At 61.1% G+C, this 111,736-nt stretch carries 107 protein-coding genes, 3 tRNA genes and 5 pseudogenes (1 of these 115 only partly in view); 60 read left to right on the top strand and 55 right to left on the bottom strand.

From position 1 onward, the window contains the following. The first annotated feature begins 50 nt into the window (after positions 1–50). Positions 51–884 (top strand): SDR family NAD(P)-dependent oxidoreductase, encoded by an 834-nt coding sequence (locus RLCC275e_RS07920; RefSeq protein WP_033179863.1) that lies wholly within the window; start codon positions 51–53, stop codon positions 882–884. Here the strand turns inward: RLCC275e_RS07920 and RLCC275e_RS07925 are convergent, their stop codons facing one another. The 5 genes from RLCC275e_RS07925 to RLCC275e_RS07945 all read right to left on the bottom strand — a co-directional run bounded on the left by RLCC275e_RS07925 (position 885) and on the right by RLCC275e_RS07945 (position 6,556). Then, entirely contained in the window at positions 885–2,144 is a 1,260-nt protein-coding gene (locus RLCC275e_RS07925) for an SAM-dependent methyltransferase (RefSeq protein WP_033179864.1), read from the bottom strand. It lies immediately after the preceding gene. Between the two features lie 199 nt (positions 2,145–2,343). Continuing rightward, positions 2,344–3,195, bottom strand: a complete 852-nt coding sequence (locus RLCC275e_RS07930) for a DUF1365 domain-containing protein (protein WP_033179865.1) — start codon at positions 3,193–3,195, stop codon at positions 2,344–2,346. Continuing rightward, positions 3,192–4,526, bottom strand: coding sequence for an NAD(P)/FAD-dependent oxidoreductase (locus tag RLCC275e_RS07935; protein ID WP_033179866.1), 1,335 nt, complete (start codon positions 4,524–4,526; stop codon positions 3,192–3,194). The genes RLCC275e_RS07930 and RLCC275e_RS07935 overlap by 4 nt, the downstream gene beginning before the upstream one ends. Continuing rightward, a complete protein-coding gene (locus RLCC275e_RS07940; protein WP_130707539.1) occupies positions 4,523–5,974 on the bottom strand; it encodes a cryptochrome/photolyase family protein in 1,452 nt (483 codons plus the stop codon). Before RLCC275e_RS07940 ends, RLCC275e_RS07935 begins: the two co-directional genes overlap by 4 nt. 255 nt (positions 5,975–6,229) lie before the next feature. Further along, positions 6,230–6,556: a hypothetical protein gene (locus RLCC275e_RS07945; RefSeq protein ID WP_033179867.1), complete on the bottom strand. Its 327-nt coding sequence runs from the start codon at positions 6,554–6,556 to the stop codon at positions 6,230–6,232. A 213-nt stretch (positions 6,557–6,769) separates the two neighbouring features. Between RLCC275e_RS07945 and RLCC275e_RS07950 the strand changes: the two genes are divergently transcribed. Together RLCC275e_RS07950 and RLCC275e_RS07955 are read left to right on the top strand one after the other, a co-directional pair. Then, the gene (locus RLCC275e_RS07950; RefSeq protein ID WP_033179868.1) at positions 6,770–7,087 is read left to right on the top strand and encodes a hypothetical protein; all 318 of its coding nucleotides are present in this window, start codon (positions 6,770–6,772) and stop codon (positions 7,085–7,087) included. A gap of 117 nt (positions 7,088–7,204) precedes the next feature. Beyond that, positions 7,205–7,882 carry an HAD family hydrolase gene (locus RLCC275e_RS07955; protein WP_033179869.1) on the top strand — a complete coding sequence of 226 codons (678 nt, stop codon included), beginning with the start codon at positions 7,205–7,207 and terminating at the stop codon, positions 7,880–7,882. Between the two features lie 36 nt (positions 7,883–7,918). Here RLCC275e_RS07955 and RLCC275e_RS07960 read toward each other — a convergent pair whose 3' ends face one another. From RLCC275e_RS07960 to RLCC275e_RS07995, 8 genes are all read right to left on the bottom strand, one after another. Next, positions 7,919–10,576 carry a nitrate reductase gene (locus RLCC275e_RS07960; protein ID WP_033179870.1) on the bottom strand — a complete coding sequence of 886 codons (2,658 nt, stop codon included), beginning with the start codon at positions 10,574–10,576 and terminating at the stop codon, positions 7,919–7,921. Beyond that, on the bottom strand, positions 10,577–10,912 hold the full coding sequence (nirD, locus tag RLCC275e_RS07965; RefSeq protein WP_033179871.1) for a nitrite reductase small subunit NirD: 336 nt from the start codon (positions 10,910–10,912) through the stop codon (positions 10,577–10,579). It abuts the gene before it with no gap. A gap of 4 nt (positions 10,913–10,916) precedes the next feature. Next, on the bottom strand, positions 10,917–13,367 hold the full coding sequence (gene nirB, locus RLCC275e_RS07970; RefSeq protein WP_033179872.1) for a nitrite reductase large subunit NirB: 2,451 nt from the start codon (positions 13,365–13,367) through the stop codon (positions 10,917–10,919). 17 nt (positions 13,368–13,384) lie between these two features. Next, positions 13,385–14,653, bottom strand: coding sequence for an MFS transporter (locus tag RLCC275e_RS07975; protein WP_033179873.1), 1,269 nt, complete (start codon positions 14,651–14,653; stop codon positions 13,385–13,387). 481 nt (positions 14,654–15,134) lie between these two features. After that, positions 15,135–16,415 (bottom strand): CmpA/NrtA family ABC transporter substrate-binding protein, encoded by a 1,281-nt coding sequence (locus tag RLCC275e_RS07980; RefSeq protein ID WP_171816886.1) that lies wholly within the window; start codon positions 16,413–16,415, stop codon positions 15,135–15,137. Between the two features lie 34 nt (positions 16,416–16,449). Continuing rightward, the gene (locus tag RLCC275e_RS07985; RefSeq protein ID WP_018241751.1) at positions 16,450–17,037 is read right to left on the bottom strand and encodes an ANTAR domain-containing response regulator; all 588 of its coding nucleotides are present in this window, start codon (positions 17,035–17,037) and stop codon (positions 16,450–16,452) included. 162 nt (positions 17,038–17,199) lie between these two features. Continuing rightward, positions 17,200–17,829, bottom strand: coding sequence for a glutathione S-transferase family protein (locus RLCC275e_RS07990; protein ID WP_033179875.1), 630 nt, complete (start codon positions 17,827–17,829; stop codon positions 17,200–17,202). A gap of 7 nt (positions 17,830–17,836) precedes the next feature. After that, positions 17,837–18,202 carry an ArsR/SmtB family transcription factor gene (locus tag RLCC275e_RS07995; RefSeq protein WP_003558778.1) on the bottom strand — a complete coding sequence of 122 codons (366 nt, stop codon included), beginning with the start codon at positions 18,200–18,202 and terminating at the stop codon, positions 17,837–17,839. Positions 18,203–18,421: 219 nt separating this feature from the next. Here RLCC275e_RS07995 and RLCC275e_RS08000 point away from each other — a divergent pair. From RLCC275e_RS08000 to RLCC275e_RS08020, 5 genes and pseudogenes are all read left to right on the top strand, one after another. Continuing rightward, a pseudogene (locus tag RLCC275e_RS08000) lies at positions 18,422–19,319 on the top strand (ABC transporter substrate-binding protein). Further along, positions 19,316–20,446, top strand: coding sequence for an LLM class flavin-dependent oxidoreductase (locus RLCC275e_RS08005; protein ID WP_033180641.1), 1,131 nt, complete (start codon positions 19,316–19,318; stop codon positions 20,444–20,446). The pseudogene RLCC275e_RS08000 and the gene RLCC275e_RS08005 overlap by 4 nt, the downstream one beginning before the upstream one ends. Positions 20,447–20,470: 24 nt before the next feature. Continuing rightward, positions 20,471–22,303: a TRAP transporter large permease gene (locus tag RLCC275e_RS08010; protein ID WP_033179876.1), complete on the top strand. Its 1,833-nt coding sequence runs from the start codon at positions 20,471–20,473 to the stop codon at positions 22,301–22,303. A gap of 13 nt (positions 22,304–22,316) precedes the next feature. Beyond that, positions 22,317–23,315 carry a TRAP transporter substrate-binding protein gene (locus RLCC275e_RS08015; protein ID WP_130707542.1) on the top strand — a complete coding sequence of 333 codons (999 nt, stop codon included), beginning with the start codon at positions 22,317–22,319 and terminating at the stop codon, positions 23,313–23,315. Between the two features lie 282 nt (positions 23,316–23,597). Then, complete coding sequence (locus tag RLCC275e_RS08020) at positions 23,598–24,257, top strand: peroxiredoxin (protein ID WP_018073338.1); 660 nt, start codon at positions 23,598–23,600, stop codon at positions 24,255–24,257. 66 nt (positions 24,258–24,323) lie between these two features. Here the strand turns inward: RLCC275e_RS08020 and RLCC275e_RS08025 are convergent, their stop codons facing one another. Together RLCC275e_RS08025 and RLCC275e_RS08030 are read right to left on the bottom strand one after the other, a co-directional pair. Further along, positions 24,324–25,094, bottom strand: a complete 771-nt coding sequence (locus RLCC275e_RS08025; RefSeq protein ID WP_033179878.1) for a gamma-glutamyl-gamma-aminobutyrate hydrolase family protein — start codon at positions 25,092–25,094, stop codon at positions 24,324–24,326. A 174-nt stretch (positions 25,095–25,268) separates the two neighbouring features. Beyond that, positions 25,269–25,991, bottom strand: a complete 723-nt coding sequence (locus tag RLCC275e_RS08030) for a glutathione binding-like protein (RefSeq protein ID WP_033179879.1) — start codon at positions 25,989–25,991, stop codon at positions 25,269–25,271. A 195-nt stretch (positions 25,992–26,186) separates the two neighbouring features. Here RLCC275e_RS08030 and RLCC275e_RS08035 point away from each other — a divergent pair, with 195 nt between their 5' ends. Together RLCC275e_RS08035 and RLCC275e_RS08040 are read left to right on the top strand one after the other, a co-directional pair. Then, positions 26,187–27,170 (top strand): lytic transglycosylase domain-containing protein, encoded by a 984-nt coding sequence (locus RLCC275e_RS08035; protein ID WP_171816887.1) that lies wholly within the window; start codon positions 26,187–26,189, stop codon positions 27,168–27,170. 95 nt (positions 27,171–27,265) lie between these two features. Next, entirely contained in the window at positions 27,266–28,219 is a 954-nt protein-coding gene (locus RLCC275e_RS08040; protein ID WP_130707543.1) for an NAD-dependent epimerase/dehydratase family protein, read from the top strand. 30 nt (positions 28,220–28,249) lie between these two features. On the opposite strand, the gene RLCC275e_RS08045 is transcribed toward RLCC275e_RS08040, so the two are convergent. The 6 genes from RLCC275e_RS08045 to RLCC275e_RS08070 all read right to left on the bottom strand — a co-directional run bounded on the left by RLCC275e_RS08045 (position 28,250) and on the right by RLCC275e_RS08070 (position 34,929). Further along, a complete protein-coding gene (locus tag RLCC275e_RS08045) occupies positions 28,250–29,515 on the bottom strand; it encodes a glycerate kinase type-2 family protein (RefSeq protein WP_033179881.1) in 1,266 nt (421 codons plus the stop codon). Between the two features lie 166 nt (positions 29,516–29,681). Further along, positions 29,682–31,079: a dipeptidase gene (locus RLCC275e_RS08050; RefSeq protein ID WP_033179882.1), complete on the bottom strand. Its 1,398-nt coding sequence runs from the start codon at positions 31,077–31,079 to the stop codon at positions 29,682–29,684. Positions 31,080–31,096: 17 nt separating this feature from the next. Then, positions 31,097–32,155, bottom strand: a complete 1,059-nt coding sequence (locus tag RLCC275e_RS08055; RefSeq protein ID WP_033179883.1) for an ABC transporter ATP-binding protein — start codon at positions 32,153–32,155, stop codon at positions 31,097–31,099. Between the two features lie 7 nt (positions 32,156–32,162). After that, entirely contained in the window at positions 32,163–32,954 is a 792-nt protein-coding gene (locus tag RLCC275e_RS08060; RefSeq protein ID WP_033179884.1) for an ABC transporter permease, read from the bottom strand. Then, complete coding sequence (locus RLCC275e_RS08065; protein ID WP_018241766.1) at positions 32,951–33,775, bottom strand: ABC transporter permease; 825 nt, start codon at positions 33,773–33,775, stop codon at positions 32,951–32,953. Before RLCC275e_RS08065 ends, RLCC275e_RS08060 begins: the two co-directional genes overlap by 4 nt. Positions 33,776–33,888: 113 nt before the next feature. Further along, complete coding sequence (locus tag RLCC275e_RS08070; RefSeq protein ID WP_033180642.1) at positions 33,889–34,929, bottom strand: ABC transporter substrate-binding protein; 1,041 nt, start codon at positions 34,927–34,929, stop codon at positions 33,889–33,891. 73 nt (positions 34,930–35,002) lie between these two features. Here RLCC275e_RS08070 and RLCC275e_RS08075 point away from each other — a divergent pair, with 73 nt between their 5' ends. Together RLCC275e_RS08075 and RLCC275e_RS08080 are read left to right on the top strand one after the other, a co-directional pair. Beyond that, positions 35,003–37,021, top strand: a complete 2,019-nt coding sequence (locus tag RLCC275e_RS08075; protein ID WP_033179885.1) for an adenine deaminase — start codon at positions 35,003–35,005, stop codon at positions 37,019–37,021. Between the two features lie 109 nt (positions 37,022–37,130). Then, positions 37,131–37,430: a DUF6074 family protein gene (locus tag RLCC275e_RS08080; RefSeq protein WP_082229713.1), complete on the top strand. Its 300-nt coding sequence runs from the start codon at positions 37,131–37,133 to the stop codon at positions 37,428–37,430. A 41-nt stretch (positions 37,431–37,471) separates the two neighbouring features. Here the strand turns inward: RLCC275e_RS08080 and RLCC275e_RS08085 are convergent, their stop codons facing one another. From RLCC275e_RS08085 to RLCC275e_RS08125, 9 genes are all read right to left on the bottom strand, one after another. Next, on the bottom strand, positions 37,472–37,978 hold the full coding sequence (locus RLCC275e_RS08085) for a hypothetical protein (RefSeq protein WP_033179887.1): 507 nt from the start codon (positions 37,976–37,978) through the stop codon (positions 37,472–37,474). After that, positions 37,975–38,595 (bottom strand): hypothetical protein, encoded by a 621-nt coding sequence (locus tag RLCC275e_RS08090; protein ID WP_033179888.1) that lies wholly within the window; start codon positions 38,593–38,595, stop codon positions 37,975–37,977. Before RLCC275e_RS08090 ends, RLCC275e_RS08085 begins: the two co-directional genes overlap by 4 nt. After that, entirely contained in the window at positions 38,592–39,209 is a 618-nt protein-coding gene (locus RLCC275e_RS08095; protein WP_033179889.1) for a hypothetical protein, read from the bottom strand. Before RLCC275e_RS08095 ends, RLCC275e_RS08090 begins: the two co-directional genes overlap by 4 nt. Beyond that, on the bottom strand, positions 39,206–39,964 hold the full coding sequence (locus RLCC275e_RS08100) for an ABC transporter ATP-binding protein (protein WP_033179890.1): 759 nt from the start codon (positions 39,962–39,964) through the stop codon (positions 39,206–39,208). The genes RLCC275e_RS08095 and RLCC275e_RS08100 overlap by 4 nt, the downstream gene beginning before the upstream one ends. Continuing rightward, positions 39,961–41,025, bottom strand: coding sequence for a FecCD family ABC transporter permease (locus RLCC275e_RS08105; RefSeq protein WP_033179891.1), 1,065 nt, complete (start codon positions 41,023–41,025; stop codon positions 39,961–39,963). Before RLCC275e_RS08105 ends, RLCC275e_RS08100 begins: the two co-directional genes overlap by 4 nt. Before the next feature lie 4 nt (positions 41,026–41,029). Then, the gene (locus RLCC275e_RS08110; RefSeq protein WP_033179892.1) at positions 41,030–42,163 is read right to left on the bottom strand and encodes an ABC transporter substrate-binding protein; all 1,134 of its coding nucleotides are present in this window, start codon (positions 42,161–42,163) and stop codon (positions 41,030–41,032) included. A 56-nt stretch (positions 42,164–42,219) separates the two neighbouring features. Continuing rightward, the gene (locus tag RLCC275e_RS08115) at positions 42,220–43,311 is read right to left on the bottom strand and encodes an extracellular catalytic domain type 1 short-chain-length polyhydroxyalkanoate depolymerase (RefSeq protein ID WP_033179893.1); all 1,092 of its coding nucleotides are present in this window, start codon (positions 43,309–43,311) and stop codon (positions 42,220–42,222) included. A 287-nt stretch (positions 43,312–43,598) separates the two neighbouring features. Continuing rightward, the gene (gene katE / locus RLCC275e_RS08120) at positions 43,599–45,716 is read right to left on the bottom strand and encodes a catalase (protein ID WP_130707545.1); all 2,118 of its coding nucleotides are present in this window, start codon (positions 45,714–45,716) and stop codon (positions 43,599–43,601) included. A 201-nt stretch (positions 45,717–45,917) separates the two neighbouring features. Beyond that, a complete protein-coding gene (locus RLCC275e_RS08125; protein ID WP_033179894.1) occupies positions 45,918–46,814 on the bottom strand; it encodes a hypothetical protein in 897 nt (298 codons plus the stop codon). 85 nt (positions 46,815–46,899) lie between these two features. Between RLCC275e_RS08125 and RLCC275e_RS08130 the strand changes: the two genes are divergently transcribed. From RLCC275e_RS08130 to RLCC275e_RS08135, 3 genes are all read left to right on the top strand, one after another. Next, positions 46,900–47,088: a hypothetical protein gene (locus tag RLCC275e_RS08130; RefSeq protein ID WP_033179895.1), complete on the top strand. Its 189-nt coding sequence runs from the start codon at positions 46,900–46,902 to the stop codon at positions 47,086–47,088. A 62-nt stretch (positions 47,089–47,150) separates the two neighbouring features. Next, the gene (locus RLCC275e_RS34205; protein WP_003558829.1) at positions 47,151–47,330 is read left to right on the top strand and encodes a hypothetical protein; all 180 of its coding nucleotides are present in this window, start codon (positions 47,151–47,153) and stop codon (positions 47,328–47,330) included. Between the two features lie 124 nt (positions 47,331–47,454). Further along, complete coding sequence (locus RLCC275e_RS08135) at positions 47,455–47,601, top strand: hypothetical protein (RefSeq protein ID WP_165402794.1); 147 nt, start codon at positions 47,455–47,457, stop codon at positions 47,599–47,601. Between the two features lie 16 nt (positions 47,602–47,617). Here the strand turns inward: RLCC275e_RS08135 and RLCC275e_RS08140 are convergent, their stop codons facing one another. Further along, on the bottom strand, positions 47,618–47,872 hold the full coding sequence (locus tag RLCC275e_RS08140; protein ID WP_017991185.1) for a hypothetical protein: 255 nt from the start codon (positions 47,870–47,872) through the stop codon (positions 47,618–47,620). A 184-nt stretch (positions 47,873–48,056) separates the two neighbouring features. Continuing rightward, a tRNA-Asn gene (locus RLCC275e_RS08145) sits at positions 48,057–48,131 on the bottom strand. Positions 48,132–48,248: 117 nt separating this feature from the next. Between RLCC275e_RS08145 and RLCC275e_RS08150 the strand changes: the two genes are divergently transcribed. Further along, a complete protein-coding gene (locus RLCC275e_RS08150; RefSeq protein ID WP_033179897.1) occupies positions 48,249–48,566 on the top strand; it encodes a membrane protein in 318 nt (105 codons plus the stop codon). Positions 48,567–48,661: 95 nt separating this feature from the next. Beyond that, positions 48,662–48,985 carry a hypothetical protein gene (locus RLCC275e_RS08155; RefSeq protein ID WP_003558845.1) on the top strand — a complete coding sequence of 108 codons (324 nt, stop codon included), beginning with the start codon at positions 48,662–48,664 and terminating at the stop codon, positions 48,983–48,985. Here RLCC275e_RS08155 and RLCC275e_RS08160 read toward each other — a convergent pair. Further along, positions 48,982–49,320 (bottom strand): KTSC domain-containing protein, encoded by a 339-nt coding sequence (locus tag RLCC275e_RS08160; RefSeq protein WP_003558847.1) that lies wholly within the window; start codon positions 49,318–49,320, stop codon positions 48,982–48,984. The genes RLCC275e_RS08155 and RLCC275e_RS08160 overlap by 4 nt on opposite strands. 262 nt (positions 49,321–49,582) lie before the next feature. Between RLCC275e_RS08160 and RLCC275e_RS08165 the strand changes: the two genes are divergently transcribed. Then, a tRNA-Cys gene (locus tag RLCC275e_RS08165) sits at positions 49,583–49,656 on the top strand. Between the two features lie 70 nt (positions 49,657–49,726). Here the strand turns inward: RLCC275e_RS08165 and RLCC275e_RS08170 are convergent. Next, the gene (locus RLCC275e_RS08170; protein ID WP_033179898.1) at positions 49,727–50,029 is read right to left on the bottom strand and encodes a hypothetical protein; all 303 of its coding nucleotides are present in this window, start codon (positions 50,027–50,029) and stop codon (positions 49,727–49,729) included. Between the two features lie 485 nt (positions 50,030–50,514). Between RLCC275e_RS08170 and RLCC275e_RS08175 the strand changes: the two genes are divergently transcribed. From RLCC275e_RS08175 to exoR, 6 genes are all read left to right on the top strand, one after another. Further along, a complete protein-coding gene (locus tag RLCC275e_RS08175; RefSeq protein ID WP_171816888.1) occupies positions 50,515–51,180 on the top strand; it encodes a protein-L-isoaspartate O-methyltransferase family protein in 666 nt (221 codons plus the stop codon). Positions 51,181–51,514: 334 nt separating this feature from the next. Next, positions 51,515–52,384: a PopZ family protein gene (locus RLCC275e_RS08180; RefSeq protein ID WP_033179899.1), complete on the top strand. Its 870-nt coding sequence runs from the start codon at positions 51,515–51,517 to the stop codon at positions 52,382–52,384. A gap of 115 nt (positions 52,385–52,499) precedes the next feature. After that, the gene (locus RLCC275e_RS08185; protein ID WP_033179900.1) at positions 52,500–55,343 is read left to right on the top strand and encodes a valine--tRNA ligase; all 2,844 of its coding nucleotides are present in this window, start codon (positions 52,500–52,502) and stop codon (positions 55,341–55,343) included. A 397-nt stretch (positions 55,344–55,740) separates the two neighbouring features. Next, entirely contained in the window at positions 55,741–57,015 is a 1,275-nt protein-coding gene (locus tag RLCC275e_RS08190) for an OmpP1/FadL family transporter (RefSeq protein ID WP_033179901.1), read from the top strand. Between the two features lie 285 nt (positions 57,016–57,300). Further along, a complete protein-coding gene (locus tag RLCC275e_RS08195) occupies positions 57,301–57,714 on the top strand; it encodes a hypothetical protein (protein ID WP_245483464.1) in 414 nt (137 codons plus the stop codon). Between the two features lie 19 nt (positions 57,715–57,733). Continuing rightward, positions 57,734–58,537, top strand: coding sequence for an exopolysaccharide production regulator ExoR (exoR, locus tag RLCC275e_RS08200; protein WP_003558862.1), 804 nt, complete (start codon positions 57,734–57,736; stop codon positions 58,535–58,537). A 117-nt stretch (positions 58,538–58,654) separates the two neighbouring features. Here the strand turns inward: exoR and xth are convergent, their stop codons facing one another. After that, positions 58,655–59,446 carry an exodeoxyribonuclease III gene (gene xth, locus RLCC275e_RS08205; RefSeq protein WP_003558864.1) on the bottom strand — a complete coding sequence of 264 codons (792 nt, stop codon included), beginning with the start codon at positions 59,444–59,446 and terminating at the stop codon, positions 58,655–58,657. Between the two features lie 122 nt (positions 59,447–59,568). Beyond that, entirely contained in the window at positions 59,569–59,901 is a 333-nt protein-coding gene (erpA, locus tag RLCC275e_RS08210) for an iron-sulfur cluster insertion protein ErpA (protein WP_003538958.1), read from the bottom strand. A gap of 222 nt (positions 59,902–60,123) precedes the next feature. On the opposite strand from erpA, the gene RLCC275e_RS08215 reads away from it, so the two are divergent. The 13 genes from RLCC275e_RS08215 (at position 60,124) to RLCC275e_RS08275 (ending at position 75,836) form a co-directional block, all read left to right on the top strand. Next, positions 60,124–61,341: a deoxyguanosinetriphosphate triphosphohydrolase gene (locus RLCC275e_RS08215; RefSeq protein ID WP_033179903.1), complete on the top strand. Its 1,218-nt coding sequence runs from the start codon at positions 60,124–60,126 to the stop codon at positions 61,339–61,341. Positions 61,342–61,406: 65 nt separating this feature from the next. Next, positions 61,407–63,164 carry an arginine--tRNA ligase gene (gene argS, locus RLCC275e_RS08220; RefSeq protein WP_003558869.1) on the top strand — a complete coding sequence of 586 codons (1,758 nt, stop codon included), beginning with the start codon at positions 61,407–61,409 and terminating at the stop codon, positions 63,162–63,164. Between the two features lie 62 nt (positions 63,165–63,226). Beyond that, the gene (locus RLCC275e_RS08225; protein ID WP_171816889.1) at positions 63,227–66,484 is read left to right on the top strand and encodes an SPOR domain-containing protein; all 3,258 of its coding nucleotides are present in this window, start codon (positions 63,227–63,229) and stop codon (positions 66,482–66,484) included. Positions 66,485–66,609: 125 nt separating this feature from the next. Next, the gene (nagZ, locus tag RLCC275e_RS08230) at positions 66,610–67,623 is read left to right on the top strand and encodes a beta-N-acetylhexosaminidase (RefSeq protein ID WP_033179905.1); all 1,014 of its coding nucleotides are present in this window, start codon (positions 66,610–66,612) and stop codon (positions 67,621–67,623) included. An 18-nt stretch (positions 67,624–67,641) separates the two neighbouring features. Beyond that, positions 67,642–68,499 (top strand): segregation and condensation protein A, encoded by an 858-nt coding sequence (locus tag RLCC275e_RS08235; protein ID WP_033179906.1) that lies wholly within the window; start codon positions 67,642–67,644, stop codon positions 68,497–68,499. After that, positions 68,496–69,212, top strand: a complete 717-nt coding sequence (gene scpB, locus RLCC275e_RS08240; protein ID WP_033179907.1) for an SMC-Scp complex subunit ScpB — start codon at positions 68,496–68,498, stop codon at positions 69,210–69,212. The genes RLCC275e_RS08235 and scpB overlap by 4 nt, the downstream gene beginning before the upstream one ends. 183 nt (positions 69,213–69,395) lie before the next feature. Continuing rightward, positions 69,396–69,587 (top strand): twin-arginine translocase TatA/TatE family subunit, encoded by a 192-nt coding sequence (locus tag RLCC275e_RS08245; protein ID WP_033179908.1) that lies wholly within the window; start codon positions 69,396–69,398, stop codon positions 69,585–69,587. Positions 69,588–69,638: 51 nt separating this feature from the next. Continuing rightward, complete coding sequence (gene tatB, locus RLCC275e_RS08250; RefSeq protein ID WP_033179909.1) at positions 69,639–70,250, top strand: Sec-independent protein translocase protein TatB; 612 nt, start codon at positions 69,639–69,641, stop codon at positions 70,248–70,250. Further along, on the top strand, positions 70,247–71,074 hold the full coding sequence (gene tatC / locus RLCC275e_RS08255) for a twin-arginine translocase subunit TatC (protein ID WP_018241797.1): 828 nt from the start codon (positions 70,247–70,249) through the stop codon (positions 71,072–71,074). The genes tatB and tatC overlap by 4 nt, the downstream gene beginning before the upstream one ends. A 199-nt stretch (positions 71,075–71,273) precedes the next feature. Then, positions 71,274–72,557, top strand: a complete 1,284-nt coding sequence (gene serS, locus RLCC275e_RS08260) for a serine--tRNA ligase (protein ID WP_033179910.1) — start codon at positions 71,274–71,276, stop codon at positions 72,555–72,557. Positions 72,558–72,561: 4 nt separating this feature from the next. Then, positions 72,562–73,335 (top strand): 5'/3'-nucleotidase SurE, encoded by a 774-nt coding sequence (gene surE, locus RLCC275e_RS08265; RefSeq protein ID WP_033179911.1) that lies wholly within the window; start codon positions 72,562–72,564, stop codon positions 73,333–73,335. Then, entirely contained in the window at positions 73,332–73,985 is a 654-nt protein-coding gene (locus RLCC275e_RS08270; RefSeq protein WP_033179912.1) for a protein-L-isoaspartate(D-aspartate) O-methyltransferase, read from the top strand. The genes surE and RLCC275e_RS08270 overlap by 4 nt, the downstream gene beginning before the upstream one ends. 246 nt (positions 73,986–74,231) lie before the next feature. Next, a complete protein-coding gene (locus RLCC275e_RS08275) occupies positions 74,232–75,836 on the top strand; it encodes a M23 family metallopeptidase (RefSeq protein ID WP_033179913.1) in 1,605 nt (534 codons plus the stop codon). A gap of 157 nt (positions 75,837–75,993) precedes the next feature. Here the strand turns inward: RLCC275e_RS08275 and RLCC275e_RS08280 are convergent, their stop codons facing one another. Beyond that, complete coding sequence (locus RLCC275e_RS08280; protein ID WP_033179914.1) at positions 75,994–76,866, bottom strand: ATP-binding protein; 873 nt, start codon at positions 76,864–76,866, stop codon at positions 75,994–75,996. A gap of 206 nt (positions 76,867–77,072) precedes the next feature. On the opposite strand from RLCC275e_RS08280, the gene yajC reads away from it, so the two are divergent. The 5 genes from yajC (at position 77,073) to RLCC275e_RS08305 (ending at position 81,796) form a co-directional block, all read left to right on the top strand. Next, positions 77,073–77,420: a preprotein translocase subunit YajC gene (gene yajC / locus RLCC275e_RS08285; protein WP_003558894.1), complete on the top strand. Its 348-nt coding sequence runs from the start codon at positions 77,073–77,075 to the stop codon at positions 77,418–77,420. A 45-nt stretch (positions 77,421–77,465) separates the two neighbouring features. Then, a complete protein-coding gene (secDF, locus tag RLCC275e_RS08290; RefSeq protein ID WP_033179915.1) occupies positions 77,466–80,006 on the top strand; it encodes a protein translocase subunit SecDF in 2,541 nt (846 codons plus the stop codon). Between the two features lie 4 nt (positions 80,007–80,010). Beyond that, complete coding sequence (locus RLCC275e_RS08295; protein WP_003539009.1) at positions 80,011–80,397, top strand: Mth938-like domain-containing protein; 387 nt, start codon at positions 80,011–80,013, stop codon at positions 80,395–80,397. Positions 80,398–80,399: 2 nt separating this feature from the next. Beyond that, positions 80,400–81,257 (top strand): phytoene/squalene synthase family protein, encoded by an 858-nt coding sequence (locus RLCC275e_RS08300; protein WP_033179916.1) that lies wholly within the window; start codon positions 80,400–80,402, stop codon positions 81,255–81,257. A gap of 71 nt (positions 81,258–81,328) precedes the next feature. Beyond that, positions 81,329–81,796, top strand: a complete 468-nt coding sequence (locus RLCC275e_RS08305; protein WP_003558902.1) for a hypothetical protein — start codon at positions 81,329–81,331, stop codon at positions 81,794–81,796. 105 nt (positions 81,797–81,901) lie between these two features. On the opposite strand, the gene trmFO is transcribed toward RLCC275e_RS08305, so the two are convergent. The 3 genes from trmFO to RLCC275e_RS08320 all read right to left on the bottom strand — a co-directional run bounded on the left by trmFO (position 81,902) and on the right by RLCC275e_RS08320 (position 84,013). Beyond that, positions 81,902–83,335, bottom strand: coding sequence for a methylenetetrahydrofolate--tRNA-(uracil(54)-C(5))-methyltransferase (FADH(2)-oxidizing) TrmFO (gene trmFO / locus RLCC275e_RS08310; protein WP_033179529.1), 1,434 nt, complete (start codon positions 83,333–83,335; stop codon positions 81,902–81,904). Positions 83,336–83,428: 93 nt separating this feature from the next. Further along, entirely contained in the window at positions 83,429–83,572 is a 144-nt protein-coding gene (locus tag RLCC275e_RS34650; protein ID WP_003539017.1) for a DUF1127 domain-containing protein, read from the bottom strand. A 294-nt stretch (positions 83,573–83,866) separates the two neighbouring features. Next, positions 83,867–84,013 carry a DUF1127 domain-containing protein gene (locus tag RLCC275e_RS08320; protein WP_003558908.1) on the bottom strand — a complete coding sequence of 49 codons (147 nt, stop codon included), beginning with the start codon at positions 84,011–84,013 and terminating at the stop codon, positions 83,867–83,869. 871 nt (positions 84,014–84,884) lie between these two features. Here RLCC275e_RS08320 and RLCC275e_RS08325 point away from each other — a divergent pair. The 5 genes and pseudogenes from RLCC275e_RS08325 to RLCC275e_RS08345 all read left to right on the top strand — a co-directional run bounded on the left by RLCC275e_RS08325 (position 84,885) and on the right by RLCC275e_RS08345 (position 89,064). After that, positions 84,885–85,988 carry a DUF2157 domain-containing protein gene (locus RLCC275e_RS08325; protein WP_033179530.1) on the top strand — a complete coding sequence of 368 codons (1,104 nt, stop codon included), beginning with the start codon at positions 84,885–84,887 and terminating at the stop codon, positions 85,986–85,988. Next, the gene (locus RLCC275e_RS08330; RefSeq protein ID WP_033179531.1) at positions 85,985–86,575 is read left to right on the top strand and encodes a GDYXXLXY domain-containing protein; all 591 of its coding nucleotides are present in this window, start codon (positions 85,985–85,987) and stop codon (positions 86,573–86,575) included. The genes RLCC275e_RS08325 and RLCC275e_RS08330 overlap by 4 nt, the downstream gene beginning before the upstream one ends. A 153-nt stretch (positions 86,576–86,728) precedes the next feature. Further along, positions 86,729–86,813: transfer RNA gene (locus tag RLCC275e_RS08335), tRNA-Leu, on the top strand. A gap of 200 nt (positions 86,814–87,013) precedes the next feature. Beyond that, the gene (gene tig, locus RLCC275e_RS08340; RefSeq protein ID WP_130741527.1) at positions 87,014–88,498 is read left to right on the top strand and encodes a trigger factor; all 1,485 of its coding nucleotides are present in this window, start codon (positions 87,014–87,016) and stop codon (positions 88,496–88,498) included. A gap of 178 nt (positions 88,499–88,676) precedes the next feature. Continuing rightward, positions 88,677–89,064, top strand: a pseudogene (locus RLCC275e_RS08345) (nuclear transport factor 2 family protein). Positions 89,065–89,215: 151 nt separating this feature from the next. Here RLCC275e_RS08345 and RLCC275e_RS08350 read toward each other — a convergent pair. The 7 genes and pseudogenes from RLCC275e_RS08350 to RLCC275e_RS08380 form a co-directional block, all read right to left on the bottom strand. Then, the gene (locus RLCC275e_RS08350; protein ID WP_033179533.1) at positions 89,216–90,988 is read right to left on the bottom strand and encodes a B12-binding domain-containing radical SAM protein; all 1,773 of its coding nucleotides are present in this window, start codon (positions 90,986–90,988) and stop codon (positions 89,216–89,218) included. 160 nt (positions 90,989–91,148) lie between these two features. After that, entirely contained in the window at positions 91,149–91,958 is an 810-nt protein-coding gene (locus RLCC275e_RS08355) for an endonuclease/exonuclease/phosphatase family protein (protein WP_171816878.1), read from the bottom strand. 57 nt (positions 91,959–92,015) lie between these two features. Next, positions 92,016–93,422: a Si-specific NAD(P)(+) transhydrogenase gene (gene sthA, locus RLCC275e_RS08360; RefSeq protein WP_003558925.1), complete on the bottom strand. Its 1,407-nt coding sequence runs from the start codon at positions 93,420–93,422 to the stop codon at positions 92,016–92,018. Positions 93,423–93,640: 218 nt separating this feature from the next. After that, on the bottom strand, positions 93,641–94,828 hold the full coding sequence (locus RLCC275e_RS08365) for an alpha-hydroxy acid oxidase (RefSeq protein ID WP_033179534.1): 1,188 nt from the start codon (positions 94,826–94,828) through the stop codon (positions 93,641–93,643). A 184-nt stretch (positions 94,829–95,012) separates the two neighbouring features. Further along, positions 95,013–95,177, bottom strand: a pseudogene (locus tag RLCC275e_RS08370) (JAB domain-containing protein); the annotation flags it as partial. Between the two features lie 103 nt (positions 95,178–95,280). Further along, on the bottom strand, positions 95,281–95,511 hold the full coding sequence (locus RLCC275e_RS08375) for a helix-turn-helix transcriptional regulator (RefSeq protein ID WP_033179552.1): 231 nt from the start codon (positions 95,509–95,511) through the stop codon (positions 95,281–95,283). A 459-nt stretch (positions 95,512–95,970) separates the two neighbouring features. After that, positions 95,971–96,516, bottom strand: coding sequence for a TetR/AcrR family transcriptional regulator (locus RLCC275e_RS08380; RefSeq protein ID WP_033179535.1), 546 nt, complete (start codon positions 96,514–96,516; stop codon positions 95,971–95,973). Positions 96,517–96,669: 153 nt separating this feature from the next. On the opposite strand from RLCC275e_RS08380, the gene RLCC275e_RS08385 reads away from it, so the two are divergent. The 7 genes from RLCC275e_RS08385 to RLCC275e_RS08415 all read left to right on the top strand — a co-directional run bounded on the left by RLCC275e_RS08385 (position 96,670) and on the right by RLCC275e_RS08415 (position 101,768). Continuing rightward, a complete protein-coding gene (locus tag RLCC275e_RS08385; protein ID WP_033179536.1) occupies positions 96,670–97,041 on the top strand; it encodes a VOC family protein in 372 nt (123 codons plus the stop codon). Positions 97,042–97,094: 53 nt separating this feature from the next. Then, positions 97,095–97,964 (top strand): haloalkane dehalogenase, encoded by an 870-nt coding sequence (locus RLCC275e_RS08390; protein ID WP_033179537.1) that lies wholly within the window; start codon positions 97,095–97,097, stop codon positions 97,962–97,964. Positions 97,965–97,997: 33 nt separating this feature from the next. Beyond that, on the top strand, positions 97,998–98,888 hold the full coding sequence (locus RLCC275e_RS08395) for an SDR family oxidoreductase (protein ID WP_246723428.1): 891 nt from the start codon (positions 97,998–98,000) through the stop codon (positions 98,886–98,888). 70 nt (positions 98,889–98,958) lie between these two features. Continuing rightward, positions 98,959–99,267: a hypothetical protein gene (locus RLCC275e_RS08400; protein WP_171891357.1), complete on the top strand. Its 309-nt coding sequence runs from the start codon at positions 98,959–98,961 to the stop codon at positions 99,265–99,267. An 85-nt stretch (positions 99,268–99,352) separates the two neighbouring features. Then, a complete protein-coding gene (locus tag RLCC275e_RS08405; protein ID WP_082229707.1) occupies positions 99,353–100,228 on the top strand; it encodes an NmrA/HSCARG family protein in 876 nt (291 codons plus the stop codon). A gap of 53 nt (positions 100,229–100,281) precedes the next feature. Then, positions 100,282–100,584, top strand: coding sequence for a putative quinol monooxygenase (locus tag RLCC275e_RS08410; protein WP_033179541.1), 303 nt, complete (start codon positions 100,282–100,284; stop codon positions 100,582–100,584). A gap of 80 nt (positions 100,585–100,664) precedes the next feature. Next, positions 100,665–101,768, top strand: coding sequence for an NADH:flavin oxidoreductase (locus RLCC275e_RS08415; protein WP_033179542.1), 1,104 nt, complete (start codon positions 100,665–100,667; stop codon positions 101,766–101,768). 37 nt (positions 101,769–101,805) lie between these two features. Here RLCC275e_RS08415 and RLCC275e_RS08420 read toward each other — a convergent pair whose 3' ends face one another. Continuing rightward, the gene (locus tag RLCC275e_RS08420; protein WP_246723429.1) at positions 101,806–102,219 is read right to left on the bottom strand and encodes a hypothetical protein; all 414 of its coding nucleotides are present in this window, start codon (positions 102,217–102,219) and stop codon (positions 101,806–101,808) included. A gap of 69 nt (positions 102,220–102,288) precedes the next feature. Then, positions 102,289–102,360 (bottom strand): annotated as a pseudogene (locus RLCC275e_RS34655) (TetR/AcrR family transcriptional regulator); the annotation flags it as partial. Between the two features lie 159 nt (positions 102,361–102,519). Between RLCC275e_RS34655 and RLCC275e_RS08425 the strand changes: the two are divergent. The 6 genes and pseudogenes from RLCC275e_RS08425 (at position 102,520) to RLCC275e_RS08445 (ending at position 106,793) form a co-directional block, all read left to right on the top strand. Continuing rightward, positions 102,520–103,290, top strand: a complete 771-nt coding sequence (locus tag RLCC275e_RS08425; RefSeq protein WP_050516786.1) for an HD domain-containing protein — start codon at positions 102,520–102,522, stop codon at positions 103,288–103,290. A 102-nt stretch (positions 103,291–103,392) separates the two neighbouring features. Further along, positions 103,393–104,007, top strand: coding sequence for a nuclear transport factor 2 family protein (locus RLCC275e_RS08430; RefSeq protein WP_050516787.1), 615 nt, complete (start codon positions 103,393–103,395; stop codon positions 104,005–104,007). A 147-nt stretch (positions 104,008–104,154) separates the two neighbouring features. Then, positions 104,155–104,922 carry an alpha/beta fold hydrolase gene (locus tag RLCC275e_RS08435; protein WP_050516788.1) on the top strand — a complete coding sequence of 256 codons (768 nt, stop codon included), beginning with the start codon at positions 104,155–104,157 and terminating at the stop codon, positions 104,920–104,922. Between the two features lie 105 nt (positions 104,923–105,027). Continuing rightward, on the top strand, positions 105,028–105,522 hold the full coding sequence (locus RLCC275e_RS08440) for a DUF8737 domain-containing protein (protein WP_033179544.1): 495 nt from the start codon (positions 105,028–105,030) through the stop codon (positions 105,520–105,522). Positions 105,523–105,854: 332 nt separating this feature from the next. Beyond that, positions 105,855–105,995: pseudogene (locus tag RLCC275e_RS34215) on the top strand (helix-turn-helix domain-containing protein); the annotation flags it as partial. A 165-nt stretch (positions 105,996–106,160) separates the two neighbouring features. Beyond that, positions 106,161–106,793 (top strand): LysR family substrate-binding domain-containing protein, encoded by a 633-nt coding sequence (locus RLCC275e_RS08445; RefSeq protein ID WP_246723432.1) that lies wholly within the window; start codon positions 106,161–106,163, stop codon positions 106,791–106,793. Between the two features lie 22 nt (positions 106,794–106,815). On the opposite strand, the gene RLCC275e_RS08450 is transcribed toward RLCC275e_RS08445, so the two are convergent. The 6 genes in view from RLCC275e_RS08450 to trbK-alt are tightly spaced (at most 4 nt apart) and all read right to left on the bottom strand, a layout consistent with a single transcriptional unit that may run on beyond the window. Then, positions 106,816–107,037: a DUF2274 domain-containing protein gene (locus RLCC275e_RS08450; protein WP_033179546.1), complete on the bottom strand. Its 222-nt coding sequence runs from the start codon at positions 107,035–107,037 to the stop codon at positions 106,816–106,818. 1 nt (position 107,038) lies between these two features. Further along, entirely contained in the window at positions 107,039–108,259 is a 1,221-nt protein-coding gene (locus tag RLCC275e_RS08455; RefSeq protein WP_033179547.1) for a TraB/TrbI/VirB10 family type IV secretion system protein, read from the bottom strand. Continuing rightward, complete coding sequence (gene trbG / locus RLCC275e_RS08460) at positions 108,256–109,305, bottom strand: P-type conjugative transfer protein TrbG (protein WP_033179548.1); 1,050 nt, start codon at positions 109,303–109,305, stop codon at positions 108,256–108,258. The genes RLCC275e_RS08455 and trbG overlap by 4 nt, the downstream gene beginning before the upstream one ends. Next, positions 109,302–109,985 (bottom strand): conjugal transfer protein TrbF, encoded by a 684-nt coding sequence (gene trbF, locus RLCC275e_RS08465; RefSeq protein WP_033179549.1) that lies wholly within the window; start codon positions 109,983–109,985, stop codon positions 109,302–109,304. The genes trbG and trbF overlap by 4 nt, the downstream gene beginning before the upstream one ends. Next, positions 109,985–111,349 carry a P-type conjugative transfer protein TrbL gene (gene trbL / locus RLCC275e_RS08470; RefSeq protein WP_171891358.1) on the bottom strand — a complete coding sequence of 455 codons (1,365 nt, stop codon included), beginning with the start codon at positions 111,347–111,349 and terminating at the stop codon, positions 109,985–109,987. The genes trbF and trbL overlap by 1 nt, the downstream gene beginning before the upstream one ends. A 4-nt stretch (positions 111,350–111,353) precedes the next feature. Continuing rightward, on the bottom strand, positions 111,354–111,736 hold the 3' portion of the coding sequence (gene trbK-alt / locus RLCC275e_RS08475; RefSeq protein WP_033182466.1) for a putative entry exclusion protein TrbK-alt. The gene runs 7 nt beyond the window's last position; only the last 383 of its 390 coding nucleotides appear in the window; the start codon falls outside the window, past its right edge; it ends in the stop codon at positions 111,354–111,356.

Raw genomic sequence — 111,736 nt, forward strand, 5'->3', positions numbered from 1 at the left:
AACTTCCGGACCTGTTTTCGCATTGATCAGGCAGCCCGGAGGAACATGTCATGCGTGACTTCATTGCCCTTCCCGAACATGGAATCGTCTGGATTTCGGGCGCAAGTTCAGGCATCGGCCGGGCGCTTGCACTGAAGCTCGCCGGCGAAGGATACAAGGTCGCCGTCACCGCCAGAAGCCACGAAAAGCTGGTCGAACTGCAAGCCGAGGCCAATGGCCTTTCGGGCAGTATCATTGTGCTCGACGGTGACGTCACCGATGCCGAGGACATGGAGCATGTCATGGCTTCCATCGAATATGAGCACGGCACGCTCGCCATGGCGATCCTCAATGCCGGCGTCTACCTGCCTGTTCATGCCGAGGATCTGAACCGCACCGATTTCGAGAAGAGCTTTGCCGTCAACCTCTCCGGCGTCATCAACTGCCTGCTGCCGGCGATCCGCCATATGAAGGCGAAAGGGCAGGGACAGATCGCCATCGTCTCCTCCGTCACCGGCTATGGTGGCCTGCCGACGGGGGCTGCCTATGGCGCCACCAAGGCAGCGCTGATCAATATGGCCGAAAGCCTGAAATTCGATCTCGACAAGATGGGCATCCGCATCCAGCTCGTCTGTCCGGGCTTCGTCGATACGCCGGCGACGAGGAAGAATGCCTTTCCGATGCCGGCTCTGGTATCGGTCGAGGAGGCCGCCCGGGAGATTGCCGCCGGGTTGAAATCGCAGGCTTTCGAGATCACGTTCCCGAAGCGCTTCACCACGATGCTGAAGCTCGCGCGCCTGCTCCCCTATGGCGCTTATTTCACGCTGGTGAACCGCGTGACCGGTTGGCGGGAGCGGCCGTCATTAGCGGGTCACCATCCGGTGACACCGCATGCGGCCGAATGATCAACGGCGCGAGAACACGACCTGGCGCACATCGATATTGCGGGCGCGAAAGCCGGCCTCGCAATAGAACAGATAGAATTCCCAGAGCCGCTTGAAACGCTCGTCGAAGCCCATCGGGCGGATGCGTTCCCAGACCGACCAGAAACGCTCGCGCCATTCGGCAAGCGTGCGGGCGTAATCGAGCCCGAAGCCGAAATCCTTGACCAGCGACAGATCGACCTTGCCGGCAAGTTCGGCCAGATGGTTGCGCGTCGGCAGCATGCCGCCGGGAAAGACGTATTTCTGGATGAAGTCGGGGTTGCTGCGATATTGGTCGAAGGACTCATCCTTGATCGTGATGATCTGCAGGCCAGCCTTGCCGCCCGGCTTCAGACATTGCCTGAGTTTGGAGAAATAGGACGGCCAGTATTTCTCGCCGACCGCTTCGAACATCTCGATGGAGACGATCCGGTCATAGAGCCCTGCTTCATCGCGGTAATCCTGGAAGCGGAATTCCACGCGGTCGTCGAGGCCGGCCTTGTGGATACGTTCTTGGGCAAAGGCGAGCTGCTCGCGGCTGATCGTCAGCCCGGTCACCTTGCAGTTCAGCTCACTTGCGGCAAATTCGGCAAAACCGCCCCAACCGCAACCGATCTCCAGCACGTGATCGCCAGGCTCGATGCCGGTTGCCTCGGCGAGCGCCCGGTATTTGGCGTTCTGGGCCGATTGAAGATCGTTGGCGCCCGTGGAATAGAGCGCTGAGGAATAGGTCATGCTCGGATCGAGCCATTCCTTGTAGAAATCGTTACCGAGATCGTAATGGGCGGAAATGTTGCGCTTCGAGCCCGTCTTGGTATTGGTGTTCATCCAATGGCGGAGGCGCTCAAAGAGGCGGCCAAGGCCGCCCTTGCCATTGGCATAACTGTGCGCGGCCTCGCCGTTGACGAGGAAGAGTTCGAGGAAGGCGGCGATGTCCGGGCTGTCCCAATCGCCGTCCATATAGGTTTCGGCGACCCCGATCGTGCCGCTCGTCAGCGCCCGATAGGCAAGATTCCAGTTGTTGAGGCTGAGCGCCGCCTTCGGCCCGGGCTGCTTGCCCTCCACCAGCAGCCTGCGACCGTCGGGGAGAGTAACGGCAAGCGAGCCGTGCTGCATCCGCAGAAGCCCGCGCAACGCCAACTTCGCCTTGAAGGGCAGACCCTTCACCAGGCGAGATATGTTTTCCCCCGTCAGCGTCACCGCGTCGCGGGCCAGTAGATTCCAGTCCTGCGCCTTGCTCATCTCTCCTCCTCCACTATTCTCTTGCCGGTTAGAGATGCTTATACATCCGCGACGATGCGCTCGACCGACCCCCGGCTATTGCACCGAAGGCTACTGCATAATTCCGTAAATCGGAACCGATTTGCGGATAAAATTATGCAGCAGTTCAAAGCGTTACAGCGTCCTTTGCGCGTCTGAAAAGACGCGCGGCGCTCTAATGTCATTCCGCCGCGTCCGCAAGCGGGCGGGGTTGCCGGATGCTGACTTCAGGCGGAGGCGCCGGACGCCTGACGTAGCGCGCGCCCTTCAGCCACAATTTCAGCGCTTCCCAATGGATGCCGGCGATGATCTTCAAGGTGAGGAAGGGGATGCGCGCCGTCAAGCCCAGCAGCGAGGCGCTGGTCAATGGCACCTGCCGTCCGGAAAATGTCGCCGAGAGAAGCGGGCCTTCGTTGTCGTTTTCCAGGATGCGCCAGCGGATTTCGGCACCGGGCGGCAGCATGCGGAAATGATAACGCGCCGCCATACCGATGAAGGGCGAGACATGGAAGAGCTTGTCGCAGCTCTGGCGAAGCCCGCTTTCCGACATCTCCCCATGGCCGACCGGACAGATATAGCTGTGCCGCTCGCCGAAAGTATTGCGCACTTCGTAGATCATCGCGACGACTGTGCCACCGGCATCATAGGCGTGATAGACGGAAAGCGGATTGAAGACATAGCCGAGAATTCGGGGATAGCAGACGAGCAGGATCCTCTCCGCGCGGTCGAGCCCCGCCTCGGCGAGCAGCCGGTCGGCATAGGCGCGCAGCGACGTGTCCCCGGTTTTTGCATGGTCCCTCTCGTGAAACGAGACGAGATTGAGCCCATTGACGGAAAACAGCATCGATAGCCCGCGGGCCTCGTCCAGCCTGTCGAGATCGACAAGCAGCGAGAAGACGCGGTAGCGGAAGCGATGGCCGAACGGCTTTATCCGTTGATGCATGATCTCGCCGACATAGAGCGCTACCGCGGCATTCGGTGGGGCACCGTTGGCTACCGCGTTCATGCCACGTTTTTCGCCGCGCCCTGTCATGCCGCCGCATCCGGTTGGGGTTCCCACGAGGTTCGGACAGTTCGCCAGGGTATGATCCCGCCTAGGGCCTCCGCCGCCGCCAGACCGGAAACGAGACCATCCTCGTGGAATCCGTAGCCCGTCCAGGCACCCGCGAAATGGCAATTATTCTGTCCTTGAATAGTCGCGAGCGCTTGTTGCGCGCCTATCGCTTCCGCCGAGAATTGCGGATGTTCATAGGTGAATTCGGCAAACACTTTACGGGGGTCCGGCTCGCGGTCGGGATTGAGGGTCACGAATAGCGGGAATTTCTCGTCGATGCCCTGCAGCCGGTTCATCCAGTAGCTCACGGCGACGTCGGCCTTTCCATCTTCATGGCTGGAGCGCAGATAGTTCCACGAGGCCCAAACCTTGCGCCGCTGCGGCATCAGCGATTGGTCGCGATGAAGGACGACGCGGTTCGGCTGGTAGGGAATGGCAGCAAACAGCCTGCTTTCCCGATCGGTGGCATCGACGAGCAGGCGGGCAGTCTGATCGCTGTGGCAGGCGAAGATTACCTTGTCGAACGGGTGTTCGCTGCCCGTTTCGTCGATGATCGTCACACCGCGCTCGGAGCGGATGACCCCGCGCACGCCGCAGGAGAGCTTCACGCGTTCGCCGAGCGGCCGAAGCAGCCGGTCGAGATAGGTGCGGCTGCCGCCTGTCACTGTGCGCCACTGGTGCTGCCGGCGATAGATCAGCCGGTGATTGTCGAAGAAATTGACGAAATGCTCGGCGGGAAACTGCAGCATGCGGGCTGATGGTGTCGACCAGATCGCCGCCGCCATCGGCACGAGATAGTTGTTGGTGAAACCGGGCGAGAAGCCGCGCCAGTCGAGATAATCGCCGATCGACCGCGAGGCGAGATGGCCGGCGGCGCGATCTTCGAGGCAGCTGCGGTTGAAGCGCAGGATCTCACGGATCATCCATAGAAACGATGGCCGCAGCAGGTTGCGCTTTTGCGCAAAGATCGAGGACAGCCCGCCGCCGCTCCATTCCAGCCGGCCGCGATCGAGCGAGAGCGAAAAGCTCATATCGCTTGCATGCGTCGCGATGCCGAGCTCGGCAAATAGCGCCGTCAGATTTGGGTAATTCAACTCGTTATAGACGATAAAGCCGGTATCGACCGCAATTTGAACCCCATCGTAATCCACATCGATCGTCGCTGTATGGCCTCCGGCCCGCGCCTGGCTTTCATAAAGCGTAACGTCGTGCACTGGGTTTAACGCCCAAGCCGCGGAGGCGCCCGAGATGCCGGAGCCGATGACGGCGATCTTCAGCCGGCGTGGAACGGGACGGAAATGTGCGTTCATGCGGCATCCCTTATTGCGTTGTAAGCGGCGAGCGCCCGGTTGCGGGCGCTCGCGTGATCGACGATCGGTTTCGGATAGGTTTGGCCAAGGGTGATGCCGGCCTCGTCGAGCATGCTCTTCGGCGCCTCGAACGGACGGTGGATGTATTTTGCCCCGAGCTCTCGAAGCTCCGGCACATAGGTCCTGACATAGTCGCCGTCGGGATCGAATTTTTCGCCCTGCAGCACCGGATTGAAGATGCGGAAAAATGGCGAGGCATCGGCTCCCGAGCCTGCCACCCATTGCCAGCTTGCGGCGTTGTTGGCGGGATCGGCATCAACAAGCGTATCCCGGAACCAGGCTTCGCCCCGACGCCAGTCGATCATCAGATCCTTGATGAGGAAGGAGGCGACGATCATGCGCACGCGATTGTGCATCCAGCCATGGCGCCAGAGCTGGCGCATGCCGGCATCGACGATCGGATAGCCGGTCATACCGCGGCACCACACCTTGAAATCGTCGTCGTCGTTGCGCCATTCGAAGCCGTCGAAGCGATCGTTCCAGTTGTTCGAGGCAAGACGCGGGAAGTGGAAGAGCAGGTGATAGGAGAATTCGCGCCAGGCGATCTCCTTGCGAAAATGCACGACATCGGCCGCTGCCACCCGTTTCGACAGGCCGCGTGTGGCATCCCAGATGCAGGCAGGGGAGATCTCGCCGAACGCCAGGTGTGGCGATAGCAGCGAGGTCGCGGGTCTAGCAGGATAGTCTCGGTTTTCCTTGTAGCCGTCGAGCGCGTCTTCGATGAAGGCACGCAGCTTCTCATGCGCGCCATCTTCGCCGGGCGTCCAGAGATCCGTAAAATGGACCGCCCAGTCCGGTTTCGTCGGGAGCAGCTTCCAGCTTTCCAGCGCTTCTGATTTCGGAAGTTGCGACGCAATCCGAAGTTTTGCCGGCGCCTCCAGCGGTTGCTCCGGTTCGCCGCCGCCCTCCAGCGCGCGCCAGAATGGCGTGTAGACGCGGTAGGGCGTGCCGTTGCCGGTCATCAGCCGGGAAGGTTCGTGCAGCAACTGGCCGCCGAAGCTTCTTGCCTCGATCGCCTGCTTTTCCAGTTCGTGCTTGATATGGGCGTCGATGGAGATTCCGGATGGATCGTAGCGCCGGTTCCAAAAGACGGCTTCGGCACCGCTCTCCCTGATGAAGGTGCAGAGCACCTCGAGCGCTTCGCCGCTTGCCAGCACCAGCCGCGCTTGCCGCTCACGCAGCGACCTGTCGAGCGCTTCCAGCGAATGATGCAGCCACCAGGCCTGCGCAGCGCCCAGCGGACCGGTGCCTGATGCCTCCGGCTCGCTTATATAGAGGGGGATGATCGGCCGTCCGGAGCGATGGGCGGCATCGAGAGCCCGGTTGTCGTCAAGGCGCAAATCCTTGCGAAACCAGAGGATAACAGGTTTTGCCGTGTCCTTTGCCAATGAAGCCGTTCCGTTCGTGTTCTTTTCAACCTGCTACGGATGTACTGAACACACGGATCAAAAGTTTCATCCGGCGGAAAAAGCTTTCATGGCCTTCGACATAAAAAAGGCCGGCGTGAACCGGCCTTTTCTGAGAGCGGCAGTCTGTCGCTTAAAGCATGTCGCGCAAAAGTGTGCAGCGGTTTTGCGATAACGACATGCGGAAAAACAAAGACCTAAAGCGCAAGGAGCGAATCTGAAAGATCGCGACGCGCTTTAGTTGTCGTATTCGCGGCAGGCTTCGCTGATCGATGCGCCGCTCTGGCCGCCGCGCGTGTCGACGCCGGACATCTGTTGCGGCATGCCGGGGCATTCCATTGTGCTCGGCTGGCCGATGCTCTCTGTCATCGTCGGATCGACCGGCGAGACGGGTACCGGACGAATGCCGTTGTCATCGTTGGTGTAATCGGATGAGTAGGTACCCGAATTCGGATCAGTCGAGCCGCCATTCGTCGGCCCGATTGGATCGGGGTTCGATTGGGCAAAGGCTGACGATGCCATGACGATCGCCAGCAGCGAAGCGGCGATAAGAGATTTGGACATGGGATATCCTCCTTGGATTTTCAACTTGGATGACCCAAGGGTAACTGCCTGATGGAATCATTGTTCCGAAATTTGCCGAAAACCTGCATTCAAGCCTAGCCGCGTACCCGGCATGGTTATGCGTAAACCTTAACAGGCGATGGCGCTGGATCGGCGCCGGCGCATGTCCTACTTGCATGCGGAGATACTAAAAAACCGTGGCATGAGGCCGCTATGTTCGTTTCTTTTCGCGAAGCCGCAGATCTCGGTCTCCAGATCGTACTTGCACTCACCTTGACGCTGAGTGGCATGGCGGTCGCCTCCTACGCCGTCAGGAATGACAAGGCTAAAATTTCGGCAATCGACGTCAGCCGTCCCTCACTCTGGACCGCCGCTCCCGTGCGCGTCGATCCGACTACGCAAGCCTACCTGCGCGCCGATGCTTCAGCCGGACTGGAACTCGCCGATGGTGCCGATGACCTCTGCCACGACCCGATTGGCCTCCGGCTTTCCTGCGACTTGATCGTCACCTCCGGTACTGCGGCCTTCTAGGCGAAGGCGGTTGGGAGGCGTCACCGCCATCCTCCCGAAAGCTTGCAAAACGCAATGATTTGCCGTTTCATCGCGATAGCGACCACCGTTCGACTCTTTCCCTGAAGGATCAGCCTTTTGTCTATGCCGATGCCCCGCGGCTTCGAGAAGCCCTATGCCGCCTTCCTGTTCGATATGGACGGCACCATCCTCAATTCGATCCGCGCGGCCGAGCGTGTTTGGAGTGACTGGGCAAGGCGCCATGGGCTCGATGTCGCCACCTTTTTGCCGAAGATGCATGGATCGCGCGGCATTGACACGATCACCCGGCTGAACCTGCCGGGAGTCGATCCCGAACATGAATCGAAGCTGGTGACCGAGGCCGAAATCGCCGATGTCAGCGATGTCATTGCCATTCCCGGCGCCGCGACCTTTCTGAGTTCATTGCCCCCGGATCGCTGGGCGATCGTCACCTCCTCGCCGTTGCGCCTTGCTCACCGGCGACTGGAGGCAGCAGGCTTGCCGGTGCCGAGATTCATGGTGACGGCGGAGGACGTTAAGGTCGGAAAACCCGACCCGCAATGTTATATTCTCGGCGCCGAGCGCCTCGGCGTCAGCACCCAGGATTGCCTGGTGTTCGAGGATGTCGCAGCCGGCATTACCGCCGGCGAGGCGGCGGGTGCCGATGTCATGGTCATCACGTCAACGCATCAAAGCAAGATGGAGACACCGCACCCGACCCTTTCATCCTATGACGAGATCTCGGTCCGCATCTCCCCCGATCACAGGATGCTTATCGTCCCGAACGCGGCCTGACAGCGCTCCGCCGCGTCCTGCTTGCCTTTGCTCGGTTCACTCCGCGGCTGCTGCAAGACAGCGATCGATGATGCTGCCGATTTCGCTGCGGCAGGAGCCGCAATTGGTTCCAGCGCTGGTTTCCTTGCCGACCGCCTCGACGCTGTGACATCCGCCGCGCACGGCAGCCGCGATCTGGTTGACCCCGACACTGAAGCAGGAGCAGACGGTGGCGCCCGGATCCGGCCTGCCGGCTCCGGGACGACCCGCAACAAGCGCAAAGCGTTTCCTGAGGTCGCCATGCGAGGCTGAAAGCTGTGAGATCGCCCAGTTGCGCGCGACAGCGACGGGCTCGCGTGCCAGAAACAGCGCCGCAAGCAGGACCTCGCCATCGAAGAAGGCGAGCCTAAGGTCGCCGGATTGCCGGTCGGCATAACCAAGCGGTTCGATCTCTGCCGGAATGGCGAAAGCCGCGCGGCACCAGGCCGTCCAGTCTTCGACGTTCTCGCCGAAAGCAAGCTCCAGCCGCCAGCCGCCGGCGGCTTTTGCCAGCGCCCAATAGGCGGCGTCAGGCGTGGCGGGTTTTGTGGCGGAGACGGCGAAGCCGTAATGGGTGGCGCGGAACGGCCGGACGGCGACGGCAACGTTCTTCGATGCCGGCTGACCGGAAACAGGATCGGTGATCGGTGCGACCACGGCGTCGATCCGCGCTCTTGCAGCAAACTGGTCGTTCCAGTGCATCGGCGCAAAGACGCCGCCGCGTGCCTGGCGATCGGTGACCAGCGCCCTGACGATTGCCTTGCCGTGCGGGCTGTCGATCTCGACGAGGCCCGCGCTTGATATACCGGTCTCGATCGCGTCGCGCGGATGGATCTCGGCAAAAGGTTCGGCGATATGGGCGGAAAGCCGTGCGCTCTTTCCGGTTCGCGTCATCGTATGCCACTGGTCGCGGATGCGCCCGGTATTCAGGGTGAAGGGGTATTCGGCATTGGTGCGATCGGTTGCGGGCGGTTTGACCGCGATGAAGCGTGCCTTGCCATCGGGATGGAAGAAACCGCCCTCGGCGAAGAAGCGGGTGGTGCTCGGTTCTGTCCCCGCCGCCTGCGGCCACTGGAAGGGCGACAGTTCATCGTAGGCGCCGCTGCTCATGCCGGCGCGCGCGCCGATGTCGAAATCGCGGCTGCCGTTATTTTCGAAGGCGGAAAGCGCGGCGTGCTCCGCAAAGATTGCGTCCGGCGCATCAAAATCGAAGGCGGCAGCAAATCCCATGCGGCGTCCGACTTCTGCAAGCTGCCACCAGTCGGCCCTTGCATCGCCGGGGATGTCGAGAAACGGCCGTTGCCTTGAAATGCGCCGTTCGGAATTGGTGACGGTGCCATCCTTCTCGCCCCAGCCGAGTGAGGGCAGAAGCACATCTGCGTGCCGGGTCGTATCCGTCTCTTTGAGGATGTCCGACACGACGACGAAGGGACAGCCGGCGATCGCACTTTCGACGCTGTCGGCATCCGGCATCGAGACGACAGGATTGGTCGCCATGATCCAGAGCGCCTTGATGCGGCCGTCGGCCACGGCACGGAACATGTCGACCGCCTTCAGGCCGGGCTTTGCGGCGATGACAGGCGAGTTCCAGAAGCGCTGCACGCGATCCCGATCTTCGGCATTCTCGATCGCCATATGGGCGGCAAGCATATTGGCGAGACCGCCGACCTCGCGCCCGCCCATGGCGTTCGGCTGGCCGGTCAGCGAGAACGGTCCCATGCCGGGGCGGCCGATGCGGCCGGTCGCCAGGTGGCAGTTGAGGATCGCATTGACCTTGTCGGTGCCCGAGGAGGATTGATTGACGCCCTGGCTGTAGCAGGTCACCACCTTCGGCGTCGTCTCGAACAGGCGGAAGAATTCCCTGATCTGCATGGTCGGCAGGCCGGTCCGTTCCAGGAGATCGTTGATATCAAGCGCGGCGGCCTCCGCAAAAGCCTCGGCGAAACCTTCGGTATGGGCGGCGATATAATTCTGGTCGATGGCCGGACTTGTCGCGAGATGGGCAAGCAGTCCCATGAACAGCGCGACGTCGCCATCAGGGCGGATGGCGAGGTGCAGGTCGGCGATGTCGCAGGTCATCGTCCGGCGCGGATCGATGACGACGATCCGCATGTTTGGCCGCGCCGTCTTTACGGCGGCAAGCCGCTGGTAGATGACGGGATGACACCAGGCAAGGTTGGATCCGGTCAGGACCACCAGATCCGCAAGCTCGATATCCTCGTAGGTCCCGGGCACCGTATCGGCGCCGAAGGCGCGGCGATGCCCCGCCACGGAAGAGGACATGCAGAGCCTTGAATTGGTGTCGATATTACCGGAGCCGATGAAGCCCTTCATCAGCTTGTTGGCGACGTAGTAATCCTCGGTCAGCAACTGGCCCGAGACGTAGAAGGCAACGGAGTCAGGCCCGTGTTCGGCAATCGTTTCAGAAAAACGCCGGGCGACCAGATCAAGCGCCTCGTCCCAGCCGCTCAGTTCGCCTCCGATCTCCGGATGGAGAAGCCGGCCGTCGAGATCGATGGTCTCGGCAAGGGCAGAACCCTTCGAGCAGAGCCGGCCGAAATTCGACGGATGCTCGGGATCTCCTTTAACGCTGACTGCGCCGGCCTCGTCGATCGTGGCGAGAACGCCGCAGCCGACACCGCAATAGGGACAGGTGGTCTTGACCTCAGTCGCCATCTATTCCGCCGCCATCATCAGGCTTTCCAGGGCGATGAACAGCCTGCCGTCTTCGTTCAGCACCGGTATCGTCCGGACCTCGCCCTCGTCGGCGCCGAGCGCCTTGCCTGTTTCGAGCGAGATCACCCAGTTGTGCAGCGGGCAGGTGACCGACTTGGCGTGGACGATGCCCTGGGAGAGCGGGCCGCCCTTGTGCGGGCAGTGGTCCTCGATGGCGAAGACCTCGTTTTCGGCCGTGCGGAAGACGGCGATCTTGCCCTGAGGCGTCCTCACGCAGCGCGCGCCGCGCAGCGGGATGTCGGAGATGTCACCGATTGCGATCCAGTTCATATCCATCTCCTTATTCTGCAGCCTGCGGATAGCCGATCGTCGCCATCGGCTTGAACTCGTGCTTGTCCTTGCCGGAGACACGCTCCGACCAGGGATCGACCTGGGCAAATTTTTGGCTGAAGACGAAGCGCTCGTAATAGGCCTTGCGCTTTTCGGCATCGCCCATGATCTGGCGGCGGATTTCCTCCAGGCCGACGCGCTTGGCCCATTTGTAGATGCGCTCGAGATAGCGGGCCTGCTCGCGGTACATCTGCGTCAGCGCCACGATATGCTCCAGCGCCTCGTCCTCGGTCCGGACAAGCCCAAGGACCTCGGTGCCCTTGATGTCGAGACCGGCTGCACCGGCGAAATGGATCTCGAAACCGGAATCCACGCAGATCACGCCGATGTCCTTGCAGGTTGCTTCCGCGCAGTTGCGCGGGCAGCCGGAAACCGCCATCTTCAGTTTGGCCGGCGTCCAGGAGCCCCACATGAACCTCTCGATCCGGATGCCGAGACCGGTGGAATCCTGCGTGCCGAAGCGACACCAGTCGGAGCCGACGCAGGTCTTCACCGTGCGCAGACCCTTGGCATAAGCCTGGCCGGAGACGAATCCGGCCTTGCCGAGGTCGGCCCAGACGGCGGGCAGGTCTTCCTTTTCGATGCCGAGCAGGTCGATGCGCTGGCCGCCGGTGACCTTCACCATCGGGATTTCGAACTTGTCGACGACATCGGCGATGGCGCGCAGCTCGTTCGCATTGGTGACGCCGCCCCACATGCGCGGAACGACGGAGTAGGTGCCGTCCTTCTGGATGTTGGCGTGCACGCGTTCATTGATGAACCGCGACTGGTAGTCGTCGGCATATTCGTCGGGCCAGTCGCAGACGAGGTAATAGTTGAGCGCCGGCCGACATTTGGCGCAGCCGCAGGAAGTCTTCCACTCCAACTCCTGCATGACGGCAGGAATGCTCTTCAGACCCTTGGCCTTGATCAGGCGGCGGACATCGTCATGGCCGAGTTCGGTGCAGGTGCACATCGGCTGGACGGCAGCCGGGTTGTAGCTGTCGCCGAGCGTCAGCGCCATGAGTTGCTCGACGAGGCCGGTACAGGAGCCGCACGAGGCGGATGCCTTCGTGTGCGCGCGCACGTCGTCGAGCGACGTCAGCCCCTTGCCCGAAATCGTCGAGGTGATTTTGCCCTTGCATACGCCGTTGCAGCCACAAATCTCCGCGTCATCCGGCAAGGCTGCAACGGCCGCCATAGGGTCCAGCGGCGACCCTCCCTGATAGGCCTGTCCGAAGATCAGCGTCTCGCGCATCTCCGAAATATCGGTTGCCTTCTTCTTGAGGTCATTGAACCAGGCACCATCGGCGGTCTCACCGTAAAGCACGGTGCCGATGATCTTATTGTCCTTCAGAACCAGACGCTTGTAGACGCCGGCCGAAGCATCGCGTAGCACGATCTCCTCGCGGTCGTCGCCGTCGGCGAAATCGCCGAGGGAATAAAGCTCGATGCCGGTGACCTTGAGCTTGGTCGGCGTATCCGCGTGAACGAAGGCGGGCGAGCGATCGCCGGAGAGATGCGCGGCGGCGATACGGGCCATTTCATAGAGCGGCGCAACAAGGCCATAGACCATGCCGCCCACCTCGGCGCATTCGCCGAGCGCGAGAATATCGCCATCCGAGGTCTGCATTCCGGCATCGACGACGATGCCGCGATTGACCGCAATGCCGGCGTCCTTCGCCAGGCCCACACTCGGACGAATGCCGACGGCCATCACGACCAGCGTTGCCGGGATGATGCGGCCGTCGTCAAGTTCGATGCCCTCGACCTTGCCGTTGCCGACGATCGCCTTGGTATTCGCCTTGCAGATGACCTTGATGCCGCGGTCCTCGACCGCCTTCTGCAGCAGATAACCGGCGGCCGGGTCGAGCTGGCGTTCCATCAGCGTCGGCATGACATGCAGCACGGTGACGTCCATGCCGCGCTGGGCAAGGCCGGCCGCTGCTTCCAGGCCAAGCAGACCGCCGCCGATGACGACAGCCTTTTCGCGCGACTGAGCGGCAAGCAGCATCGCCTGCACGTCGTCGAGATCGCGATAGGTGATGACGCCGGGCAGATCCTTGCCGGGAACAGGGATGATGAAAGGCACGGAACCGGTTGCGATCACCAGCTTGTCGTAGCTTTCGGTGACGCCGTGGTCGGAGGTCACGGTCTTGGCGGCGCGATCGATGTTGACGATCTTGTGGCCCTTGTAGAGCATGATGCCGTGCTTGATATACCAGCCGTCACCGTGAATGATGATCTGCTCGTAGTCCTTTTCTCCAGAGAGAACCGGCGACAGCATGATGCGGTCGTAATTGACGCGCGGCTCGGCATTGAAGATCGTAACTTCATAGCGCCCCGGCGACTGCTCGAAGAGGTGCTCCAGCATGCGCCCGGGCGCCATGCCATTGCCGATGATGACAAGTTTTTCGGTCATATTTCCAGGTCCTTAGATCAGGTTGCAGCCACGGGCGCCGAGTGCCCTTGGCGCGACAGTTGCTTGACGGACAGGTGCATCCAGATGAGAGAGATCACGACGATCGCAAAGAGCAGCAGGAAACAGCTGGACCAAAGGCCGGTCATGTCCTTGAGGAGGCCAAAGGCAATCGGAAGGATGAAGCCGCCAAGGCCGCCCATCATCCCGACGACGCCGCCGACCGCGCCGACGTTTTCGGGGTAATAGGCCGGAATGTGCTTGTAGACGGCAGCCTTGCCGAGGCTCATGAAGAACCCGAGCACGAAGATGACGACGATGAATATGACGGGGGTGATACCGAACGCCGGACCCGTCCCGGCCACAGAAGCAGCCGGCAGCGAAAGGATAAGGGTGGCCACGGCCGATACGGCGAGCATCGTATACATCACGCTGCGCGCCCCCTTCTTATCCGACAGCACGCCGCCGAAGGCGCGGAAGATGCTGCCTGGGATGGAATAGGCGGCGGCGACCATGCCGGCGGTTTCGAGATTGAAGCCGTAGACGCCGACCAGATAACGCGGCAACCACAGCGACAAGGCGACGAAGCCTCCGAAGGCGAAGAAATAGTAGAGCGAGAAGCGCCAGACCTGAACGTTCTGCAGCGGCGCGAATTCCTGCGCCAAACTCTTGGAGGCAGCGCGGCGTTCGCGGCGGAGACGGAAGGCCGGATCATCGGTCGTGGTGAACCAGAAGACGATTGCCATCAGTGCCAGACAGACGGCCCAGATCTCCGCAACCGCCTGCCAGCCCCATGCGAGCAGCACGAAGGGGGCGGCGAATTTGGTTACGGCTGCGCCGACATTGCCGGCACCGAAGATGCCGAGCGCGGTTCCCTGCTTCTCCGCCGGGAAGAAAGGCGAGACATAGGCGACACCGACCGCAAAGGAACCGCCGGCCAGGCCGACGCCGAGGCCGGCGATCAACATTTGCGTATAGGTCTGGGCGTAGGAGAGCAGGAAAGTCGCCAATGCGGCGGCCAGCATGGTGAGCGTGTAAACGAGACGGCCGCCATAGCGCCCCGTCCAGATGCCAAGAACGATGCGCACGAGCGAGCCGGTAAGCACGGGGGTGCCGACCAGCAATCCGAACTCGGCCTCGTTCAGCCCGAGATCCTGCTTGATGCGAATGCCGATGATCGCGAAGATCGTCCACACGGCAAAACAGAGGGTAAAGGCTACAGTGGAGATCCACAATGCTTTGGCTGGTTCGCCGGCCGACATGGGCCGTGCTTTCTCGATGACAGACATAACTTCTCCGGGGCCCGACAAGGTCGTGCCGATCCATCGCTGAGGGTTAAAACAAAAAGCCGCTGATCAGGACGCGCATACACGAGGTGCGCGAAATATCCTGATCAGCGGCTTTGCTGGTGGCGCCCGCCGTTGGACGCCGAATTCTTGGGCCTTCTGGCCCATTTGCCTGGAGGCAATCCGTTGGCCAGATTGCTCAAGCTAAAACCTATCTCTTCAATCTGAAGAGCAATCTCTGTGTCTTGCGTGAGCGTCTATCGCACGCTCATTCTGCGCTGATCGCCATTGATCGGCGCAATATACTTCCTGCAAACTGCGTGCCAGTTTGGTGTTTTTCATGTAAGAAGTTGAATACAAATGATATTTTGCGAAACATGCCGGCTGCTTATTTTTCGGGCTGACACCCGCTCATGCAATTATTTTGTGCGCTTGTCGTGAGGCGGGCAGATACTTGCTGGCGTTTTGTGCAGGCCGGCATCGATTAAACCTCGTCGTCGGAAACGAAGGCGAGGGCGCTTTTGACGGCAAAGCCTGCGACGTAGTCCGGCAGCTTCGCCGGGTCGAAGACGTGGCCGTCCATGAAACGGTCGCCCTCGTCGGCGCCCTCGATGCGGATATCGGCATCGTCAGGTGTGTTGCTGTCGCCGAGAGCCGTCCGGTAGAGATCCGGACGATAGGCGGAGGCGGCCGCCCTTGCCATGTTGAGGCTGACCTCGGCCTGTCCCCAGCGGATCATCTGGCTGTAGATCCACAGCGCCTGGCTCGGCCGGGGATAATTGGCGAAGCCGGAATGGAACATGAAATAATCGGTGATGATGCGGCGGTTACCCTTTGCGTCGAGGCTGAATTCGCCGGCGAGCACACGGCGAATGATTTCGACGGGGGCAGCGATATAGCGCGGGTCGGCAAGAGCTGCCGCCAGCGCATCGTGATTTTCCGGCCGATCGCACCACTGGGCTGCCGCGTCGAGCGCCACGATCAGCCGGGAAACGGTTTCCGGATGGCTTTCCGCCCAGTCCGGCCGCATGCCGATCACCTTTTCAGGTGCCGACGGCCAGATATCCTGTTTGGCGGCGACGATGCGGCCGACGCCGCGCTCTGAAGCGACCATGTTCCACGGCGCACCGACGCAGAAACCGTCGATCGCACCGGCCGCCAGCGCATCCGAAGTCATGGGCGGCGGAACGACGACGAGCTTGACATCCTTGTCGGGATCGATGCCGCCGGCTGCCAGCCAGTAGCGGAATTCGTAATTGTGCGAGGAGAAGGGGTAGGTGACCCCGAAAGTCGGCAGCGGCTCGCCGCGGGCCTTCATTGCCGCCAATGTTTTTGCCAGGGCGCGGGCATTGTCGAGCGCGCTTGCCGTTTCCGGCAATCCCACGTCATTCCGCATCCTGTCGAAGAGCCGCGTCGATAGCGTGATCGCGTTGCCGCCGCGCCCCAGCGAAAATGGCGTGATCGTCGGTGAGGGATTGGAGCCGAGACCGAGCATGGAGGCGACGGGCATCGGCGACAGCATGTGGGCGATGTCGAACTGGCGGAATGCCAGGCGGTCGCGCACATTCGCCCAGGAGACGTCCTTGACGAGATCGAGCGTCAGGCCTTCCTTCCGCGCGAAGCCGAATTCCGCCGCCGCAATCAGCACCGATGCATCGACGAGCGGAATGAAACCGGCCCGCAGTACTTTCGGTCCTTCGTTATTCACCCGCACGGGCGAGGGCAGCTCGCCGCCGGCGTTGGAGGTCGTTGTCATCATGTCCACTCCGGTTTCCTCCGGAAATTCATCAGGTCGGCCATTACATCAACAGCCCCGCGGCAGTGACGACGCTCTGGGCGATTTCCGACATCTTCTTCTTTTCATTCATCGCTGTCTGGCGCAGCAGGGCGAAAGCCTCTTCCTCCGACAGGCCGCGCATCTTCATCAATATGCCCTTGGCGCGCTCGACCAGCTTGCGTTCCTCCAGCGCGGAGCGGGCATCGGCAAGCTCCCGCCGTAGTCGGTTGAAGGCATTGAAGCGGCTGACGGCCATGTCGAGGATCGGTTTGACCCGTTCCTTCTTCAATCCGTCGACGATATAAGCCGAGACGCCGGCATCGACGGCAGCCTCGATCGAGGCCGTGTCGGAGCGATCGACGAACATGGCGATCGGGCGGCTGACCGTGCGCGTCAGCTGGAACAGGTGCTCCATCATGTCGCGGTTGGGATTCTCGATATCGATGATGATCACGTCGGGCATCAGCGTTTCGATGATTCGCGCGATGCCGTTGACCTCGTGGACCACGGTGACGCGCACATGCCCTGCCTCGCGCAGTCCTTCTTCGATGATGGAGGCGCGTATGGCATTTTCGTCGATCACCAGAATTGTCAGATCGAGATGCGTCATTGTTCTATTCATGACGCACTGCAGCAATTTTGGCAAGGTGTTCGCCTCAAAAGTGTGCACAAATAGGTGTGCGCAAAAAATAATCAAACTGCCGCACTTTCGGGCGGGATCAATACGCCGCGTAGCTTAGCCGGCGAAAATCGGCTGACGGGCAATGTCTCTTCAGGGCTGCGGTATTTCGGACGTCAAATGAGGAACGGCGTAACCGCGCTTGACCTGTGGCCGTGCGGCAAGCCTGAGATACCATTCCCTGACATAAGGGAAGGCGTTCAGGTCAATCTTGTGACGCTGAAACCGGGATACCCAAGGCCAGACCGCCATGTCGGCGATGGAATAATCGTCGACGAGATAGTCGCGGCCTTCGAGCCGTGCGTTCAGCGTCTCGTACAGGCGGCGGGTGTCCCTGTGAAAGAGATCCTCCGCGAATGGCGCTTTGCCGCTATTATAGGTCAGGAAATAGTGGGCGTGGCCGAGCGTCGGTCCAAAACCGCCCATCTGCCACATCAGCCATTCGATTGTGTGATGCCGGGCGGCACCCTGCCGGGGCAGGAAGCGGCCGGTCTTTTCGGCGAGGTAGAGCAGGATGGCGCCGGATTCGGCAAGCGTAATGCCGGTCTCGTGATCGACGATAACAGGAATCTTGCCGCCCGGATTGATGGCGAGATAATTCTGCCGGAATTGATCTCCCTTGGTGATATCGATGGTGTGGGGGCGGTAGGAGAGGCCGAACTCCTCGAGCGCGATGGACACTTTGAGCCCGTTCGGCGTGATCCAAGTGTAGAGGTCGATCATCCCAGGTTCAATCGAACATCATTTCGTCGACCGGCAGCTTCGTCATTCCGAAGCGGCCGGTGACATCGTCGAGGCCAGAGAACATGTCCCGCAGAGTTTGCACGATCGTCTCGATGCGCGGGTCAATGACGCGATAGACGATCGCTTTGCCGTCGCGGCGTCCTTCGATCACACCGGCCTCGCGAAGCTCGCTCAACTGCTGGGAAAGCGTTGGCTGGCGGATACCGAGCTCGTCCTCCATCGCCGAGACCGAGGCTTCCGTCTCCATCAGATAGCAGACGATCGCCAGGCGGTTGGCGTTGGCGATCAGCTTCAGCAATTCGCTTGCTGCGCCGACATCGCGGCAGACTCTTGAGGAAACAGGCTTCGTCACCGGTAGCGTCCTTGAAGGTTCTATAAAAAAGTAAAGTGACGCAGGTGAAATTTCAACTCCGGCTCGCTCAGTTCACTCGATCTGGTAAAAGATTTCATTGCCTATCGATTTTATGGGATTTCAAAGCCGATTTTATCCTGCTGACGACAATCGCTTCCTCGCAATCAATTTATAAAAAAGTAAATTGACTGCTATGAGCCATGTTATCGGTCGTACAGAATGAAAATTGGTGTTCATCCCAATAATCTGCATCTTCGTCTCGCGCGGCTCTGGCCCGGCGCCTTCGCTGATCTGCAGCCGATATTCGTCTCCTATGCCGAAGGCCGCGATACCGCGGCGCTGCTGGAAAGTGGCGACATCAATCTCGGTGGCACTGGTTCGACGCCGCCGATCGAGGCTGATATGCGCGGCCTCGGCGTTGAATATGTCGCCGCCTCCGCGCCGCGCCCGGCGAACGGCGCCATCTTCGTCAGAAGCGACAGTCCGATCGGCTCCGTCGCCGAGTTGAAGGGCCGCCGGATCTCGCTGATCGACGGTTCGTTTCACACCTATTTGCTGGCCCGCAGCCTCGAAGGTGAGGGGATGAGCCTGCCCGATGTCGAGCGGGTCGAAAGCGGGGCGCGCGATGCGCTCGCCGATCTGCTCGAAGGGCGCGTCGATGCCTGGGTTGCCATGTCGCCACGTCTCGAAAAGGCGCTGGAGCGCGATGACGTCAGGCCGATCGTCCGCTGCGGCGCGGCCATTCCCAACCGTTCGCTGTTCTGGACATTGGAGCGGAACGGCCTCTCGGCGGCGGAGATCCGGGCGATCGTCTCCGAACTCAGCCGGATCGGCACAGAGATCGCCGCCGATCCGCGCGCCGCCGCCAGACTTCTTGCATCTGGCGACCGCGGGGGATCTGGCGACCGCAGCGGATCTGGCGACCGCGGGGGGAACGGATATCGACGCCTGGGAAAAGGTGGTGCGCTCGCGCGACTTCACGGTGTTTCCGATCGACGACGCGATCATCGCCGAACAGCAGGAAGAGGCCGACACGCTGCTGCGCCATGGTCATTTCGACAAGCCCATCGTGCTGAAACGCTCGGAAATGACGAAAGAACAAGGAATCGGGAGATGAACGTTTTCTGGTACATGTGCGCGCCCGACGGCGCCTATCCCTGGCAGCCGGAAGGCTCTCGTCAGGTCGATTACGGCTACTACAAGCAGCTTGCCCAGGCCTATGACCATCTGGGTTATACCGGGGCACTGTTTGCGACCGGCGCCCATGATGTCTGGGTGCTGGCGAGTGCGCTGCTTGCTCATACCGAGCGGCTGCGTTTTCTCGTCGCCATCCATCCTGGCCTCGTTGCGCCGACATTGCTTGCCAAGATGGCTGCGACCTTTCAGGAATTCGCCCGCGGCCGGCTGCTGATCAATGTCGTTTCCGGCGACGCCAAGATGCTCGGCGCCTATGGCATGATGCTGCCGCATGACGAGCGCTATGACATGGCGGACGAATATCTTCAGCTCTGGCACCGGCTGTTTGCCGGTGAGAGCGTCACCCATCAGGGCAAGTATTTCTCGACGGACGGCGCCAAGCTGGCCTTGCCGGTCGGCGAAAGCATCGCGCCGCCGCCGCTCTGGTTCGGCGGCTCCTCGGACAAGGCGCTTGAAGTCGCGGCAAAACATGTGGACACCTATCTCTCCTGGGGCGAGACGCCCGCCCAGATCGGCGAGAAGGTCGAAGCGGTGAAGGCACGGGCCGCCCACTACGGCCGTGAACTGGAATATGGCATCCGCCTCTATGTCATCGTTCGCGACACCGACGAAAAGGCCTGGGAGGCGGCGGCCGATCTCTATGACCGCATGGATGATGCGGCGATCACCGCCAACCAGCGCTTCGTCTCAAGAAGCGATTCCGTCGGCCAACAGCGCATGACCGCACTGCATGGCGGCCTCAAGCCGGAAAACCTGCGCGATCTCGAAGTCGCGCCGAACCTCTGGGCCGGCATCGGCCTGGTGAGGCCAGGTCCCGGCACGGCGATCGTCGGTTCTCCGGATACGGTTCTGCGCACGCTCGAAGCCTATCAGAAGGCGGGCGTCGATACTTTTATTCTTTCTGGCATGCCGCTGCTTGAGGAAGCCTATCGTTTCGGCGAAAAGGTGCTGCCGCGGCTCGATGTCAGCAGGGAAGTCTCGAAGGCGCGGAACTACACTTGGTCGACGCTCTTCGATCGCGATCTTTCGACCGTCAAGAATGCCTGATCCTCTCGCCAGAAGGTAAGTTTTGTGGCCACCAGTGAATTTCATCCGATCGAACAGGCCGCTCCCGACAGCGGAGTGGCAGCGCGCCTGCTGCGGGCGATCGAAGCGGTTCTCGGCATTGCCGCGGCACTCGTTCTCGCCGTGCTGCTCTTGATGGTGCTCGTCACCGTCTGCCTGCGCTATTTCTTTAGCGCCGGCTTCATCGGCGCCGAGGATCTCGGCATCTGGCTGCATGTGGGTCTGATCGCGCTCGGCGCGCCGCTCAGCCTCAACAGCGCGCTTGCCATGCGCCTCGACGTCTTCGTCAAGATGCTGCCGGAAAGCCTGCAGAAGGTCACGCCGATCGGCGCCGATGTGTTCACCGTGCTTTCGGCGCTGATCCTGAGCTTCGGCGGCAGCGAGATCATGACGATGCTTGGCGGCGTGTCGCCGACGCTCGGCGTGCCGGAATGGATCCGCTTCGGCTTTCTTGGCGCCGGCGGCGCGCTGATCCTCGTCGTGCTGCTGCTGCAGCGCATCGCCGAAGGCAAGATCCTGCCGGTTTTGCTCTCGCTTGCCGTCGGTGTCGCGCTCTATGCCGGCATCCCGCATGTCGCGCTCGATCTCGACTGGCCGCCGAGCATTTTTCTCGGACTGATCGCCGCGGTCGGCCTCGTGCTTGCTGCGCCGCTGCCGCACGCCTTTCTTGCCGCAGCTTATGTCGTCATCGCCTTCGGCAGCAGCCTGCCCGAGCCGGCGATCGTTTCCGCGACCGTCACCGGCATATCGAAATTCTTGCTGCTCGCCATTCCCTTCTTCCTGCTCGCCGGCGGCCTGCTGACGGCCTCCGGAGTCGCCAACCAGCTCGTGCGCTTCGCCGCCGCCATGGTTGGTCATCGTAGGGCCGGGCTGGCGCAGACGACACTTTTGACCAGCGTTCTCTTTTCCGGCGCCTCCGGCTCGTCGGTCGCAAATGCCGCTTTCGGCGCATCGACCTTCCAGCCCGAGTTGGTCAAACACGGCTACCCTCCGGCGCAGGCAGCGGCGATCATCGCCTCGACATCGGTTCTCGACAATGTCATCCCGCCTTCGATCGCCTTCCTCATCCTTGCGACCGCCACCAATCTTTCCGTCGGCTCGCTGCTCGTCGGCGGCTTCTTTGCCGGCGGCTTGATGGCCATATGCCTGGCGGTCGCCATCCATCTGACCGTGCGTGAGCAGGTGCCTTTGCCGCGCGCAAACGCGAGACAGCGCTGGCAATCGGCGGTCCAGGCAATCCCGGCTTTCGGGCTCGGCGTCATCGTCGTCGTCGGCATCCGCATCGGCATCGTCACGACCACGGAAGCCGCCGCTCTTGCTGCTTTCTACACGCTGCTGCTCGGCATCGGTGCGCGCCTCGGCATCCTCTCGTTCTATGCCGCCTTTCGCCAGGCAGCAGTCGAAGCGGCGGCGATCGGCCTTCTCATCGGCACGGCCGGCCCCTTTGCCTTTTTGCTGGCGGTCGACGACGTGTCGGGACTGATCTCGCACCTGACGACGGTGCTCGGCGGCAGCGCGCTTGCGATCATCCTGCTGTCGAACGTCATCCTGCTGGTGATCGGCCTCGTTCTCGACATCGGCGCCGCGATCCTGCTCTTCGGCCCCATCCTGCTGCCGGCAGCGGTCGCCGCCGGCATCGATCCCATTCAGTTCGGGGTGATCATCGTCGTCAACCTGATGATCCACGGGCTGACACCGCCGCTCGGCATGCTGATCTTCGTCGTCAGCGGCGTCACGCGCATTCCCGCCTCAGAGCTCTTTCGGGCGGTCGTTCCCTATCTGCTCGCTCTCCTGGTCTCGCTCGCAGTCCTCTGCGCCTGGGCGATCATCTTCTCGTAAACAGGACAACCCCATGGACAATTTCAACCGACGCAATTTCCTGAAGACCGCAGCTCTCGCCGGAACGGCGCTTACAGCGCCCGCCTTCGTCCGCACGGCCGCCGCCCGCACGACGACGATCACGATCGCCTCGCTGCTCGGCGACGACAAGCCGGAAACGAAGATCTGGGTGAAGATCGGCGAACTGGTTGAAGCGAAACTCCCCGGCCAATTCAAGTTCAATATCGTCAGGAACGGCGCGCTCGGCGGCGAGAAAGAAGTGGCCGAAGGCGTGCGCCTCGGCTCCATCCAGGCCAGCCTCTCGACGGTCTCGTCGCTCTCCGGCTGGGCGCCGGAACTGCAGATCCTCGATCTGCCCTTCCTCTTCCGCGATGCCGACCATGTTCGCCGGACCGTCGCTGGCGATGTCGGCGCCGATCTCAAGCAGAAACTGCAGGCACAGAATTTCGTCGTCGGCGATTTCATCAATTACGGCGCCCGCCATCTCCTGACCAAGGAACCGGTGACGCGGCCCGAGCAGCTCAAGGGCAAGCGCATTCGCGTCATCCAGAGCCCGCTGCACACCAAGCTCTGGAGCGCATTCGGCACGACGCCGATCGGCATTCCGATCACCGAGACCTATAATGCGCTCGCAACCGGCGTCGCCGACGCGATGGACCTGACCAAGTCGGCCTATGCCGGCTTCAAGCTCTATGAGGTCGTGCCCGATATGACCGAGACCGGCCACATCTGGGCATCCGGCGTCGTCTATTATGCCTCGACCTTCTGGGGCGGCCTCAGCGACGAGCAGAAGGCGGTGTTCCAGCAGGCTTCCAGCGAAGGGGCTGCCTATTTCAACCAGCTGATCGTCGACGACGAATCCAAATCCGTCGAGACGGCGCTTGCCAACGGCGGAAAGCTCTTGAAGCCGGAAGCCTTCGACGAATGGCAGAAGGGCGCCCAGGGGGTGTGGGACGATTTCGCGCCGGTTGTCGGCGGCATCGACAGGATCAAATCGGTCCAGGCCGCCTGAGCGAGGGGCAGGGCGGTTCTCCACGGGGACCGATGGAAAACCGTCGGTCTCTTCATCGCACGCACTTGCCGGAAAAATAATGCCGGAGCAGGCCGGAAATCGAAAGAGCATGCCTTCGGTGATCGTGGTATATAACTTACTTAAAATCCTGGAATGGGAAGTTTTTACCTTCGGCCGGTGCGATCCTGTTGACCGCAATGTCGCTACCGCTTCTGGCGGACGGATCCCATGGCCTCGATTTGAGATAAACAACATTGAACACAAGGCTTTGGAGGGCCGACCATGAGCTTACGTATCAACGATATTGCCCCCGATTTTACCGCCGACACCACCCAGGGACCGATCAGCTTCCATGAGTGGATCGGCAACGGCTGGGCCGTTCTGTTCTCGCATCCGAAGAATTTCACGCCGGTTTGCACGACCGAGCTCGGCGCCATGGCCGGCCTTGCCGGAGAATTTTCCAAGCGTGGCGCCAAGGTCATCGGCATCTCCGTCGATCCTGTGGAAAGCCATGCCAAGTGGAAGAACGACATCAAGACCGCCACCGGCTTCGACGTCGAATATCCGCTGATCGGTGACAAGGACCTCAAAGTCGCCAAGCTCTACGACATGCTACCGGCCGGCGCCGGCGAGAGCTCGGAAGGCCGCACGCCTGCCGACAACGCCACCGTGCGTTCGGTCTTCATCATCGGTCCCGATAAGAAGATCAAGCTGATCCTGACCTATCCGATGACGACGGGCCGCAATTTCAATGAGATCCTGCGCGCCATCGACTCCATCCAGCTGACGGCCAAGCACCAGGTGGCCACACCGGCGAACTGGAACCAGGGCGAGGACGTCATCATCACCGCCGCGGTTTCCAACGAAGACGCGATCACGCGTTTCGGCTCCTTCGATACGGTTCTGCCCTATCTCAGGAAGACCAAGCAGCCGACGGCCTGATTGCTGCTTTCAAGCCATTCCCAAGCCGCCGCGAAAGCACTTCGCGGCGGCTTTTTACTGATCAGACTAAGCGATGGCTTTATGGGCTCTCACCGCATCGCCGAATGCTTGAAACAGCGCACGATTAACAGGGTTGGTTTGCGGATCGTATTCGGCATGCCATTGCACACCGAGAGCAAATCCCCGCGCGTCTTTGAACCGTATCGCCTCGATCGTCCCATCCTCGGCTATGCCTTCGGCAACGACCCTCTCGCCAAGTTCGAGGATGCCCTGTCCATGCAGGGAGTTCACCCGGATCGTCTCCCGGCCGAGGATACGCGCAAATATCCCGTCCTGGGTAAGTCGAACATCGTGACGATCGCCGAAAACGATGGCGGGATCGGGATGGATCTCGCCGGTCTCGAGGCGTGGCATCCGGTGGTTCATGCGTCCAGGCAATTCCCGGATTTCGGGATGCAGCGAGCCGCCGGCCGCGACGTTCATTTCCTGAAAACCGCGGCATATGCCGAAGACAGGAACGCCCCTTGCAACACAGGCTTCGATCAACGGCAGTGCCAGATCGTCACGATCCTCGTCGTATGGCTCATGCTTGGGATCCGGCACCATGTTGAAGCGGCTGGGATGGACATTGGCCCTGGCGCCCGTCAGTAGAACGCCATCGACGATGGCCAGTAGCTCCGTGATATCGGTGAGTTTAGGATTGCCGGCAAACATCAGCGGTAAGGCTTCGGCAACGTCGGCCACGGCTCGCAGATTATTTTCTCCGACAAGCTGGGCGGCAAATCGGCTTTCGACGATGCGGGCGTTCCCGATGATGCCTATTACAGGTCTCGTCATTGCTGGCCACACCCCAAGTCGCAACGCCAGCTGCTGCCCAAACCGTCAGGATCCGCGGGCAGGTGATCTGCAACGCCGCGAAGCGGGAACCGGCCTTTGACTGGCTGCGGGCTCGGTTGTCACTATGGATATCCTTTGCCGCGATGACGGTGCAAGAGCTATCGCAGCCGATGCTCAATCCGGAACGGGAAGGGCGCGCTGGTTGTAGAGGATCTTGCGGATGCGCGCCTGTTCCTCTTCGGAAAGCTTGCTGTTGTCGGTGCCAAGATCGGCGCCGACCGCAAGGCCGCGCTGGACGCCGGGTCGTGCGCCAACCTCCTCGAACCACCGCTTGAAATGTTTGAACTCGGCGATGTCCTGACCCTGCGCCTGCCAGTTGACGGTCCAGGGATAGCTGACGATGTCGGCGATGGTGAATTCGTCACCGGCCAGATAGCGCCGGTCGCGAAGCCGCATGTTGAGAACGCCGTAGAGTCGGTTGGCTTCGTCGGTGAAGCGCCGCACCGCATAGGACTGGTCGCCTTCGCGATCGCCAAGGCGACGGAAATGACCGGCCTCACCGAGTTTCGGCCCCTGGTTCGCCATCTGCCAGATCACCCATTGCGTGACCTCGTACTTTCCGCGCAGATCCTGCGGCCAGAATTTGCCGGTCTTCTCGGCGAGGTAGAAGAGGATGGCGCCGGATTCGAAGACGCCCAACGGACCGCCGCCATGGGCAGGCTCGTGATCGACGATGGCAGGCATGCGGTGATTGGGGTTGAGCCTGAGATAATCAGGCTTGAATTGGTCACCCCGGCCGATATTGACCGGCACCAGCCGGTAGGGCGTGCCGGTTTCCTCCAGGAAGATCGAAACCTTCTTGCCGTTCGGCGTCGGCCAGTAGTGGAGATCAATCATCTGCTTCTCCTCGTTCGCTCGGGATTTCCTGGCAAACAGGATGACGTTACGACCATGGCAGGTCGAATATGTTTGTTCCAAAATCGATGACGAAATTAGAAACCTGTGACCGTCCCCGGCAGTAATTCGGGTGCAGGTATGGAAATGGGGGAGGCGTCACGCCTTTATCGATGGTATCTAGAATCCAGCGTCGCGATGGAAGTTCGAACCTGCCGAGATCCGATGATACGTCGAAAGCGTCAGTCCGACATTGCGAGGAGATCGGCGAAGGCTATGCTTTCGCTCTGTCTTCTGTTTCCCGCCGTGGACACAGTAAGGGCCCAGCCTGAGGGGGGCGCCGGGCCGCCGGCCTGCTTGTATTCGGGACCTTCGGCGGCAGGATCGGGTGAGACGCTCTGCATCCGGAAAGACAGTTTCAACTACGACCTTTGCGTCGCGATCGAGCATTTCGCCAGCGCCAATCAATTGCCAGCGGATTATTTCGCCCGTCTCATCTGGCGAGAAAGCACGTTTCGCCCCGATGCAGTCAGCTTCAAGGGAGCCCAGGGGATTGCGCAGTTCATGCCCGGAACGGCGAAGCTGCGCGGTCTCGAAGACAGTTACCAGGTGTTGGAAGCGCTGCGGAAATCGGCGCAGTATCTCGACGAATTGCGCAATCGTTTCGGCAATCTCGGCCTTGCCGCCGCAGCCTATAATGCCGGTGAAAACGGCCTTGCCACTTACCTTGCGTCAGGCAGATTACCTTACGAGACGCGTGGCTACGTCATGGCGATCACCGCGCATACGGTCGAGGAATGGAAGGATAACCCACCGGAAGATGCGGCCGCCCCGCTCGACAAGGACAAGTCCTTCCTCGATGGCTGCGTGGCGCTTGCGGAGAGACGGACGTTGAAGGACACGCCCTGGCGTCAGGAGGGTGAATGGGCGCCCTGGGGCGTCCAGCTTGCGGCGAATGCGAATGTCGCGGTGGCCCGGCGCATGTTTCTCGATGCCGTGCAGGATCTGCCCGCGCCCCTGAATGCGGAGCAGCCGCTGATCTTGCGCCAGCGCGATCGCAGCTTCGGTTTTCGCCCGCGTTATGCTGTTCGCATCGGCCGGCAGACGCGCATGGAAGCCAACGACCTCTGCAACCAGATCCGCAAACACGGCGGCACCTGTCTTGTTTTCAAGAATCGATAGCGGGCCTGGTCCAGCCCCTTGATCACGAAAAGTCTGCTTGCAGGATCACCTGAGCGCAGCATATTCAACACGGAAATGCCAAGGGAGGAACGATCATGCGGGTTTTGGTAATCGGAGCAACGGGCCATGTCGGAACCTATCTCGTTCCCCGTCTGGTGGAGGCCGGTCACGACGTCGTCACGATCAGCCGCGGCACGGCAAAGCCCTATACGGCAAACCACGCCTGGGCTGCCGTCGATCAGCGTCAGATGGATCGGGCAGCCATGGAGCAGACGGGCGATTTCGGCCCGGCCGTGCGTGGTGTGAAAGCCGACATCGTCATCGACATGATCTGCTTCACGCTGGAAAGTGCCGAGCATCTGGTGACGGCGCTGCAGGGGCATGTCGGTCACTTCCTGCATACTGGCACGATCTGGACGCATGGCCATTCGACGGTCGTACCCACGCTGGAGGAGACGCCGAAATTTCCCTTCGGCGACTATGGGACGCAGAAGGCGGCAATCGAAACCTATCTGCTGCAGCAGGCAAGGCTTCTCGGATTTCCGGCAACCATCATCCATCCCGGGCACATTGTCGGTCCCGGCTGGACGCCGCTCAATCCGGCCGGCAATTTCAACCTGCAGGTCTTTTCAACCCTTGCCCGCGGGGAGGCGCTGGCTCTGCCCCATTTCGGCTTGGAGACCGTTCATCACGTCCATGCCGATGACGTGGCGGCGATGTTCATGGATGCGATCGCCAACTGGAATGCGTCGACCGGCGAAAGTTTCCACGCGGTTTCGGAGCGGGCATTGACCCTTCGCGGTTATGCCGAATCCATGTCTCGCTGGTTCGGGCACGAGCCGAAGCTGAGCTTCGCGCCATTCGACGCCTGGGCCGAAAGTCAGACGGCCGAGGATGCGAAGGCGACCTGGGAACATATTGCCCGCAGCCCGAATTGTTCGATCGCAAAAGCCGGACGCCTGCTCGGTTACACTCCGAGATACACCTCCCTGCAGGCGGTGCAGGAATCCGTGGGTTGGCTGGTCGGGCAGGGGCGGATCGAGACCTGATCCGCCAGCGCCGCGCGTAGCGGTCACCGCTTAACGGATCAGAATCGCCCTGAAATCATTGACGTTGGTTCCGGTCGGGCCGGTTTCGAAGAGATCGTTGGTGGCCGCAAAGCCCGAATAGCTGTCATTGCCGTCGAGCAGCCGGCGCGGATCGAGCCCGGCGGCGCGCAGGCGCCTCACCGTGCCGCCATCGGCAAAGGCGCCGGCATTATGCTCCGAGCCGTCGATCCCGTCGGTGTCGGCGGCGAGTATATGAATGCCCTCCTGTCCGTCGATCGCAAGCGCCATGGCGAGCGCAAATTCGCCATTGCGTCCGCCCTTGCCGCCTTTCGCTTTCAGCGTCACCGTCGTCTCGCCGCCGGAAAGGATGACGACCGGCTTCGAAAACGGCCTGTCGCGGCCCGACACCTCGCGGGCAATCGCCGCATGCATCAGCGCCACGTCGCGCGACTCCCCTTCGATTGCATCCGAAAGGATCGCCGGCTCGATCCCCTGCGACTTCGCCAGGGCCGCCGCGGCCTCCAGCGAAACGCCGGCGGAGGCGATGATGTGATACGCGTGCCGCAAGAAGACCGGATCGTCCGGCCGCGGAGCATCGGCTTTCGGCGAGTTCAGATGGTCGAGTGCTGCCTGCGGTAGCTGCAATTCGTATTGCCTGATGATCTCAAGCGCATCGTGCCGTGTCGAACCATCAGGGACCGTCGGCCCGGAGGCGACATGAGCGGGGTTGTCGCCGGGAATGTCGGAGACGATCAGGCTGACGACCCTTGCTTTGGTCGCTGCTGCAAGTCTTCCGCCCTTGATGGTGGAGAGATGCTTGCGCACGACATTCATCGCCGAAATCGGCGCGCCCGAGGCAAGCAGCATTTCGTTGAGAGCAATCTCGTCTTCAAGGGTCAGCCCGTCCGGCGGGGCGGGTAGCAGCGCCGATCCGCCGCCGCAGATCAGCGCGATCACCAGATCGTCTTCCGTCAATCCGTTCACCGTCTCCATCAGCCGCTTTGCGGCGGCAAGCCCCGCCGAATCGGGTACCGGATGGGCGGCCTCGATGATCTCGATGCTGCGTGTCTCGCAGCCATAGCCGTAGCGGGTGACCACCACACCTTCGAGCGGTCCGCCCCAGACGCTTTCGAGCGCCCGCGCCATCTGCGCTGCGCCCTTGCCGGCGCCGATCACCACGGTCCTTCCCTTCGGCCTTTCAGGCAGATGCGCCTTGATGCCGGTCAGCGGATCGGCGGCGCGAACCGCCGCGTCGAACAGGCTTTTCAGGAAGTCGCGGGGAGCGGTTATCGTCATCGGTGGTCTCTGCTGCCTCGGTGTCGATGGTGATGTGGGATTGCCTGTTATTCTCGAATCTGCAGGATCAGCAGGGTGCGCTGGCCGCGCCATAGCCTACGGCATAATTCCTTAAATCGGAATCGATTGAAGGATAAGTTATGCAGCAATTCAAAGTGCTACAGCGTCAGTCGGCGAGGGCCGCCAGGATCCGGACCCAGGACCGTATGCCTTTATGGAAGCTGGAGAGATCGTATTTTTCGTTCGGGCTGTGGACGCGGTTGTCGAAGCGGGCGAAGCCGACCAGGAGGGCATCGCATCCGAGCCGGCGTTTGAAGTCGCCGACGATGGGGATCGAGCCTCCCGTGCCGGCAAGGGCAGCTTCGCATTGCCATTCTGTCGAAAGCGCCTGAAGCGTCCTGGTGAGGAACGGACTATCGATCGGCATGACGGTTGCCGGCGAAAGCCCGTAATTCCTGAAGTTGACCGAACAATCCCTGGGGATACGTGCGCGCACGTGCCGCTGGAAGGCATCGCGGATCGCCTGGGGATCCTGTCCTTCAACCAGGCGAAACGAAATCTTGGCGCTTGCCTTCGCCGGAATGACCGTCTTGAAGCCTTCGCCTGTATAGCCGCCAATCATACCGTTGATCTCGCAGCTCGGCCGCGCCCAGATCTGTTCGAGGACGGAGCGGCCTGCCTCGCCGGCCGGATCTTTGAGGCCAATATCGCCGAGAAAAGCCTCCTCGTCGAAGGGCAGTATTTTCCACAACGCCTTGATAGCATCGGGGAGCTCTTTCACGCCATTATAGAAACCCTCGACCGCGACGCCGCCATCGGCTCGCCGCAGGCTCGAAACCACGTCTGACAGCACCTGCAGCGGATTGCGCGCGGCATTACCGAACATGCCGGAATGTAGGTCTAGATTGGCGCAGGTGACCTCGATTTCCGTACTAAAGATACCGCGCAGCATCGTCGTGACGGCAGGCGTTACGCGATCCCACATATCCGTGTCGCAGACGAAAACCGCATCGGCCTTCAACTCGTCCGCCGTGACATCCAGAAAGGGTGCGAGGCTCGGGCTGCCGGCCTCTTCCTCGCCTTCGAACAGCACGCTCACCTGCACCGGCAGTTTTCCGGTGACGCTCTTCCAGGCGCGGCAGGCTTCGACGAAGGTCATCAACTGTCCCTTGTCGTCGGACGCGCCGCGCGCCACGATCGCGGTATCGCCGTTCGGCAAGGCTTCCATGCGCGGCTCGAACGGATCGCTCGTCCACAGCGCCAGCGGATCGACCGGCTGGACATCGTAGTGGCCGTAAAACAGCACATGCGGTCCGGACGCCGCCTTTTCATGGGCGACCACCATCGGATGGCCGGTCGTTTTGCGCACCGATGCTTCGAAGCCGATGGCGGCCAGATCCCGGCTCAGCCATTCGGCAGCAGTGCGGCATTGATCGCGATAGGCCGGATCGGTCGAGATGCTCGGAATGCGGATCAGATCGAAAAGCCGCGCCAGGCTGCCATCGAGGCTTTGGTCCACTTGGGCAAGAACGGCATCGATATCTTGGTCCATGGCACTGGTCATCGTCTCTCCTCAGCGTTTCAATCTTCCGGATCGAGAATGCAGCATTGCTCGGCCACAGGCGTCAGCACGGCCGACGCTCCTGTTTCCAGTGGGTCAGACAGCGCCCCATTGGCGGTGATCTCGCCTGCCGCGGTCGTGCATTTGTACTGATAGGCCCGGCCTAAATAGGTGCGCGTGCCGAGCACGGCGGCGATGCCATCGCCGTCACGGCTGACGGCAAGACCGTCTGCGCGGCAGGCCATGACAAAGTCGTCCTTGATCGGTCCGAATGTTTCCTGAGACAGCTGCAGCCGGGCTCCGCCGGTCGTTTCCGCCGTCACCAGCGCTCCGTTGCGCTCGGTCACCTTCATGCGGATCAGGTTCTCGAAGCCGACGAAACGGGCGACGAACGCGTTGGCCGGCTGACGATACAACACTTCCGGCGCGTCGAGCTGCATAATGCGCCCGGCATTCATGATCGCCACCCTGTCGGAGATCGAGAACGCCTCCTCCTGGTCGTGGGTGACGTAAAGTGACGTGGTACCGTTGGCGCGCTGGAGCTGCCGGATCTCGACGCGCATGTCGATCCTGAGCTTTGCATCCAGATTGGAAAGCGGCTCGTCGAACATCAGCAGCGGCGGCTCGATGACCAGTGCCCGGGCGAGAGCCACGCGCTGTTTCTGGCCGCCCGACAGGGCCGACGGCAGGCGGTCGGCGAAGGACGAAAGGCCGACGCGGTCCAGCATGGCCATCGTTCTTTTCGCCCGTTCCGGCTGGGGAATGCGACGCTGCCTCAGGCCGAAGGCGACATTGTCCTGGACGCTCAGATGAGGAAAAAGCGCGTAATTCTGAAAGACCAGGCCGATGTCGCGCGCATGTGCGGGGAGGCCGGTCAGGTCGCGCTCGCCGAGCTTGATGCTGCCGCTGCTCGGCTGCAGAAAACCGGCCACGAGGCGCAATGTCGTCGTCTTGCCGCAGCCGCTGGAGCCGAGCAGGGACACCAGCTCCCCGGCCATGACTGAGATCGACAGGTCCTTGAGCACCTGCGTGCTGCCGTAATGGGCGGAGATGGAATCGATGGTGAGGGATACGGTCAAGAGCGTTCTACTTTGTCAGGAAGGTGAGACCGAGCGTGGCCTCGACGACGGCCATGACGCCGACTGTCACGAACATCAGCAGCACCGATACCGATGCGATCGTCGGATCGAAGAACTGTTCCATATGCGCAAGGATCTGGATCGGCAGCGTCGAGATACCCGGCCCGGTCAGGAAGACCGAAACCGACACGTCGTTGATCGAGGTGATGAAGGCGAGGATGAAGGCGGCAATGACCCCGGCGCGGATATTCGGCAGGACCACGGTCAGGAAGGTTTTCAGCGGCGGGCAGCCAAGGCTAATCGCCGCCTCCTCGACGGAAAAATCGAAGGCCGCCAGGCTGGCGCCGACGACACGCACGGAATAGGGCAGGATCAGCAGCGCATGGCCGACCAGCAGGCTGATGAAGATCGGCAGCCCGAGGCCGATCGTGACCGATTTCATCAGCGAAAATCCGAAGACGATCTCCGGCACCAGGATCGGCAGCACGAAAATGGTGGAAAGCCAGCGCGGCAATTCCACTCGGTAGCGGTTGATCGCATAGGCCGCCGGGACGCCGATCAGCAGGGAGAGCGCCGTGCCGAAAAAGGCGACCTGCAGGCTGGTCAGCGCGGTCGTGCGGAAGGCTTCGATTTGGAAGATATTGACGAACCACCGCAATGTCAGGCCCTGCGGCGGGAAGGTCAGATAGGTCGTGTCGCTGACGGCTGCGCCGATGATGATGATCAGCGGTGCGAGCAGGAAGAAGAAAACGCAGGCCGCGAAGGCGGCGAGGATCGGGTGAATGCGCCTCTCCATCACACCGCCATCGGATTGAGCCGGCGTGCAATGCGGCTCATGATGAGGACGACGCCGAGCGTCAGCACCACCATGATGGCGGCGATCGTCGATGCGCCCACCCAGTCGAAAGTCACCATGGCGCGCTGGTAGAGGAAGGTCCCCATCATCATCTGCTTTTCTCCGCCGAGCAGTTGCGGTGTCGCATAGGAGGTGAAGCTGCCGGTGAAGACCAGCACCGCGCCGACGATGAGGCCGGGTGTCGCGAGCGGCAGGATCACCTGAAAGAATGTCATCAGCGGTCTCGCGCCGAGCGAGGCGGAGGCGTCGATCAGGTCGCGCGGGATGCCTTCAAGCACGCCGACCAGCGTCAGGATCATCAGGGGAACGAAGAGATAGACCATGGCGACGATCACCGAGCCTTCGGTATAGAGCATCGAAAGCGGTTCCCCGATAATGCCGGTCGAGATCAGCATGGCATTCAGGATGCCGTTCTTCCCGAGAATGATCAGCCATGCGAAGGATCGGACGACGACACCTGTCAGCAGCGGAAAAACCGCCGCGATGATCATGATGCTCTTTGCGCGGCCGGGCATCTGCGCGATCACATAGGCGGTGATGAAGCCTACAGTGAGCGAAATCGCCGTGGTGACCAGGGCGACCTCCAACGTCCGGTAGAGAACCGCCCGGCGAAAACCGCTGCTGAAGAATGTCACATAGGGCGCAAACACGCCCTTCGGTTCCGCAAACGTCGCGGCGATGGTGATCGCGACGGGAACGATCAGAAGCACAACGACGGCAATCGTCGCCGGCATCGTCAATCCCCATCTGGCAAAATGCTTCATCTCAAAACTCGTGGCATGTCCTGATATCAGGAGCGCCGCATCTCCGATTCGGATGTGCGGCGCTTCCAGGTCAGCTTGGCAATAAACCGGCCTCAGGCCGGATATCGCGCAGCTTACTGGCCGAAGACTTCGTTCCAGCGGTCGATCCAGTCGGCCTTGGCAGCGTTCATCTTGGCATAGTCGATGCGGGTGAGGCTGGCGACCATATCCGCGCCATAGGTCCAGATCTTCGCCTGGTCCGGCGTCAGGCTGACCTTCGTCGAGATCGGCGCATCGACGCCTTGTTCGGCTTCAGCCTGCTGGACTTCTTTGGACAGGATGAAGTTGATGAATTGATGCGCGAGTTCGACATTTTCCGAACCCTTCGGGATGTTCACGGTATTCAGCGTGGCGATATCGCCGTCCGCAAGCTTGGCCCATGTCATCGTCGGAACGGCCGCCTGCATCGATGCCAGGGTAAAGTCCTGTGCCAGCGCAACGCGCACTTCGCCGGTTGATATCAGGTTCACCAGCTCCGAGCCGGTGTTGTAGTTTTTGACGACATTGGGCTTCAGCGCCTCGATTTCCGAGAAGGCTTTGTCGGTGTCTTCATAGGCATCCGCGCCGCCTTGCTTGCCGGCTTCCAGCACGACCAGCGGGCCGGCCGTGGTGGTGATGCCGGGCAGGGAGACGGCGCTTTTCAGATCGTCGCGCCACAGATCGCCCCAGGCGGTGATCGGCGGATTGACCTTGGCGGAATCATAGACGATGCCGACGCGCCCGATCGTGTAGGCGGGTCCGTATTTGCCCTGAGGCGCCTTGCCCAGCTCGTAAATATCCGCGAGGTTGGGGATCTTCGACGGGTCGATCTCCTGGAACAGTCCCTGTTCGATGCCGAGCTGCGAGAAGCTGTCGGTGAGATAAATGACATCGACGCCCTTGCCATCGCGCAATTTCAGCTTGTTGAGCCGGTCGGCATTGTTGCCGGTCTCGAACACGATTTCGCAGCCGCAGATCTTCTTGAAGGGCGTGATGATGTTCGCATTCATCTTCTCGCCGTTATAGCCCCACCAGGAGATGGTCAGCGTCTTCGATTGCGCCTGTGCCGCGGCGGTGCTGCCGACGGCGGCAAGCAGCGCAAGAGACAGGATTCGGGCAAAACGGCTGGCCTTCATGAGCAATGTCCTTCTGTGAAAAACGGCGTTGATAATCGGGATCATACCCCCTGGATTTTAGGGATACTATTTTTTGATCGGTCGGGTCGCAAGCTCAATACTTGGGCAAATACACTCTTGTGCCGAGAATTTTCCAAGGCTGGAGCATCGCTTTACACATCGGCATGTGGTCTTTACGGTCCGGCGGTTCCAGCTTCTCACGGGCATTCCATTCATGGCCACTTCGCGCACTGCTCTTCCCGACGATCTGCTGATCAACGCGTCCGACGAGGTGCTGACGCGCCAGGATCTCGTGCTGACGGCGCTCGGACGCCGGCCCGCCGACAGACTGTTGCGGGTCGGCAGGTTGCTCGATGTCCATTCGAGAACATGGCTCGACGATCAGGAGATCGTCATCAAGGGCCGCCGTATCGCCTATGTCGGCCCCGCCGGCAGTTACGCAGGCGAGGTGAGCGAGCGGTTCTCCGAGCCGGATCTTGCGGCCGTGCCGGGCTTCGGCGAGGCGCACAAACATATCGAAAGCTCCCATCTGACCCCGGAATGGGAGGCGGCTTTGGTGATGCCGCATGGCGTGACCTGGACATGCGAGGCGAGCCACGAGTTTTCCAATGTCAACGGCGCCCGCAATCTGGAATTCTGGCTGGAAGCGCGCCGACGCGGATCGCCGATGAAAATCTTTCCGCTGCCTGGCTCCGCCGTGCCGCCGACCGCTTATGAATGGGGTGGCGGCTGGTTCGGCTACGATGAGCAGAAGGCCTTCCTTTCCGAAAGCATGATGGTCGCCGGGCTCGACGAGGTCATGGACTGGCCGTCCATATCCGATCCCGGCAATCCTTCCTACGATCGGCTGTGGGGCATGATCGGCGCGACCTTCGAGCAGCGCGGCGTGGTCGAGGGCCACGGTGCCGGACTGCGCGACATGGCCTCGATCAATGCCTTTGCCGCGGCAGGTCTCGCCTCCGATCACGAAGGCTGGTTTCTCGATGAGATCTGGCAGAAACTCCTCCACGGCCTTTTCATCGAGCTCAGGCCGCATTCCCTGCCGGAGGTCATCCGCGGGCTGATCGACAAGGGACTGACGGACTGGTCGCAGATCGCCCTGGTGACCGACGATCGCAGCGCCTCGGACACACTGAAAATCGGTGCGACCGACCACAATGTCCGGCTTGCCATTGAAAACGGCCTTGCGCCGGAGGTTGCCATTCAGTGCGTCACCCTCAATCCGGCACGCCATATGCGGCTGACGCCTTGGGTCGGATCGATCGCGCCGGGCCGTTTCGCCGATTTCGTTCTTCTCAGCGACGTCGCCAGCCTGTCGATCGAAAAAGTGTGGGCCGACGGGCGTCCTGTGTCCGAGGGTGCGACATTCATTGGCGTGCGTCCCGAAATCGATTGGCCGCAATGGGCGACGCGCACCGTGAAAATAGACAGGACGGTCACGGCTGACGATTTCCGCATCGAGGCGCCGGCGAACCGGACCGCGGTCAACGCAGCACTTTTGCGGCCGTTTCACTGGCACGACGATTTCATCACCATGGGATTGCCGGTGGAAGAGGGCGCCGTGCAGCGGGATCCCGCGCGCAATGTCACCAAATTCTCGATTGTCGACCGGTTCTCCGGGGAGGCCAAGGTCTCCAGGATGTTCTGGCTGGGCACCGGGCCGCGCACGCCGGAGACGGCACTCGCCTCCACGCTCGGGCACGACAAGCACAATATCTGGACGGTCGGCTCATCCGACGAGGCGATGGCGATATCAGTCAATGCCCTGAACGAGCAGCAGGGTGGCTGGGTGCTGGTATCCGGCGGCAAGATTCTTGCCCGCGTCCGCTATGAGGTCGGCGGCCTGATGACGGCGCGTTCGGCCGAAGCGCTCGATGCGGAGATGCAGGCTCTCTATGCGGCCGGTGCTGGGATCGACTGGATGTACGAGCCGACCTTCTCGCCCCGATGGTGGCCGGGATTTCCCGAACGCCTGTCGTTTGCGACGCTGACCTGCTCGCCCTGGCGCTGGGTCCTGGTCGCGCCGTCGGAGCTGGCGCCGGAGGGGTTCGTCAACGTGCTCACCGGCAAAACCCATCCGATCACCTGGTGACGCTGCGGTCCACCAAAATTCCACCTGATTGATCTTCTTACGGCAGCAAATAGAAAGCGTTAACCATAGTCCCGTAGACAACGAACAGGATCAATGGAACCTGTGTTCGATGGCTACTGAAATGACCCGCCGGCCCGCTGGCGCCAATGAAGGCAGAGTTATTGCCTTTCCCGCTGGAACCGGAACTGCCAATGTCGAGCGCTGCGCGCGCGAACTCGGCCGGCGGCACGGCGCAGATGCGATAGAATTCTGGAAGGCCGAATGCCGCAGGCTTGCCGATCAGCTTCTGGCGGCCGGGATGCCGGAGAGTGATGTCGGTCAGCGGGTGCTGCAGTTTCAGCAAGATGTCCAGAGCGAACTGGTCTTCAGCCACCAAAACGGACCACTGCCCAAGTCTCAAAATCGATAGTGGCGATCTTCGGGGAGGTCTGCCGAATCTGAGTGGTCGTCCTATCCCTCTTCGTAAACCGCCTCCGGCGGCAGCGCCAGCAGGCGGTCCGCCATCTCCTGCTTTAGCCAGGCGAGACGCTCCTCTTCCTGGGGTGTCCGGCCGGGCTTCCGGCCGAGCATGATGAATTCCTCGCGAACATGGCCGTCGCGCAGTTGCAGGGTGACGGTGCGGCCGCGATAGCTGAGTTCGAAGACGTAGCGGGCGAGGATATCGCCGCGCTCCGGCCGATCGAGCGAGGGGTCGACGCTGTAGCGTCCTTCCGTCAATGCGCGTGTCACCATTTCGAAGGCGTCACGCCCGCCCGGGCCGCGAAAGGCCGTGCGGATCGAGATTTCGCGGCGCTCCGGCGGTCCGTCGGCGCTGAGCAGCGGAAAGGCGCGCTCCATCACCTTGAAGGCATGGGCGACACCACCGGGAAAACCATAGCCGTGATAATGCATGATGTCGGCGAAGCCGTAGGCAAGCGGCTTGCCGTCTTCGAGCACTTCGATCTTCGTTTCGTTCATTCCGATTTTCCCTTGTCCAGTTCCTTGCGCATCCACGGAAGGAAACCATCCAGGAAGCGCGTCGTCGCCGGCATGAAATGCGATCCGTGGTGGAAGCAGGGGTCGAGGCTGGTGATCACCATGCGCCCCGCCGTCGTGACCTCGTCTACATAGAGGATCGGCTTGCCTTCCTCGTTCACCGCCAGAACCTCGACGCCCTTGGGTGGGTCGAACCAGCCGTGAAGGTGCCAGGTCAGGTCGTCCTGCCCGAGATGTTCGAACAGCGAGTGGTCGGGTGCCGAGATCCTGACGCCGAGATCGGCGCCCTCGGTCAGCCACCACCACCAGTTTGTCGGTTGCGGCGTGAAATGGATCGCCGGCAGGAACGCTTCCCATGCCGTCTCGCCGGTCGCAACGATCGTGCCGCCCTGGTCGAGATAGGCGCGCAGTTGCGCCGCATGCGGCGCCATCCGGTCCGCCGGCGTCCGGCAGGGAATGAACAGCACCTGGTGTTCGCTGAGTTCGACCGAGGGCAGCTCCTCCGGGCGCACCAGCCTGTCGAAATGATACCGGTAACGCGGCGCTTCCAGCGTCTCAATGTGGTAGTAGGCGCCGGGATGGATCGCGAGCACGCTCATCGGTTCAGCTCCCCCGCCAGCCAGGCGATAACACGGCCGGCCAGATGCCTCTTGATGTCGGGATCGTCTCCGCAGCCCCAGAACTCGTTTCCGGCATGCGACAATAGTTCTCCGCCCGCCGGCCGCGCCCAGATCCAGTCGACGGGGACCGCAGCCGGTCCCAATGTATTGATCGCAACGGCGCCTGATGGCATCGGATTGTGTCCGCGGCCGTAGAAACCGGCGACGCCGCGGTTCGTTTCCAGCATCCTCTGGTCGATGCCGGCAAAAACAGGATGGTCGAATTGCCTGACCTGCACGAAGTCGGCTCTTTTCGGCTGCGGCATGGGAACATAGGTGCCGAGCTCCGGAAGAATCGGCCGAAGCATGTGGCCGTTGAAGACCCACCGGCCGCCTCGGTCGAGGAAGGATGCCGCCGCCGGCGCGTATCTGAGGAAGCCGACCTGATCGAGATGGGTCGTGGTGATGAGGCCACTTACGGCGGCGAAATGCGCCTCGGTCAGCTCCATCTCGCGTACGGTGATCAGCTTGCCTTGCGCGGTCGCCTCGGCGAAAGCCGGCGGGCTCATGCTGAAAGGGTCTTGATAATGCGACTGGATCAGAAGGATGCTCATGCGGCGCAAATTCCTGCAAAGGCGGGCAGAACCGCCTGATGCCTGTCGCCTGTCGGGCCGATAAGCTGGACCACCCGCATCGGGACACCGTAAAGCCGTTCGAGATGTTCCGGCGTGATCGTCTCCGCGACCGGACCGAACAGCGATTGACCATCCGGCATCATGAGCAGCGCGTCGTCGGCAGCGGCAAGCGCATGGTTCGGATCATGCGTCGTGAAGGCGATTGCCTTGTCGCGCGGTTCGCGCAGGCTTTTGAGCAGGTTCAGCAGCCGCTCCTGGTTGCGAAGGTCGAGTGCCGCCGCCGGCTCGTCGAGGACGATCGCCTCCGACCCGGTGGCGAGCGCTCGCGCCAGAAGCACGAGCTGCCGTTCGCCGCCGGAAAGCCGGTCGAAGAAATGATCGGCAAAGCGGGCCGCTCCCGCCCGTTCGAGCGCGGCATGGGCAATCTCGAAATCGGAAGGTCCCGGTTGCCCGAACAGGCCGAGATGCGCTGCCCGCCCCATGACGGCGACATCGATGGCGCGGTAGCGCTGGTTGCTGCTTCCGGTCTGCGGGACGTAGCCGACAATGTCGGGCGCCACCCGGCTGCCTTCGTCCAGCCGCTGGAAGCCGAGCATGGCTTTCAGCGTCGTCGTCTTACCACGGCCGTTGGGGCCGAGAATGGCGAGCGAACGCCCGACGGGAACCGAGAAACTCAGGCTGTCGAGGATGGTGCGCACCCCGAACCTGACGACTGCATCCGTCAATCCGATCATGATCCCGTCCTTTCGCGATAGTGATGGCGCAGGAGAGCGGCGAAGATCGGCGCGCCGACAAGGGCGGTGATGACGCCGAGCGGGATTTCCGCCGCCGTCGCGGTGCGGGCGAGGGTGTCGATGCAGACCATGAATCCTGCGCCGAGCACGGCGGCTGCCGGCAGCAGCGCGCGGTGATCATGGCCGACCAGCAAACGGGCGGCGTGGGGAATGACAATGCCGATCCAGCCGATGATGCCGGAGACTGCGACCTGGCTGCCGACGATGACGGCGATAAGGCAGAAGACCAGCCATCTCTCGCGCGTCGTATTGGCGCCGAGGCTGCGGGCCTCGGCCTCGTCGAGCGACAGGATGTTGAGCCGGAAGCGGAGCATCCACAGGAAGCAGCTTCCGAGAATGAGACCCGGTGCTGCCACCAGCGTGCGCTCCCAGGTGGCTGTCGCGAAAGATCCCATCAGCCAGTAGACGATGGCGGGAAGGGATGTGTTGGGATCGGCGATGAATTGCAGCAGCGAAACAACCGCCGAAAACATCGAGCTTATGACCAGCCCCGACAGGATCACGGTCACCGTTTCCGACCGGCCGTTGATGCGCGACAGCAGCCCCACCAGGATGACGGCCGCCATGCCGCAGAGGAACACCATGGCGATCAGCGGAAATCCCCAGATACCGAGCATGATCGCCAGCGCGCCACCGAAGGCGGCACCTTGGGAAATGCCCAATATATCTGGCGAAACCAGCGGATTACGGAACACGCCCTGAAGACCGGCGCCCGAGATTGCGAGCCCCGCGCCGGCAAGTGCCGCAAGCACGACACGCGGCGCCCGCACCAGCAGCACGATGCGCTCGTCGATCCCGGTAAGCTCCCGCGAGGGGTCGCTGATCCCCTGCCAGATCAGCTCCAGCGCGCGTACAGCCGGCACCGAGAACCGCCCGACGCAGAGGCTGACGGTGAAGGCGACCACAAGCAGCGCCAGCAGCAAGGCGAAGACCAGCGTCTGCCTGGCGAGGTGAACCCGGCGGACAGCCGGCGCCGTCTCCTCATGCGTCATCGTCGCCATGACGTCACTTCGCCTCGAACTGTGCGTAGTCGGCGGCGGCGCCCTGTTCCTTCAGCCAAAGGATATTGTCGATATCGCTATCGGTCAGGTCGTAATTGTAAAGCGTCTTGTAGGCCGTCCTCATCTCTGTGCGCAGATCGTATTTGAAGGTCTCGGGATGGAGCAGGTTGGCCGTCCACATCCAGGACAGCGGCGATTCCTGGCTCGGCGGATCCCAGCGATAGCCGCCGAGCGGCATCTTGTAGACCCGCTTGGATTTGGCGGCATTGGTCAGAGACAGGATCGGATCGTTATAGACCCAGTCGACGTTCAGCTTTGCCTCGAATGCATTGAGGAAGATGACGTCGGGGTTCCACGCTGCGATCTGTTCCTTGTTCACCGAGACGGTGCCGTTGAGTTCGGCCGAGGCGTTTTTGCCGCCGGCAAGCTCGATGGACCAGGCATTGTAATTGCCCTTGGTGCCGGAGGCGCTGATATCGGAGAGCGCACGGCCGAGATAGAGAACGTTCGGCTTCTTGTCGTCGGGGATAGCAGTTGCCTTGGCTTCGATATCCTTCTGGACGCGGTCGCGCCATTCCACCAGTTCGCCGATCCGCTCTGGCTTGCCGATCGCCTTCGCGGCCATGGTCATATAGTCGCGGGTCAGCTCTTCCGTGCCGTAGAGGATCAGCATCGTGGTGAGCCCGGCATTGGTGATGGGCGCGACGATGTCGGCGCCGCGATCACCCCATTGGATGACGAGGTCGGGATTGGCGGCGGTGAGCGCCTCGACGTTCGGCACGAAATTCGGCGCCGTCACGTCCGATGGAATATCCTTCGCCTCGGGGAAGATCTTTCCGAGAATCCCTTCGACCACGGCGCTCTTTGCCGTCGGGTTCATGCCAATGAGCTTCCGGGTGCTGCCATCCAGCGCGATGACGGTGGAAGCCATTGGGATGACGATCGAGACGACACGTTCGGCAGGCTTTGCCAGCAGTACCTCGCGGTTCCCCTGATCCTTGAAGACGATCTCTTCGGCAAAAGCTGCCGGTGCAAACATCATCGCGGCAAGTGCAGCCGCCATGCGGCGGCGCGAAGCAGTTGTGATAATAAGCGAAAGCGGAACCATGGTGTCTCCCCGTATGACGATGAGCGCCATTCCTATTCCGCGTATTTATTCTTGTCTACAAATCTCCACTTTAATTAGCGATATGACTACCGCATCAGCCCAGCGGACCGGAGGGCGTCTTCAATGATTTTCTGAATGCCGCCACGATCGCTACCTGTGCTGAATGGATCTGTAGCGTTTTCCGGTTGCGTAGCAGAGGCTTTCGCGTCGCGCCGCTTTTCAAATGAGGGGACGAGACCCCAGGACCTGGCAATTTCGACGGTCGAGGAAATTCCGACGTCAAGCATGAAGGGGCCGCTTGTCCCATAGCCGGTGCCGACATCGAGAGGCGTACCATGCCTCATACCGGCAATCGTATAGAGCTCGATCACGTCGACGCCATGAGCATCAGTCCAGACCTTTCGCTGATGTCGTCCGATATCTTCCACACGGGCTGGCGATGCGTCGACGCCGTGGACATTTCTCCACTGTTCAACGATCGCATTCGCATTGGATGGCACGACGGTGCTGTCTGCGGTTCCCTGCCATATTGCTAATGTCGGCCATCGGCCCTTGTGCCCTGAAGCGTTTCTCAACCGCCGTTCCAGCTCTTTGGCAGTCGGGCCGCCATGACCGCGCATACGGTCGAACGCCTCGGGAATGGTTGCAGCACTTGCATATGGCAGGCCGGCAATCATCGCGCCGCCCGCAAAAACCTCGGGATAGGTTGCCAGCATAGCGGCTGTCATTGCGCCGCCGGCCGAAAGCCCAGTCACGAACACGCGCCTGCTGTCGATACCGTGTTCCGCAACGACCTTTGCGATCATCTGGCGAATGGAAAAGACCTCGCCGTGATCCCGGCTTATGTCCTCGGGGTTGAACCAATTGAAGCAGAGGTTTGGATTGTTTGCCCGTCGTTGTTCGGGAAACAGCAGCGCGAAGCCATAATCCTCGGCCAATCGCGACCACCCGGACCCGATATCATACCCGGCGGCAGTCTGGGTGCAGCCGTGCAGGACGACGACCAGGGCCATGTTTTTCCCGCGCTTCGACGGCAGATAGGTGTAGCCCCCCAAGGCGCCCGCGTTTGAACCAAATGCGTCCAGGGCGACGAGATCGGGATTATTCTGCGTAGGTTGGGCGCGAAGGGTTCCTCGCAGCGCAGCAAGGCGTGCGAGCGTGTCTGACATAGATCTCATGAAAGTCTCCGCCAATCAGCAGCCGGGATGGCGGTGATGCTGAACTAAACGTGTCAGTCTACGAAAAGGTTGCTGCAGTGCACAATGTTTTTCGATAAGACGGCCAGATCAGAGATCTGTCGAAAGCGCCAGCGCATACGGCTCTCCACAGCGCGTAAAACTGGAGATGGAGCAGCTCCATCACCTGGGCCTAAGAAATAGGGCACCTCAAACGACATAAAACCCGCGCTTCCGCGGGTTTCATTCTCACGACCAGTCACTCTCGTGCCGTTATGGCGACGAGACGGTCAATTCAATTTGACCGACGGCTCCCGGCCCCAGACACGCAGTTTGCCAAGCGCCTTGATAAAAGCCGTGACATCCATCGCCGCTCCGAGCGCAATCACGCCCTCATCCAGAGAATCGGCAATTCCGGCCTTCTGCATCAGCGGCAGCGCTGTTTCTACATAACCGATGAACTTGCAGTGCACGAAGGCATCCGCCACGAAATCGCGGGCCGTTGCCTCCTTCAGCAAGTCGCCGGTTCCCTCGGCCGAGGGGAGGAGGGCGACGGCGTCGTAAAGCACTGAAGGTCCGCCGTCGATCATCTGATGCGCCTCGATCCAATTGCCGTCCGAGAGCGTCACGCCGCCAATCTTCGGTGCGATCACTTCGAATGTTGCCTTCTGCTCGGTGATCTCGGCAAGTAGCGCCTTGAAGACGGCGGCATCGGTGCCATCGCTGACAAGAATGCCGAGCTTGCGTCCTTCGAACCGCTTCGGACCGCGCTCGATGATGCTGAGCGCCGGCGACGGCTCGAGATCCTGCCGCGTCGGCATGGCGGCATCGGCAGGCTTCGGCATCGATTTGAAGCCGAGTGCGTGGCCGACCTTGCTGGCCAGCGTCTCGTCGATGTTCAAGAGATGCGAGACCATACGCTCGCGAATGACCGGCGTTTCGACCTTGCTCAGTTCGAAGATCAGCGCCGCGGCGATATGGCGTTGTTCCGGCGAAGTCTGGCTGATGTAGAACTGTCGGGCCTGGCTGTAATGATCGGCAAAGCTTTCCGGCCGGAGCCGAACCTTGGGACCCTGTTCCTCGGCCGGGAAGTGCCGGTAGCCCTGAACCGGGGATTCCCGCGGCCCCTGATTCCAGGAATTCGGCTGGTAATTGACGCGTCCAACAGGATTGCGCATCGCCATGTGGCCATCCTGCTGAAAATTGTGGAAGGGACACTTCGGCGCATTGATTGGCAGATGGGTGAAATTCGGACCGCCCAGACGTTTCAGCTGCGTGTCGAGATAGGAGAAATTTCGTCCCTGCAGCAGCGGATCGTTGCTGAAATCGATGCCGGGGGGAACGTTCTGCGTCATGAAGGCGACCTGCTCGGTCTCTGCAAAAAAGTTCTCGGGCATTCGGTCGAGCACCAGACGGCCGATCGGTTTGACCGGAAGGATCTCCTCGGGAATGAGCTTTGTCGGATCGAGGATGTCGAAGTCGAACGTGTCGGCGAAGTCCTGATCGAAAAGCTGCACGCAGAGCTCCCATTCCGGGAAGGCGCCCGACTGGATCGACTGCCAGAGGTCGCGGCGATGGAAATCCGGATCCGCACCATTGATCTTGACTGCCTCGTTCCAGGCGACGGACTGCAGGCCGAGCTTCGGTTTCCAGTGGAATTTGACGAAGGTCGATTCATCCGCTGCATTGACGAAGCGGAAGGTGTGAACGCCGAAACCCTCCATGAAGCGGAACGATCGCGGAATGGCGCGGTCCGACATCACCCACATGATCATGTGCATGCTTTCAGGCGTGAGGGTGATGAAATCCCAGAAATTGTCATGCGCCGACTGCGCCTGCGGAAATTCCTTGTCGGGTTCCGGTTTTACGGAATGGATGACGTCGGGAAACTTGATCGCGTCCTGAATGAAGAAGACCGGGATGTTGTTGCCGACCAGATCCCAATTCCCCTGCTGCGTGTAGAGCTTCACCGCGAAACCGCGCACGTCGCGCGCCAGATCAGAAGAGCCCTTGCTGCCGGCGACGGTCGAAAACCGCACGAAGGCCGGCGTCTTTTCGCCAGGCCGCTGGAAAAGATCGGCTCGGGTGTAGGCGGCCAGGGATTCATATGTTTCGAAGTAGCCATGGGCGCCGTAGCCGCGCGCATGCACGACCCGCTCGGGGATGCGCTCGTGGTCGAAATGAAAGATCTTCTCACGGAAGTGGAAGTCGTCGATGAGGGCAGGCCCACGGGCGCCCACGCGAAGCGTATTCTGATCGTCGGAAACGGGGCCACCTTGCGCTGTGGTCAGCACCGGCAGCCCGTCTTCGGCAAACTGATGAAGCTCGCCGCCTGCACCCCGGTGCAGTTTCTGATCGTGGATCGTTGCGTTGTCCGAGGGCGAGGGTTGGGAGGTCTTCTTGGCCATCTATATTCTCCGGAAAGGGTTTACCTAACCGAAGCTCAACGACGGCCACATGTTCCGCTCGGTGCGAAATAAACCGCAATGAGCAAGAGGCTACCTGGAAGAGGCCGATAATCGACCACTGGAGACCCGAGGCCCAACATAAATGGGGCGCGTGGCCTTTCGCCCCGCGCCCCGGCTTCCGTTGATCCTTACCTACGCACCTTAGATCCCAGAGGTAACGATGAGATCTTCCTCTTCGTCGCGTTGCGACCCGCCGAACGCTGCTGCGGCAGCAGCGATGAATGCGCCGATCAGAAGTGACAACGCGCCGAGCAATGCCGTGGTGGCGGCAGCCTTGCGTGCCTCATCGGCGGCTTTCTGGGCGGCGACCTTGGCGTCGTCGATGCGCTTCAGCACAGTGTCGACGCGGGTGCGTGCATCGGCCTCGGAAAGACCGGTGCGAGCAGAGACGATGGTGGCAAGATAGGCCTTGTCGTCATCCGGGATCTGGCCGGCGGCAGCACCGTTGAGGAGGATGCGGGAGACCTCAGCCGTTGCAGCAGTATCATCGGATGGTGCTCCTGCACGGGCCTGTTCAGGACGCAGCAAAGCGTCGGTAAAATAGGCGGTGGGGAGATCCGCGGCCGAGGCCGTCGATGATACCGCCGTACCAGCGGCGGTGGCGGCCGAGCCCACGGCTTGTGCGCCCGCACCGGCAAGCGAGGTCAGCGACGACGCTAGAAAGCCGGCAACGAAGATCGTCGCCAGCGCCCAGCTGATGAAGCCATGCGCAGTGTCGCGGAAGAACACCTCGTCGGTGTGGACAGCCGCCCACTTCGTGCGCAGCCGGCCGGTGATATAGCCTCCGAGCCCGGAGGAGAGCCATTGGACGACAACGAGCCAGATCGCCGCCGTCACCCCGACCGTGCCGAGCGAACTGCTTTGCCCCGACCAGGGCGACACCATCGTCAACCCAACCCCGGATCCAAGCAGCAAAAGAATGAGGGTCACGCCGATGGCAGCAGCAGCGCCTCCGAAGATGGGCCCCCATGTCATGGCGGATTTGGAGGATTCGACCGGAGTAGCAATCTCTCCGGAACCTGTCATTGAAACCGACATGATCTGTCCCTATCGCATAAACAGAGCAAGAAGGATGATGATCGGCAGTGGAACACCAAGCAGCCAAAGTAGAATACCGCGACCCATGAAAGACCTCCTGTCAGAAACTGACGTTACGTGGTTGATGCCACTCAACTTTGAACCACGGTCTTTGTTCCCGGCCGGCTTGCTCATCGACGATCTTCATGCGGAGCTGATCGAGATCGATAAAAATCTTGCGCGTTCGGAGCTGACGTCCGACGAAGAGAGCGCCATATCTTGCGGGACAAGGTGATTTTGGCATGAGAGAGCAGAAGCTATCGTCACTCGGTCACAACCTAAACTCGAGAGGCATCGATGAACAAATTTCGGGCATTTGTAGCAGCCGGAGCAATCAGTCTTGCCGCCATGACTTCGGCCTGTTCGACACCGCCGAATTCATACGGCTCGGCATCAGGCTATCAGCCGGGAGATTCAATGAACCCGGCCTGCGCCGATGGATTCCGACCCGGCGATGGCCGTTCGTGCAGCTATTAAAGATGGCCGTCTCTTTGCCCGTCCAAGAGCGGGATCGTGCGGAGCGTCAGGCAGGAGCTCCATAGGCGGTCATTTCCGTTTGATGGAAGCCTCAACGGCAGCGCCGATCGCGAGACCGAACCTGATGCCGATCGCAGCGTCATCTATTCCGATTCCTATCGCCATGGCGATCGGAGAGCTCGACCGATTTGACGCTGCCTGGATTGCCGACGATGAAGGGCACGAGAGCTTGAGGCAGATGCTGGCCTCGCCGGCCGCGGTTCTTATTTGACGGCCAATCCACCCCATTACCGTTTTTTGCGGAGATCACCTGGCAAAGCGTCAATGAGTTGATGCACTTTTCCGGTAGCGAACGCGATATCCTCGCGCGGCAGATGGACTGTTATCTCAATCTCTTCCCACCGGCCGCCATGGTCTTTTGCGAACCTGACGGCGGCTTCCAAAGAGGTGAATTGCACGGCCGGTGCGTTAGCGGTCCAGAACTGCACACTGCAGTCCGCCGCACTGTAATCTAAAAATGCTTTTTCAGGATCTAGTGCCATGACGTTTGCTTTACACCGCCGCCGGTTTGATGGCCAGCGAATGCCTAGCCGTCGTAAAAAAGCGCGCTGTCCGCGATGCTCAACGCAAAAGTCGTTATGCGAGCATTCAAAAGCGGGGAGAGAAAGTGGGGAAGAAAACGCCTGCTTTCGGATTTATCAACGAAACAGGCGATTACTTGAAAAATGGCTCCCCGGGCCGGATTCGAACCGGCGACCTGTCGATTAACAGTCGAATGCTCTACCGCTGAGCTACCAGGGATCACTGCTTGGCGCGGTGTGAGTGGGCTAATACAAACGCTTTCCCGATTTGCCAAGCGGTTTTTTCAAAAAAATGAAATGAACTTGTATTTGGGACGCCTGCGCCCATCTCTGGGGAATGGCAAATGTGAATGATCGCAGTGAGACAAGTGGCGGCGAAAAGCGCAAGGCACGGGCAGGGCGCTTCGGCATCGATCATGCAAGCGGCAGGCTTGTGCTCGGCTCGTTCAGCATCGGCATGCCGCGCTCGCGCATCGCACGGATGGCACTCGGCATGGCCCTCATTTTCTGCGGCGTGTTGGGTTTCCTGCCCATCCTCGGCTTCTGGATGCTGCCGCTCGGCTTCCTCGTGCTCTCGCACGATCTGCCGTTCGCGCGCCGGCTTCGGAGACGGCTGGCGGTCTGGTGGCACAGGCGGGGAAAACCGACTGGCTGATGGCAAGTAGGGTGTGGAACTGTGGATCGCTTTTCGCATTCGTGGCTTATGGAATGTAAAACGCAAAATTGCGTCACGACGGTCCAGGTGAGGAAATGAAGGTATCTTTTGTTGTCGTCCTGTCGGCGGCGGCGCTTCTGTCAGGCATCTCTGCCGAGGCCCAAGTAGACAGCGGCGGTTTCGACGCTCGCGGCATCTGTCGCCGTCCCGAAGGCTGCGTGGTCGACCACGGTCAAGGCGGCAGCTACAACGGGCCTCGCAACTATCGCAATTTCAACGGCCGGAATGAGCGCGATGGGAGGAACGACCGCGAGCGGGACAATCGGCGCTACCGTTCTCAGAACAGGAGCGACAATTTCGACGCCGGAACCAGCCGCCTTGTCGCAGGTCCTGAGATTGGGCTGCAAATTCGCGTCTAATTGGATCTGAGTTCGCTTTCTTCGAAAGTTCCGCCGTGGTCCGGATCGAGGCCGGTCGTCATCAGCAGGCTGCAGGCGGCAAGGAGAAGGACGAGCTTCACTGCGTAGGACGCCATGGAGGCCGGTTGTCGAGGGCCCGGTGATACACGAGACGGCGCTATATAGTACTGGTAATAGAAGTATGGATCATCCGTTTCCAGCAGATTCTGGTGGACGTGCGGCGGAATATCCGCATGTTTCACCGGCGGAGAACCAGGGAATTTTACGTGCAGATCCCGGGTTTCGGCGTCGTATGCTGCACGCACGCGCTTCGATTTGAGGGCAGCCCAATCCATCTCAAGCTCCTATACCCTCCCGCGGGCAATTGAGTCCCGGACGGTGATCGAAGTCAAGTCAAGAATTTGTTTCAAATGCCATCATTGGCAGGAAATGGGGCATCGTCACGGCCGTGGAAATTCCAGCCCGCGCCCGCTCCGTTTCGGGATGGAAAAATGGTCGTTTCGGCAACCGCAGAATAGCGTTTTTCCGAAATGCCCTCTTGCGATTTCCTTACGATCATTCTAAACGCTCGCCACGGCTCAGATGACGAGCGCGTGAGGCCTCGTGGCGGAGTGGTGACGCAGAGGACTGCAAATCCTTGTACCCCGGTTCAATTCCGGGCGAGGCCTCCAACATTTTCCACATGACATAATATATGTGAAACGCTGCTGGCTCAGCGGTGCGGCATTGGCGTTTGCGATGCTACCAGACCCGCTGGCCGGGAGAAAAATCGAACTGTAACGGATTGATTCCCGTGAGGCGGTAGAGCGCCTTCAGGCCGCCTTTCCGGATTTGCGCCTGATATTGCAGATCGCTCAATTCAGGTCCGTTATCGATTTCGGGGCCGGCGCCGAGAAGCCGCCGCATGCCTTGCGGCGAAATGCGGGTGAAGCTGCGAATGTCGCCGCTGCTGTATTTGATCAGCAGCAGGCGGGCATCGGCATTGTAGTGAAGCGCTTCTATGCCGCTGGATTGGATCAGAAAAGTTTGCTTGCGCACACCCATAGCGCAAGGCGAGGGCGCCGCAACAAAATGGTTGACGTAACGTTAACGCGCGCGGGGCTACCGGGGCTGGATTTCAAAGGAAACGAACGCATGTCGGACCTGCGCCCGCCAGCATGGGATTGCCGCAGACGCCATGCAGGGGTATCTCCGAGCGCGTTTCGTCGCCCCTATCGCTTCCAAGTCGTTTCGCCGTCCAACAGCCCGCAGCAGAATATGCCGATGAGCGCTGCGACGATGAAGAAATCGAACAGCGTGAAATACTCGAAAATCGCAGACATGGCCTGCTCCTCCTATTTCCTCCGCTGCAGATCATAACATGAAGGGGCAAAAGATTCCACGCTGGAGTTGCAGTGTCCATCCCGCCCCTGTGGCGCGGAAGAGGCGCTGGTCGGATTCTTTTCGTCGGCGCCTGCCAAGCCTTGAAAGCATCCGTGGCGGGGATTAAGAGACGAGGGACAGGAACCGCTTTTCAAGAGCGAGAGGACATGATGGATTTCGAAGCAGCGCGCGTAAAGATGGTCGATACCCAGGTTCGCACGACGGACGTTACCTCGCATTCCGTGCTGACGGCGTTTCTCACGGTGCCGCGTGAGGCTTTCGTGCCCGAGAAGGCGAAGCTGCTGGCCTATATCGACAACGACGTCCAGATCTCCGCAGCCGCATCGGGAAAGCCGGCCCGCTTCCTGATGGAAGCGTCGCCCCTCGCCAAGCTGTTGCAGTTGGCCGCGATCACCAAGGACGACTTCGTCCTCGAGGTTGGCTGCGGCACGGGTTACACTTCGGCGCTGCTGTCGATCGTTGCCGGCTCCGTCATCGCGCTCGAATGCGACGAGACGCTGGCCACTGAAGCGAAGGCGCAGCTTGCCGGCTACGCCAAAGTCGAAGTCGTGACCGGCCCGCTCGAACAGGGCTACGCTGCCGGCGCGCCCTATGATCTGATCTTCATCAACGGCGCGGTTGAAGAGGTTCCGGCGGCCCTTCTCGGTCAATTGCGCGATGGTGGTCGCCTGATCACGGTCGAAGGTTACGGCAATGCCGCCCGCGCCAAGGTCTTCGTCGCCGAGCGCGGCGCCATTTCGGAAAACGTCTTCTTCAATGCCTCGGTCAAGCCGCTGCCGGGCTTCGCCAAGGCGCGCGAATTCGTTTTCTGACATCGTTCTTGTCGATGACATTCAGCGACGGGCGCCATCGGCGCCCGTTTTTTATCAGCGCCGCTGGAAAGCCTTCACAAACATCATCTACCCTGACGCCGCCACGGCCGATCGGACGGATGTTATGCGCTTCAAATTCTGTTTCATGGGATGTCGCCGCCGCAAAAACGCGATAGGCTTTGCGGGTGGCAAACATCGGGTAACAAAACTGTGCATGGCTGCATTCATTTGATTCGCGATGATTTTTTTCACGCCTGGGGTATTCTAAGGTCGTGGTGATTCGGATGAATGCTCCACGCCATCCGGTCGTTGTTTTGGGATAACGGGGATAGAAATGGCTCAGCCAAGCGTAGCGCGTGAACCGTCCATGGAAGAAATTCTGGCCTCCATCCGCCAGATCATCGAAAGCAATGAGCCCGGCGCCGGCAAGGCGATTTCCGCGTCCCTGCCGCCGGTCTACGGCGCCGACGAGGATGACAACGGCTCCGAAATTCATCTGACGGTCGACGATACCTATGCCGGCGTGGAATTCCCCGAACCGGTCATACGCTCCTCCGATCTGCGTTTCGTCGCCGCCAATTCGGCCGGCACCGCCCCCGAAGCAGAAGTTCCGGCCCGCGCTCTGTCGCTGGCCGATGTCGCCGCCCGCGTGCGCGCCGCCTCCGAGCGCAGCGCCGTCCAGGCCGGTCAGGCTTTGCGTGAAATTCCGAGCGGCTTCCGTCAGCCCGAACCGCAGCCGGCCGTTACGCCGGAGCCGCCGCGCGCCGCGGCACCGCAGCCGCAGCCGGCACAGTCTGTTTTCCCGGGTGCCGCAGCGCCCATTCGGCATGTTGCGATCCAACAGCCGGCCGAGCCGGTGTTTACGGAAACGCAAAGAGTGGCCATCGCCGAGCCTGCGCCAGCCGTCGAAACAGCGCTGCCGGCTATGGAACCTGCTCAGTCTTCGACCGAGCGTTTCCTGCCAAGTGTTGTGGACGAGGTCCAGCCGACGCTGCTTTCGGAGGATGCCGGCCTGCAGATCAGCCGCTCCTTCGAAGAGCTCGCCGCCGCGATCGATGGTGCCGAGCGCCGCTCGCTGGACGAAATCGCAGAGGATATGCTGCGCCCGATGCTGCGCGAATGGCTTGATGATAATCTGCCGACACTGGTCGAGCGGTTGGTGCGTGAGGAAATCGAGCGCGTGGCGCGCGGCCCGCGCCGCTGATCGGATTGCTTTTTCCTAAAAAGCCGCTCCGGTCTCCGGGGCGGCTTTTTTATTGACTTGGCCGTGACCATCCTATTTACAAACGCCACCCTCGAACCTCGAAATTGGTCAGAAAATGCTCGACAAGACCTATGATTCCGCCGCCGTCGAACCGAAAATCGCCGCGAAATGGGACGAGGCGGACGCTTTTCGCGCCGGCGCGAACGCCAGGCCCGGGGCCGAGACCTTCACCATTGTGATCCCGCCGCCGAATGTCACCGGTTCGCTGCACATGGGGCACGCGCTGAACAACACGCTGCAGGACATCTTGGTCCGCTTCGAGCGCATGCGCGGCAAGGACGTGCTCTGGCAGCCGGGCATGGACCATGCCGGCATCGCCACGCAGATGGTCGTCGAGCGCAAGCTGATGGAACAGCAACTGCCCGGCCGCCGCGACATGGGCCGCGAAGCCTTCATCGACAAGGTCTGGGAATGGAAGGCTGAATCGGGTGGCCTGATCTTCAACCAGCTGAAGCGCCTGGGTGCGTCATGCGACTGGTCGCGTGAACGTTTCACCATGGACGAGGGTCTGTCGAAGGCCGTTCTCGAGGTTTTCGTCACGCTCTACAAGGAAGGGCTGATCTACAAGGACAAGCGCCTCGTTAACTGGGATCCGAAGCTGCTGACGGCGATCTCCGACCTTGAAGTCGAACAGCATGAGATCAAGGGCAATCTCTGGCATCTTCGTTATCCGCTCGAGCCGGGTGTCACCTACCAGTACCCGATCGCTTTCGACGAGGAAGGCACGCCGACCGAATGGGAAACGCGCGACTATCTGGTCGTTGCAACCACGCGTCCGGAAACGATGCTGGGTGATACCGGTGTTGCCGTCAATGCGGAGGACGAGCGTTACAAGTCGATCATCGGCAAACATGTCATCCTGCCGATCGTCGGCCGCCGCATTCCGGTCGTTGCCGACAGCTATGCCGATCCGACGGCAGGTACCGGTGCCGTCAAGATCACGCCTGCGCATGACTTCAACGACTTTGACGTTGGCAAGCGGGCTGGCCTGCGCTCGATCAACATCCTGAATATCGACGGCACGATCACCATCAAGGAAAATGAGGATTTCCTCGAAGGCCTCGACAATCCCGCGGCGCTGCATGGCGCCTGGGACCGCCTGGAAGGTCAGGACCGTTTCTATGCGCGCAAGGTCATCGTCGAGATTTTCGAAGAGGCCGGCCTTCTCGACAAGATCGAACCGCACAAGCACATGGTCCCGCACGGCGACCGCGGCGGCGTGCCGATCGAGCCGCGGCTGACCGAACAATGGTATGTCGACGCCAAGACGCTCGCCGAACCGGCGATCGCCTCGGTCCGCGAAGGCCGCACCAGGATGGTGCCGAAGAGCTGGGACAAGACCTATTACGAGTGGATGGAAAACATCCAGCCCTGGTGCGTCTCCCGTCAGCTCTGGTGGGGTCACCAGATTCCCGCCTGGTACGGCCCGGACGGCCAGGTCTTCGTCGAAAAGACCGAGGAAGAGGCGCTGCAGGCGGCGATCCAGCATTACCTCTCGCATGAGGGGCCGATGAAGGCCTACGTCGAGGACCTGCTCGAAAACTTCAAACCGGGCGAGATCCTGACGCGTGACGAGGACGTGCTCGACACCTGGTTCTCCTCGGCACTCTGGCCCTTCTCGACGCTCGGCTGGCCGGACGAGACGCCGGAGCTGGCACGTTATTACCCGACCAACGTTCTTGTCACCGGCTTCGACATCATCTTCTTCTGGGTTGCCCGTATGATGATGATGGGCCTGCACTTCATGAAGGACGAGGATGGCGAACCCGTCGAGCCCTTCCAGACCGTCTATGTCCACGCGCTGGTGCGCGACAAGAATGGGCAGAAGATGTCGAAATCGAAGGGCAACGTCATCGATCCCTTGGAACTGATCGACGAATATGGCGCCGACGCGCTGCGCTTCACCCTGGCGATCATGGCGGCGCAGGGCCGCGACGTAAAACTCGATCCGGCTCGCATCGCCGGCTACCGCAATTTCGGCACCAAGCTGTGGAACGCCACGCGCTTTGCCGAGATGAACGGCGCAAAGAGCGATCCCCATTTCGTGCCTGAGGCCGCCGAACTCACCATCAATCGCTGGATCCTGACGGAACTTGCCCGCACGGAACGTGACGTAACGGAAGCACTCGAAGCCTTCCGCTTCAACGATGCTGCCGGCGCGCTCTACCGCTTCGTCTGGAACGAGGTCTGTGACTGGTATCTCGAACTGTTGAAGCCGGTCTTCAATGGCGAGGACGAGGGCGCCAAGGGCGAAGCCCAGGCCTGCAGCGCTTATATTCTCGAAGAGATCTACAAGCTGCTGCATCCCTTCATGCCCTTCATGACCGAAGAGCTCTGGGCCCATACGGCAGGCGAAGGCAAAGAGCGCGACGCACTCGTCTGCCATGCCGAATGGCCGGCGCCGTCCTATGCCGACGATGGGGCCGCCGACGAGATCAACTGGCTGATCGACCTCGTTTCCGGCATCCGTTCGGTGCGTGCTGAAATGAATGTGCCGCCATCGGCGACGGCCCCGCTCGTCGTCGTCAAGGCCAACAACCTGACGCGTGAAAGGCTGTTCCGCCACGACGCCGCCATCAAGCGCCTTGCGCGCGTCGAGGCGATATCGCTGGCTGACGATGCGCCGAAGGGTGCTGCTCAGATCGTCATCGCCGAGGCCACCATCTGCCTGCCGCTCGGCAATCTGATCGACCTTTCCGCCGAAAAGGCTCGTTTGGAAAAGGCGATTACCAAGATGGAGGGCGAGATCTCCCGCATAGACGGCAAGCTCTCCAACGAGAAGTTCGTCGCCAACGCCAATCCTGAAGTGGTCGAGGCCGAGCGCGATCGTCTCGAGGAACTGAAGGGGCAGATCGCAAGCCTGAGGATCGCTCTTTCCAGGGTAAGCGAAGCCGGGTAAGTTTCACAGACCCATTTTGGTAAGTTATTTCAAAGACGCGCCCTCCGCCGGCGCGTCTTTTTTTATTGTGATTCGTGCGGATCGCGCATGAAACGGCGCCTTTTCAGCATTCATCCTGTGGATTGCTCTCATGCGAACCTCCAGCGGGCGAAAACTGCCACTGTTGTCGGATTGATACAGCTTCTGCAATGTTTGGAATGAAAACCCAAAAGCCCACCTGAAATTCGATAGGTCTGGAATAAAATTTTATTAACCAGGTTTTTTGACGTGTCCGTCAATTTCTTTACGTAAGTTAGTCACTGCAATGCCTGGGAGCGCTGCCGTAGGGCGCGTTGCCATATCACGCGAACACTTACTAGAGTGGGGTCACATCAATTGCTGGAGTGGGGGAGACACAATGGCATCTCGTAGGTTTTCCAAGGGCATAACATCGCTCGTTCTTCTTTCGTCGCTTGCATCGCCGTCCTTCGCCGGCGGTCTGGAGCGCGGCGGATATAATATCGACCTTCTCTTCGACAATTCGAGGTTCGCCGTCCAGTCCGGCGCGACCTATGTCATGCCGCAGCGCAAGCTGAAAAACGTCAAGGACACCGATGCCACCGATGGCCTCGGCACGAACGGCGTTGGCGGCGGCTCGACCACGGCGGATGATACCGAGGATTACTGGGTCCCCTATCTCGGGGTGAAGGTTGGTCTCGGCGACTCCATCGACTGCATGGGCGATTTTTCGACACCCTTCGGTGCACACACCAATCCCGGCGCTGACTGGTTGGGCGTCAACGACAACATCGAAACCAAGATCAGCACCCGCAACTACGGCGCCACCTGCTCCTATCGTTTCGATATGGGTCCCGGCCAGCTTCGCCTGATCGGCGGCGGCTTCTATCAGACGGTCGATGGTTTCAAGACACGCCTCGTCGCGCCGATCACAGGGGCGGCCGCGCTGGTCTATGACGGCACCGGTCGTTTGGATCTTGCCGACCAGGCCATGGGATGGCGGGCGGGCATCGCCTACGAAATCGAGGAATATGCCTTCCGCGCCAGCCTGGTCTATAACAGCAAGGTCAAGTATGACGATCTCACCGGCACGGTCGACCTGACAGAGGTACCGAAGGCCGTCAATCCCGCCAATCCCTACCTCGGCGTCGTGACGCCGGTCTATGGTTCGGCTGAGGCGCCGGATTCCGTCGAGCTCAAGCTGCAGAGCGGCATTGCGCCCGATTGGCTCGCCTTCGGTTCGGTCAAGTGGACGAACTGGAGCGTGCTGCAGTCGATCGCCTTCTGCCCGAAGGCCACCAAGGGCGCTGTCGCCTGCTCCGCCAGCAGCCAGCTCACCTCGCTCGATCTCTTCTATCGCGACGGTTGGACGATCAGCGGCGGCCTCGGCCACAAATTCAACGAGCAATGGGCCGGCGCCCTCAGCCTGACCTGGGATCGCGGCACGAGCCAGGGCTACGGCGCCCAGACCGACACATGGACGCTCGGCGCAGGTGTCTCCTATACGCCGGTGGAGAATGTCGAGTGGCGTCTGGCCGGCGCGCTCGGCATCATGACCGGCGGAGAATCCGGCACCTACGTCTATAATGGCCGGACCTACGGCAACGACGTCTCCTATTCCTTCGGCGACGATCTGGTGGCGGCCCTTTCCACCAGCGTAAAGGTCAAGTTCTGATCCTGCGATCCAAGTAGAAGTCTTAAAGCCCGGCAGTTCGCCGGGCTTTTCTTTGGGCGTCGGCAAGACAAATCGACGTTCCAATTTGTGACGATTCAGCAACACATTTTTACGACGTTTGGCGTATGGTGGCGGCAGGGTGAATTTGTCCATTTCCCGCCACAAAGAGGGCGCAGCGCTATTTGCAGGCGAGGAGATGGCAGGCGTACGGTGCGTGTAAATAGTAGCATGGGTCGATTTTTTTCCGGGTACATCAGATCGTACGGCGCGATTGGCGACAGTCGTTTGAAGGCGGTCGTTTCGCTTTCCGAACAAGGCTGTTCCGGCCGCCACTCCGGTCTCGCGATGAAGTCGTCGATCCATTCATTGTCATTATTTTCGACCCACTCGCATGAGCAGCCCGGCTTTGCGGGAGCTGTCGATACCGGTTTTGTCACATTTGCCGTTTACGAATACGACAAAGGCGGGAAGGCGAATACCGCACCTGCCGAAAGAGTGCCACGGAGATTGCAGTCGAGCCATGCCGGGAGCCGGGTGGTTCTCAAGGATGGGCTGAGAATATCGCCTTTGAGAAAGGGCCAGTGGGCTGGATGCGACGCGGGTAAAGGAGCCATCGAGCTCGCCGCGGGATCGCTCGCCTCGAAGGAATACATCCGCGGGATGCACGGCATGAGCTCCGTTGCCGCCTGCCTGGGATGAACGAAAGAAATCGGTTGAAATGGTGACGTCCGAGTTCAAACTTTTCAAATTCATGCTGATGGGCATGTCGATAGCCGTAGCGCTGGCGCTGTCCGGTCCGTGCCGTGCATTCGACATCAAAGGTGGCGTCAGCAAGGAATCCGGACCCTTCGATCTCTTCAAGTTCGGCTTCAAAGCCTATAAGAACGGCCAGAAAGAAGAAGCGGTCGAAGCCTATAAATACGCCGCCGAAAAGGGCCACACCGGCTCGCGCTGGGCGCTCGCCAACATGTATGCCGATGGCGACGGTGTCACGCAGGACGATTTCGAAGCCTTCAAGATCTACAGCGAGATTGCCCAGCAGGGCGTCGAACCCGGCTCGGAAGATACCGGCTTCTTCGTCAACGCGCTGCTCTCGCTCGCCAGTTATTACAAGCATGGCATTGCCGGCAGTCCGGTCAGGATCGACCTCAGCCAGGCGCGCCAGCTTTATTTTCAGGTGGCTTCCACCTTTGGCGTCCCCGAGGCGCAGTTCCAGCTGGCGCAGATGATGCTGGCCGGCGAGGGCGGCAATGCCAGCCCGCAGCAAGCCAAGAAATGGCTGAACCAGGCCCGCAAGAGCGGCCATCCCGGCGCCATGGCGGTCTTCGGCAATATTCTGTTCGATGAAGGCCAGACGGCCCGCGGTCTGGCGCTGATGACGGCAGCACTCGACCGCTGCAAGCCGAAGGATTGCAGCTGGATGGAAGCGTTGCAGGAGCAGGCCTTCTCGGTTGCGAACGAGGCCGACCGCCGCACGGCGGTATCCCTCTCGCACACCATCGCGAGCGGTTCCGACGACTAGAGCAATTCCAGGAAAAGTGCCAAGCGGTTTTCCGTCCGGAATTGCGTAAAAACAAAAGGCTAGAGCGGTCCTGCGCTTCCGTTAAAAGCTGAACCGCTCTGAGCGCCGATCGGGCGCTCAGCCCGCGAAATCGAAATACGCGATCACAGGCACATGGTCGGACGGCTTTTCCCAGGCCCGCACATGTTTTTCGATCGCAGCCGATGTCATCCGGTCGGCAGCTTCCGGCGACAGCAGCAGATGGTCGATGCGGATGCCGTTGTTCTTCGGCCATGCGCCGGCCTGATAATCCCAGAAGGAATAGAACTGCGTCGCATCCGTCGTCGCGCGCACCGCATCCGTCAGCCCGAGATTTTCGAGCTTGCGGAACGCCTCCCGCGTCTGCGGCAGAAACAGTGCATCGTTTTCCCAGACCTTGGGATCGAAGCAGTCGTGCGGTTCCGGGATGACATTGTAGTCGCCGGCAAGAACCAGCATATCTTCATAGGCTAGCCGTTCGGCCGCGAACGTCCGCAGGCGCTCCATCCAGGCGAGCTTGTAAGGATATTTCTCCGTTTCGACAGGATTACCGTTCGGCAGGTAGAGGCAGCAGACGCGCAGGATGCGCGTGTCGGACAGGGTGAACGCCGCTTCGAGGAAACGCGCCTGTTCGTCCAGCGGATCGCCGGGCAGGCCGCGGTTCACTTCGAAAGGTGAGCTCTTGGAGAGGATCGCGACGCCATTGAAGCCCTTCTGGCCGTGCGTCTCGACGTGATAGCCAAGCGCCTCGATCTCCAGCCGCGGGAAACCTTCGTCGACCGTCTTGATCTCCTGCAGGCAGACGATATCTGGATCGGAATCCTTCAGCCATTGCGTGAGATTGTCGATACGCGCCTTGACGCCGTTGATGTTCCAAGTCGCGATCTTCATCTCTTCGCCCTGTTCGCTGCGTGCGCTTCTTTTATCGCGGTCTTTCGCCGCCGGACAAGACGATAAACCGGCCGGAAGTAATTCTTCGGCCGGTTTGATGGGGAGTATGTGCGTTTAGACGTTCAGATCGAGAAACTGGTGCCGCAGCCGCAGCTTGCCACCGCATTCGGGTTCTTGATCTGGAAGGACTGGCCAAGCAGATTGTCGACGAAGTCGATCTCCGAGCCCGCCATGTAGACGAGCGAAAGGCTGTCGATCAGCACCTTGGCATCGTTCTTTTCGACGATGATGTCGTCGTCATCAGCGCTGTCGGCAAGATCGAACTTGTAGGAAAAGCCCGAACAGCCGCCGCCTTCGACGGAAACGCGCAAGGCGCTCTTGCCGGCTTCGGCGCCGACGATCGCAGCGATACGCTTTGCCGCGGCATCTGAAAGGGTTACACTCGTATCCGTCATGTTTCCTCCTGCCGGGGTCAAGATCCGGAGAGAATGGGTTTTGGCACTTGAATGTTCAAATGCCTGATATCAAAGAAACTTACCATGATATTCGCGAAAAGGCGATGATGCGCCGAGGCGGTTAAGAAAGCGCCTCTTTGCCGTTTCATCGACCTATAGGTATGAAGAGCGTTAAGCGGCGTCAATGGGCAGATGCGGCAACATGCAGGATGACGGTGAAGAATGACGATCGATACGCGTGCTTTGGGTTTCGGCAGCAGTGAGAGGGCGGTCTTTGCGGCCGACCCCTGGACGACGCGCGGGCGGCTCTATCAGGAGGACGGTAGCCCGACGCGCTCCGATTTCCAGCGCGACCGCGACCGTATCGTTCACACCACCGCCTTCCGCCGGCTGAAGCACAAAACCCAGGTCTTCATCGCCCAGGACGGCGATCACTACCGAACCCGGCTAACGCACACGATCGAGGTGGCGCAGATCGCTCGCGCGCTTGCCCGCGCCCTGAAGCTCGACGAGGATCTGGCCGAAGGCGTGGCGCTCGTGCACGATTTCGGCCATACGCCGTTCGGTCATACTGGCGAGGACGCGCTGCACGAAGTGCTGCTGCCCTATGGCGGCTTCGACCACAATGCCCAATCGCTGCGCATCGTGACCAAGCTGGAGAGGCGTTATGCCGAATTCGACGGCATCAACCTGACATGGGAAAGCCTCGAAGGTCTCGTCAAGCACAATGGCCCTCTTCTGACGCCGGATGGAGTAGGCACCCGCGGTCCCGTGCCGCAGCCGATCCTCGATTATTGCGAGCTGCACGATCTCGAGCTTGCAACCTATGCCAGCCTTGAGGCGCAGGTCGCGGCGATCGCCGACGACATCGCCTACAATACCCACGATATCGACGACGGCCTGCGCTCCGGCTACCTGACTTTCGATATGCTGGAGGAAATCCCGTTTCTTGTCGGGCTGATGGCCGAGGTGCGGGAGCGATATCCGCATCTGGAGCCGAGCCGCTTCACCCATGAAATCATGCGCCGCCAGATTACCCGCATGGTCGAAGACGTGATCGGCGTCGCGCAACAGCGCCTGTCGCTGCTGCGGCCTGAGAGCGCAGCCGACATCCGCGCTGCCGGCCAGGTTATCGCCACCTTTTCCGAGGGGATGGCTGAGACCGACAGGCAGATCAAGGCGATGCTCTTCAAACGCATCTACCGCAATCCCGATATCATGCGCATCCGCGCCGGTGCCGCCCAGATCGTCACCGATCTCTTTGCCGCCTACATGGCCAATCCCAAGGAGATGCAGAGTCATTACTGGGTAGATCATATCGCCGGCCTGTCCGATGCGCCGAAGGCCCGCCATGTCGGCGATTATCTCGCCGGCATGACCGATACCTATGCGATCAGCGCCCATAGGCGGTTGTTTGACCACACTCCGGATTTGCGATAGGCAGCGGTCGCCCACGCCAAGGGCCGATTTGAGCCTTTGGCACAGCCTATGCATGGAAGAGTGCGATGAACCTTTTTACCGACTTCGAAGCCCGGATCAAAACCGCCCTTGAACAGATCGATCTGGTCAGGGAAAAGCGATCTGAGCTCGATTTCGGCCGCATCACCGTCGAGCCGCCGCGTGACGCGAGCCATGGCGATGTGGCGACCAATGCCGCAATGGTGCTGGCAAAAGTGCTCGGAACCAACCCGCGCGCGCTGGCCGACGTCATCATCGCCAAGCTCAAGGAAGATGCCGACGTCGCCGATGTCTCGGTCGCGGGTCCCGGCTTCATCAACATCCGTCTCGCCGTCGGCTACTGGCAGCGGCTGCTCGCCTCGATGATCGGCGCCGGCACCGATTACGGCCGCTCGTCGCTCGGCAAGGGCAAGAAGGTCAATGTCGAATATGTCTCGGCCAATCCGACCGGCCCGATGCATGTCGGCCATTGCCGTGGCGCCGTCGTCGGCGACGCGCTCGCCAACTTGCTGGCTTTTGCCGGTTATGGCGTCGAGAAGGAATATTACATCAACGATGCCGGTTCGCAGATCGACGTGCTCGCCCGCTCCGTCTTCCTGCGCTATCGCGAAGCGCTCGGCGAAAAGATCGGCGAAATCCCCTCGGGTCTCTATCCCGGCGACTATCTCGTGCCCGTCGGCCAGTCGCTTGCCGCCGATTACGGCGTGCGGCTGCACAACATGCCGGAAGACCAATGGATGCCGATCGTCAAGGATCGCACCATCGATGCGATGATGGTGATGATCCGCGACGATCTGGCGGCGCTGAACGTCCATCACGACGTCTTCTTCTCCGAGCGCACCCTGCATGCCAATGGCGCGGCCGCGATCCGCACGGCGATCAACGACCTGACCTTCAAGGGTTATGTCTACAAGGGCACGCTGCCGCCGCCGAAGGGTCAGCTTCCCGAGGACTGGGAGGATCGCGAACAGACACTGTTCCGTTCGACCGAGGTGGGCGACGATATTGACCGGCCGCTGATCAAGTCGGATGGCTCCTATACCTATTTCGCCGCCGACGTTGCCTATTTCAAGAACAAGTTCGACCGTGGTTTCGACGAGATGATCTACGTGCTTGGTGCCGACCATGGCGGTTACGTCAAGCGCCTGGAAGCGGTTGCACGCGGCGTTTCGGACGGTAAGGCGAAGCTGACGGTGCTCCTCTGCCAGCTCGTCAAGCTCTATCGCAACGGCGAGCCGGTGAAGATGTCGAAACGCTCGGGCGATTTCGTCACGCTTCGGGACGTCGTCGAAGAAGTCGGGCGTGATTCGGTCCGGTTCATGATGCTTTACCGCAAGAATTCCGAACCGCTCGACTTCGATTTCGCCAAAGTGACGGAACAATCGAAAGATAATCCGGTCTTCTACGTGCAATATGCACATGCTCGCTGCATGTCGGTCTTCCGGCAGGCGAGGGAGGCCTTTGCCGACCTCGATGTTTCGCCGGAAAATCTCGCGAAAACCGTTGCAGGCATTGGCGATCCGGCTGAATTGCAGCTGGTCGCCAAGCTTGCAGAATTCCCGCGTATCGTTGAGGCGGCGGCCCAGTCGCAGGAGCCGCATCGCGTCGCTTTTTACCTCTACGACGTCGCCAGTTCCTTCCACGCGCACTGGAACAAAGGTAAAGATCAGCCGGAATTACGATTTGTTAATGATAAAAACCGAGAATCAAGTATTGCCAGACTTGGGCTGGTGTACGCCGTCGCGTCGGTTTTGAAGTCGGGACTTGCCATTACAGGCACTGCCGCACCGGACGAAATGCGATAACGTCACCATTTCCCCACAATGCGCTGGCATTTGAGCGTTGGCGTTTGCGAGTGGGAATAGGCATGGCTGATAAACAACTTGCGTATGATACGCGCGGAAAAAACGACCTGTTTGCCGACGATGATCCGTTGGCTGAACTTGCCCGGATCGTCGGCTTCGAGCCGCGTGTTGCGGCGAATACTGTGACTGAGACCGCACGCCGCGAGCCCGCCCTCGATCTCGAAGACGAGCTTGGGCGCGAGTTCGATCGCTACGATTCGCCACGTCCGCTCGCAGAGCTCGACCGGCCCGCCGAGCCGATCTCTGATGATGTCACTCCTGAAGATTACGTTGAGCCCGTTCTCGATGCTTCTCCCGCTGCCGAACATGCAGAGGCTCCTGAGCCGGTTTCGGTTTCCGTCGCCGCCGTTGAGGTTGAAGAAGCAGCTTTGCCTGCCGCAGGGAATGCGGATACATCTGCCGCCGACTGGGCGGAGCAGCTTTCCCCCGAGCCCGATGCGTCGGTGCAATCGGCCTTCGGCGGTGCGCGGGACCTGATAGAGGAGCTTGAGCTTTCGATCGGCGCAGCACCGGTCTCTTCGCTGGCGCAGCCCGCCAAGGCGCCGCAATGGTCGGCTGCCAGCATCAGGCTGCCGCTTGCCAATTTCCACGCCCCGAGGCGCGAGGAGCCGGTTGTTTTGCCGGAGCCTGTCCCCGAAACGGTCGCCGCACCGGTTGCTGAAGCACCGTCCGCCGATCTTCCTGCTGTCGAGCCTCAACCTGTCATCGAGCCGCCGGCGCTTGTCGCCGCTGTCGAGCCTTCCGAGGAGTTCGAATCCGCTTCGCCGTCACTTGGCTTTCCCGCCGAGCTTGATCGCCATGATGAGGTGATCGCGCCGGAAGAGACTGCCGAGGCCGAAGAATTCGCCGAAGTCGAGGAAGAGCTGGAGGATTTCGGGTCCGACGCCGGTTTCAATCTCATCGCCGCCGCCGTCGAAGGCGAGATCCAGGCCGATGCCGCGCTGACTGAGGTCGTGCCTGATGTTCCGCACACCGCCGGCACGTTCGATCTCGACGATCTGCTCGCCGACGTCTCGCGTTATCCGGTACCGCAACGTGCCAATCCGGCGCCTGTCTCGCCGCAGCCCGCATCGATCGAGGCAGCGCCCGTTCCGGCCGCCCCCGCGGCCGCCGAATCTGTTCAGTCCGAGGTGATTGCGCCCCCGCCGCTCGCCGCGGCACCCGTCCGGCCTGCTCCGGTCGAGCCGGCACCGGTCTATGCCCAAGCCGTAAGACCGGTCGCGCCGCAGCTTGCCGAGGTCGTTACGCCCCAGCCTGCCGCAACGGCATATTCGCCGGCGCCGCAGCCGGTACCGGAAGCCGACGACCCCTTCGCCGGCCATGATTTCGAGCTGGATCTTGCCGGCATCGAGCTGGAACTCACCGATCTCGATTTCTCTGAGCCGTCCGAGCCAGTGCCGCAGCCTGAGCCGCCAGCCCCTGCTCCCCAGCAGGCCGCGGCCGTCGTTCCTCGGCCCGCTCCCGTTTTTGCTCCTGAGCCGCCGGCTCTTGCTTTTGAGCAGGCTGCTGCCGCTCCTGCACGGGCCGCTGCGGCCTTCGTTCCTGAACCGCCGGCTCCAGCTCCAACTCCAGCTCCGGCTTTCAACTGGGCGTCTGTCTCCGACTCGACCGAAGACCTGCCATTCGATCCGGCGATGATCTCCGATCCGGAGGATCGTCCCGAGGCCGTCGACGACATGCACGTGCCGGCGCTGCCGCCCGTCGAGCAGCCCGCGCCGGTCGCGAAGTCTGCCGATTTCGATTTCGATCTCGACGCCGAGATCGCCAGCTTCTTTGAACCGGCCAAGCCGCGGCAAACGCCGACGCCAGTTCGGGATACGGCTGCGGCCGCGGCACAGCCGGTCAAGCCCACCATCGCCGATGGCCTCGATGATTTCGAACGGGCGCTGGAGGAGGATTTCCGCCGCAGCGTGCGTGAGCCGGTCGAGCGCCGCGAGACTTCCGAGGTTCGTATCGAATCGGCAAGTCAGGCCGCTGATTTCAGCCGCGCCCGGTCGATGCGCCGGCTGCTTGCCGGGGCCGTCGTGCTCGTGGTCTTCGCCGGTGTCGGTTATGGTGTCTATTCCTCCGTCTGGAACGGCGAGGGGCTCGGCATTGTCGCGTCCGGCGAGCCGCGTGTGATCGCCGCCGACAAGGAGCCGGTCAAGGTCGTTCCGGAGAATCCTGGCGGCAAGACCGTGCCGAACCAGGATAAGGCCGTCTACGACCGTGTTGCGGGTTCTGCCGAAGAGCCGAAGCAGAAGGCGCTCGTTTCTTCTGACGAGGCGCCCGTCGATGTCGTCCAGCGCACGCTGACACCGGAATCGCTGCCTGAAGACGATGAGAACGCCAACGCCGACGATCAGGTCACGCCGACTGCGGTCGGTGAGACGGAGGATCCGCGTCTCTTGCCAACCCAGGACAATGCCGACAACGCTTCGGCAACCGACGCCGACAAGACGCCGTCCGTTTCGCCGCGCAAGGTCCGCACGATGATCGTCAAGCCTGACGGTACGTTGGTTGCCCGCGAGGAACCATCGCCCGTCGACCAGCCGACACCCTCTGCCCAGGCGACACCGTCTGCCCCGGCGACCCAGTCTGCCCAGGCAATGCAGTCTGCCCAGGCGATGCCGCCGTTGACGGCTCCGTCGACCCCGTCCGCGCAATCGGCTCCGCCTGTGCCGCCCGTCGGTGGAACGGCCGCAAGCTTCCCGGCAAGAGCCGAGGTTGCTTCCGCCGATGCGCGTTCCGCAGCCCCCGTCGAACCCGCGCCGGTACAGCCGCCGCTCGCCGGCAGTGCTGACGCGCAGGCCGCAAACCCCGCTCCGGTCGCTCCGCCGGTGCGCCCGGTCAAGACCGCGCCCACTGCCGATACCGCCCCAATCCCGACCGCCCGTCCGGCTGACCAGCCCGTCAACGTCGTCGGCACGGTAACCGAGAAGGGTAATGTCCGCCCGACCACACAGCAGCCGAAGACGACTGAAGTCGCGGCCGCAGCACCAGTCGCCGCAAAGCCGCAGCAACAGCCCGCATCCGCCGGCGGCTACGGCATCCAGATCGCCTCGCTGCCTTCGGAAGACGAGGCGACCAAATCATATGCCAACCTGTCGAAGAAATTCGCCAGCGTGCTTGGCGGCCGCAGCCACGAGATCCGCAGGGCCGATATCGCCGGCAAGGGCACTTTCTACCGTGTCCGCATTCCAGCAGGTTCCAAGGACGAGGCCGCGGCACTCTGCGAACAGTATCGCGCGGCGGGCGGAAGCTGCTTGATCTCCAAGTAAGGATCAGCTCCTGAATATGAGAGCGGCGGGCCGGATCGGTCCGCCGCTCTTTTTTGTGCGTCGCGCCGAAAACCTGCTCCTGCAGAATGCTTCAATCTGACCAGGAAAGGCTCTAAGATTCGGATATGACCGAATCAAAAGCGATGATCCTTGGCTGCAGCGGCCTTGCCCTCACTTCCGAAGAGAAGGCCTTTTACCGGGGCGAACGACCCTGGGGCTTCATCCTCTTCGGGCGCAACATCTCCGAAGCAAGACAGATCACCGATCTCGTCGCCGAACTGCGCGACAGCGTCGGCTGGCATGCGCCGGTGCTGATCGACCAGGAGGGCGGCCGCGTCCAGCGCATCCGTCCACCCGTTCTAGCGCGTTATCCTTCCGGCCAAGTGCTCGGCGATCTCTATCGCCGCGATCGCGCACTCGGCCTGCGCGCCGCCTGGCTGATGTCGCGGCTGCACGCCTTCGACCTTTCGAGCCTCGGCATCGATGTCGATTGCCTGCCGGTGCTGGATGTGCCGGTCGAGGGCAGCAGCAACGTCATCGGCGACCGTGCCTATGGCGCCGATCCCGAAACCGTCATCGCGATGGGAAGGGCGGCTGCCGAAGGGCTGAAAGCCGGCGGTCTGTTACCTGTCATGAAACATATGCCCGGCCATGGTCGCGGCTTTGCCGATTCACATCTGGAACTGCCTGTTGTCACCATCTCGCGCGATGAGTTGGAGCTCCATGATTTTCCGCCCTTTGTCGCGATGAAGGACGAGTTGATGGCAATGACCTGCCATCTCGTCTTCACCGCCATCGACCCGGACAATCCGGCGACGTGCTCGCGCAAGGTGATCGACGGCATCATCCGCAAGCACATCGGCTTTAACGGTCTGCTGCTCTCCGACGACAGCTCGATGAACGCTCTTTCCGGCACGATCGGTGAACGCGCGGCGAATATCATTGCAGGCGGATGCGATATTGTGCTGCATTGCAACGGCAATATGGACGAGATGCTAGATGTCGTGGCAAATGTTCCGCCGCTCGCCGGCATATCGCTTGCCCGCGCAAAAGCGGTGGAAGCAGGATTCGCGGCGGCGGATACTTCAGATGAAGCGGAATTGAGGGCGGAATTCGAAGCGATGTTTGCGACGGTCTGATCGTAAGGGAGCAGCTAGGTGAACACGGTCAAGGGCACGGAACGTCCGCAGGCGGCAACGCCGATGGACAAGTTGTGGCAGGATAACGGTGCCGAACGCGCCACCCACGAGCCGGCGCTGGTGATCGACGTCGCCGGCTTCGAAGGTCCGCTCGACCTGTTGCTCTATCTCGCCCGCAACCAGAAGGTCGACCTGTCGCGCATTTCGGTGCTGGCGCTCGCCGAGCAATATCTGCTGTTCATCGAAAGCGCCCGGCGGATCCGCATCGAACTCGCCGCCGATTACCTCGTCATGGCAGCCTGGCTTGCCTATCTCAAGTCGAAGCTGCTCATTCCCCAGCAGATCAAGGATGACGGCCCTTCCGGCGAGGAGCTAGCGGCAACGCTTGCCTTCCGCCTGAAACGCCTCGAAGCCATGCGCCAGGCGGCAGACGGCCTCGTCAATCGCAACCGCCTTGGCCGCGATATCTTCGTGCGCGGCGCCCCCGAGCATATTCCCGACCGGCAGCAATCCGCTTATGCGGCGAGCCTCTACGATCTCTTGACCGCCTATGCGGCACTGCGCCAGCGCCATGCCGTCACCCAGGTGACGATCGAGCGGCGCACCGTCTGGTCGCTGACCGATGCCCGCGAACTGCTGACCAAGATGATCGGCGAGGTCGCTGACTGGACGGCGATGGAGCATTATCTGCTGCGGTATCTCGCAGCGCCCGAGGAACGCGTCACGGCAATCGCCAGCGCCTTTGCCGCTTCGTTGGAGCTGGTGCGCGAGGGCAAGCTCGAAATCCGCCAAGACGGCGCCTTTCAGCCGATATACATGCGCCGCGGTCCCAAACATGCCACGCTGCAGGTGGTCGAACAGGAGCAGCCGGCTTGATCGATCCGAAGGGCGAAGAGCATTTCGAGGACAATTTCGAAGAAAGGGGCCGCGACGTGCAGGCCGAGATCGAGGCCGAGCGTATCGCCGAGGCGCTGGTCTTCGCCTCCTCGCAGCCGGTCTCCGAAGGCTTCCTCGCCGAGCGCCTGCCCGAGAAGACCGACGTGCATGCGATCATGCTGCGCCTGAAGGAGCAATATGCGCCGCGGGGCGTCAATCTCCTGCAGGTCGAAGGCGCCTGGGCCTTCCGTACGGCCGCCGATCTGTCCTTCGTCATCCGCCGTGATGACAATGAGGTAAAGAAGCTGTCGCGCGCAGCACTGGAAGTGCTGGCGATCATCGCCTATCACCAGCCGGTGACACGCGCAGAAATCGAGGATATCCGAGGCGTCCAGACCTCGCGTGGCACGCTCGACGTGCTGATGGAAGCCGGCTGGGTGCGGTTCCGTGGCCGCCGGCGCACACCGGGCCGGCCGGTGACATTGGGCACGACACGCGATTTCCTCGACCATTTCGGTCTCGAAGAGCTGCGCGACCTGCCCGGTCTCGAAGAATTGAAGGGAGCGGGCTTGCTCTCGGGCCGCATACCAGCGAACTTCAATATTCCCTCGCCGTTGATGAACGACGAACTGACCGAGGACGAAGACCCGATCACCCAGATGGACCTCGAGGAACTGGGGTTGCTCGCACCGCGCGGCACCTCCGAAGATTGAGGGGCCTGCGTCTTGCTTTTGCCATGCATGGCGAAAACAATGGGGGCTACCACTTTTCGATGGGTCGATGGCTTGTCACAAAGGGCGATACCGTGACATTAAGCTCAGTTCAAAGGGCTTGATGTTGGAAACGGTGTGGGAAATCCTTACATCGTGGGAACATAGAAACAGGGAGTTAGGGTAATGGGTTCTTTTAGCATGTGGCACTGGTTGATCGTTCTGGTCATCGTGCTGTTGTTGTTCGGTCGCGGCAAGATCCCGGAACTGATGGGCGACGTTGCCAAGGGCATCAAGAGCTTCAAGAAGGGCATGACGGACGAAGACGTGCCGGACACGGCAAAGACCGTCGATCACAAGGCCGACGAAACGAAGTAACCAAGTCCGGGAAAAAGCGCAGGCCCCGCGCTTCCCGTCCAGGAGCCTTGCATGTTCGATATTGGCTGGACCGAGCTTTTGGTCATCGCGGTCGTACTGATCGTGGTCGTCGGTCCCAAGGATTTGCCGCCGATGCTGCGCGCTTTCGGCAAGATGACGCAACGCGCCCGCAAGGTGGCGGGTGACTTCCGTGCGCAGTTCGATGAAGCGTTGCGCGAAGCTGAGCTTGACGATGTCCGCCAGACGATCAGCGACGCCCAGAAGCTCAACCCGGTCAACAGCCTGCGCGAGGCGATGAACCCGCTCCGCCAGATGGGCAACGAGATCAAGGCCGACCTGCAGAAGGCGACCACGGTCACGGAAAACAAGACCGAGGTGCCAGCCGATGCTGTTGCAGCCCCGACGCCGTCGATGAGCCTGCCGGAAACGCCGCCATTGGTAGCGACACCTACGCCGTCGGAACCGGTAGCAGCAGCGATCGTGCAGGCCGATACGGTTGTCGCCAAGCCTAAGGCCGTGCGCAAGCCGCGCGTCAAGATTGCCGACAACGTCGATGCTGCGGCTGCCGTTGCCGTGCCTGTGGAAAAACCGAAACGCACGACGGCAGCCAAGAAGCCTGCAACGCCAAAGAAGCCGGCGCAGACGAAGAAGGACGAGGCATGAGCGGTGATATAGAAGACAAGCCGCAGCCGTTGATCGAGCACCTGATGGAGCTGCGCACGCGGCTGATGTGGTCGATCGGCGCGTTTTTCGTCGCCTTCATCGCATGCTTCTTTTTTGCCAAGCATCTCTTCAACTACCTGGTCATTCCCTACAAGACAGCCGTCGTATGGGCGCATCTCGACGTCGAGAAAGCCCAGCTCATCTACACCGCGCCGCAGGAATTCTTCTTCACCCAGGTCAAGGTGGCGATGTTCGGCGGCCTTGTGGTCGCCTTCCCGATCATTGCCGCCCAGGTCTACAAGTTCGTGGCGCCGGGTCTGTACAAGAACGAGCGCCAGGCTTTCCTGCCGTTCCTGATCGCCTCGCCGGTCCTGTTCCTGATGGGCGGCGCGCTCGTCTATTTCTTCTTCACGCCAATGGTCATGTGGTTCTTCCTGTCGATGCAGCAGGCGCCAGGTCATGACGAGATAGCAATCTCGCTGATGCCGAAGGTCTCGGAATATCTGAGCCTGATCATGACGCTGGTCTTCTCCTTCGGCCTCGTGTTCCAGCTTCCCGTCGTCACCACGCTGCTCGCCCGTGTCGGTCTTCTGACGTCGCAATGGCTCGCCGAAAAGCGCAAGTTTGCCATCGTCCTCGCCTTTGTCGTCGCCGCCGTGCTAACGCCGCCGGATCCGATGTCCCAGATCGGCCTTGCGATACCGACGATCCTTCTCTACGAGATTTCCATCCATGCGGCGCGACTCGTGGAGCGGCAGCGTGCCCGGCAGGCGGTCGAAAAGGAAACTGGATCCGCAGACGTTGCCAAGACGGACAGCGTCTGAGCTGCGATCTGGAAATCCCTTCATGAACGCCGTCGACTGCTTAATCCCTAAATCTGAATCGGTTTAAGGAATTATGCAGCAATTCAAAGTGTTACAGTGTCCTTTGTGCGTTTGAAAAGTCGCGCGGTGCTGTAACATCCGGTCGAGGCCCGATCTGGCTTTGGCCGGGTCACCTCTGTTGCAACGACCTGGAACGACGATGCTCGATATCAAATGGATCCGTGAGAATCCCGAAGCGCTCGATGCCGCCCTTGCCAAGCGCGGCGCGGAGCCTCTGGCCCAAAGTCTCGTTGCTCTCGATGAAAAGCGCCGCTCCGCCGTGCAGAAGGCACAGGACTTGCTGTCCCGCCGCAACCTCGCCTCCAAGGAGATCGGTGCGGCGATGGCCCAGAAGAATGGCGAGCTTGCCGAGAAGCTGAAGGCGGAGGTCTCTGAACTCAAGACCCTGCTGCCGGCGATCGAGGAAGAGGACCGGCAGCTGACGGCCGAACTCAACGACGCGCTCTCGCGCATCCCGAACATACCTTTCGACGACGTCCCGGTCGGCAAGGACGAGCATGACAATGTCGTCACCCGCACCGTCGGCGAAAAGCCGCGCTGGAACCACGCGCCGAAGGAGCACTTCGAAATCGGCGAGGCGCTCGGCTATATGGATTTCGAGCGCGCAGCCAAGCTCTCCGGCTCGCGCTTCACGGTGCTGACTGGACCGCTCGCCAGGCTCGAGCGCGCGCTCGGCCAGTTCATGATCGATCTCCACACCAGCGAGCACGGCTATACCGAAGTCAGCTCGCCGCTGATGGTGCGCGACGAGGCCGTTTATGGCACCGCCCAGCTGCCGAAATTCGCCGACGATCTCTTCAGGACGACTGATGGACGCTGGTTGATCCCGACGGCCGAAGTGACGCTGACCAATCTCGTGCGCGAGGAAATCCTCGATCAGGAGAAGCTGCCGCTCCGCTTCACCGCATTGACGCCGTCCTTCCGTTCGGAAGCAGGCTCGGCCGGCCGCGATACGCGCGGCATGCTGCGCCAGCATCAGTTCTGGAAATGCGAGCTCGTTTCGATCACCGATGCCGAGAGCGCCGTTGCCGAGCATGAACGCATGACCGCCTGCGCCGAGGAAGTGCTGAAACGCCTCGGCCTGCACTTCCGAACCATGACGCTTTGCACCGGCGACATGGGCTTCGGCTCGCGCAAGACTTACGATCTCGAAGTCTGGCTGCCGGGGCAGAATGCCTTCCGTGAAATCTCCTCCTGCTCGGTCTGCGGCGATTTTCAGGGCCGGCGAATGAATGCGCGCTACCGCGGCAAGGACGACAAGAGCAACAGGTTCGTCCATACGCTGAACGGTTCCGGCACGGCCGTCGGCCGCTGCCTGATCGCTGTCCTTGAAAATTATCTGAACGAGGACGGTTCCGTCACGATTCCGGACGTTTTGCTGCCTTATATGGGCGGATTGACCAAGATCGAACGGGCGGCTTGAGGCGATGCGCATCCTGCTTACGAATGACGACGGCATTCACGCCGAAGGCCTTGCCGCGCTGGAGCGGATCGCACGCACGCTGTCCGACGATGTCTGGATTGTCGCGCCCGAGACCGACCAGAGCGGCCTTGCCCATTCGCTGAGCCTCTCCGAACCTCTGCGGCTGCGCAAGATTTCCGAAAAGCATTTCGCCCTGCGCGGCACGCCGACCGATTGCGTCATCATGGGTATCAGGCAGGTGATGGACATCAAGCCGGATCTGGTCCTGTCCGGCGTCAATTCAGGCTCGAACGTTGCCGACGACGTGACCTATTCCGGCACGATCGCCGGCGCCATCGAAGGCACCATGCAGGGCGTGCGCTCGTTTGCGCTGAGCCAGGCCTATCTCTATGAGGATGGCGCGCGCATCGTGCCCTGGGAGGTCTGCGAGACGCATGCACCGGCTCTTCTGGAAAAGCTGATGGTCCTGGACCTGCCGGAGGGTACGTTCCTCAATCTCAACTTCCCGAACTGCCGTCCCGACGCAGTCAATGGCGCCGAGGTGACCATGCAGGGCAAGCTCGCCTTCAACCTGCAGGTCGACGCCCGCTCCGACGGCCGGGGGTTTCCTTATTACTGGCTGAAGTTTGGCGAACGCGCCGGCGCCTTCGTTGAAGGCACCGATATTCACGCCCTAAAGCATAATAAGATTTCGGTAACGCCTTTGAAACTGGATTTGACCGATTATTCCGTGACGGACCGCGTGGCGCGGGCCTTGGGATACGGAGCACAAGTTTGACGGCAAGACTGGCGGAGAAGGAGGGCTTTGCTGCGCTTGTCCTTAGATTGCGTGCTGAAGGCATCTCCGACCTCGATCTGCTGACGGCGGTCGAGCAGACGCAGCGCTCGTTGTTCGTGCCGCCGCAATTCGCCGACGAAGCCTATTCGAGTCGGACGATCCCGATCGAATGCGGCTCCTTCCTCGAAGGCATCGATTTTGCCGTCCGCATCCTGCATCACTTAAAACTCAAGCCCGGCCAGCGCGTCCTGGAGATCGGCACCGGAAGCGGCTTTACCGCCGCCGTCATGGGCCGCATGGCCGAGCGTGTCCTGTCCATCGACCGCTACAAGACGCTGACGACGGCAGCGCAGCGGCGCATGGAATCGCTTGGTCTGCGCAGCGTCATCATTCGCCATGCCGACGGCAGTGCCGGCATGCAGGGTGAGGGCACCTTCGACCGCATCCTGGTGACGGCGGCCTTCAACGCGATGCCGCGCTTTTATACCGACCAGCTCGTTTCCGGCGGCTCGATGATCGCGCCGCTCATGATTTCCGAGAACGAGTGTCGCATGGTGCGGCTGACGAAAACCGGCAGCCGTTTCGAACGCGAGGAACTGTTCGAAGCACCCTATCTGCCGATCGTTCCGCGTCTTGCTTCGCTGTTATAGGGCCTCGCTGCCGTAGGCGTAAATGTTTTCCGGCCGGATCGGCCTGAAATCTGAATATGCATCACAATCAGAAAAGCCGTTCGCAGTTTTCGGCATCATGCTGTGCGCACTACGATTTTTCACCGCGTAAGCCTATGGTTATCAACTTCTCAAAAATATCGCACTGATTCCAGCATCTTAACCGCGTGGTAATACTAACGCGTTTTAATAGACTCACAAATGGTTGCGTTCTCAGTGGGTCGAGTCATGCGTTTCAGTCTTTCGCCAAAGTTCGGGAAGTCGGCCGGTAATCTTCTGGTTGTTGGCCTGCTGGCAAGTGCCGCAACGGGCTGCAGTTCCGATGTGACACGGTTTGGCGGCTTGTTTTCCTCCTCCGGGCAGGACCAGATCACCACAAGTTCCATTCCGCGCAGGAATATGAACGGTTCTCAGGGCGATCCGGTGCCGCGTGCCGATCTTAGCGGTTCGGCCGTTGCCAGCCAGTCGGGCTACGGCGGTGGCAATGATGCACTGAACCAGCCTTATCCCGCCCGCCAGGGTTACGATCCGACCCGCACATCGAGCTCGAGCGCACGTCTCGCTTCCGCACCGGTCTCGGTGCAGCGTTCCGAGCTGGCCGCGCCGTCGGCTGTTGCCCCGTCTCGGCAGCGGGAAAAGGAAGTCGCGCTCGCCCAACCTTTCCCGACTGCGCCGCAGGCCGAAAGGCCGCGATTGGTGGCGCCAACTGCGCCGAAGATGACGCCCGATACGCTGACAACAGGCGCGACGCCGAAGGTTTCCGGCTGGTCCGCGACCAACGCTCCGTCGGTGACGCTGCGTCCGGGTGAAAGCATCGCCACCCTCTCCAGGCGTTTTGGCGTACCGGAAAAGGAAATCCTGCGCGTCAATGCCCTGAAAACGGCATCTGCCGCTCAGCCCGGCCAGGCGATCCTGATCCCGACATTCAACGGCGGCAATGCCGCCAAGGCGGCATCGCAGGCGGCTGACCTTTCAAAGCCTGGCAAGATGCCGGAGGCGCCGAAGGCGCCTGAGCAGAACGTTGCCGTCGTTCCGGGCGCCAATTCCGCCCGCGACAAGACGCTGGCGAGTGCCGATGTCACCGGTAAACTTCCCACCGGCGCCGGCAAGGATCCGAAGGCGCCTGCCGGCACCTATGTCGTCAAGCAAGGCGATTCCCTGGCAAAGATTGCCAAGGCGACCGGCAGCAATGTCGACGACCTCAAGGCCGCCAACAATCTTTCGGCCAGCTCGCTCCGCATCGGTCAGGCTCTGAAGATCCCGAACGGCACCGCCGACAATATCAAGACCGCCTCGATCCCGGCCGAGAAGGTCGATCCGAAGCCGACCCAGCCGGCAGCTGCCCAGCAGACGGCTTCCGCGCAGCCCGCGCCCTATAAGGCACCGGCCGCCACCCAGACCGTCGACGATGCCGAGAAGAAGTCGGACGTCAGCTCCGCCGCGCCGGAATCGACCGGCATCGGCAAATACCGTTGGCCGGTGCGCGGCCAGGTCATTGCTTCATACGGCGCCAACGTCAACGGCAACCGCAATGACGGCATCGACATCTCGGTGCCGCAGGGCACGCCGATCAAGGCTGCCGAAAACGGCGTCGTCATTTATGCCGGCAACGGCCTGAAGGAACTCGGCAACACGGTTCTCGTCCGTCACGACGACGGCACCGTCACCGTCTACGGCAACGCCGATACGCTGAGCGTCACCCGCGGCCAGAAGATCCAACGCGGCCAGACGGTTGCCGTCTCCGGCATGAGCGGCGACGTCAAGCAGCCGCAGGTCCATTTCGAGGTGCGCAAGGACGCGTCCCCGGTCAACCCGATGACTTTCCTGGAATAGGTACAGCGTACCAGGAAACGCAAAAGCCCGGCCATCAGCCGGGCTTTTGTCATTTGATGCATGTCGCAAAAAAAATCGCAGCGGTTTTGGGAGGACGACATGCATAAGAACAAAGACCGAAGGCGCGTCGCAAGAATTCGGATTGATGCGACGCGCTTCAGGCCCGGTCGATGTGAACCCGCATGCGCCCAGCCAGGTCCTGAATATACTGCCAGGCGACGCGGCCGGAGCGCGCGCCGCGCGTCGTTGCCCATTCCAGCGCCTCGGCATGCATCTTGTCGCGTTCGAGCCCGAGCTTGAAGTGATCGGCATAGCCGTCGATCATGCCGAGATAATCCTCCTGGCTGCATTTGTGGAAGCCGAGCCAGAGGCCGAAGCGGTCGGAAAGCGAAACCTTTTCCTCGACCGCCTCCGACGGATTGATCGCGGTCGATTGCTCATTTTCCATCATGTGGCGCGGCAGCAGATGGCGCCGGTTGGAGGTGGCGTAGAAGAGCACATTGTCCGGCCGCCCTTCGACGCCGCCGTCGAGTGCCGCTTTCAGCGACTTGTAGGCGGTGTCGTCGTGATCGAAGGAGAGATCGTCGCAGAAGACGATCACGCGGTAGGGCGTGTCCTTCAGGAGGTCGAGCAGATAGGGAAGGCTGGATATATCCTCACGATGGACTTCGACCAGTTTCAGCGAGACGCTGCTTTCGCGCCTGACATCCTCGTGCACGGCCTTGACCAGCGAGGATTTGCCCATGCCGCGCGCGCCCCAGAGCAGCACATTGTTGGCGGCATAGCCCTCGGCGAAACGCACCGTATTCTCATGCAGGATGTCGCGTACGTGATCGACACCGCGGATGAGCTTCAAAGCCACCCGGTTCGGCCTCTTGACCGGCTGCAGATGCTGGCGCAATGGCGCCCAGACGAAACAGTCGGCGGCATCCCAGTCGTTGACGGCGGGTGCCGGTCCGGCAAGACGCTCGACGGCGTCGGAGAGCCGTCTCAGTTCGGCAAGCAGGGCTGTGTTGATTTCCTCGGTCATCGACGGCCTCCTGATTTCTCGCTGCGGCAATCCGCTTTGATCTTTCGATGTCGGGTAGCATGGCGTTTTGAATGCGGAAAGGTTATGAGGCAGCGGAATCGGTACTGTTTCCGGCTGTTTCTGTTGCATTCATCGAAGCCGTAACTATAGTCCGGCAACCTGAAAAGAGAGGCGGAGTTCCGCCGCCCAAGCCTGAGGAGTTTAGCATGTTCATCACCCCGGCATTCGCCCAGAGCGCGACCGATACCGCAACGGGATTCGGCGGCTCCGGTTTCGAAATGATCATCCTGTTCGTGCCGCTGATGGTCGTCTGGTACTTCCTGCTGATCCGTCCGCAGCGCGCGCAGGCAAAAAAACGTGAGGAGACCCTGAAGGCGATCCGTCGCGGCGACCAGGTCGTCACCGGCGGCGGTCTCGTTGGCAAGGTCACCAAGGTCGTCGACGAAAAGGAAGTCGAAGTCGAGATTGCTGACGGCGTGCGCGTGCGCATCGTCCGTAGCGGCATCTCCGAAATTCGCGTCAAGGGTGAACCGGTCAAGGCCGACGCGGCGTAACAAGCGATAACGGCAGGACCGCCGGATCGGAAGATCGTCGAGAGAATGTTGCATTTTTCCCGCTGGAAAACACTTCTGATTTGGCTGGCCGCGTTTGCGGCCATCGTCATCGCTGCGCCCAATCTTCTGACTGAGGCGCAGCGATCCTCCCTGCCGGACTGGTTGCGGCACGACCGCGTAGTGCTTGGTCTCGACCTGCAGGGCGGCTCGCATATCGTTCTGAAGGTCGAGCGTTCCGATATCGTCAAGGACCGCCTGGAAGAGCTGGTCGCCAATGTGCGCAATGCGCTGCGCGGCGCCAGCATCCGCTATACCGGGCTGACCGGCAATGACCAGACCGTCACCGTCCGCATCACCGATCCGGCCCAGACACAGGCGGCGGTCGATCTCCTGAAGCCTTTGACGACGGCCGACGGACATTCCGGATCTGAGGTCACGCTGCAGCAGGGCGAAGAGGGGCAGCTTTCACTGCAGATTTCCGACGCCGGTATTACTGCTGACGTTGCTTCCGCCCGGACCCGCTCACTCGATATCGTTGGCCGCCGCATCGCCGGATTCGGCTATGACAATTTCCTCGTTCGGCCCGATGGCGCCGACCGGATCGTCCTGCAGGTGCTGGGATCGGTCGATGCGGAGCGGCTGAAGAACCTCCTCAACCAGCCGGCCAAGCTTTCCTTTCATCTGATCGACGAAAGCATGTCGGGGCAGGAGGCGCTGAACGGCCGCTGGCCCGCGACATCGCAGGTGCTCTATTCGCTTGATGATCCGCCGGTACCGTACCTCGTCGACCGCACGGCTTTCATCACCGGCAGCAACATGGTCGATACCGAGCCTGTCGTCGATCAACAGACGCAGGATACCTCGATTGCCTATCGTCTCGATGCGGAAGGCACGCAGCGGCTGGCGCAGGCGACGGGGCAGAATATCGGCAAGCATCTTGCCATCGTCTTCGACGACCAGGTGATGTCGTCACCGGTCATCGATGCGGCGATCACCGGCGGCGAGGGCCGGATTTCCGCAAACTTCTCCGAGGAGGGCGTCCGCGACCTTGCGATCATGCTGCGCGCCGGCGCCTTGCCGGCGACGCTGACCAGCGTCGAGGAACGCAGCGTCAGCCCGAGATTCGGCGCCGATTCCATCTTCAACGGCATCGTTGCCGGCCTCGTCGCCGTCGTATTGGTCGCGGCGCTGATGACCGCGCTCTATCGCATCCTCGGCATCATCGCCGTCGCCTCGCTCTTCCTCAACCTGATCCTCATCGTCGCGGTGCTCAGCCTTGCCGGCGCGACGCTCACCTTGCCCGGGATTGCCGGCATGGTGCTGATTGTCGGCATGGCCGTCGACTCGAACGTTTTGATCTACGAGCGAATCCGCGAAGAGGAGAAGACCACCCATTCCTTTGCGGAGGCCGTCGGCCGCGGTTTCTCGCGCGCATTCGCAACGATCGTCGACGCCAACGTGACGATTTTCATTGCGGCCATCATCCTTTTCTTCCTCGGCAGCGAATCCATCCGCGGTTTCGCGGTGACGCTTGCGGTCGGCATCCTGACGACCGTCTTCACGGCTTTCACGTTGACGCGCTCGATCGTTGCCGTCTGGCTGAGCGCGCGCCATCCCCGGCATCTGCCGAAGAGCGTACTGACGCATCTTTTCGAGCACGCCAATATCCGCTTCATGGGGATCCGCCGTTATGTCTTTACGGCGTCGGCGGTCATTTCGCTGATCGCCATGGCCGCCTTTGCCACCGTCGGCCTGCACCTCGGCATCGATTTCACCGGCGGCTCGCTCATCGAAGTGACGGCAAAGCAGGGCAATGCCGAGATCGCCGATATCCACTCGCGCCTCAATGATCTCAATCTCGGCGATGTCAGTGTCGAGCGCACGGGCGGGCCGGCGAATGCGCGGATCCGCATCGCTTCCCAAGGCGGCGGCGAGAATGCCGAGCAGTCGGCGGCGACGCTGGTGCGCGGCGAGCTCCAGGAAGATTATGATTTTCGCCGCGTCGAGGTCGTCGGCCCCGCCATCTCGGGCGAATTGACGATGATGGCGACGCTCGGCGTGCTTGCAGCCCTTGCAGCGATCCTGATCTACATCTGGGTCCGCTTCGAATGGCAATTCGCGGTCGGCGCCATCGTCGCAACGCTGCACGACGTCATCATCATGCTCGGTCTCTTCGTCCTCAGCGGCATCGAGTTCAACCTGACGAGCATCGCCGCCGTACTGACCGTCGTCGGTTATTCCCTGAACGACACGGTCGTGGTCTACGACCGAATGCGCGAAAATCTCAAACGATACAAGAAGATGCCGCTGCCGATCCTGATCGATGCCTCGATCAATCAGACGCTTTCGCGCACCGTTCTGACCGCGGCGACGACGCTGATCGCCTTGCTGGCGCTCTTTCTCTTCGGCGGCGAAGTCATCCGCTCCTTCACCTTTGCGATGCTCTTCGGCGTCGCTCTCGGCACCTTCTCTTCGATCTATATCGCGGCTCCTGTCTTGATCGTCTTCCGGCTGCGGCCGAAGGCTCCCGACGGGGAAGAGAGCAACAAGACGGATGCTGGTGTAAAATCCGGCACGGTGGTTTGAAAACATGGCAAAAGGCATAGAAATCCGCGCCGCGCATTTCCCCGGGCGCGCTCCGATCGATGCTTACGGCAATGGTGGCTTTCGCTTTGCCGACATGTCGCATCGCGGCTCGATCCTTTGCCTGCCCTCCGGCATTCATGGCTGGGACATGGATATGTCGAAACCGCTGTCGCCTGAAAATTTTCGCCGGGTGCTGGATGAGGCAGCCGATATCGAGGTTCTGCTCGTCGGTACCGGAACCGAACTTCGCCGCCTGCCCGAGGAATTGAGGCTGGCGCTGAAGTCGCGCGGCATCTCCTCCGATCCGATGAGTACGGGTGCTGCTGTGCGCACCTTCAATATCATGCTCGCCGAGCAACGTGCCGTCGCCGCGGCGTTGATTGCGGTCTGACGATGACTGAAGCGCATATTGCGACGAACCAGGAGATCTGCCTGGCGATGCTGCGTGACAGCGATCGCGACCGCTATCTCGCCTGTCTGCTGTCGCCGGAGGAAAAGCGCGGCGCGCTTGCAGCTCTTTATGCCTTCAATGCCGAGCTCGCCCGCATCCGAGATCTCGTGCACGAGCCGTTGCCTGGCGAGGTACGGCTGCAATATTGGCACGACCTGTTGGAAGGCAGCGCACACGGCTCGACGGCAGCCAATCCCGTCGCCGCAGCGCTTCTGATCGCGATCGAAACGCACCGCCTGCCGCGCAAGACGCTGATCGACATGATCGAGGCCCGCACCTTCGATCTCTATGACGATCCGATGGAGACACGTCTTTCGCTTGAAGGCTATGCCGGCGAAACGGCATCGGCCCTGATCCAGCTCGCAAGCCTGGTGCTGTCGCCGGAGGAGGCCGCACGCTCGGCCGACGCCGCCGGCCATGCCGGCGTTGCCCAGGCGGTCGCCGGGCTGTTGCTGCTGATGCCGCTGCATCGCCGCCGCGGCCAGATCTATATTCCGCTGCAGATCCTGTCCGCCACCGGTCTCGACCGCGATGCCTTCCTCGCCGGAAAAGACAGGCCGCGCATCGCCGCCGCCATCGAGGCTTTTGCCGGCCTCGGTCGCGAACATCTGGCAAAGACGAGGGCGGCGGGGTCGATTGCGCCGACTGTTTTTCCAGCCTTCCTGCCGGCGACACTTGCCGAGCCGGTGCTCATCAGGGCGCAGAAACGGGGCGCCTTGCTGTTTGACCGGCCGCTGCAGCCGCCGCAATGGCGCCGCCAACTGCGGATGGGGCTGGCTGCCGCACGCCGGAAAATCTGATATCGGTCAAACTCGCGCAAGTCTCGCGCGTTACAAGGCTTCCACCGCTACCCTTTGAACGGAGACTCGGCGTGGGCATTATCGTCTGGTGCGTCCTTTTCGCCATCGTCATTTTCATTGCTTTCGTGGCAACGCGCATGGCCGCGCAGAACAAGGAAGACGGCCTGCATGACACGGGCCTCGCCATCATCGAGTTCGGCCGCGCCTTTCCGAACGAGGCGATCCGTCAGCTGCAGACGACGGAAAACGGCCAGGCCGTCTTCGTGCGCCTGCATGACAACAAGGCGGGCTTCATGCGCAACATGTCGCGCCATTTCGCCTGCCATCTCATCGAGCCGGGCCGGGTGCGCGTCGTCGGCTCGGAAACGGGCAGGGGCCTGGTGATCGACTTTCTCGATGCACCCTATCACAACGGCGATTTCGAATTCGCTTCTGCCAAGGAAGCCTCGGAAGTTTCGCTGTGGCTGCTCGGCAATTATATCGCCGAGCCGGATAAAGACCTGCCGCCCGGCAATATTTCGGCGGCGAACAAGCAGTAATGCATGTCGCCCGGCAGCGGTTTTCGGAGGACGGCATGCATAAAAGCAAAGACTTCAAGCGGGTCGCAGGAGCCGGATCCGATGCAACGCGCTTGAAAACGCCGGTCAGGCGCTTTCGGCAAGCGTTGATTCTTGACCGAGCCAGGCGGCGCAATCGGCAAGGGCGCGGCGTGCGATCAACTGCCGCTTCATGATCGTCTTGTCCTTGCCCCGGAAGCGCTTGACGCCTTCAGGCTTGACGATCGAACCCGGCTGGAGCTCCGGAAACAACCCGAAATTGATGTTCATCGGCTGGAACGATCGTTTGCCCGGCTCCTCGTCGGTGACGAGGTGCCCACCGGTGATATGACCGAGCAGGGAGCCCAGCGCCGTCGTTGCCGGCGGCAGCGAAATCGCCTCGCCCTTGCGTTCCGCGGCAGCGAAACGCCCGGCCAGTAGACCGACGCTGGCGCTTTCCACATAACCCTCACAGCCGGTGATCTGGCCGGCGAAACGCAGGCCGGCGCGCGATTTCAGCGTCAGCGACGGGTCGAGCAGAGTGGGCGAGTTGATATAGGTGTTGCGGTGCAGGCCGCCGAGACGGGCAAATTCCGCATTTTCCAGACCCGGGATCATCCGGAAGATGTCCGCCTGCGCGCCATATTTCAGCTTCGTCTGGAAGCCGACCATATTGTAGAGCGTGCCGAGCGCATTGTCCTGCCGTAGTTGCACGACGGCATAGGCCTTGACTGTCGGGTTATGCGCGTTCGTCAGCCCCATCGGCTTCATCGGCCCGTGGCGCAGTGTCTCGCGGCCGCGTTCGGCCATCACCTCGATCGGCAGGCAGCCGTCGAAATAAGGCGTGCCTTCCCATTCCTTGAAACCGACCGTGTCGCCCGATATCAGCGCGTCGACGAAGGCGTTGTACTGCGCCTCGTCCATCGGGCAGTTGATGTAATCCTTGCCGGTGCCGCCGGGGCCGACCTTGTCGTAGCGCGACTGATACCAGCAGATATCCATGTCGATGCTCTCGCGGTAGACGATCGGCGCGATGGCGTCGAAGAAGGCAAGCGAATCCTCGCCGGTTTCCGTCTGGATGGCGCTCGCGAGCGACGGCGCCGTCAGCGGTCCGGTGGCAACGATGGCAAGGTCCCAGTCACGTGGTGGCAGGCCGGTGATCTCTTCACGCACGACGGTGATGAGTGGGTGGTCATGGACCGCCTTGGTCACAGCCTCGGAGAAGCCGTCGCGATCGACGGCGAGCGCACCGCCGGCCGGTACCTGGCACCGATCGGCGGCGGCCATGATCAGCGAGCCCGCCATGCGCATCTCGGCATGAATGACGCCGACGGCATTGCTGGTCGCATCGTCGGACCGGAAGGAGTTGGAGCAGACGAGTTCGGCAAGGCCGTCGGTCTTGTGCGCATCTGTGCCGCGCACCCCGCGCATTTCATGCAGGATGACCGGGACGCCGGAACTGGCGATCTGCCAGGCGGCTTCCGAACCGGCAAGCCCGCCGCCGACGACGTGGATAGGGGAATAGGAAGAGATCGTGTTCATTCCGGGCTGATATCATGTCGGCCGGTGCGATCCAACACCCCGGAATCAAAAACGGCGCCCTGAGGCGCCGTCTTGGAAGCATCGCGCCCGCTATTAGCGGAACGAGCGGGATGCGATATTCCGGATGTCGTAGCGGCTAACGCCGATATCGGACAGGGTCTGGTTCGAAAGGCCGCCGAGTTCGTTGAGCGTACGACGGTAGCTGAGCCAGCTTCTTGCAATGCGGATCGGGTTCATTGTCTTCTTCCTATGTCCGCGGGACGGCGGGATCGCCTGTCTCTCTGCGGTTGATGTTTATATAGGCGCGATCCGTCCGATTGTGCAGTGCAAATAAAAGGCGTCTGCCATGCAATTGTGCACTATGATGCTCGACAATTAGGCGGTGAATATTTTTTGAGCGAGCTATTCAAGCGGAAAAACATGCAACCGCCGCGGCCACCACGTGCAGCCAAAAGAAAACGCCCGCTGTGGGGACAGCGGGCGTTTCGATCGAGAGCAATCGTGCTTGGGAGTAGCAGCGATCACCTTGAATTAGCGGGCAGAAGCCTCACGGGCAACGCGATGGATGTCCGAACGGTCGATGCCGAGATCGTGCAATTCGCGGTTGGTCATGCGGCCGAGTTCCGTGACGGTCTGACGATACTTGCGCCAGTTATTGAAAGAGCGAGAGAAGTTCATGTTAAGCCCCTTTCCGAGGGTTTCATCTGCCAGCAGCCACCGATCGGCGCTGACCTCTATTTGATGACCAGAATATATGTTGCGGCGCGAAAGACTAAAACAGCCAAGTTTTCAGATCACCCATGCAAAGAGTGCATTGCTCAGAGGGCATTTGACGCAGACTTACCGCTTTTTGGTCAACGAATAGGCAGAATGACTTTTAGGAAAGCAGTTCGAATTGGAGGGGCGAATGGGTGCCACAGCGGAAAGCGCTGCTCCCTCCGCTACTTCCGCCCGTCCTTCCGCTACAAGGAGGTGTTCCGCTTCGGATGGGAAGTCGCCTATCCCTTCGCAGGGTTGGTGGGGCGGCGTGACGACAATGTGGCAAGACGGCGCGATCCGACGGAAACCCTCAAACCGCCAATGCTTTAATACAGCTTTGGCTAAGCAAAAACGCCCGCCGGGGGAGGATCCGGCGGGCGTGTTATGGTGACTGACAACTGGGAGGAGGAGTGTTGCCAGTCTATCGCAGCGCGCTGGGAGGAGGAGTGCGCGGCTGCGAATCTCGTCACGGACAAAGCATCCGCGGGCATCCGACTGGAGCCGGGCCGGGGCGCCATCCCCGCGCTTCGATGTCCTAATCAATAGTATGACTAATGAGTATTGTGCAGTGCAATAAATTCATGGGGGATATGCAAAGGTTGCATGCCTCTCCGTCCATAGGCTTACATTAGCGCTTATGACGTTAGCGGCCGGTTAACACTCGATACTATTTAGACCAATGAGGAACTTGTATATTTGTCGCAACAGCGTTTGCGAACACCCGTGCTGCGTCTATAACGGCGTGAGCCGCAGCGCCGCAGTCGACGTTGCGGAAATCAAGGGGTTGAGCATGTATCGCGGCAGATTGGAGCGGGATCTCTCACTCTGGGTGGGTAAAGGTCTGCTCGGGCAGGAAACGGCAGGTGCGCTTCTCGCCGAATATGACAGCCGCCCGGCAAGCTTCAGCCTCGGCAGGGTGCTGATGGCGCTGGCGGCGGTGCTGCTGGCATCTGCCATACTGCTAGTCGTCGCCTCCAACTGGGAGGCCATTCCACGCCTTGTCCGCGTGGGCGGCATCCTTGCCCTGATCTGGGTGGTGCATATCGCCGCCGCCAGGATGCTTGCCCGCGGTGCGACAGCGGCCGCAGGCGGGTTGCTGGTCATCGGCGCGATGAGTTTCGGCGGCGCCATCTCGCTGGTTGGACAGATGTATCACCTCTCCGGCGACGAGCAGACGGTGATGTATCTGTGGTTCGCGATTGCGACGATCTCGGCGATCCTGTTCCGTTCGGGCGCCGTTGCCGTCGTCGCCGGATTCCTCTCCTGGGCGTCGTTTGCCGTCTATCTTGAGAATAACGACACACATTGGATAGGGTTCGATCCCTGGATGGCGCCTGTCATGGCGGTGATCGTCATCGGGCTGGTGCGGTATACCGGCGCCGAGCGGGCCCGCCATCTGGCCTATCTGCTGCTGATCGGCTGGCTCGCCTGGCTCTATACTCTTTATGAGGAGATCGCCGTGGCGCTTGCCTTTGCGATCGGCGGCATGGTGGCCTTCGTCCTGACGGCGTTGCCGCTCCCGCGTATCGCCTCCCTGGTCAGGAGCGCGGGTGCGGCGCCGGCCTTCTACAGCTTCCTGGTCGCCGTAATCGGCTTCCTGCTGCTGCATATCGAGATCGAGGATGGCTGGCGGCTGGTGGTGCTCGGAGTGGCGACGCTTGCCGCTTCCGTGCTGGCGATCGCCCTGCATGGCAGGGATAACGGCGCGGTGCGATACCTCGCCTATACGACCTTTGCCGCCGAGATGCTTTATCTCGCCTCCGTCACCGTCGGCTCAATCCTCGGCACATCGAGCCTCTTCCTCTTCTCCGGTCTCGTGGTGGCGCTTGTCGCCTGGATGGTCATCCGTCTCGAACGGCGTTTTTCGGCGAATGCACAGGGGGAGCGCGCATGAGCTCGTTCATGGCAAGGCTGCAATCCGGCAAGGGCTATCTGCTTTCGGCCATCATCGTCGCCGGTCTGCAGACCCTTATCCTCGGCACGATCATCCAGAGCCGGGCGTCGATCCTCAGCGACGGCGCCGAGGTGCTGCTGAAGACGGCGCCCGTCGATCCGCGCGATTTCCTGCGCGGCGATTATGTCGTCTTGAACTACGACATTTCCTCGGTGCCGGTGCAGACGGTTTCCGGCGGCATTCCGGCCGAGGCCGGCGAACGGGTGCTATGGGTCCGGTTGAAGAAGCAGGAGGATGGTTTCTGGACGGTGACCGAATCGTCCTTTCACGAGCTGCCTACGCAGCCGGAGACCGTGATCCTGCGCAGCCAGCCATTTTATAGTGGCGGCCTTGCCGCCGGCGACAGCATGCGTGTCGAATACGGCATCGAGCGCTACTACGTTCCAGAAGGCGAGGGCAAGCCGATCGAGGAGGCCCGCAATGACGGCAACGTCGCCATCGCAGTGCGTGTCTCGCCTGATGGAAGCGCACAGATCCGCAGCCTTCTCGTTGACGGCAAGCCGGTTTACGACGAGCCGCTTTACTGATCGCGTCACACTTCGGGGCAGGGCCGTTCCGGGGCTGCAAATCCCCTGTCATTTGCCGTTCATTTTTCCTTTGCCTCGACCAAATCGGGTGATATAGAGACGCCGCGCTCCGGAAGGCCTCATGCGCAGGCATAGGTATGCGGTTTTGTGAACGCGGGTATGGTGAAATTGGTAGACACGCCAGATTTAGGTTCTGGTGCCGCAAGGCGTGGGAGTTCAAGTCTCTCTACCCGCACCAAGCTGTTTGCAGGCGGGAGACTAAGAATCGGTTGTTCCAGAACAATTGAGAGTTGTCCCGAATAGGCCGCGAGTGCCATTCCGCTTTGGGCGGAATGATATGGAATTGGGAAAAGCCACGCGCGGCAGGATCGCCGGCGTCGTGCTCATCGAAACGAACGGCGTCTGGGCACGGCCGCCACGAAATGAAGGTAGGAAGACATGCAGGTTATCGAAACGCTCGCTGAAGGGCTGAAGCGCGAAATCAAGGTCGTTATCCCGGCCAAGGACATGCAAGACAAGATGAATGAGCGTCTTGCCGATGTGAAGGACAAGGTTCGCATCAACGGTTTCCGTCCGGGCAAGGTCCCCGCCGCTCACCTGAAGAAGGTCTACGGCAAGTCGATCATGGCCGACCTCGTCAACGAAATCGTCCGCGAGCAGCCGGCCGCCATCCTGTCCAGCCGCGGCGAGAAGTCGGCCACGCAGCCGGAAATCGCCATGACTGAGGACAAGGACGAAGCCGACAAGATCCTCGCTGCCGAGCAGGATTTCGAATTCACGCTCTCCTATGAAGTGCTGCCGCCGATCGAACTGAAGTCGGTCAAGGGCATCAAGGTCACGCGCGAAGTCATCGACATCTCGGACGACGAAGTCAACGAGCAGGTCCTGAAGGTCGCCGAAAGCGCCCGCGCTTACGAGACCAAGACCGGTAAGGCCGCAAACGGCGACCGCATCACCATGGATTACGTCGGCAAGGTCGACGGCGAAGCCTTCGAAGGCGGCACCGACCAGGGCGCCGAACTGGTGCTCGGCTCCGGCCGCTTCATTCCGGGCTTCGAAGACCAGCTCGTCGGCCTCAAGGCCGGCGCCGAGAAGACCATCACCGTGACCTTCCCGGCCGACTATCCGGCCAAGAATCTCGCCGGCAAGGAAGCAACCTTCGACGTGTCAGTCAAGGAAGTCGCCGCACCTGCCGATGTCGAGATCAACGACGAACTTGCCTCCAAGCTCGGCATCGAATCCGCCGACCGCCTGAAGGAAATCGTCCGTGGCCAGATCGAATCGCAGTACGGCTCGCTGACCCGTCAGAAGCTGAAGCGTCAGATCCTCGACCAGCTGGACGAGATGTACAAGTTCGAGACCCCGAACTCGCTCGTCGACGCCGAATATAACGGCATCTGGAGCCAGGTGAACAACGACCTCGCCCAGTCCGGCAAGACCTTCGAGGACGAAGACACGACCGAAGAGAAGGCTCGCGAGGAATACAAGACGCTCGCCGAGCGTCGCGTTCGCCTCGGCCTCGTTCTCTCCGAAATCGGTGAAAAGGCCGGCGTCGAGGTCAGCGAAGACGAGATGCAGCGCGCCATCTACGATCAGCTGCGCCAGTATCCGGGCCAGGAAAAGCAGATCCTCGAATTCTTCCGCAGCCAGCCGGGTGCCGCTGCTTCGATCCGCGCACCGATCTTCGAAGAGAAGGTCATCGATCACCTGCTGACCGAAATCGACGTCACCGACAAGAAGGTGACTAAGGAAGAGCTGCTCGCCGAGGAAGAGGGCGAAGCCAAGGCCGAAACCAAGAAGGCCGCACCGAAGAAGAAGGCTGCCGCCAAGGCCGAAGCAGCTGACGCCGGTGAAGGCGAAGAAGCCGCACCGAAGAAGAAGGCTGCTCCGAAGAAGAAGGCGGCTGACGAAAGCGCCGAATAATCGCTTTTTTAGTTCAGAAGTTTGGAAGGCCTCGCCATCGTGCGGGGCCTTTTTCTATTATCCGGGGCAGTTTCATTCTCGCCGCCTACTCCATTGTGTTTATGCATCCTAGACAACAAAGAGTTGCATTGAAGTATAATTGGATGCAGATTTCGCTGATGGTGGGAGGGACCTGAAAATGACCGCAAAGCATGATATGAAGAAGCTCGTGGAGGAAATCTATGCTGTGCGTGACCGCGGTGATATCGAAGCTACCTTGGCGCTGATCGGCGAGGGTTGCACCTTTCGCATGATCGGCAATACACGGCTGGCGCCCTTTTCGACTGAATCAGGCGGGCATGATTTTCGGCAAGCGATAACGCAGCTTATCACAGTATGGGATCTATCGAAGGCAGATGGTCTTTGCCCACCGCGAAGGCGAGGTCAGGCACATCCCATCGGGCGTGAGCTTCCATACGGAATTCGTCGACAAGATCCACTTCAGGGATGGGAAACCGATCAAGATCGTCGAATTCGTCGACACGCTGCAAGTAGCCGAGACGACCAAGATGATCCAAGTCGCTTAGACTGCCACCAAAGTCCGAGCCTTCAAAGCGCGTTGTCAAACTTGATTCATGCGACGCGCTTTAGCGACATGCATTGGTTTAGAGCAATTCCAGGAATGCGAAGCGGTTTTCCGTCCGGAATTGCGTAAAACAAAAGGGCGTCAGCAGCCGTTCAAGAATGCGCTGTCAGTTGCGCGACTTTCCTGACATGGCTGACGGCTGCGGCGCCGCCGGCGGTCTGTGTGAAGAGGTGGAGCGTTTCTTCTTCGTCGTCGGCGACCGGCGTCAGGGCCTGATCCATGTAGGTCTTCGACTTCGCGTCCCTTGAAATCAGGAATGCCGAAATCGTCAGGCCAATGATCGTGCTGGCGAGCGAAGCATGTTTGCGGAAGGTTTCCCAGGCAAAGCGCGGCCAGAAGACCAGCGGATTCTCGCGCGGCAGGTCCGGGCGCCGCTCCGACGGCGTCTTCAGGCGCAGCAGGCCGCTTTGCAGCGGGTGCACGTTTTCCAGCGGCACGGTAGTGGCGAAGGAGACGAGAACCTTGACGAGCCTTGCGAGTGGCACGCCGGTTGCCACGGCGCGGCGCAGCAGCGTCTTCATATGATCGGGCGAATAATAGAGCGCCCAGGCCTCGTGGTAGATGTCTTCCCATTCCTGCTTGCTCATCTTCGGATGCGCGGTGCAGACGTGCTCGACATCGTAGATGTTGAGATCGGCATCCATCTCGATACCCTTCTTCCAAAGGACCTGATGGTCCTCGGAACCGGGCAGTGGTGTCAGGATGAAGAACTCGATGACGTCGAGCGGCAGCTCTTCCTGGATGATCGCGATGTCGCGGCGGATTGATTCCGGCGTGTCGGCGGGAAAGCCCAGGATATAACCGGCGAGCGTCATGATGCCCTGTGCCTTCCAGGCGAGCAGCATCTTGCGGTATTCGGTGATCTTGTTCTGGTTCTTCTTGGCGGCGGTCAGATTGTCCGGATTGACGTTTTCGAGGCCGATGAAGACGCGGGTGACGCCGGCGCGCCTGGATTTCTCGATGAAATTGGGGATCTTGTGGCAGAGCGTGTCGACCTGGATCATCAGGCCGAGCGGAATGCCGTCCCGCTCCTTGAGTTCGATCAACCGGTCGAAGATCGCTTCCCAATCCTTGTTGCGGGCGAAATTGTCGTCGGTGATGAAGAATTTGTGGATGCCCTGCGCCCAGTTCATCCGCACCAGCTTTTCGACGTCGTCGGCCGAACGGAAGCGCGACTTGCGTCCCTGCACGTTGATGATGGTGCAGAACGAGCACTGATAGGGACAGCCACGTCCGGCATCGAAGCTGGTGCTGAGCCCGAGCGTGCGCTGGATATTGTCCTTCGGCAGGAAAGGAACCGGCGTGCCGCCGATGCCGGGAAGGTCGTTCATGAAATTATAGAGCGGCTTCAGCTCGCCGGCGGCGGCATCGCGCAACACCATGTCGAGCCGGCCCTCGGCCTCGCCGGCAAACATCGAGATGCCCATGTCGCGGCAGGCGTCGAGCCCGACGGCCTTGCCATCCAGCATCGACAGGCAGCCGGAAACATGGAAGCCACCGATCGAAACCGGCAGGCCGGCATCGCGGAACGGTCGGGCGATATCGAGGGCGCGCGGATACTGGTTGGTCTGGACGCCGACGAGCGAAATCATGCCGAAATTGTCGTGACGCCTGAACTGCGCCAGCAGTCCGGCGACATCGATCCGGGTGTTGGTCTCGTCGATCACAGTGATGTCGATCGCCGTATCGTCGCCGAGCACCTTGCGCTCGGCACATTCAGCGGCAATGCCGTAGAGCGCCGCAAGCGAATTGGAGGGGATCATCGCCCGCCACCAGCGGATCACGTAGCCGTCATCGTCATAATGCGACGGCTTGATCAGGATCAGCTGAAAACGTCTGCGCGCAACTTCCAAGACATGGGACAAGAGTATCTATCTTTCTTTAGAAGCTTTTGCCCGAAGGCAAAATGGCGTTGAAGGCATATACAAGCACGACGTATCAATGCGACTTAGGAGGTCAAACTAAGGCCTAAAAAAATCGGCACGGGGCGCAAACGCTTCGCGAAGTGTATCATTCCTCAATATACTACCCAATATCGAGCAGCAATGCGCGATGGTCGGAGACTTCGGGCGCCTCGACCACCTCGAATTTGGCGACCTTCACCCCCGGCGTCACCAGCATGTAGTCGGCAAAGCGGCCCTGCTTCAGATAATAGGAGGTTCGCGTGTCTACAAGGCCGCTTCCGGTGACGAGGTCGGAAAGCCCAAGTCTGGTGAGAATCGCAAAGGTCGCGCTATCAGGCAGCACGTTGAAATCGCCGCAGACGACGAGCCCTTCGTCGCCGGGCCAGACGCCCTCGATGAGCTTGACCAGCGCTGCAGCCTGCTCGTGCCGCGCCGGCGTGTCGCCCTTGCCTGCGGGATCACGCAGGCCATGCAAGTGGGCGATGGTCACGGTAGAAGCGTGCTCATAGCTGAAGAGGCGGATGCAATGGGCGTTTCGCGGCCGCGGATGTTCGCCCCAGCCATCGGCGGAAAAACTGCCGTGCACGAAGTCCAGCCCCTGGGCGATGACGGAATGCGACTTGCGCACGAAAGTCGCCAGCCCGAATTCGGCAACAATGGCAGTATCGCCGTCGAAAAGCTCGCCTTTCGAGGTCGGGCAGAAAAAGCCGTCGTGAGCGGGCAGGGCGGTGCCGATCTCGGTAAAGAGATTGAAGCGCTGCGGCAACTCGACATCGCCGTCCCGGTAGACCGACCAGCCCGTGCCGGTGCCGGGTGCGCGCAAAACTTCCTGCAGGCACAGCACGTCGGGATCGGCCGACGTCACATATTGAATCAGTGCCTCATGAAGCCTGCCGCCCCATGCGTTCAGCGAGATGATGCGCACTGTCATTCCGCTCCGTTTGGCGGCCGGACTTAGACGGCCGTTTCCTCGACGACGCGACGGACTTTAGAGTTCTGACTTGATGTCGCCCATCCTGTTCCAGGCATCGAGGCCGGCGATCTTGTAGGCTTCGGCGAGTGTCGGATAGTTGAAGGTGTTTTCGACGAAATATTCGACCGTGCCTTTGAGATTGAGCACCGCCTGGCCGATATGCACCAGTTCGGTGGCGCCTTCGCCGACGATATGCACACCGAGCAGGCGGCGGGTCTTCAGTGAGAAGATCAGCTTCAGAAGCCCGGTGTCGAGGCCCATGATATGACCGCGCGACGTCTCGCGGAAGCGGGCAATGCCGCATTCATAGGGAATGCCGCGCTCCTTCATCTCTTCTTCGGTCAGGCCGCAGGTCGAGATCTCCGGCACGGCATAGATGCCGTAGGGGAAATATTTCGGCGGTTCCTTGGCGACCGCGCCGACCGCGACGCGGGCGGCGATGCGGCCCTGTTCCATAGAGGTCGAGGCAAGGCTGGGAAAGCCGACGACATCGCCGGCGGCATAGACGTTGGCAACCGATGTCTGGAAGGTTTCCGGATTGACCTTGAGACGGCCGCGGCTATCGGCTTCGAGGCCGATGGCCTGAAGGTTCAGCGCATCGGTCGCCCCCATGCGGCCGGCGGCGAAAAGCACCATGTCGGTCGTCAGGCGCCGGCCGCTGTCGAGCGTCAGCTCGACCTTGCCGTTTTCGAGCCTCTCCACCTTGTCGGCCTTCTGGCCGAGCAGCAGCTTCATGTTGCGGTCGCGCAGCTGGTAGGTAAAATCCTCGATGATTTCCTTGTCGATGAAGTCGAGCATTGTCGCCTTCGGGTCGATGACGGTGACGGCGGTGTCGAGCGCGCTGAAGATCGTCGCATATTCGATGCCGATGACGCCGGCGCCGATGACCACCATCGATCGCGGCAGGTCCTGGATGTCGAGCAGTTCGTCGCTGTCGAGAACGGTCTTGCCGTCGAAGGGCATGTAATCGGGGCGGAACGGTTTTGTGCCGACGGCGAGCAGCACGCTGGCGGCGGTGACCTGCGTGGTCTCGCCGTCATCCTTGATCACCTGCAGCGTCGACGCATCGATGAAGCTCGCCTTGCCGCGAATATGCTGCACGCGGTTGCGGGCGAACTGGTGTTCCAGCACCTCGACCTCGTGGTTGAGCGTAATCAGCAGGCGGCGGCGCAGGTCATCTGCACTGATCTCTTCCTTGACGCGGTAAGACCGGCCGTAGAAGCCGCGTTCGCGCCAGCCGGAAAGATTAAGCGCGGTCTCGCGCAGCGTTTTGGAAGGGATGGTGCCGGTATGCACGGACACGCCGCCGACGCGTTTGCCCTGCTCGATGACAAGCACTTTCTTGCCGAGTTTTGCAGCCTGGATCGCGCCACGGCGCCCTGCGGGACCGCTGCCCACCACAACGAGATCGTACTGAAGCATCATCAAGCCCCGGATTGGAAAGGAATCATATTGCGACGCAAAATGTCGCCCGTCCATCGTTAGCCGGTCAATGTTACAGATTGTTTTACGGCCACCTGATTGGTCCTGACGGGTGCTTTTTCGGGCTAGTGAGCCCTGCGAGAAACAGCTTTACGCCATCGGTCGTAGCCGACGAAGACCGGCAGGGGCGCTTGCCATGCTCGGTGGCTCGACGGCATTTATGCGCGGGTGATGTAGTCCGCGGAAATATCGCCCACCTCGGTAACGCCCAGCAACGCCATATTGCTATGCAGTTCCGTCTTCAGGATATCGGCCGCCTTAAGCACGCCCGGTAGGCCCGCGACGGCTGCGGCATAAAGGAACGGCCTGCCCACGAACACGAAACAGGCCCCGAGCGCGAGGGCCTTCATGATGTCCGTTCCACGCCTGAAGCCGCCATCGACCATGACGGCAACGCTATCGCCAACACGGGACGCAATCTCCGGAAGGACCTGAAGGGGCGATGCGGTGCCGTCGAGCTGGCGGCCGCCATGGTTAGAGACGATCACGCCATCCGCCCCGGTGTCGACAGCCCGGGCCGCGTCGTCAGGATGCATGATCCCCTTCACCACGAGTTTGCCGGACCACCTGTTACGTATCCGCTCCAGATGGTTCCAGTTGAGATGGTCGCGCCTGCCGAAATCGCGCGCGACATTCGAGGAGATGATCGGCGCGCCCCTTGTGGCATAGGAATTTTCAAAATGCGGAATGCCGTGTCGGGCGATCGTGCGCAGGAATGTGCCGGTGGTCCAGCGTGGGTGCGAGATGCCCTGCCATGCCAGGCGGAGACCCGGACGCAAAGGCGTCGAAAATCCGGCCCTTACATTGTTTTCCCGATTTGGCAGCGTGGCTGTGTCCACAGTCAGCAGAAGCGTGCGCAAGCCGGCCGCGCCGACCCGATCGATCAGAGCATCGATACGGTCGGGTTCGCCGGGGAGATAGGCCTGAAACCATGCTTGCGGCGAAACCGCAGCAATCTCCTCCAAGGGGATAAGTGATGAACCGCTGATGATCATCGGGATTCCCGATTGATCCGCTCCTTGCGCGAGCACGATGTCACCTCGATAGGCCATCAGCGCGCTGATACCCATCGGCGCGATGCCGAATGGTGCGGCATGGGTCTTGCCGAAGAGGCTCGTCTCGGTGCTGCGTTTCGAGACGTCGCGAAGGACACGAGGCCGGAAGGCATAGGCCTGGAAAGCCTCTGCATTTTGCCTTAGCGACGCATTGGTCTCGGTTGCGCCTGAGATATAACCGAACAGGGGCTTTGGCAGATGTCGCCGCGCCTTTATTTCAAAGTCATCGAGGCAGAGCACGTCGCGGCAGAGCCGGGTCGATCGATCGGTGTTGCCGCTGCGGATCGTCATGGAGCTTCATCTTCTCGGTATTTCGGGCGGGCATTGTCCAGGCAGTGGTGGTGCAGGATTGCATACAATCGCGCACCACCGACTGCTGTCAACTCCAGCATTCCTAGTCTTCTCGCGGGATGGGCTGGGCTTGGTCGACGCGCCAGGGCTCTGCATCTCATCGGCGATCAGCCGCAGTGGTTGTTCATATCAGCTTCAGCCCCTTCAGGCTCACATGGCCATCCCTACCGATGATGACGTGGTCGTGGACAGTGATATCGAGCGCCTTGGCCGCATCGATGATCACCTTCGTCATGTCGATGTCGGCGCGCGATGGCGTGGGATCGCCGGAGGGGTGGTTGTGGACCACGCCTGCCAGATCTGTAAGCTATTGATTCGGGGTCGAAAAATGGAAATTCGGTGAGGAGTGGTGGCGGAGACTGGGATCGGTTGATCGTGCTCGACCGTTACCATCACGCCTGATCACCCCTGTGCTCGCCGAGACCCCTGTATGCACGGCACTGCACCTTATTCTTTTCATCCCACGCATCAAGCTCGTCGAGGGGGTAGAGCACGGCTTTGCCAATCTTGACGAAGGACGGGCCGAGACGCATTGCGCGCCAATTCCGAAGGGTCCCAACTGAAATACCGCCGCGGTATCGTTCAGCCACCTCTTCCGGCGTAAGGAATTTGCTATCTGCCACTACCGCCTCCTTCGGCAGCACGACCAAGGCCGAGTCGCCGTCTTGAGTTGATCATCGCGGCAGTCTGTTGAGGTTCCTTTGGCTCGATGCTTCGAGTGCCCGAACCCGGTGCCTCACACTCCCGCACGGATATACATGCTGCGCAATTCACCGCCGCGAAAGACGTCAGAGGTAGGCGTGGGAGAAACGGATACCATAGAGGCCACATAGGCGGGGTTGACGGCGTTGCTTATCGGCGAGGGTAGTGCGGGTGCTGCGCCACGGCTATGTGGATGACCTCTCGAGTGGCGGCAGATACCCGCATTGAGTTGATAATCATCAGCTTCGACCCGCTGTCGCCTCCGTAGATAAGCCGCGCCGCATCCGGCGGCGTGAGACTGTCCTGCGCGTGAACGGCTAAGAGGCGGTCTCGGTCCGGGTTGGTCTTGCGGCCATTTACAGCCAAGGTTCAAGCTGGATCTAGCCGTGACGGCTGGAATCCCAGCCAAGGGCCCTTTCGACGACGCCGCGAACGAAAGCGTCATCAAGCTCTTGCCGCGAAAACCACCGGCGATAGAACAGTGGCCCGGCGATAGCCGCCGTAAGATCGGATGCATCAAAATTCGGGCCTAATTCACCGCGCGCTTGCGCCCGCGCAGCAATCGCGCCGAACCCCGACATCATGCCAGCGTGAGTGCGCGACTGGAACTCGGCGACTTCCTTGTCGCGCTCGGCGGCGTCAATGATCGAGGGCATCGCGGACGACCACCGGCCTGTCTGCAAGCGTTCAGCGAAAGCTAGTGTCAGCGCGGTCAGATCGCCTCGAAAGCTGCCGGTGTTGGGCGTCGGGAGCCGAGGGGCGAATTGCATGACGGCATCGAAGAGAAGGCCTGTGCGCGATGGCCAGTGCCGGTAGATCGTGGTCTTAGCGACGCCCGATCGCCGTGACACCTCGTCGACGCTGACGCCGCTTAGCCCAAACTCTGTGAGCAATTCGTAGGCTGCGGCCAGGCTCGCCAGCTTCACGGCTTCCTTGGATCGCCGAAGCGGTCCCGGTTCTTTCGCTGGCTCCGCCTCGCTGCGGGACTTTGTAGACACACCTTGACTCCCCATACTTAGCTACGATACTGTAGCGTAGCTTCAAACATAATGCACACCGTTATCGAAGGTGATCCTACCATGAGTCTCAAGCAAACCCGACTGGTTACCAATGATGTAGCGAAGCTGACGCGCTTCTACGAGAGCGTCAGCCAGGCGAGGGCCGAGATACTGAGCAGTGGCTACGCTCAGTTCCATAACGAGCCCTGCGACGGACTGGCCATCGTGGAGCAGGCGTCGACGGAAGCATACGGCGCGGGCGTCGCGGCAGCCGGGGCCAATCGTTCGGTGATCCTCGATTTCGAAGTCACCGACATCGATGCTGAATACGAACGGTTGCAGGACATCGTGAGCGATTGGGTGATGGCGCCGAAGCTCATGCCTTGGGGCGCCCGCGCCATCGTCTTTCGCGATCCGGACGGAAACCTCGTCAATATCTACGCCCATCCGTGAGGCCCTCCCGCTTCCCTTGAAGATCACCGAAACCTTTTGACAGAGGGCAAAACATGACCGCCTCCGATCCACATCCTAGAAAGCGTGTCGCCGTCCTCGACACCGAGATGAGCTATGTCGATGTAGGCGAAGGCGATCCCATCGTCTTCCTGCACGGCAATCCTACGTCCTCGTACCTCTGGCGGAACATCATTCCGCACCTCAGCGACATCGGGCGGTGTCTTGCGCCCGACCTGATCGGCATGGGGCAATCGGGCAAATCGCCCACCTATTCCTACCGCTTCGTCGATCATGCCCGCTATCTCGACGCCTGGTTCGACGCCATGAACCTGAGCAGGGCTATCTTGGTCGTTCACGACTGGGGCTCGGCGCTTGGCTTTCACCGCGCCTACCGTCATCCGGACCAGATCGCGGCGATCGCGTACATGGAAGCTGTTGTCCGACCGTTTAGCTGGGACGATTTCGGCGCATCGGCCGGCGGGTTCCGCGCACTGCGATCAAGCGAAGGCGAGCACCTCGTTCTGGACGAGAATTTCTTCGTCGAAAAAATGCTCCCGGGGGCGATCATCCGGACCCTCAGCGAGGAGGAGATGGCCGTCTATCGCGCTCCTTACGCCCAGCGCGAAGCACGGTTGCCGACGTTGATCTGGCCGCGACAGGCCTCCGTCGATGGCGAGCCTGCGGACGTGACTGCGATCGTCAGGGCCTACTCTGAATGGCTCAGCCAAAGCGAGATGCCGAAGCTGTTCATCACCGGCGACCCTGGGGCGGTTATCTCGGAGGGCAGCGCAAACCAGCAATTCTGCCGGACCTGGAAAAACCAGCGCGAGGTCACCGTGAAGGGCCGGCACTTCCTGCAGGAGGATTCGCCCGCCGAGATCGGTGCAGCCCTTCGGCAGTTCGTCATCGAAACACGCCGCTAGCCGCACAGCCAAGCCGGCTAATTCATAACAACATTGGAGAAAATCATGACTGTTCTAGTAACGGGCGCCACGGGCAACGTCGGTTCGGTTGTTGTCGAGCAACTTGTCGCAGCAGGATTCGACGTTCGAGCGTTCACGCGCGATCCGGAAAAGGCGACGTTTGCGCCAGGTGTCACGCCGTTCAAGGGTGAGCTGCTCGATGTGGACGCGCTGCGCGCCGCGATGGACGGCGTCGAAGCCGTTTTCCTCCTCAGTCCGGTCGTGCCGGACGAGCTGAACGTCACGATTTCCGCGCTTAATCTTATTCGCGAGGCGAAGATCAGGGCAGTCGCTTACCTGTCGGTGTTTCGGGTCGATGAAACCGAAGACGTCCCTCACTTCGCATCGAAGTTTGCCGCTGAGCGCCTGATCACCAAACACAATATGCCGGTGACCATTTTGCGCCCGAACGCATACATGCAGAGCCCTGGCGTCAAGGACGCGCTTGGTCACGGCATGTTCCCGTTCCCGATCGGACAGAAGGGTGTCTCTTTCACCGACATCCGCGACATCGCCGAGGTCGCGGTGCTCGAAATCCAGCGCCGGCTCGCCTCTAACGAACCGCTCGGCCCGGAAATCTACGAGGTCGTCGCTGAAGACGTCCTCACCGGGGAAAGCGGCGCGAAACTCTGGAGCGAGGCGCTTGGCCGCCCGATCAAATACATCGGCGACGATATCGACCAGTGGGTCCAGAGCTTGCGGGCCTTCGCGCCCAACTGGATGGCCTATGACTTCAAATACATGATGAAGCATTTTCAGGAGGACGGGCCGGTCTCAAGCGCCGCTGGACTGGAGCGCCTGCGCGAGCGTCTTGGCCGCAACCCGCGCTCCTACCACGACTTCGCCGTGGAGAGCGCCAAGCTGTGGAGCGAGGCTTCCAACTAATCAGGAAGAGACGCAGGCCGTGCAGGTCTGCGTCTCGCTCGCCACCCAAGCTTAAATTGAGGACAACCAAATGAGAATCACACGCCATCGATACACGGTGAAGCCGGAATACGTCGCGCAGAACAGGCAGAACCTTGATGAGTTCATTGCAGCGCTGACGGCGGCGGCGGTGCCTGGCCTTTCCTATCGCGTGTTCCTTGAAGAAGACGGTCAGACCTTTCTTCATCTGGTGACCTCTCAAGACGATCCGTCCGCAGTCATCACCGGCCTGCCATCGTTCAAGAAGTTCCAATCGGAATTGTTGGCGAGCGACCCTGTCGCAAAGCCGGACCAAGTCGGCATGTCGCTCATCGCGACAAGTGGAGAATCGTTCAGGTAGATCGCCGGCCGGTCACGGTCTTCAGCCTTTTAATCCGAGGTTGTCGCAGTGTCCGACGCGCTTTCCCTAGAACAAGCAAGAAAGAATGAAACCTATGTCTAATGAAAAAGTGGTGCTTGTTACTGGCGGGACCGGCAGCCAGGGCGGTGCGACCGTCACGCATTTGTTGGCAGCGAAAAAGGTCCGCGTCAGGGTGCTGACGCGGAACCTTGAATCGCCGAAGGCCAGGAGCCTGGCCGCGCGTGGCGTGGAGCTCGTCAAGGGTGACTTCGACGACGTGGCATCGCTTAGAAAAGCGTTGGCGGGCGTCTCCGCTGCGTTTTCGGTACAGCAATGGACGGAAAAGGGCGGCACCGAGGCGGAGGAGCTGCACGGCAAGAGGTTTGCCGATGCGGTCAAGGAGTCGGGCAGCCCTCATCTCGTCTACTCATCAGCGGAGGGGGCCGAGCGGAACAGCGGCCTTGCCCACTACGAGAGCAAATGGGCGATCGAACAACACATTCATGCGTTAGGTCTGCCGGCGACGATCCTGCGTCCGGTCGGTTTCATGGATGCGTTTGGCGCCGCGGCGATTCCGCGCGGCATGTTCCTCGGAATTTTCAGAGCGAACTTTGGCCCATCACTCCCGATCCAGTTCGTGGCCACCTACGACATCGGTTGGTTCGCTGCGCGCGCGCTCGAAGATCCGGAAAGCTACGCCGGGCGCGTCATCCCGCTCGCCGGGGATCAGTTGAGCATCAACGATATCGTCAGGACCTTCAAGACTGTCACCGGAAAGAAGCCCTGGGTGGCGCCAATTCCCGCCTTCCTGGCCAAGCGGGCGATGCCGAAGGAGTTCTTGGATATGTTCACCTGGATTCGCGAAAAGGGCTTCAAAGCGAACATTGCAGAAGCGCGGAAAGAAAATCCGCAGATGCTGACATTTGCCGGGTGGGTGAAAAAATATAGCGACGAACACTGACCAGCGATCGTTTTAGGGTCGGCCGTCAAGTAGCAACATAGATGGGATATAATATGACTAAAGTCGCGATTTTCATTCAACTGAAAGCGAAGGCAGGAAAGGAACAGGAAGCTGCTGCATTCCTTCAAAGCGCACAGGGGTTACTTCAGCAAGAACCTTTGACTGTCGCCTGGTTTGCGGTTCGTTTCGATCAATCGACATTCGGCATATTCGACGCCTTCGAAGAGGAAGAGGGGCGCCAAGCGCATCTTAACGGTTCGATCGCCGCCGCCCTCACGGCAAAATATGACGAACTATTCGAAGGGCCGCTTGAAATCAGGCAACCCGAGGTTCTGGCGGACCGCCTTTTGGCCTGACGCGACATTCTCGGAGCGAGCGAAGTGCAGCCGCTTCGAGAAGTTTTAGCCGGATCGCGCGTTTTGAAGGACTGAGGATTATGGACATCGACACAAGCGCGCTTTTCGCGCCGATCGTTATAAACGGCCACACGGTGAAGAACCGTCTATCCGTCGCGCCGATGACGCGGATCACCGCGACCGAAGACGGCCGGGCGACCGAGACGATGACGCGCTATTACGAGCGCTTCGCGCGGGGTGGCTTCGGCGCCGTCATCACCGAGGGCATCTACACGGATCAGGCGTTCTCGCAGGGCTATGTGCATCAGCCCGGGATGACCGACGAGGTGCAGGCCAACGCCTGGAAGCCCGTCGTCAGCGGCATCAGGGCGCATGGCGCGCTCGCCATCGCGCAGCTGATGCATGCCGGCGCGATCAGCCAGAGCAACCGCTTTCGCGACACGACGGTCGGGCCTTCCGCGATCCAGCCCAAAGGCGAGCAGATGGCGTTCTATCACGGCAAGGGCCGCTACGCCGTGCCGGCAGCGATCTCGGACGAACAGATTGCCGACGTCGTCACCGGCTTCGCTGAATCGGCGGCACGGGCAATCGGGATCGCGGGGTTCGACGCGATCGAGATCCATGGCGCCAATGGATATCTCCTCGACCAGTTCCTGACCGACTATGCGAACACGCGCTCGGATCGCTGGGGCGGCACCACGCAGAACCGCGTGCGCCTGATCCTCGAAACCCTCAAGGCCGTGCGCGAGAAGGTTGGCGCCGAGGTGCCGGTCGGCGTCCGTATCTCGCAAGGCAAGGTGAACGACTACGGGCACAAGTGGGCCGACAGCGAGCGCGACGCGGAGATCGTCTTCGGCAGCATCGCGGACGCTGGCGTCGACTTCATCCACGTGACCGATTTCGAGGCGTGGCAGCCGGCATTCGCGCCGGGCGGCCCCTCGCTGATGCGCCTTGCCAAGCAGCACGCGCCCAAGGCGGCGATCCTCGCCAACGGCAGCCTACACAACATCGACCGGGCGGTGGCCGCGCTCGACGACGGGGCCGACGTGCTGACCATCGCCCGTGGCGCGCTGGCCAATCCCGACCTGCCGCGCCGCCTGTCCGAACGGGCTACGCTCAGGGACTTCGACCCGGTGATCCTCGGCCCGATCGCCAACATCAAGGACGTCGAATTGGCGATGTGAGATGATTTGGGGCGGCGTCTTATGCCGCCCATTGCAACTATCGAAGGTCGTTCGACGTCCACCCTGTCAGAATCGTACCGGTCGCCTGTCGATGCATCTTGGACAGATTTTCGGGGGTGAAGCCTGCCCGGGCATACAACGCCATCGTTAAGAGGACTCCGGTCAATGCAATCGCCAAGCCTTCGGCATCCGCACCGGGAGACAGATCGACCCCGGCGGCATTCGAGAGTTTTCGCTGCAATATGGATCGAGCTGTTTCCAATGCGCTCGCCAGTGCTGTTTGGATCTCTAAGTCATCACCACTCGCGGCCGGAGCGGTACCGAAAACAAAGCAGCCGAGTTCATCACGCGTGTAGACGGTCGCTGCGAAGTCGAAGAATTGATCGAGGCAGCTCCGCAAACCACCAGGCTGATCCAGAATTCGACCGGCCTCGTCCACGAATTTACTCATGAATCTCTCGAGCGTGGCTAGGTATAGCCCGCGCTTATCGCCGAACGCGGCAGCGAGGTTAGGGCGATTGAGGCCCGCCGCAGCCGCAAGCTCATCGAGGGAGGCGCCGTCGAATCCCTTGCGCCAGAAAACCGGAAGCACCCGGTCTAGCGCAGCTCCTCTATCGAAGCTCAGGGGTCGGCCGCGGGTACGGGAACCATTCAACTTATTTTCCTTCGAGTTCGCACGAAATCATTGACGCGCGTATTATCATGCGGTATCGCATGAAAATCAAGTTCCGGATTTAAGTGAGGGTTGATAATGACGGCAGCGCTGATGGGGACTCTGGCCTGGGCCGATAGAACCGACGGTCGGTTGAGTGCGGACGAGAAAATTGCCCTTGCTCGGAACCTCGCTTCTCTGCGGGCTGAGATGGTGTTTGACGAGGCCCGTTACCGGCTTGGGCTCCTTCGCCCTGCGAAGATCGAGTTGGATACCCTGACTCCGCCCGATACGAAGCTTGTGCGCGACGCGGACGAGTTCGCCCGTAGTGTCTATCCCGACGTGCTTTGGGCGCATTGCCTTCGGACATACTATTTCGGAGCGCAGGTTGCGGCGTTTGACGGCATCAAGTTCGATCGCGAAGTATTCTACGCAGCGGCGATCTGCCACGACGCGGGCATCAACGAGGGTGTCGCCGGGCCTGTAGCGGCATGCTGCTTCGCGCACAGCGGCGGCCGCCTAACCTGCGAGACACTTTCCGGCAAAGGCCACGGCGAGTCGGCGGTTCGCGTCGGTGATGCAATCTCGACGCACATGAATTTGGTCGTGCCGCCGGATCAATACCCTTCGGAAAGCACGCTCGTCGCGGTAGGCGCAACATGCGATATCTTCGGCACCTACGTTCGCCGGATCGAGCTTACGACGCTGGCCGCAACGGTGGAACGCGCACCGCGCACCGGCTTATTTGAGGCCTTCGGACCGTTTCTTACCCAGCCACATCTGGAAGACAGCAGGACCGCGCTCCTCGTGCAAATGGGCGCATTCGACAGCAACGGGACGCATCCGATCGAGAGCGTACTCGCGAGCTAGCGATCCACCGACGTCAACAACGAAGCCGGGCAAGCCTAGCGCTCGTATTCCGCTGAACGGTGGCACCAGCATAAATTTCCGTCCTTTTCAGAAAGTGATTCAATGTCGCAAGAACCCATCCAGAACACCGATGCCGCGATCAGCTCAATCCTTGATCGTTTCGCGATCGAGGACTTACTGACCTCGTATGCTCGTGCGATTGACCGGCTGGACATTGAATTGCTCAAGTCGCTCTATCACGAAGACGCGCGAACCGAGCATGCCTGGTTCGAAGGGACGGCGCGCGATTTCGCCGACAAGGTGATTGCCTTCTCTCGCGACACATTCGCCTCGACGATGCACCACGTGACCCACACGCATATTGCCTTGAACGGCGATGCTGCGGCCGCTGAGTCCTATTATTACGCCTATCATCTGCTTGAGGGCGACATCGACAAGGTCGCCGGGTTCTTCGGAAAGTCCTACGCCGAGCGTTGTGCAGAGGACGGCACGATCAACGACGGCCATGAATTCATATCCGGTGGCCGCTACGTCGACTCGCTTACTAAGCGGGAGGGCGTCTGGCGTTTCGCCAACCGCGAGACCACGGTCGAGTGGAAGCACTTCCGCCCGGCGACTCATGGCGATCCGGGATCTGGCATCGAGAAGATCGTTGCGCCGGCTGGCCGCGATCGCAACGACGTTGCCTATCGCGCCTTCGCCGCAATCGGGCGCTGAAGCACGACGCTATCAGGCCGAGACAGATCCGGCATGGGGCAGGCGGTGCGCATATTCCCGCACGATGAAGCGGGTGCGCCGCAAAGCGAATAGAGGCCGGCGCCGCCGACGACCGCAGCAGATTAATTCGACAGAGGACGACGTGATATGGGTGCTCAGACGCAAATCGAAGATGACTCGACGGCATCGGGGGGTGGCGGAGCCATCAAGCCAACGGTCGTGCTTGTGCACGGCGGCCTCGAAGATGCGTCAATCTGGCATCTGGTGATCCCTCGGCTCCAACGCGACGGCTACCCCGTCATCGCCTTTGCCAACCCGCTACGCAGTCTGGGCATCGACGTCGCATACCTTCGGAGCGTCCTCGACGGGATTGAGGGGCCCGTGATTCTTGTTTCCCACGCCTACGGCGGGGCTGTCATCACCCAGGCTGGGGACCACCCAAAGGTCAGCGGCCTTGTCTACGCAGCCGCCCCAATGCCTGCGGTCGGAGAGCGCCTCAAGGATTGCCTCGAACGGTTTCCCGGCTTCGACTTCGCCTCATCCGTCAACGTGACCAGATATACCCTGCCCGACGGAACCAGCGGGGCATATTCCCTTGTCCGAGCCGACAAGTTCCGCGCCCTCCTTGCTGCCGACGTGCCCGAGGACGAACTTGCCTTGATGATGGCCACCCAGCGTCCAATCGACCTGGCCGCCATCACCGAGCAACTCACGTCCGCGGCGTGGACGAGCAAACCGAGCTGGCAAATCAGGCCTCTGCAGGACGCGGTGTTTCCTGTGGAAGAATATAAACTCCAGGCCGATCGCGCCCGCTCCACCGTCATCGAGGTGAACTCCTCGCACGCCGTCCCCGTCACTTACCCGGAAGTCGTGGTCGATGTGATCGGGCAAGCTGCGCGCTCCACCACGACATAACGACAGCCTGTTTAGCGGCGCTGCCAGCGCCGGCATTTTTAGTTCGTATCTGGCTTCAGGAGTGCCGCGGATGTGCGGCCAATAGACCATTGAGAGAGATGACCAATGAACAACGTTTCGATATTTTGGATGCAGCTTACCGCAAGTGTAGTCGTCTTGACTGTCATATCGGTTTGGTATGTTTGGCCCGCACTAACCAAGATTCCCCTTAAATCTGCCTTAGCCATCCTGCTCTTTGCGCATGTGCCGCGATACGTGGGCATGACACTGCTCGTTCCGGGCGTGGTCGACTCAAGGCTGCCGTCTTCGTTTCTTTCCGGCGCCGCCTACGGCGACCTCATAGAAGCAGGGCTCGCGCTCGCTTGCATCTTTCTCCTGCGTACCAATTGGCGTGTCGCAATTCCTCTTGTTTGGATAACCAACATTTGGGGATTCGTGGACCTACTGATCGGAGTACGCGGTCTTCTGCAAATAAACTTACCAACCTACGACATGGGCGCCTTTTGGTTTATCTATATTTTCTATGCTCCCGTCGTACTTGTCGCTCACCTACTGATCTTCTTGGTTTTGTCCAAAGCTAAGTCGTGGCAGACGAGATGACCGTCACGATCTGTGCTTGATCTTATCCGCGAGGCGAAGATCAGGGCAGTCGTCTATCCGCAGGTGTTAACATCTGTCGGGTGGATAAAGAGATACACCAGCGAACAATGACGCTTGCCCCGAGGTCCTGCTCCTCGGCGGGATCAAGGGGTGCAAGCATCGTCCTCCACCAGCAGTCAGTCGAGTTCTGCGGCGCAACATCTGCGGCGTCATCCGCAAAACGTGCTTTGCAGCTCTTTTTGTGTCCGCGGAGCGATCATGGATACACACCGCCCACGCGAGATTGACGATGAACTCTTCGCTGATCGAAAGCCCTTCAGAAAGCGACGACGGTGCCAGATCTATCCCTTGATCTGCGCTACCTCAGATATGCAATCCTTGTTGCCGAGCATGGAAGCTTTAGGCGCACGGCGGACATTCTTAATATTCCACAGTCCACCGTAAGTCGTCGGATTCAACTGCTAGAGCGACGCATTGGGGTTCAACTGTTCGAGCGGAGCCGATCTGGTGCGCGCACGACACTTGCCGGGGAACGCTTCCTGCGGGAGGCCGCAGTCGGAGCGGACCATCTCAGAGAGGCCGTAAACGGACTTGCGCTCGCCCGACGAGGTCATCTCGGAGAGCTGCGGATTGGACTGATGGCTTCGTTGGCGAGTGGCTTCCTGGCTGATTTGCTTGGAGCGTACCATCGCAGATTTCCGGGGATTGAGATAAAGCTGGATGAGGCGACCTCTCAGGTGAATGCCAGCGCCGTGCTCAACGGCCGACTGGATGCCGCCTTTATACCTGGCGATCCAAAACTACCTGGATGTCGAACGGAAAGACTGTGGGATGAGAAAATTTGTGTTGCGGTCCCTGAAGCTCACGCAATGGCCGCTCTCGCAGCGGTCACCTGGGATGATGTAAGGCACGAGACCTTTCTCGTGACTGCGGATGCAGCAGGACCGGAGATAGAGGATCACCTGGTAAGGCAGTTATCCGGCCCTGGATTTCACCCAAGGATCTCGGTTCAGCGTGTAGGCCGGGAGAACCTGATCAATATGGTCGCGCAAGGGTTTGGGATAACTCTGACCACACGTTCGACCTTTGGTATCCCGTATCCGGGAGTCCGCTTCCTTTCGATCGCTAGTGGCGAAGACACAGTGTCGTCCAGCGTGGTGTGGTCGGCATCGAATCAGAATCCGGCACTTAAGCTTTTGATTGAGTTAAGCTTGGATCACGCACGCCAGACGCGACGCGCAGAGATCAGGAAGGGCGCGGCGACAGATTGATCGGATGCGGTTGCGGTCTACCTTAAGAGGACTGACGGCGCGCCTTGGCGAAACCGCGGTCGGTAGCGATGAAGCGCTGGACCATCGGTGCGATGAGCTTCACAGGATCGGCTAAGGGTTGGCCGCTTTCCCGCGCGAGAATCTCGGCATAGGCAACGAGATCCCGGTGTAGCGGCCCGGGCAGCTCGACCGTCACCTTGATCGGCTTGTCGTCGGCAATCGTGCCGAGCTTGAGCTTGGTCATCTCACCCTCCATAAGGTTCGAGCACCAGATCGCGGGTGACGATCACGCGCACAGGGAAGCCCGGTCGGACTGTCAGCGTTGGTGCGATGTTGAGCTGGCGCCGGACGATCTGCTGGCCGGCGTCGTTTATCGTGTCCTGCCCGCCGTTGCGGATCGCGCTGACCAGCCGATCGTCATCGTTTGTGGCTAGTTCCGCTCCGACGCTGAGCAAGGTTGACAGCCCTGCGGCTTTTGCCAGATCCCACCAGTGATAATCGACACCATCCTGAAGGCCGGCGAATCCCTCCGCGTCTGCGCCCGGCTGGCGCTCAAGAACGATCGAGCGACCGTTCGGAAAGATCAGCCGGTTCCAGACCAGCAGCACGCGGCTTTGACCGAACTGCACGTTGTTGTCGTATTGGCCGATGACGCGCGTGCCCTGGGGCACGAGGAGAATGCGGCCGGTTGGGCTGTCGTAGATGTTCTCGGTAACCTGCGCGGTAATCTGGCCCGGCAGATCGGACCTGATGCCGGTGATCAGCGCAGCCGATATGACCGCGCCTGCTTGCAGGATGTTCGGCGATGCGGGCGCAACGACACGATCGGCCGCGACTGTACGGCGGTCCGGGGCCGCGTTGAGAAAGGCAGTCTGGCGGTCCTGCGCCGATGGTGTCGCCGGCGGAGGCGCGAGGCCGAGGCCCGCGAGGTCGGGCGCTGGCGGCGGAGCGATGGCGGGCGCCGCAACGGACGCTCCAGTGCGCGTCTCGGTGCCGGAAAATAGCCGGCTAGTTCTGGCGGTCTCAATCTCCTGCAGCCTGCGCTGCTCTTCGGGACTGATGCCCGGATTGGGAGTGGCGATGCCAGGCGTCGGAACGGGCTGGCCGCGCTCCTGCGCGCCGACGATCGCGCGGCCTAGGTCTCCCGGTAGCGGCGGACCAAGGCGAGGCACGCCGCTGTAGTCACGCGGCAAGCCGGCGAGCCCGTCGGCGGTCGAGCGGTTCTCCGTCGAATAGAGTTCCTCGTTCGGGCGCGCGCCATCGCGGGTCTGAAGCGCATAGACGAGAGCGCCGCCGAGCCCGACGCTGGCGACGAGGCCGATTCCCGCGAGGACCTTACGCGACAGCCGGGTGACGCGCGGCGGTTCCGCGCGCAGACGCATTGGTGCAGGCCCGATCGGCTCGCCGGTCAAGGGCTGCGTATCGTCGTCCGGCACTTCCTCATTCCGGGGCGGATTCTCGCTCACGATGCGGGCCTCCCGTCAGTGCGGGTAATGCGCACGCGCTTCTGGTGATTACCGGAGCCGAAGCGCAGTTCGGCCGCGGCGAAGAGCCGATCGACGATCATGTGGTTGCCGCGAACGCGGTAGTTTACCAGCTCTGAGGTGTTGCCCTCCGGTCCGACGACGAATAGCGGCGGCATTTCGCCTTGACTGATCCCGCGCGGGAATTCGATGAAGACCTGGCGACCGTCGTCAAAGGCGCGCAGCGGTCGCCACGGCGCACGGTCACCGTCGATGGCGTAGCGGAAATTGACGTTGGTGAGATCGACGCCGCTCGCCACCGGCTGGGAGGCCTGCGCCTCGGCGTTTTGCCGGCGCAGCGCGATGAGCTGGTCCTGTGGGTACTGCCAGGACACAGACGCCATATACGTCCGTTCGGTCGAGCGCAGTTCCATATGATAGGTGCGCAGATTGGTATTGATGACGAGGTTGGTCATCAGATCGGTGCGGGTGGGCTTCACGAGGATATGGATCTGCCGGGTCGCGCCCGAACCGCTCTCGGTATCACCGATGATCCAGCGCACCGTGTCGCCGGCGGCGACGGGGCCTGAGCCGACAAGCTGTTCCCCGGGTTGCAACGCGATGTCCGTGATTTGTCCGACGGCCGTATAGACCTGATAGAGCGCCCCTTGCGTGAACGGATAGACCTGCATCGAGTTGATGAAGCCGTCGCGCACCGGCTGGATGCGCGCGGCTGCATTGGCCTGGTTCACCCGCGCCGTTGGGTCGGTCGGCTCCGGTATACGCCGGGATGGCTCGACGCGCTGCAACTGGCCAGGCAGCGGCAGCGGCCGAGGCAGTTCGACTACGGTTACGGGTGCAGGGGGATCGACAGTCTGCACGGCCGGAGCGGCATTGTCATAAGAGATCTCCGGCGGCGGATTGGTGGTGGCGCAGCCGGCGAGCGCGGTCGTCGCCAGCAGGACCATGGGGAATGCGGCTTTGCGAAAAGCCGAGACTACGGATGTGTGTGAAGCCGGGTTTCCGGCTTTACGGAAATACGGCTTCATTGCCCAAGCTCCCGTGACCAGTTGATGGCGTTGACGTAGATTCCGAGCGGATTTGCCCTGAGCCTGTCGGCGTTGCGCGGGATCTGCACCACGATCGTCAGGATCGCGGTCCAGCGCGTGGTCTCGGCCAGCTGGCCGTTCTCATAGCGGCGCTCGACCCAGGCGACGCGGAAGCTGTTGGGTGACGCGCGAATGACACTGGAGACGTCGATCGCGATCTGCTGGCGGCCGACCTTCGCAAACGGGTCGTTCGACCGAGCGTAATCGTTCAGGGCCATGGCGCCGCGATCGGTCGTGAAGTCATAAGCGCGCAGCCAATTCTGGCGCACGATGATGGCGTCGGCCGGAATAGAGCGAACCTGCTCGATGAACCGCGCGAGGTGGAAAGCGATTTGCGGATCGGTCGGCCGGTAGTCGGTGACGGCAGGCGCGACGGCCTGCGCCTGGCCGAGCCGATCGACCTGCACCACCCACGGCACGATCGTTCCCCGCGCTGACTGCACAACGAGCGCGGTGGCGAACCCGGCCGACAGGATCAGCGAGCCGAACGCCATCAGCCGCCAGTTCTTCGCCTGGACACGCGAGGCGCCTATTCGCTCATCCCAGGCCTGGGCGGCGCGCTGATAGGGCGTCTCCGGCTCGGAGGCTTTTCCGTAATGAGTGGTTGGTCGTTTGAACATCAGCGATCGCCTTCGGAAAGATTGACGGAAGAGCCGCCGCCGTGGGCGTCGCCTGAGCGGACGGCATGGGCTGTGGCCTGGACGGCATGGGTCATGTGTTGGGATCGGCGCATCCGTTGCGCCCAGGCCGGCGGACCGCCGGCGTTCGCGGAACCGGTGGCAGCGGCGCCGTCACCGGCCGCGTCTCCGCCGATCGAACCCGCGGTGGAAGTGCCGCCCGTCGCCTCGAAGGCAGCCTTGCCGCCAGCATTGAAGCTGGAGCGCATGCTTTCGGCGGCCCGCGACGCGGCGCGGCGCAGTGGAGAGACGGCGGCGCTACCGCCGGCACGGGCGACCCCACCGAGCCCGGAGGCGACACCGGCCGCGCCGGACTGACCGGCTGCGCCGAGGCTGTAGGCAGTGGACGCGCCGCCAGCGATCGCGGCACCGCCGCGAGCGGCGGCGGCGGCGCCACCCGCGAGCGCAGCGCCACCGGACGTGGCGGCACCGACGGCGCCAGCGCCTAGCGCGACCATGCCGCCTGCGGCCATGCCCGTGCCGACCGCCGCGCCGGCGCTGAGCTGCGGGCCGCCGGAAACGAGACCACTGGCGATGCCGGGACCGAAGATGCCGAGGCCAAGCAGCGACAGCGCGGCGAGCACGATCGCCATCGCTTCGTCGATGGTAGGGGTTGCCCCGCCGAAGCCGGATGTGAACTCTGAGAAGAGGGTCGAGCCGATGCCGATGATGACGGCAAGCACCAAAACCTTGATGCCGGAGGAGATGACGTTGCCGAGTACGCGTTCGGCCATGAAGGCCGATTTGCCGAACAGGCCGAAGGGGATCAGCACGAAGCCCGCGAGCGTCGTCAGCTTGAATTCGATGAGGGTGACGAAGAGCTGGATGGAGAGGATGAAGAAGGCGAGAAGCACCAGCGCCCAGGCAAGGAACATGCAGGCGATCTGGATGAAGTTCTCGAAGAACGACCAGTAGCCCATCAGACCAGAGATCGACTCCAAGAGCGGCCGGCCGGCGTCGAGACCGGTTTGCGCGACCTTGCCAGGGCGCAAGAGATCGGCCGTGGTGAAGCTGGTGCCGCTGGCCTTTAAGCCCAGGCCGGCGAAGCTTTCGAAGACGATGCGTGCCAGGTTGTTCCAGTTGCCGATGATGTAGGCGAAGACGCCGACGAACAGCGTCTTCTTCACCAGGCGAGCCATGATGTCGTCGTCGGCGCCCCAGCTCCAGAAGAGTGCAGCCAGCGTCACGTCGATGACGATCAGGGTGGTGGCGATGAAGGCGACTTCGCCGCTGAGCAACCCGAATCCGCTATCGATGTAGCGGGTAAATACCTCGAGGAAATGGTCGATGACGCCGGTGCCGCCCATGATGTTATCTCGCTTCGTCGAGCTGCGGCGCCGCGATCGGCGCGGCGGGCTCCACGGCTGGCTGATCGGTGCGGCCCGGTTGGGGAGTGGTGTCGTTTCGCGGCGCTGGCGGCATGTCCGGCAGTCGCTCGGCAGGTCGCGCGCCGGGCGCAAGGAAGCGGTTGCGGTTTTCAGCCCAAGCCCGCAGGCATGCGAGGTCGCGGGGACCGGCTTCGCCGAGCGCCTGGCAGCGGATCAGCTCGTCGCGCAACGGGTCGGCCGTGGTCACGGCGGCGCGGCCGGACGGCCACGCCTCGGGCGCTTCTTCTTTCCGGCTCATCTCGATCGCGGTCGCAGTCACTGCGATTGCGACAAAAATGACGGTGCCGAGTCGGGCGAGCATCTTGC

The sequence above is a fragment of the Rhizobium brockwellii genome, assembly GCF_000769405.2.
GTDB lineage: Bacteria > Pseudomonadota > Alphaproteobacteria > Rhizobiales > Rhizobiaceae > Rhizobium > Rhizobium brockwellii.

What these genes read in the sequence shown, in the direction of transcription:
- RLCC275e_RS07920 (WP_033179863.1), top strand. Translation starts at nt 51, where the DNA reads ATGCGTGACTTCATTGCCCTTCCCGAACATGGAATCGTCTGGATTTCG.
- RLCC275e_RS07925 (WP_033179864.1), bottom strand. Translation starts at nt 2,144, where the DNA reads ATGAGCAAGGCGCAGGACTGGAATCTACTGGCCCGCGACGCGGTGACG.
- RLCC275e_RS07930 (WP_033179865.1), bottom strand. Translation starts at nt 3,195, where the DNA reads ATGACAGGGCGCGGCGAAAAACGTGGCATGAACGCGGTAGCCAACGGT.
- RLCC275e_RS07935 (WP_033179866.1), bottom strand. Translation starts at nt 4,526, where the DNA reads ATGAACGCACATTTCCGTCCCGTTCCACGCCGGCTGAAGATCGCCGTC.
- RLCC275e_RS07945 (WP_033179867.1), bottom strand. Translation starts at nt 6,556, where the DNA reads ATGTCCAAATCTCTTATCGCCGCTTCGCTGCTGGCGATCGTCATGGCA.
- RLCC275e_RS07950 (WP_033179868.1), top strand. Translation starts at nt 6,770, where the DNA reads ATGTTCGTTTCTTTTCGCGAAGCCGCAGATCTCGGTCTCCAGATCGTA.
- RLCC275e_RS07960 (WP_033179870.1), bottom strand. Translation starts at nt 10,576, where the DNA reads ATGGCGACTGAGGTCAAGACCACCTGTCCCTATTGCGGTGTCGGCTGC.
- nirD (WP_033179871.1), bottom strand. Translation starts at nt 10,912, where the DNA reads ATGGATATGAACTGGATCGCAATCGGTGACATCTCCGACATCCCGCTG.
- nirB (WP_033179872.1), bottom strand. Translation starts at nt 13,367, where the DNA reads ATGACCGAAAAACTTGTCATCATCGGCAATGGCATGGCGCCCGGGCGC.
- RLCC275e_RS07975 (WP_033179873.1), bottom strand. Translation starts at nt 14,653, where the DNA reads ATGTCTGTCATCGAGAAAGCACGGCCCATGTCGGCCGGCGAACCAGCC.
- RLCC275e_RS07985 (WP_018241751.1), bottom strand. Translation starts at nt 17,037, where the DNA reads ATGACGCATCTCGATCTGACAATTCTGGTGATCGACGAAAATGCCATA.
- RLCC275e_RS07990 (WP_033179875.1), bottom strand. Translation starts at nt 17,829, where the DNA reads ATGATCGACCTCTACACTTGGATCACGCCGAACGGGCTCAAAGTGTCC.
- RLCC275e_RS08005 (WP_033180641.1), top strand. Translation starts at nt 19,316, where the DNA reads ATGAACGTTTTCTGGTACATGTGCGCGCCCGACGGCGCCTATCCCTGG.
- RLCC275e_RS08015 (WP_130707542.1), top strand. Translation starts at nt 22,317, where the DNA reads ATGGACAATTTCAACCGACGCAATTTCCTGAAGACCGCAGCTCTCGCC.
- RLCC275e_RS08020 (WP_018073338.1), top strand. Translation starts at nt 23,598, where the DNA reads ATGAGCTTACGTATCAACGATATTGCCCCCGATTTTACCGCCGACACC.
- RLCC275e_RS08025 (WP_033179878.1), bottom strand. Translation starts at nt 25,094, where the DNA reads ATGACGAGACCTGTAATAGGCATCATCGGGAACGCCCGCATCGTCGAA.
- RLCC275e_RS08030 (WP_033179879.1), bottom strand. Translation starts at nt 25,991, where the DNA reads ATGATTGATCTCCACTACTGGCCGACGCCGAACGGCAAGAAGGTTTCG.
- RLCC275e_RS08035 (WP_171816887.1), top strand. Translation starts at nt 26,187, where the DNA reads ATGGAAGTTCGAACCTGCCGAGATCCGATGATACGTCGAAAGCGTCAG.
- RLCC275e_RS08040 (WP_130707543.1), top strand. Translation starts at nt 27,266, where the DNA reads ATGCGGGTTTTGGTAATCGGAGCAACGGGCCATGTCGGAACCTATCTC.
- RLCC275e_RS08045 (WP_033179881.1), bottom strand. Translation starts at nt 29,515, where the DNA reads ATGACGATAACCGCTCCCCGCGACTTCCTGAAAAGCCTGTTCGACGCG.
- RLCC275e_RS08050 (WP_033179882.1), bottom strand. Translation starts at nt 31,079, where the DNA reads ATGACCAGTGCCATGGACCAAGATATCGATGCCGTTCTTGCCCAAGTG.
- RLCC275e_RS08065 (WP_018241766.1), bottom strand. Translation starts at nt 33,775, where the DNA reads ATGAAGCATTTTGCCAGATGGGGATTGACGATGCCGGCGACGATTGCC.
- RLCC275e_RS08070 (WP_033180642.1), bottom strand. Translation starts at nt 34,929, where the DNA reads ATGAAGGCCAGCCGTTTTGCCCGAATCCTGTCTCTTGCGCTGCTTGCC.
- RLCC275e_RS08080 (WP_082229713.1), top strand. Translation starts at nt 37,131, where the DNA reads ATGGCTACTGAAATGACCCGCCGGCCCGCTGGCGCCAATGAAGGCAGA.
- RLCC275e_RS08085 (WP_033179887.1), bottom strand. Translation starts at nt 37,978, where the DNA reads ATGAACGAAACGAAGATCGAAGTGCTCGAAGACGGCAAGCCGCTTGCC.
- RLCC275e_RS08090 (WP_033179888.1), bottom strand. Translation starts at nt 38,595, where the DNA reads ATGAGCGTGCTCGCGATCCATCCCGGCGCCTACTACCACATTGAGACG.
- RLCC275e_RS08095 (WP_033179889.1), bottom strand. Translation starts at nt 39,209, where the DNA reads ATGAGCATCCTTCTGATCCAGTCGCATTATCAAGACCCTTTCAGCATG.
- RLCC275e_RS08100 (WP_033179890.1), bottom strand. Translation starts at nt 39,964, where the DNA reads ATGATCGGATTGACGGATGCAGTCGTCAGGTTCGGGGTGCGCACCATC.
- RLCC275e_RS08105 (WP_033179891.1), bottom strand. Translation starts at nt 41,025, where the DNA reads ATGGCGACGATGACGCATGAGGAGACGGCGCCGGCTGTCCGCCGGGTT.
- RLCC275e_RS08110 (WP_033179892.1), bottom strand. Translation starts at nt 42,163, where the DNA reads ATGGCGCTCATCGTCATACGGGGAGACACCATGGTTCCGCTTTCGCTT.
- RLCC275e_RS08115 (WP_033179893.1), bottom strand. Translation starts at nt 43,311, where the DNA reads ATGAGATCTATGTCAGACACGCTCGCACGCCTTGCTGCGCTGCGAGGA.
- katE (WP_130707545.1), bottom strand. Translation starts at nt 45,716, where the DNA reads ATGGCCAAGAAGACCTCCCAACCCTCGCCCTCGGACAACGCAACGATC.
- RLCC275e_RS08125 (WP_033179894.1), bottom strand. Translation starts at nt 46,814, where the DNA reads ATGTCGGTTTCAATGACAGGTTCCGGAGAGATTGCTACTCCGGTCGAA.
- RLCC275e_RS08130 (WP_033179895.1), top strand. Translation starts at nt 46,900, where the DNA reads ATGAAAGACCTCCTGTCAGAAACTGACGTTACGTGGTTGATGCCACTC.
- RLCC275e_RS34205 (WP_003558829.1), top strand. Translation starts at nt 47,151, where the DNA reads ATGAACAAATTTCGGGCATTTGTAGCAGCCGGAGCAATCAGTCTTGCC.
- RLCC275e_RS08135 (WP_165402794.1), top strand. Translation starts at nt 47,455, where the DNA reads ATGCCGATCGCAGCGTCATCTATTCCGATTCCTATCGCCATGGCGATC.
- RLCC275e_RS08140 (WP_017991185.1), bottom strand. Translation starts at nt 47,872, where the DNA reads ATGGCACTAGATCCTGAAAAAGCATTTTTAGATTACAGTGCGGCGGAC.
- RLCC275e_RS08150 (WP_033179897.1), top strand. Translation starts at nt 48,249, where the DNA reads ATGGCAAATGTGAATGATCGCAGTGAGACAAGTGGCGGCGAAAAGCGC.
- RLCC275e_RS08155 (WP_003558845.1), top strand. Translation starts at nt 48,662, where the DNA reads ATGAAGGTATCTTTTGTTGTCGTCCTGTCGGCGGCGGCGCTTCTGTCA.
- RLCC275e_RS08160 (WP_003558847.1), bottom strand. Translation starts at nt 49,320, where the DNA reads ATGGATTGGGCTGCCCTCAAATCGAAGCGCGTGCGTGCAGCATACGAC.
- RLCC275e_RS08170 (WP_033179898.1), bottom strand. Translation starts at nt 50,029, where the DNA reads ATGGGTGTGCGCAAGCAAACTTTTCTGATCCAATCCAGCGGCATAGAA.
- RLCC275e_RS08175 (WP_171816888.1), top strand. Translation starts at nt 50,515, where the DNA reads ATGATGGATTTCGAAGCAGCGCGCGTAAAGATGGTCGATACCCAGGTT.
- RLCC275e_RS08180 (WP_033179899.1), top strand. Translation starts at nt 51,515, where the DNA reads ATGGCTCAGCCAAGCGTAGCGCGTGAACCGTCCATGGAAGAAATTCTG.
- RLCC275e_RS08185 (WP_033179900.1), top strand. Translation starts at nt 52,500, where the DNA reads ATGCTCGACAAGACCTATGATTCCGCCGCCGTCGAACCGAAAATCGCC.
- RLCC275e_RS08190 (WP_033179901.1), top strand. Translation starts at nt 55,741, where the DNA reads ATGGCATCTCGTAGGTTTTCCAAGGGCATAACATCGCTCGTTCTTCTT.
- exoR (WP_003558862.1), top strand. Translation starts at nt 57,734, where the DNA reads ATGGTGACGTCCGAGTTCAAACTTTTCAAATTCATGCTGATGGGCATG.
- xth (WP_003558864.1), bottom strand. Translation starts at nt 59,446, where the DNA reads ATGAAGATCGCGACTTGGAACATCAACGGCGTCAAGGCGCGTATCGAC.
- erpA (WP_003538958.1), bottom strand. Translation starts at nt 59,901, where the DNA reads ATGACGGATACGAGTGTAACCCTTTCAGATGCCGCGGCAAAGCGTATC.
- RLCC275e_RS08215 (WP_033179903.1), top strand. Translation starts at nt 60,124, where the DNA reads ATGACGATCGATACGCGTGCTTTGGGTTTCGGCAGCAGTGAGAGGGCG.
- argS (WP_003558869.1), top strand. Translation starts at nt 61,407, where the DNA reads ATGAACCTTTTTACCGACTTCGAAGCCCGGATCAAAACCGCCCTTGAA.
- RLCC275e_RS08225 (WP_171816889.1), top strand. Translation starts at nt 63,227, where the DNA reads ATGGCTGATAAACAACTTGCGTATGATACGCGCGGAAAAAACGACCTG.
- nagZ (WP_033179905.1), top strand. Translation starts at nt 66,610, where the DNA reads ATGACCGAATCAAAAGCGATGATCCTTGGCTGCAGCGGCCTTGCCCTC.
- RLCC275e_RS08245 (WP_033179908.1), top strand. Translation starts at nt 69,396, where the DNA reads ATGGGTTCTTTTAGCATGTGGCACTGGTTGATCGTTCTGGTCATCGTG.
- tatB (WP_033179909.1), top strand. Translation starts at nt 69,639, where the DNA reads ATGTTCGATATTGGCTGGACCGAGCTTTTGGTCATCGCGGTCGTACTG.
- tatC (WP_018241797.1), top strand. Translation starts at nt 70,247, where the DNA reads ATGAGCGGTGATATAGAAGACAAGCCGCAGCCGTTGATCGAGCACCTG.
- serS (WP_033179910.1), top strand. Translation starts at nt 71,274, where the DNA reads ATGCTCGATATCAAATGGATCCGTGAGAATCCCGAAGCGCTCGATGCC.
- surE (WP_033179911.1), top strand. Translation starts at nt 72,562, where the DNA reads ATGCGCATCCTGCTTACGAATGACGACGGCATTCACGCCGAAGGCCTT.
- RLCC275e_RS08275 (WP_033179913.1), top strand. Translation starts at nt 74,232, where the DNA reads ATGCGTTTCAGTCTTTCGCCAAAGTTCGGGAAGTCGGCCGGTAATCTT.
- RLCC275e_RS08280 (WP_033179914.1), bottom strand. Translation starts at nt 76,866, where the DNA reads ATGACCGAGGAAATCAACACAGCCCTGCTTGCCGAACTGAGACGGCTC.
- yajC (WP_003558894.1), top strand. Translation starts at nt 77,073, where the DNA reads ATGTTCATCACCCCGGCATTCGCCCAGAGCGCGACCGATACCGCAACG.
- secDF (WP_033179915.1), top strand. Translation starts at nt 77,466, where the DNA reads ATGTTGCATTTTTCCCGCTGGAAAACACTTCTGATTTGGCTGGCCGCG.
- RLCC275e_RS08295 (WP_003539009.1), top strand. Translation starts at nt 80,011, where the DNA reads ATGGCAAAAGGCATAGAAATCCGCGCCGCGCATTTCCCCGGGCGCGCT.
- RLCC275e_RS08300 (WP_033179916.1), top strand. Translation starts at nt 80,400, where the DNA reads ATGACTGAAGCGCATATTGCGACGAACCAGGAGATCTGCCTGGCGATG.
- trmFO (WP_033179529.1), bottom strand. Translation starts at nt 83,335, where the DNA reads ATGAACACGATCTCTTCCTATTCCCCTATCCACGTCGTCGGCGGCGGG.
- RLCC275e_RS34650 (WP_003539017.1), bottom strand. Translation starts at nt 83,572, where the DNA reads ATGAACCCGATCCGCATTGCAAGAAGCTGGCTCAGCTACCGTCGTACG.
- RLCC275e_RS08320 (WP_003558908.1), bottom strand. Translation starts at nt 84,013, where the DNA reads ATGAACTTCTCTCGCTCTTTCAATAACTGGCGCAAGTATCGTCAGACC.
- RLCC275e_RS08325 (WP_033179530.1), top strand. Translation starts at nt 84,885, where the DNA reads ATGTATCGCGGCAGATTGGAGCGGGATCTCTCACTCTGGGTGGGTAAA.
- RLCC275e_RS08330 (WP_033179531.1), top strand. Translation starts at nt 85,985, where the DNA reads ATGAGCTCGTTCATGGCAAGGCTGCAATCCGGCAAGGGCTATCTGCTT.
- tig (WP_130741527.1), top strand. Translation starts at nt 87,014, where the DNA reads ATGCAGGTTATCGAAACGCTCGCTGAAGGGCTGAAGCGCGAAATCAAG.
- RLCC275e_RS08355 (WP_171816878.1), bottom strand. Translation starts at nt 91,958, where the DNA reads ATGACAGTGCGCATCATCTCGCTGAACGCATGGGGCGGCAGGCTTCAT.
- sthA (WP_003558925.1), bottom strand. Translation starts at nt 93,422, where the DNA reads ATGCTTCAGTACGATCTCGTTGTGGTGGGCAGCGGTCCCGCAGGGCGC.
- RLCC275e_RS08365 (WP_033179534.1), bottom strand. Translation starts at nt 94,828, where the DNA reads ATGACGATCCGCAGCGGCAACACCGATCGATCGACCCGGCTCTGCCGC.
- RLCC275e_RS08385 (WP_033179536.1), top strand. Translation starts at nt 96,670, where the DNA reads ATGAGTCTCAAGCAAACCCGACTGGTTACCAATGATGTAGCGAAGCTG.
- RLCC275e_RS08390 (WP_033179537.1), top strand. Translation starts at nt 97,095, where the DNA reads ATGACCGCCTCCGATCCACATCCTAGAAAGCGTGTCGCCGTCCTCGAC.
- RLCC275e_RS08400 (WP_171891357.1), top strand. Translation starts at nt 98,959, where the DNA reads ATGAGAATCACACGCCATCGATACACGGTGAAGCCGGAATACGTCGCG.
- RLCC275e_RS08405 (WP_082229707.1), top strand. Translation starts at nt 99,353, where the DNA reads ATGAAACCTATGTCTAATGAAAAAGTGGTGCTTGTTACTGGCGGGACC.
- RLCC275e_RS08410 (WP_033179541.1), top strand. Translation starts at nt 100,282, where the DNA reads ATGACTAAAGTCGCGATTTTCATTCAACTGAAAGCGAAGGCAGGAAAG.
- RLCC275e_RS08415 (WP_033179542.1), top strand. Translation starts at nt 100,665, where the DNA reads ATGGACATCGACACAAGCGCGCTTTTCGCGCCGATCGTTATAAACGGC.
- RLCC275e_RS08420 (WP_246723429.1), bottom strand. Translation starts at nt 102,219, where the DNA reads ATGAGTAAATTCGTGGACGAGGCCGGTCGAATTCTGGATCAGCCTGGT.
- RLCC275e_RS08425 (WP_050516786.1), top strand. Translation starts at nt 102,520, where the DNA reads ATGACGGCAGCGCTGATGGGGACTCTGGCCTGGGCCGATAGAACCGAC.
- RLCC275e_RS08430 (WP_050516787.1), top strand. Translation starts at nt 103,393, where the DNA reads ATGTCGCAAGAACCCATCCAGAACACCGATGCCGCGATCAGCTCAATC.
- RLCC275e_RS08435 (WP_050516788.1), top strand. Translation starts at nt 104,155, where the DNA reads ATGGGTGCTCAGACGCAAATCGAAGATGACTCGACGGCATCGGGGGGT.
- RLCC275e_RS08440 (WP_033179544.1), top strand. Translation starts at nt 105,028, where the DNA reads ATGAACAACGTTTCGATATTTTGGATGCAGCTTACCGCAAGTGTAGTC.
- RLCC275e_RS08445 (WP_246723432.1), top strand. Translation starts at nt 106,161, where the DNA reads ATGGCTTCGTTGGCGAGTGGCTTCCTGGCTGATTTGCTTGGAGCGTAC.
- RLCC275e_RS08450 (WP_033179546.1), bottom strand. Translation starts at nt 107,037, where the DNA reads ATGACCAAGCTCAAGCTCGGCACGATTGCCGACGACAAGCCGATCAAG.
- trbG (WP_033179548.1), bottom strand. Translation starts at nt 109,305, where the DNA reads ATGAAGCCGTATTTCCGTAAAGCCGGAAACCCGGCTTCACACACATCC.
- trbF (WP_033179549.1), bottom strand. Translation starts at nt 109,985, where the DNA reads ATGTTCAAACGACCAACCACTCATTACGGAAAAGCCTCCGAGCCGGAG.
- trbL (WP_171891358.1), bottom strand. Translation starts at nt 111,349, where the DNA reads ATGGGCGGCACCGGCGTCATCGACCATTTCCTCGAGGTATTTACCCGC.